Annotated in this window: 104 protein-coding genes, 3 tRNA genes and 2 pseudogenes (1 of these 109 only partly in view); 54 read left to right on the top strand and 55 right to left on the bottom strand. The window is 67.8% G+C overall.

Annotated elements, in window-relative coordinates:
- Positions 1 to 47 precede the first annotated feature (47 nt).
- From OG734_RS23210 to OG734_RS23200, 3 genes are all read right to left on the bottom strand, one after another.
- Positions 48 to 971: an IclR family transcriptional regulator gene (locus tag OG734_RS23210; RefSeq protein ID WP_443064897.1), complete on the bottom strand. Its 924-nt coding sequence runs from the start codon at positions 969 to 971 to the stop codon at positions 48 to 50.
- 235 nt (positions 972 to 1206) lie between these two features.
- The gene (locus OG734_RS23205) at positions 1207 to 1419 is read right to left on the bottom strand and encodes a DUF5326 family protein (RefSeq protein WP_006373816.1); all 213 of its coding nucleotides are present in this window, start codon (positions 1417 to 1419) and stop codon (positions 1207 to 1209) included.
- A gap of 173 nt (positions 1420 to 1592) precedes the next feature.
- Entirely contained in the window at positions 1593 to 1910 is a 318-nt protein-coding gene (locus tag OG734_RS23200) for a cupin domain-containing protein (protein ID WP_164408297.1), read from the bottom strand.
- A 48-nt stretch (positions 1911 to 1958) separates the two neighbouring features.
- Here OG734_RS23200 and OG734_RS23195 point away from each other — a divergent pair, with 48 nt between their 5' ends.
- From OG734_RS23195 to OG734_RS23175, 5 genes are all read left to right on the top strand, one after another.
- A complete protein-coding gene (locus tag OG734_RS23195; protein ID WP_330289432.1) occupies positions 1959 to 2336 on the top strand; it encodes a phage holin family protein in 378 nt (125 codons plus the stop codon).
- A 9-nt stretch (positions 2337 to 2345) separates the two neighbouring features.
- Entirely contained in the window at positions 2346 to 2837 is a 492-nt protein-coding gene (locus OG734_RS23190) for a low molecular weight protein-tyrosine-phosphatase (RefSeq protein WP_330289431.1), read from the top strand.
- A complete protein-coding gene (locus OG734_RS23185; protein WP_330289430.1) occupies positions 2834 to 4003 on the top strand; it encodes a cystathionine gamma-lyase in 1170 nt (389 codons plus the stop codon). The genes OG734_RS23190 and OG734_RS23185 overlap by 4 nt, the downstream gene beginning before the upstream one ends.
- A 226-nt stretch (positions 4004 to 4229) precedes the next feature.
- Entirely contained in the window at positions 4230 to 5135 is a 906-nt protein-coding gene (locus OG734_RS23180) for a LysR family transcriptional regulator (protein WP_330289429.1), read from the top strand.
- A 135-nt stretch (positions 5136 to 5270) separates the two neighbouring features.
- Positions 5271 to 5753: an NUDIX hydrolase gene (locus tag OG734_RS23175; RefSeq protein ID WP_330289428.1), complete on the top strand. Its 483-nt coding sequence runs from the start codon at positions 5271 to 5273 to the stop codon at positions 5751 to 5753.
- Between the two features lie 15 nt (positions 5754 to 5768).
- Here OG734_RS23175 and OG734_RS23170 read toward each other — a convergent pair whose 3' ends face one another.
- Positions 5769 to 7478 carry a globin domain-containing protein gene (locus tag OG734_RS23170; protein WP_330293760.1) on the bottom strand — a complete coding sequence of 570 codons (1710 nt, stop codon included), beginning with the start codon at positions 7476 to 7478 and terminating at the stop codon, positions 5769 to 5771.
- Positions 7479 to 7892: 414 nt separating this feature from the next.
- The gene (locus tag OG734_RS23165) at positions 7893 to 8525 is read right to left on the bottom strand and encodes an HAD family hydrolase (RefSeq protein WP_330289427.1); all 633 of its coding nucleotides are present in this window, start codon (positions 8523 to 8525) and stop codon (positions 7893 to 7895) included.
- A gap of 162 nt (positions 8526 to 8687) precedes the next feature.
- On the opposite strand from OG734_RS23165, the gene OG734_RS23160 reads away from it, so the two are divergent.
- From OG734_RS23160 to OG734_RS23150, 3 genes are all read left to right on the top strand, one after another.
- Positions 8688 to 9557: a GNAT family N-acetyltransferase gene (locus OG734_RS23160; protein ID WP_330289426.1), complete on the top strand. Its 870-nt coding sequence runs from the start codon at positions 8688 to 8690 to the stop codon at positions 9555 to 9557.
- A gap of 227 nt (positions 9558 to 9784) precedes the next feature.
- Positions 9785 to 10243 carry a MarR family winged helix-turn-helix transcriptional regulator gene (locus OG734_RS23155; protein WP_330289425.1) on the top strand — a complete coding sequence of 153 codons (459 nt, stop codon included), beginning with the start codon at positions 9785 to 9787 and terminating at the stop codon, positions 10241 to 10243.
- A 9-nt stretch (positions 10244 to 10252) separates the two neighbouring features.
- Positions 10253 to 10705 carry a GNAT family N-acetyltransferase gene (locus OG734_RS23150; RefSeq protein ID WP_330289424.1) on the top strand — a complete coding sequence of 151 codons (453 nt, stop codon included), beginning with the start codon at positions 10253 to 10255 and terminating at the stop codon, positions 10703 to 10705.
- 57 nt (positions 10706 to 10762) lie between these two features.
- On the opposite strand, the gene OG734_RS23145 is transcribed toward OG734_RS23150, so the two are convergent.
- Both OG734_RS23145 and dnaB read right to left on the bottom strand, forming a co-directional pair.
- Positions 10763 to 12148 (bottom strand): serine hydrolase domain-containing protein, encoded by a 1386-nt coding sequence (locus OG734_RS23145; protein WP_330289423.1) that lies wholly within the window; start codon positions 12146 to 12148, stop codon positions 10763 to 10765.
- A 65-nt stretch (positions 12149 to 12213) separates the two neighbouring features.
- Positions 12214 to 13689 carry a replicative DNA helicase gene (dnaB, locus tag OG734_RS23140; protein ID WP_330289422.1) on the bottom strand — a complete coding sequence of 492 codons (1476 nt, stop codon included), beginning with the start codon at positions 13687 to 13689 and terminating at the stop codon, positions 12214 to 12216.
- A gap of 450 nt (positions 13690 to 14139) precedes the next feature.
- Here dnaB and OG734_RS23135 point away from each other — a divergent pair, with 450 nt between their 5' ends.
- Positions 14140 to 15486 carry an MATE family efflux transporter gene (locus OG734_RS23135; RefSeq protein ID WP_330289421.1) on the top strand — a complete coding sequence of 449 codons (1347 nt, stop codon included), beginning with the start codon at positions 14140 to 14142 and terminating at the stop codon, positions 15484 to 15486.
- Between the two features lie 226 nt (positions 15487 to 15712).
- Here the strand turns inward: OG734_RS23135 and rplI are convergent, their stop codons facing one another.
- The 4 genes from rplI to rpsF all read right to left on the bottom strand — a co-directional run bounded on the left by rplI (position 15713) and on the right by rpsF (position 17463).
- On the bottom strand, positions 15713 to 16159 hold the full coding sequence (gene rplI / locus OG734_RS23130) for a 50S ribosomal protein L9 (RefSeq protein ID WP_330289420.1): 447 nt from the start codon (positions 16157 to 16159) through the stop codon (positions 15713 to 15715).
- Between the two features lie 18 nt (positions 16160 to 16177).
- On the bottom strand, positions 16178 to 16414 hold the full coding sequence (gene rpsR / locus OG734_RS23125; protein ID WP_006381652.1) for a 30S ribosomal protein S18: 237 nt from the start codon (positions 16412 to 16414) through the stop codon (positions 16178 to 16180).
- A 57-nt stretch (positions 16415 to 16471) separates the two neighbouring features.
- Positions 16472 to 17092: a single-stranded DNA-binding protein gene (locus OG734_RS23120; protein ID WP_330289419.1), complete on the bottom strand. Its 621-nt coding sequence runs from the start codon at positions 17090 to 17092 to the stop codon at positions 16472 to 16474.
- Positions 17093 to 17172: 80 nt separating this feature from the next.
- On the bottom strand, positions 17173 to 17463 hold the full coding sequence (gene rpsF / locus OG734_RS23115; RefSeq protein WP_146481131.1) for a 30S ribosomal protein S6: 291 nt from the start codon (positions 17461 to 17463) through the stop codon (positions 17173 to 17175).
- A 264-nt stretch (positions 17464 to 17727) separates the two neighbouring features.
- Between rpsF and OG734_RS23110 the strand changes: the two genes are divergently transcribed.
- From OG734_RS23110 to OG734_RS23100, 3 genes are all read left to right on the top strand, one after another.
- A complete protein-coding gene (locus OG734_RS23110; RefSeq protein ID WP_105970260.1) occupies positions 17728 to 18042 on the top strand; it encodes a hypothetical protein in 315 nt (104 codons plus the stop codon).
- 151 nt (positions 18043 to 18193) lie between these two features.
- Positions 18194 to 19315, top strand: a complete 1122-nt coding sequence (gene femX, locus OG734_RS23105) for a peptidoglycan bridge formation glycyltransferase FemX (protein ID WP_330289418.1) — start codon at positions 18194 to 18196, stop codon at positions 19313 to 19315.
- Positions 19316 to 19381: 66 nt separating this feature from the next.
- A complete protein-coding gene (locus tag OG734_RS23100; protein ID WP_319206202.1) occupies positions 19382 to 20413 on the top strand; it encodes an alanine racemase in 1032 nt (343 codons plus the stop codon).
- Between the two features lie 80 nt (positions 20414 to 20493).
- Here the strand turns inward: OG734_RS23100 and OG734_RS23095 are convergent, their stop codons facing one another.
- Positions 20494 to 22002, bottom strand: coding sequence for a glycosyltransferase family 87 protein (locus OG734_RS23095; protein WP_330289417.1), 1509 nt, complete (start codon positions 22000 to 22002; stop codon positions 20494 to 20496).
- Between the two features lie 153 nt (positions 22003 to 22155).
- Positions 22156 to 24894 (bottom strand): transglycosylase domain-containing protein, encoded by a 2739-nt coding sequence (locus OG734_RS23090; RefSeq protein WP_330289416.1) that lies wholly within the window; start codon positions 24892 to 24894, stop codon positions 22156 to 22158.
- Positions 24895 to 25278: 384 nt separating this feature from the next.
- Here OG734_RS23090 and OG734_RS23085 point away from each other — a divergent pair, with 384 nt between their 5' ends.
- The 4 genes from OG734_RS23085 to OG734_RS23070 all read left to right on the top strand — a co-directional run bounded on the left by OG734_RS23085 (position 25279) and on the right by OG734_RS23070 (position 29024).
- A complete protein-coding gene (locus tag OG734_RS23085) occupies positions 25279 to 25965 on the top strand; it encodes a PadR family transcriptional regulator (protein WP_330289415.1) in 687 nt (228 codons plus the stop codon).
- A gap of 42 nt (positions 25966 to 26007) precedes the next feature.
- On the top strand, positions 26008 to 27090 hold the full coding sequence (locus OG734_RS23080; protein WP_330289414.1) for an inositol-3-phosphate synthase: 1083 nt from the start codon (positions 26008 to 26010) through the stop codon (positions 27088 to 27090).
- Positions 27091 to 27196: 106 nt separating this feature from the next.
- Complete coding sequence (locus tag OG734_RS23075) at positions 27197 to 28459, top strand: MFS transporter (RefSeq protein ID WP_330289413.1); 1263 nt, start codon at positions 27197 to 27199, stop codon at positions 28457 to 28459.
- A gap of 115 nt (positions 28460 to 28574) precedes the next feature.
- Positions 28575 to 29024 carry an LppU/SCO3897 family protein gene (locus OG734_RS23070; RefSeq protein ID WP_330289412.1) on the top strand — a complete coding sequence of 150 codons (450 nt, stop codon included), beginning with the start codon at positions 28575 to 28577 and terminating at the stop codon, positions 29022 to 29024.
- On the opposite strand, the pseudogene OG734_RS23065 reads toward OG734_RS23070, so the two are convergent.
- From OG734_RS23065 to OG734_RS23055, 3 genes and pseudogenes are all read right to left on the bottom strand, one after another.
- Positions 29020 to 29732: pseudogene (locus tag OG734_RS23065) on the bottom strand (HARBI1 family protein); the annotation flags it as partial. The gene OG734_RS23070 and the pseudogene OG734_RS23065 overlap by 5 nt on opposite strands.
- 198 nt (positions 29733 to 29930) lie before the next feature.
- Entirely contained in the window at positions 29931 to 31151 is a 1221-nt protein-coding gene (locus tag OG734_RS23060) for a hypothetical protein (RefSeq protein WP_330289411.1), read from the bottom strand.
- Positions 31152 to 31370: 219 nt separating this feature from the next.
- Positions 31371 to 31736, bottom strand: coding sequence for a hypothetical protein (locus OG734_RS23055; RefSeq protein WP_330289410.1), 366 nt, complete (start codon positions 31734 to 31736; stop codon positions 31371 to 31373).
- Here OG734_RS23055 and OG734_RS47985 point away from each other — a divergent pair.
- Positions 31648 to 32013, top strand: a complete 366-nt coding sequence (locus tag OG734_RS47985) for an LppU/SCO3897 family protein (protein WP_443065097.1) — start codon at positions 31648 to 31650, stop codon at positions 32011 to 32013. The genes OG734_RS23055 and OG734_RS47985 overlap by 89 nt on opposite strands.
- 105 nt (positions 32014 to 32118) lie before the next feature.
- Here OG734_RS47985 and OG734_RS23050 read toward each other — a convergent pair whose 3' ends face one another.
- Positions 32119 to 33561, bottom strand: a complete 1443-nt coding sequence (locus OG734_RS23050) for a CCA tRNA nucleotidyltransferase (RefSeq protein WP_330289409.1) — start codon at positions 33559 to 33561, stop codon at positions 32119 to 32121.
- Positions 33562 to 33780: 219 nt separating this feature from the next.
- Between OG734_RS23050 and OG734_RS23045 the strand changes: the two genes are divergently transcribed.
- From OG734_RS23045 to trxA, 7 genes are all read left to right on the top strand, one after another.
- Complete coding sequence (locus tag OG734_RS23045; protein WP_330289408.1) at positions 33781 to 36147, top strand: DUF6049 family protein; 2367 nt, start codon at positions 33781 to 33783, stop codon at positions 36145 to 36147.
- Positions 36148 to 36194: 47 nt separating this feature from the next.
- The gene (gene murJ, locus OG734_RS23040; protein WP_330289407.1) at positions 36195 to 38462 is read left to right on the top strand and encodes a murein biosynthesis integral membrane protein MurJ; all 2268 of its coding nucleotides are present in this window, start codon (positions 36195 to 36197) and stop codon (positions 38460 to 38462) included.
- A 118-nt stretch (positions 38463 to 38580) separates the two neighbouring features.
- Complete coding sequence (locus tag OG734_RS23035; RefSeq protein WP_330289406.1) at positions 38581 to 40299, top strand: protein kinase family protein; 1719 nt, start codon at positions 38581 to 38583, stop codon at positions 40297 to 40299.
- A 25-nt stretch (positions 40300 to 40324) separates the two neighbouring features.
- Positions 40325 to 41035, top strand: coding sequence for an RNA polymerase sigma factor SigM (gene sigM, locus OG734_RS23030; protein WP_330289405.1), 711 nt, complete (start codon positions 40325 to 40327; stop codon positions 41033 to 41035).
- A complete protein-coding gene (locus tag OG734_RS23025; protein WP_330289404.1) occupies positions 41032 to 41895 on the top strand; it encodes an anti-sigma factor family protein in 864 nt (287 codons plus the stop codon). Before sigM ends, OG734_RS23025 begins: the two co-directional genes overlap by 4 nt.
- A gap of 171 nt (positions 41896 to 42066) precedes the next feature.
- Positions 42067 to 43038 carry a thioredoxin-disulfide reductase gene (trxB, locus tag OG734_RS23020; RefSeq protein ID WP_330289403.1) on the top strand — a complete coding sequence of 324 codons (972 nt, stop codon included), beginning with the start codon at positions 42067 to 42069 and terminating at the stop codon, positions 43036 to 43038.
- Positions 43039 to 43080: 42 nt separating this feature from the next.
- Positions 43081 to 43410, top strand: coding sequence for a thioredoxin (trxA, locus tag OG734_RS23015; protein WP_329274014.1), 330 nt, complete (start codon positions 43081 to 43083; stop codon positions 43408 to 43410).
- A gap of 79 nt (positions 43411 to 43489) precedes the next feature.
- On the opposite strand, the gene OG734_RS23010 is transcribed toward trxA, so the two are convergent.
- The 9 genes from OG734_RS23010 to rpmH form a co-directional block, all read right to left on the bottom strand.
- On the bottom strand, positions 43490 to 44107 hold the full coding sequence (locus OG734_RS23010) for a GNAT family N-acetyltransferase (RefSeq protein WP_330289402.1): 618 nt from the start codon (positions 44105 to 44107) through the stop codon (positions 43490 to 43492).
- A 329-nt stretch (positions 44108 to 44436) separates the two neighbouring features.
- Positions 44437 to 45537 carry a ParB/RepB/Spo0J family partition protein gene (locus OG734_RS23005; RefSeq protein WP_330289401.1) on the bottom strand — a complete coding sequence of 367 codons (1101 nt, stop codon included), beginning with the start codon at positions 45535 to 45537 and terminating at the stop codon, positions 44437 to 44439.
- A complete protein-coding gene (locus tag OG734_RS23000; protein WP_330293759.1) occupies positions 45534 to 46607 on the bottom strand; it encodes a ParA family protein in 1074 nt (357 codons plus the stop codon). Before OG734_RS23000 ends, OG734_RS23005 begins: the two co-directional genes overlap by 4 nt.
- A 306-nt stretch (positions 46608 to 46913) precedes the next feature.
- Positions 46914 to 47630 (bottom strand): 16S rRNA (guanine(527)-N(7))-methyltransferase RsmG, encoded by a 717-nt coding sequence (gene rsmG / locus OG734_RS22995; RefSeq protein WP_330289400.1) that lies wholly within the window; start codon positions 47628 to 47630, stop codon positions 46914 to 46916.
- Between the two features lie 181 nt (positions 47631 to 47811).
- Positions 47812 to 48327, bottom strand: coding sequence for a Jag family protein (locus OG734_RS22990; RefSeq protein ID WP_053745998.1), 516 nt, complete (start codon positions 48325 to 48327; stop codon positions 47812 to 47814).
- A gap of 15 nt (positions 48328 to 48342) precedes the next feature.
- A complete protein-coding gene (gene yidC / locus OG734_RS22985; protein WP_330289399.1) occupies positions 48343 to 49626 on the bottom strand; it encodes a membrane protein insertase YidC in 1284 nt (427 codons plus the stop codon).
- Between the two features lie 3 nt (positions 49627 to 49629).
- Positions 49630 to 49983, bottom strand: coding sequence for a membrane protein insertion efficiency factor YidD (gene yidD, locus OG734_RS22980; protein ID WP_164315877.1), 354 nt, complete (start codon positions 49981 to 49983; stop codon positions 49630 to 49632).
- Positions 49980 to 50351, bottom strand: coding sequence for a ribonuclease P protein component (gene rnpA / locus OG734_RS22975; RefSeq protein ID WP_189150480.1), 372 nt, complete (start codon positions 50349 to 50351; stop codon positions 49980 to 49982). The genes yidD and rnpA overlap by 4 nt, the downstream gene beginning before the upstream one ends.
- 21 nt (positions 50352 to 50372) lie before the next feature.
- Positions 50373 to 50510 (bottom strand): 50S ribosomal protein L34, encoded by a 138-nt coding sequence (gene rpmH, locus OG734_RS22970; RefSeq protein WP_006381191.1) that lies wholly within the window; start codon positions 50508 to 50510, stop codon positions 50373 to 50375.
- A gap of 387 nt (positions 50511 to 50897) precedes the next feature.
- Between rpmH and dnaA the strand changes: the two genes are divergently transcribed.
- The 9 genes from dnaA to OG734_RS22925 all read left to right on the top strand — a co-directional run bounded on the left by dnaA (position 50898) and on the right by OG734_RS22925 (position 63800).
- Complete coding sequence (gene dnaA, locus OG734_RS22965) at positions 50898 to 52781, top strand: chromosomal replication initiator protein DnaA (RefSeq protein ID WP_330289398.1); 1884 nt, start codon at positions 50898 to 50900, stop codon at positions 52779 to 52781.
- An 879-nt stretch (positions 52782 to 53660) separates the two neighbouring features.
- Positions 53661 to 54791, top strand: a complete 1131-nt coding sequence (gene dnaN, locus OG734_RS22960) for a DNA polymerase III subunit beta (protein WP_330293758.1) — start codon at positions 53661 to 53663, stop codon at positions 54789 to 54791.
- 164 nt (positions 54792 to 54955) lie between these two features.
- On the top strand, positions 54956 to 55831 hold the full coding sequence (gnd, locus tag OG734_RS22955; protein ID WP_330289397.1) for a phosphogluconate dehydrogenase (NAD(+)-dependent, decarboxylating): 876 nt from the start codon (positions 54956 to 54958) through the stop codon (positions 55829 to 55831).
- Positions 55832 to 55882: 51 nt separating this feature from the next.
- On the top strand, positions 55883 to 57004 hold the full coding sequence (gene recF, locus OG734_RS22950; RefSeq protein WP_330289396.1) for a DNA replication/repair protein RecF: 1122 nt from the start codon (positions 55883 to 55885) through the stop codon (positions 57002 to 57004).
- Positions 57001 to 57579, top strand: coding sequence for a DUF721 domain-containing protein (locus tag OG734_RS22945; protein WP_330289395.1), 579 nt, complete (start codon positions 57001 to 57003; stop codon positions 57577 to 57579). Before recF ends, OG734_RS22945 begins: the two co-directional genes overlap by 4 nt.
- Before the next feature lie 396 nt (positions 57580 to 57975).
- Positions 57976 to 60039 carry a DNA topoisomerase (ATP-hydrolyzing) subunit B gene (gyrB, locus tag OG734_RS22940; protein ID WP_330289394.1) on the top strand — a complete coding sequence of 688 codons (2064 nt, stop codon included), beginning with the start codon at positions 57976 to 57978 and terminating at the stop codon, positions 60037 to 60039.
- A gap of 42 nt (positions 60040 to 60081) precedes the next feature.
- Positions 60082 to 62676: a DNA gyrase subunit A gene (gene gyrA / locus OG734_RS22935; RefSeq protein ID WP_330289393.1), complete on the top strand. Its 2595-nt coding sequence runs from the start codon at positions 60082 to 60084 to the stop codon at positions 62674 to 62676.
- Between the two features lie 18 nt (positions 62677 to 62694).
- Positions 62695 to 63594 carry a DUF3566 domain-containing protein gene (locus OG734_RS22930; RefSeq protein ID WP_330289392.1) on the top strand — a complete coding sequence of 300 codons (900 nt, stop codon included), beginning with the start codon at positions 62695 to 62697 and terminating at the stop codon, positions 63592 to 63594.
- Positions 63595 to 63726: 132 nt separating this feature from the next.
- Positions 63727 to 63800: transfer RNA gene (locus OG734_RS22925), tRNA-Ile, on the top strand.
- Between the two features lie 127 nt (positions 63801 to 63927).
- Here OG734_RS22925 and OG734_RS22920 read toward each other — a convergent pair.
- Positions 63928 to 64269: a DUF6344 domain-containing protein gene (locus tag OG734_RS22920; protein ID WP_330289391.1), complete on the bottom strand. Its 342-nt coding sequence runs from the start codon at positions 64267 to 64269 to the stop codon at positions 63928 to 63930.
- Between the two features lie 348 nt (positions 64270 to 64617).
- On the opposite strand from OG734_RS22920, the gene OG734_RS22915 reads away from it, so the two are divergent.
- Both OG734_RS22915 and OG734_RS22910 read left to right on the top strand, forming a co-directional pair.
- Positions 64618 to 64746 (top strand): DLW-39 family protein, encoded by a 129-nt coding sequence (locus OG734_RS22915; RefSeq protein WP_003999697.1) that lies wholly within the window; start codon positions 64618 to 64620, stop codon positions 64744 to 64746.
- Positions 64747 to 65045: 299 nt separating this feature from the next.
- Complete coding sequence (locus OG734_RS22910) at positions 65046 to 66410, top strand: hypothetical protein (protein WP_330289390.1); 1365 nt, start codon at positions 65046 to 65048, stop codon at positions 66408 to 66410.
- A gap of 1 nt (position 66411) precedes the next feature.
- Here the strand turns inward: OG734_RS22910 and OG734_RS22905 are convergent, their stop codons facing one another.
- Both OG734_RS22905 and OG734_RS22900 read right to left on the bottom strand, forming a co-directional pair.
- Positions 66412 to 68274, bottom strand: coding sequence for a serine/threonine-protein kinase (locus tag OG734_RS22905; protein WP_330289389.1), 1863 nt, complete (start codon positions 68272 to 68274; stop codon positions 66412 to 66414).
- 303 nt (positions 68275 to 68577) lie between these two features.
- A complete protein-coding gene (locus OG734_RS22900) occupies positions 68578 to 69126 on the bottom strand; it encodes a helix-turn-helix domain-containing protein (protein WP_235476814.1) in 549 nt (182 codons plus the stop codon).
- 180 nt (positions 69127 to 69306) lie between these two features.
- Here OG734_RS22900 and OG734_RS22895 point away from each other — a divergent pair.
- Positions 69307 to 69379: transfer RNA gene (locus tag OG734_RS22895), tRNA-Ala, on the top strand.
- 223 nt (positions 69380 to 69602) lie between these two features.
- On the opposite strand, the gene OG734_RS22890 is transcribed toward OG734_RS22895, so the two are convergent.
- The 12 genes from OG734_RS22890 to OG734_RS22835 all read right to left on the bottom strand — a co-directional run bounded on the left by OG734_RS22890 (position 69603) and on the right by OG734_RS22835 (position 81114).
- A complete protein-coding gene (locus OG734_RS22890; protein ID WP_330289388.1) occupies positions 69603 to 70568 on the bottom strand; it encodes an ATP-grasp domain-containing protein in 966 nt (321 codons plus the stop codon).
- Between the two features lie 85 nt (positions 70569 to 70653).
- On the bottom strand, positions 70654 to 71979 hold the full coding sequence (locus OG734_RS22885) for an MFS transporter (protein ID WP_330289387.1): 1326 nt from the start codon (positions 71977 to 71979) through the stop codon (positions 70654 to 70656).
- Entirely contained in the window at positions 71976 to 73328 is a 1353-nt protein-coding gene (locus OG734_RS22880) for an ATP-grasp domain-containing protein (RefSeq protein WP_330289386.1), read from the bottom strand. Before OG734_RS22880 ends, OG734_RS22885 begins: the two co-directional genes overlap by 4 nt.
- Positions 73329 to 73383: 55 nt before the next feature.
- A complete protein-coding gene (locus OG734_RS22875) occupies positions 73384 to 74745 on the bottom strand; it encodes a diaminopimelate decarboxylase family protein (RefSeq protein ID WP_330289385.1) in 1362 nt (453 codons plus the stop codon).
- Positions 74746 to 74797: 52 nt separating this feature from the next.
- Positions 74798 to 76018 (bottom strand): hypothetical protein, encoded by a 1221-nt coding sequence (locus OG734_RS22870; RefSeq protein ID WP_330289384.1) that lies wholly within the window; start codon positions 76016 to 76018, stop codon positions 74798 to 74800.
- Positions 76008 to 76517 carry a hypothetical protein gene (locus OG734_RS22865; RefSeq protein ID WP_330289383.1) on the bottom strand — a complete coding sequence of 170 codons (510 nt, stop codon included), beginning with the start codon at positions 76515 to 76517 and terminating at the stop codon, positions 76008 to 76010. The genes OG734_RS22870 and OG734_RS22865 overlap by 11 nt, the downstream gene beginning before the upstream one ends.
- On the bottom strand, positions 76514 to 77596 hold the full coding sequence (locus tag OG734_RS22860; RefSeq protein ID WP_330289382.1) for a S66 peptidase family protein: 1083 nt from the start codon (positions 77594 to 77596) through the stop codon (positions 76514 to 76516). Before OG734_RS22860 ends, OG734_RS22865 begins: the two co-directional genes overlap by 4 nt.
- A complete protein-coding gene (locus OG734_RS22855; protein ID WP_330289381.1) occupies positions 77593 to 78309 on the bottom strand; it encodes a GNAT family N-acetyltransferase in 717 nt (238 codons plus the stop codon). Before OG734_RS22855 ends, OG734_RS22860 begins: the two co-directional genes overlap by 4 nt.
- Positions 78306 to 79169, bottom strand: a complete 864-nt coding sequence (locus OG734_RS22850; RefSeq protein ID WP_330289380.1) for a class I SAM-dependent methyltransferase — start codon at positions 79167 to 79169, stop codon at positions 78306 to 78308. The genes OG734_RS22855 and OG734_RS22850 overlap by 4 nt, the downstream gene beginning before the upstream one ends.
- A 132-nt stretch (positions 79170 to 79301) precedes the next feature.
- Positions 79302 to 80306, bottom strand: coding sequence for an asparagine synthetase A (locus OG734_RS22845; RefSeq protein WP_330289379.1), 1005 nt, complete (start codon positions 80304 to 80306; stop codon positions 79302 to 79304).
- A 117-nt stretch (positions 80307 to 80423) separates the two neighbouring features.
- Complete coding sequence (locus OG734_RS22840; RefSeq protein ID WP_330289378.1) at positions 80424 to 80576, bottom strand: hypothetical protein; 153 nt, start codon at positions 80574 to 80576, stop codon at positions 80424 to 80426.
- Positions 80577 to 80715: 139 nt separating this feature from the next.
- Complete coding sequence (locus tag OG734_RS22835; protein ID WP_330289377.1) at positions 80716 to 81114, bottom strand: hypothetical protein; 399 nt, start codon at positions 81112 to 81114, stop codon at positions 80716 to 80718.
- A gap of 187 nt (positions 81115 to 81301) precedes the next feature.
- Between OG734_RS22835 and leuS the strand changes: the two genes are divergently transcribed.
- Entirely contained in the window at positions 81302 to 83761 is a 2460-nt protein-coding gene (gene leuS, locus OG734_RS22830) for a leucine--tRNA ligase (RefSeq protein ID WP_330289376.1), read from the top strand.
- 205 nt (positions 83762 to 83966) lie between these two features.
- Here the strand turns inward: leuS and OG734_RS22825 are convergent, their stop codons facing one another.
- Positions 83967 to 85019, bottom strand: coding sequence for a helix-turn-helix transcriptional regulator (locus OG734_RS22825; protein ID WP_330289375.1), 1053 nt, complete (start codon positions 85017 to 85019; stop codon positions 83967 to 83969).
- A gap of 300 nt (positions 85020 to 85319) precedes the next feature.
- Here OG734_RS22825 and OG734_RS22820 point away from each other — a divergent pair, with 300 nt between their 5' ends.
- Positions 85320 to 85895: a hypothetical protein gene (locus tag OG734_RS22820; protein ID WP_443064896.1), complete on the top strand. Its 576-nt coding sequence runs from the start codon at positions 85320 to 85322 to the stop codon at positions 85893 to 85895.
- A gap of 174 nt (positions 85896 to 86069) precedes the next feature.
- Here OG734_RS22820 and OG734_RS22815 read toward each other — a convergent pair whose 3' ends face one another.
- On the bottom strand, positions 86070 to 86774 hold the full coding sequence (locus tag OG734_RS22815) for a DUF5324 family protein (RefSeq protein WP_330289374.1): 705 nt from the start codon (positions 86772 to 86774) through the stop codon (positions 86070 to 86072).
- Positions 86775 to 87162: 388 nt separating this feature from the next.
- On the opposite strand from OG734_RS22815, the gene OG734_RS22810 reads away from it, so the two are divergent.
- Together OG734_RS22810 and OG734_RS22805 are read left to right on the top strand one after the other, a co-directional pair.
- On the top strand, positions 87163 to 87696 hold the full coding sequence (locus tag OG734_RS22810; protein ID WP_330289373.1) for a peptidylprolyl isomerase: 534 nt from the start codon (positions 87163 to 87165) through the stop codon (positions 87694 to 87696).
- Positions 87697 to 87806: 110 nt separating this feature from the next.
- Positions 87807 to 88703: a rhomboid family intramembrane serine protease gene (locus OG734_RS22805; RefSeq protein ID WP_330289372.1), complete on the top strand. Its 897-nt coding sequence runs from the start codon at positions 87807 to 87809 to the stop codon at positions 88701 to 88703.
- Positions 88704 to 89012: 309 nt separating this feature from the next.
- On the opposite strand, the gene crgA is transcribed toward OG734_RS22805, so the two are convergent.
- On the bottom strand, positions 89013 to 89267 hold the full coding sequence (gene crgA, locus OG734_RS22800) for a cell division protein CrgA (protein WP_006383246.1): 255 nt from the start codon (positions 89265 to 89267) through the stop codon (positions 89013 to 89015).
- Between the two features lie 142 nt (positions 89268 to 89409).
- Here crgA and OG734_RS22795 point away from each other — a divergent pair, with 142 nt between their 5' ends.
- From OG734_RS22795 to OG734_RS22770, 6 genes are read left to right on the top strand one after another with little or no spacing between them, the layout of a single operon-like run.
- Positions 89410 to 90189: a DUF881 domain-containing protein gene (locus OG734_RS22795; RefSeq protein WP_330289371.1), complete on the top strand. Its 780-nt coding sequence runs from the start codon at positions 89410 to 89412 to the stop codon at positions 90187 to 90189.
- A 47-nt stretch (positions 90190 to 90236) separates the two neighbouring features.
- Positions 90237 to 90950: a class E sortase gene (locus OG734_RS22790; protein ID WP_330289370.1), complete on the top strand. Its 714-nt coding sequence runs from the start codon at positions 90237 to 90239 to the stop codon at positions 90948 to 90950.
- Positions 90951 to 90994: 44 nt separating this feature from the next.
- Positions 90995 to 91177 carry a hypothetical protein gene (locus OG734_RS22785; protein WP_189149527.1) on the top strand — a complete coding sequence of 61 codons (183 nt, stop codon included), beginning with the start codon at positions 90995 to 90997 and terminating at the stop codon, positions 91175 to 91177.
- Positions 91174 to 91812, top strand: a complete 639-nt coding sequence (locus OG734_RS22780) for an aminodeoxychorismate/anthranilate synthase component II (RefSeq protein WP_330289369.1) — start codon at positions 91174 to 91176, stop codon at positions 91810 to 91812. Before OG734_RS22785 ends, OG734_RS22780 begins: the two co-directional genes overlap by 4 nt.
- The gene (locus tag OG734_RS22775) at positions 91809 to 93209 is read left to right on the top strand and encodes a class E sortase (protein WP_330289368.1); all 1401 of its coding nucleotides are present in this window, start codon (positions 91809 to 91811) and stop codon (positions 93207 to 93209) included. The genes OG734_RS22780 and OG734_RS22775 overlap by 4 nt, the downstream gene beginning before the upstream one ends.
- Before the next feature lie 13 nt (positions 93210 to 93222).
- Positions 93223 to 93972 (top strand): class E sortase, encoded by a 750-nt coding sequence (locus OG734_RS22770; RefSeq protein WP_330289367.1) that lies wholly within the window; start codon positions 93223 to 93225, stop codon positions 93970 to 93972.
- Positions 93973 to 94368: 396 nt separating this feature from the next.
- Here OG734_RS22770 and OG734_RS22765 read toward each other — a convergent pair whose 3' ends face one another.
- Positions 94369 to 95022 (bottom strand): restriction endonuclease, encoded by a 654-nt coding sequence (locus OG734_RS22765; RefSeq protein WP_330289366.1) that lies wholly within the window; start codon positions 95020 to 95022, stop codon positions 94369 to 94371.
- Between the two features lie 1025 nt (positions 95023 to 96047).
- Here OG734_RS22765 and OG734_RS22760 point away from each other — a divergent pair.
- Positions 96048 to 96362 (top strand): annotated as a pseudogene (locus OG734_RS22760) (transposase); the annotation flags it as partial.
- A gap of 243 nt (positions 96363 to 96605) precedes the next feature.
- Here the strand turns inward: OG734_RS22760 and OG734_RS22755 are convergent.
- From OG734_RS22755 to OG734_RS22725, 7 genes are all read right to left on the bottom strand, one after another.
- Positions 96606 to 97064 (bottom strand): hypothetical protein, encoded by a 459-nt coding sequence (locus OG734_RS22755; RefSeq protein WP_330289365.1) that lies wholly within the window; start codon positions 97062 to 97064, stop codon positions 96606 to 96608.
- Between the two features lie 273 nt (positions 97065 to 97337).
- Positions 97338 to 99338, bottom strand: a complete 2001-nt coding sequence (gene pknB, locus OG734_RS22750) for a Stk1 family PASTA domain-containing Ser/Thr kinase (RefSeq protein WP_330289364.1) — start codon at positions 99336 to 99338, stop codon at positions 97338 to 97340.
- Positions 99339 to 99508: 170 nt separating this feature from the next.
- On the bottom strand, positions 99509 to 100981 hold the full coding sequence (locus OG734_RS22745) for a peptidoglycan D,D-transpeptidase FtsI family protein (protein ID WP_330289363.1): 1473 nt from the start codon (positions 100979 to 100981) through the stop codon (positions 99509 to 99511).
- A complete protein-coding gene (locus OG734_RS22740; RefSeq protein ID WP_330289362.1) occupies positions 100978 to 102429 on the bottom strand; it encodes an FtsW/RodA/SpoVE family cell cycle protein in 1452 nt (483 codons plus the stop codon). Before OG734_RS22740 ends, OG734_RS22745 begins: the two co-directional genes overlap by 4 nt.
- Before the next feature lie 27 nt (positions 102430 to 102456).
- Positions 102457 to 104040 carry a Stp1/IreP family PP2C-type Ser/Thr phosphatase gene (locus OG734_RS22735; protein ID WP_330293756.1) on the bottom strand — a complete coding sequence of 528 codons (1584 nt, stop codon included), beginning with the start codon at positions 104038 to 104040 and terminating at the stop codon, positions 102457 to 102459.
- Positions 104041 to 104138: 98 nt separating this feature from the next.
- On the bottom strand, positions 104139 to 104666 hold the full coding sequence (locus OG734_RS22730; RefSeq protein ID WP_330289361.1) for an FHA domain-containing protein FhaB/FipA: 528 nt from the start codon (positions 104664 to 104666) through the stop codon (positions 104139 to 104141).
- Positions 104667 to 104676: 10 nt separating this feature from the next.
- Positions 104677 to 105528, bottom strand: a complete 852-nt coding sequence (locus OG734_RS22725; RefSeq protein WP_330289360.1) for a DUF3662 and FHA domain-containing protein — start codon at positions 105526 to 105528, stop codon at positions 104677 to 104679.
- Positions 105529 to 105990: 462 nt separating this feature from the next.
- Here OG734_RS22725 and OG734_RS22720 point away from each other — a divergent pair.
- A tRNA-Leu gene (locus OG734_RS22720) sits at positions 105991 to 106073 on the top strand.
- Positions 106074 to 106880: 807 nt separating this feature from the next.
- Here the strand turns inward: OG734_RS22720 and OG734_RS22715 are convergent.
- Positions 106881 to 107735, bottom strand: coding sequence for a hypothetical protein (locus OG734_RS22715; RefSeq protein WP_330289359.1), 855 nt, complete (start codon positions 107733 to 107735; stop codon positions 106881 to 106883).
- A 345-nt stretch (positions 107736 to 108080) separates the two neighbouring features.
- On the opposite strand from OG734_RS22715, the gene OG734_RS22710 reads away from it, so the two are divergent.
- The 3 genes from OG734_RS22710 (at position 108081) to OG734_RS22700 (ending at position 110878) form a co-directional block, all read left to right on the top strand.
- The gene (locus tag OG734_RS22710) at positions 108081 to 109532 is read left to right on the top strand and encodes a DUF2252 domain-containing protein (protein ID WP_330293755.1); all 1452 of its coding nucleotides are present in this window, start codon (positions 108081 to 108083) and stop codon (positions 109530 to 109532) included.
- A gap of 74 nt (positions 109533 to 109606) precedes the next feature.
- Entirely contained in the window at positions 109607 to 110512 is a 906-nt protein-coding gene (locus OG734_RS22705; protein WP_330289358.1) for a hypothetical protein, read from the top strand.
- 18 nt (positions 110513 to 110530) lie between these two features.
- On the top strand, positions 110531 to 110878 hold the full coding sequence (locus OG734_RS22700; RefSeq protein ID WP_330289357.1) for a rhodanese-like domain-containing protein: 348 nt from the start codon (positions 110531 to 110533) through the stop codon (positions 110876 to 110878).
- A 31-nt stretch (positions 110879 to 110909) separates the two neighbouring features.
- Here the strand turns inward: OG734_RS22700 and OG734_RS22695 are convergent, their stop codons facing one another.
- Positions 110910 to 112058, bottom strand: a complete 1149-nt coding sequence (locus tag OG734_RS22695; protein WP_330289356.1) for an acyl-CoA dehydrogenase family protein — start codon at positions 112056 to 112058, stop codon at positions 110910 to 110912.
- 290 nt (positions 112059 to 112348) lie between these two features.
- Here OG734_RS22695 and OG734_RS22690 point away from each other — a divergent pair, with 290 nt between their 5' ends.
- Genes OG734_RS22690 through OG734_RS22680 form a run of 3 tightly spaced genes read left to right on the top strand, consistent with a single transcriptional unit; the run spans position 112349 to position 115202 of the window.
- Positions 112349 to 113182: a DUF5819 family protein gene (locus OG734_RS22690; RefSeq protein WP_330289355.1), complete on the top strand. Its 834-nt coding sequence runs from the start codon at positions 112349 to 112351 to the stop codon at positions 113180 to 113182.
- Positions 113179 to 114429: an HTTM domain-containing protein gene (locus OG734_RS22685; RefSeq protein ID WP_330289354.1), complete on the top strand. Its 1251-nt coding sequence runs from the start codon at positions 113179 to 113181 to the stop codon at positions 114427 to 114429. Before OG734_RS22690 ends, OG734_RS22685 begins: the two co-directional genes overlap by 4 nt.
- Positions 114426 to 115202: a TrmH family RNA methyltransferase gene (locus OG734_RS22680; protein WP_330289353.1), complete on the top strand. Its 777-nt coding sequence runs from the start codon at positions 114426 to 114428 to the stop codon at positions 115200 to 115202. Before OG734_RS22685 ends, OG734_RS22680 begins: the two co-directional genes overlap by 4 nt.
- Here OG734_RS22680 and paaN read toward each other — a convergent pair.
- Positions 115199 to 115343 carry the end of a phenylacetic acid degradation protein PaaN gene (gene paaN / locus OG734_RS22675; RefSeq protein WP_330289352.1) on the bottom strand. Its footprint extends 1562 nt past the window's final position, so only the last 145 of its 1707 coding nucleotides appear in the window; its start codon lies beyond the right edge, outside the window; its stop codon occupies positions 115199 to 115201. The two genes, OG734_RS22680 and paaN, sit on opposite strands and share 4 nt — an antisense overlap.

Below are 115343 nucleotides of genomic sequence, written 5' to 3'. Positions count from 1 at the left end.
GCTCGAATCTTGCTGAAAGTACACGTTGAATCACAAGGAGTGAGTTTTCAGATACTGATAGAGATCGCGAGTGATCCCAGCAGTCTTCCGACCTCTGTTTGCAACTGCTGTGCCGCTACTAGCAGTCGATCGGCCTGTTGGGAAGGAAGAGAAATGGCCAATGTGGCGGCCGTGGAGCCGATGGTGATCGGAATCGCCGCACAGACCGTCCCCAGCGCGTACTCCTGCCGCTCCACGACCAGTTCCATGCGTCGCATCCGGTCGAGGCGGCGCAGCAGCGAGTGGCTGTCGCGCACGGTGTAGGGGGTGACCGCCTGGACGGGGTGACGGTCGAGATGGTCCCGGCGGTCCTGCTCGTCCAACTGTGAGAGCAGGCACTGTCCGACGGCATGCGCGTGCCCGGTCTCACGGAAGTCCGCCCATTCCTCGACCGCCGGGTTGCTGGGAGTGTCTGAGACGCACATGACCTCGATCTCGCCGTCGCGGTACACCGCGTAGTAGACGGGTACGCCGATCGTGTCCCGCCAGTGCGCGAGTGCGTCGACCAGAGTGCTGCGACGTTTCTGCCTTGCACCGCTGCTGCCCAGCCGCTCGGCTGCCTCACCGAGGAAGAACAGCCCTTTCTCGCGCCGGAGATAGCCCTCGAAGACAAGCGTTCGCAGCAGGTGGTAGGCGGTCGGGAGAGCGAGGCCGGTCTCGCGGGCCAGCTGTTTGGCAGGGGCTCCGTGCTCGTGCGCCGCGACGGACTCCAGCAGATGCATCGCACGCTGTACGGAGCCGATGAGGGTCGCCGTGGGGTGCTCGGCGGGCGGCACGAGCACGGGAGCAGGTGCCGGGACGTGCTCGGGTACCGAGGCCGACACGGGTCTCTCGGCAGACCGGACGCGAGTCCCTGGGGAGAGCGCGGTCCGCTGCTCCGGCCGGCGCTGTACGGGTGGAGCCTGTGGTTCCGCGGGTGCGGTGTCGACCATGACGAGGGGTCACTCTCGAAGGCGAGGGGGCTGCCCGTGCGGAAGGACACGGGAGGAGGGGGTACGCCGTCCGCGAGGTCGTCCCCGCGTCGAATTCCGGACTCTAACCGCCTGTCACCGCGCGCAGACGGCCCGTACGTGAAACTTCCCCCGCCCGAGGGAACCGGCGTTTTCTGTTACCGGCGCCCGCGCCGTCCCGCCCGTCGCCTCCCGTGCCCCCCTCGCCCCACCGCTCTCACCAGTCGCTGCGCGACGACGAACTCGACATGAACTTCCGTACGACGTAGATGAGTCCGCCGACCAGGGCGACGAAGACCAGCGCCTTGAAGAGCAGGCCGATGACGAAGCCGACGACAGTGGCTATCAGCCCGCCGAACACGACGAGGGCGATGACCGGCACCGCGACCCACTTCACCCACCACGGCATTCCCGCGAAGATCTCTCGCATCGCCCTTTTCCTTACGTCTCCGCCCGTCGCATCCGCACGGGGCCTGTGCCCTTCGCTCGTGCCGGGACATTCGATGTTCCGCCTTCGATGCTAGGGCCGACAGGGGCACGGCGGGGGCCTCGCATCCCTTGTCCTCCCCTGATCGATCCCCTAGGGAACCCTGAGGCAACAGGTCAGCTCTCAGGCGGAGAGAAGACCACCATGACCCGCAGATCCTCGCTGATGTGGTGGAACTTGTGGGCCACCCCGGCCGGCACGTACACAACGCTGCCGCGCGCAACCTGGGTCGTCTCCATGCCTACCGTGATCGCGGCACGCCCGCTCACCACGAAGTACACCTCGTCCTGGCGATGGGGCTGCTGCGGGTCCTGCTCGCCCGCGTCCAGCGCGTACAGGCCGACCGACATGTTCCGTTCGCGCAGAAACTGCAGGTAGGCGCCGTCGTTGGCGGCACGTTCCGCCTCCAGTTCATCCAACCGGAATGCCTTCATCGCCCTCGCCCACGCTCGTAACCGATCTCTTCTGCCACGATCAGACACATGAAGAATTTCGTAGTCAAGACGATCGCCAACGCGGGCGCTCTCGGCGTGGCCGTATGGATACTCGACAAGATCACCCTGACCGGTGACAGCACGGGCAAGAAGATCGGCACACTGGTTGTCGTCGCGCTCCTGTTCGGCCTGGTGAACTTCCTGGTCAAGCCGCTCGTGAAGGTGCTCACCTTCCCGCTGTTCATCCTCACGCTCGGCCTGATCACCCTGGTGGTCAACGCCCTGATGCTGCTGCTCACCTCGTGGCTGGCCGACAAGTTCGATCTGAGCTTCCACGTCGAGGGCTTCTGGACCGCCGTCCTGGGCGGCCTGATCATCTCGATCGTCTCCTGGGCGCTGCACGTCATCCTGCCCGACGAGGACTGAGGACACCCGATGCCCTACTGTGTCTGCTTTGTCTGCACCGGCAACATATGCCGCTCCCCGATGGCGGAGTCCGTCTTCCGCGCGCGCGTGGGGGAGGCCGGGCTGGCCGGCCTCGTCGAGGTCGACAGCGCCGGCACGGGCGGCTGGCACGAGGGCGACGGCGCCGACCCGCGCACGGTCTCCGTGCTGGAGGCAGCCGGCTACGACGGCGATCACGCGGCCCGCCAGTTCCGGGCCGCGTGGTTCGCCCGCCTCGACCTCGTCATCGCTCTCGACTCAGGCCACCTGAAGGCTCTGCGCCGCCTGGCGCCCACTCCGAAGGACGCGGAGAAGGTACGCCTGCTGCGCTCGTACGATCCCGCCGCAGGCGCCGATCTCGACGTCCCGGATCCGTACTACGGGGGTATGGACGGCTTCGAGGAGTGCCTTGAGATGGTGGAGACGGCGAGCGCCGGTCTGCTCGCCGCAGTACAGGCGGAAGTGGAGAGACGGGCGGCATGAGCGATTCAGATGGGGACAAAAGTTCGAGCGGGCCTGCGAACTCAGGTTTGGGTGACAGCACGCGCGCGGTGCGGGCGGGGCTGCCCGAGCCGGTCAAGCACGAACCGGCCCTCCCCGGCCCGGTGTTCGCCGCCCACTACCACCTGCCGGGCGCCCCCACCGGCCCGTACACCTACGGCCGCGACGAGAACCCCACCTGGACACTGCTGGAGCGCGCCATCGGCGAGCTGGAGGCGCCGGACCAGGACGGCGTCGAGACACTCGTGTTCGCCTCCGGCATGGCCGCCGTCTCGTCGGTGCTCTTCTCCCAACTGCGCACCGGGGACACAGTCGTCCTGCCCGGCGACGGCTACCAGGCGCTGCCCCTGGTCCGGGCCCAGTTGGAGGCGTACGGCATCGAGGTGCGCACCGCTCCGACCGGCAGCGACGCTCAGCTGGACGTTCTCGACGGCGCACGGTTGCTGTGGATCGAGACCCCGTCGAACCCGGGACTCGACGTGTGCGACGTACGACGGCTCGCCGCGGCGGCACACACACACGGCTGTCTCGTAGCCGTCGACAACACCCTGGCGACACCGCTCGGCCAGCGCCCACTAGAGCTCGGCGCCGACTTCTCCGTGGCCAGTGGCACCAAGCAGCTCACCGGGCACGGCGACGTGCTGCTCGGTTACGTCACCGGTGCGAACGCCTCCGCGATGGCCGCCGTGCGACGGTGGCGCAAGATCGCCGGGGCGATTCCCGGGCCCATGGAGGCCTGGCTCGCGCACCGGTCGATCGCCACGCTCCCCTTGCGCGTCGACCGGCAGGACGCCACCGCGCTGACCCTTGCCGAGGCTCTGCGCGGGCGGCCCGAGGTGACCGGGCTGCGTTATCCGGGGCTGCCGGACGATCCGTCGTACAAGATCGCTTCGCAGCAGATGCGGCACTATGGGTGTGTCGTTTCGTTCGTGTTGCCCACGCGTGCGCGTGCCGACCGCTTTCTCAGCGCCCTGCGGCTCGTGGACGACGCGACGAGCTTCGGTGGAGTACGTTCCACGGCCGAACGGCGCGGCAGGTGGGGCGGGGACGCCGTGCCGGAGGGCTTCATTCGGTTCTCGGTCGGCGCCGAGGATCCGGGGGACCTGGTGGCGGATGTGCTGCGCGCGCTGGAGGAGTCGACGGACTGACCAGTCGAGCCTGACCGAGATGTTGTCCGCGGTGCGCGACGGCGGCCCGAACCTCCCCCCTCGTGGCTCGGACCGCCGCGGTTCGGCACGCGAAGAACCGCGCACACAAGGCTAGTTGACTCTGTGTCAGTGTCCAATCACTGTAGCGACAGGGTCCTATCGACTTATTTATAGTTGGGCGCGGCCGGAGGGCCGGAAGAAAGGCGGAGAAGGGAGATGGTGCGCCATGGACCTGGCCTTGCTGCGCACCTTCGTGACAGTCCACCGAGCTGGCTCCTTCACTCGTGCCGCCGCTCTGCTCGGCCTCTCGCAGCCTGCTGTCACCTCACAGATCCGGACCCTGGAACAGCAACTGGGACGCCCCCTGTTCCTGCGCCAGGCCCGGGGCGTGACCCCCACGAGCATCGGCGACGAACTGGCCCACAAAGCTGCGCCGCATCTCGACGCGCTCGTGGAGATCACCGAGACCGGACTGAACGAGGACTTCTGGGTACGCACGCTGCACCTCGCCGGGCCACCGGAGTTCACCGCGGAACGCGCCCTTCCCGCGCTTACTGAGCTGACCGGGGACGCCGGCCAGGGCTTCTCGCTGCGCGTCTCCTTCAGCAATGCCGAGGAATCCATTGAGGGGCTGTCCGCCGGGCATCACGATCTGGCCATCACTACGGCCCGGCCGCGCGGCGCCCTGCTCACGGCGACTGCGCTCTGCGACGAGGAGCACGTCCTGGTCGCCGCTCCGTGCTGGGCCGCCGACATCGGCCCCGGGAAGCTGCGCCGCAGGGGTGCGTCTGTTTTGGAGAACCTCCCCGTGGTGGAGGTACACGAATCACTGCCCCTCGTCGCCCGCTACTGGGCCTCCGTCTTCGACTCCCGCCCGGCCGCCTCAGGCACCGTCATCGTGCCCGACCTGCGCGCGGTGCTCGCCTGCGCGGCCGCGGGCGCGGGGCTCGCGGTACTGCCCCGTTATCTGTGCGCGGCCGCCTTGGAGCGCGGGGAGGTGGTTACTCTGCACGATCCGGCGGTGCCCCCACTGCGGACGTACTTCTTGGTGGTCCGCACCGGCACACTCGCGATGCCGCACATCGCGCGGGCGCACGAGTGGCTCCAACACGCGGCGGCCGACTGGAGCTGAGCCTCCATAGATCTGCGACGTTTCACGTGAAACACCCCATTTCGCTCCCGAGGTCCCGGCAACTTTGCTTCGCCGGGAGCCCTTCGCAAGGAGCCGACATGTTTCACGTGGAACCAGCCGGGCCACATTTCTCCCATGACCGTCCGACCCGTGGTCAAGCGCACCGCACGCGCCATCCTGCTCGATGGCGACGACCTGATCCTCATCAAGCGGACCAAGCCGAGTGTCGATCCCTACTGGCTCACTCCGGGCGGCGGGGTAGAAGCGGACGACGCGACCGTCGTCGACGCCCTGCACCGTGAAGTGCACGAAGAACTGGGCGCCAAGATCATCGATGTGGTGCCCTGCTTCGTGGACACCGTCGAGCACATCGGCGCGGACGGCGGTGCCACGGGCGTAAAGGTGCAGCACTTCTTCGTCTGCCGTCTGGCATCCATGGATGCCTCGCTTCGGCACGGCCCCGAAATCGACGAGCCCTGCGGCGAGTACGAGATCGTCCGCATCCCCTTCACCCGGGTCGGCATCGCCTCCGTCCACCTCGTACCACTGTCGCTGCGCCACTATCTGGACGGGAACATCGAGGGCGTACGGGCGATGCACGCACCTGACCTGGGCTGAGAAGGCGCAGGCGGGTCAGCTCCCGGTGACGACCAGCTCCTCCACCGAGTCGTGGCGGATCCGCTCTGCGGGAAAACCGGCGCTTCGCAAGGCCTCTACTCCGCTGCGGATCATCCCGGGAGGTCCCGACAGATAGGCGTCGTACTCGTACCAGGGCCCGTACTCCCGTACGGCGTCGGGGAGCTGGAGATGCGCATGTTGGTCGATGACCGCGCGCACCGCGAGCCAGGGGTGGCTCTGCTGGAGCCGCAGCATGGTGTCGATGTCGTAGAGATCGAGATCCGTACGGGCGCCGTAGAACACCTCGACCCGCCGCCGGTCACCGTGCTCGGCAACGTCCTCGACCAGGGCCTTGATGGGGGCTATGCCGGTGCCGCCGCCCAGACAGAGCAGGCCGCTGTTGGTGGTGTGATCGACGGTCATCGTGCCGGCAGGCGGGCCGAGCCGGACCACGTCACCGGGCTGCGCGCGGTGCACCAGCGCGTTGGAGACCCAGCCTGCGGGCACCGCCTTCACGTGGAACGCCAGCAGCCCGTCGGATCGGGGCGCCGAGGCGAAGGAGTAGTGCCGCCAGATGCGGGGCCACCACGGCGTCTCCAAGCTCGTGTACTGCCCAGCGAGGAACGGGTACGGCTGGTCGGGCCGGACGGTGATGACGGCGATGTCCGGGGTCCTGAGGTCATGCGAGACCACCTCCCCGTACCACCAGGCTGGAGCGCGCAGTTCGTCGACGGCCGCCGCGTCGATCATCACCTGCGACATCGTCGTGTACGCCCGTACCCAGGCCGCTTCGGTCTCCTGGTCCCAGATCGCGGCGGCGTACCGGCTCAGCGAGCCGATGAGGCATTCGCCGACGGCCGGATAGTGCTCGGGCCGGGTGCCGTACTTGCGGTGACCGCGGCCGAGGTTCTGCAGATACGCGACCAGGACCTCGGTGTTGTCAATGTGCTCGGCGGCGGTGAGGAGCGCCTTGAGCAACCGGTCCCGCTGGGTGTCCATCGCGGCCGGGAATAGCGAACGAAGTTCGGGGTGACGAACGAAGAGGAGCGCGTAGAAGTACGAGGTGGCCTTGTCGGCTACAGGACCGACCACCTCCATGGTCCGCCGGATGAGCACTGCGTCCGGGGAGGCCCCATGGAGCGGCTCGGAGGCCGGGGCGGGCCGCTGCACGGGAACGCGCGTGTCGGAGTGCGGCGCCGGGGGTGTGCGGGAAGCCTCGGAGGTGGTTGGCGCAGGGTTCGGCTCCGGAGCGACGTGGGACGCGGGGGGAGCGGACTCGAGTGCGTCGGCCGACGTGGCGAAAGCCGGGGGTACGGAAACCTGTGGCTCAGGGGCGAAGGCTGGGCGAATCGAGGGCCCGGTGACCGAACGCGCGGGAGCGAAGGGCGCGGGAAGCGGCGACGCGGGAGCGAGTGGCAGGGGAGGCAATGGCGCGGGAGTCGGAGGCGTCGACGGGAGCTCAGGGGTCGACGGCGCGGGTATTCGTGCCGGATCGGGCGGAGGCTCGGTCACAGTCGGACGGTCACTGTCGTCCGGCGAGGAACGCGTTGCACCGCCTGTAGCCGGCCTTCCCACGGGGCGCAGCGCGGCCAGCCGGCTGCCTTCCATTGCCTCCTGCTCGCCGCCTGGGGGCGCCTCCGGCTGCTTGCGCGGCTTGAACCAGCCGCTCCCGCCGCTGCCGCCAGAACTGCCGTTGTCGGCCGACGTGGTGGTCGGAGCGTCCATGGTCTGCCTCGCCTCGAACATCTTTCGGTCGGTCTGCACATTTCCTCGGTCGGAATGTGCCCGCGTCCCCCACTGACGGCTTACTTTTCCCCTTCGCCCCCCGTCCAATGCGACCGCATTCAACCCGGATCACCACTCCGTACGGACAAGTAAGGCCAGAGTGTGACATTGGCCGCACTGCTCTCATCGCAGCGTCCCACCGTGGACGAACACCTCCACCGTGTAACCGGAAATGCGAGTCTTCGATCTCTCCGTCCCGTTAGGCTGCATTGCCCTGACTCTTGCCGCGTGTGCGAGATACGCACCCCCGATGCGGACAAGAACCGGAGTCGACCATACCGGCCGTCGCCACGCACACAAGTCCGGCCCTTCCACGCCACGAAAGAGCAAAGGGCGAACCATCGGTTCCCTCAATTACCTGGCGCCGCACACCAATTCATAGGCATCCCACAAATCCTGCCCCGAGTAGGTGTGCGTAGCGAGGCCCGCCAGATGCTGGTCGGCGTTGACCGCGACAGAGACCGGTACGGCCCCGAAGAGTTCTGCGTCAGAGAGCGAATCGCCGTACGCGACACAGTCAGCCCGGGTCAGCCCGAACTGTCCGCAGAGCCGCTCCGCAATCTCCACCTTGGCCGTGGGCGTCAGGATTCCGGTGGGATCCAGTGGCTCCGTGAAGGGCACCGCGGGGAAGCGAGAGCCATACGCCGCATGAGCGCCCCACCCCCTCAGCCGTTCGACGAAGAACGAGGGCGACAGGGAGACTACGGCGCAGTACTCCCCTCGAGCCCTGATCTCAGCCCAGGTCTCCCTGATCCGCCGCAGCCAGGGCGCTTCCGCGAAGGCCGCGTCTACATGGGCAACGGTCAGCTCTGCCCAGAGGAGGTGCACCTGCCGGGCGTACTCCGCAGGCTCGACACGGCGCGTCACGAAGGCCCGTTCCAACTCGACTATTTCGCGGTCGAGCCCCAGTTGCCGGGATATCTCGACGGGGGCAGCAGAGCCATGCAGCAGCGTTCCGTCGAGGTCGAAGAGATGCAATCGCGTCATGTGTGCCGAGGCTAGGGCCTGTCGCCCGATGACCGATGCTCAGCGTTTCACGTGAAACATCTGTCCACACGCTGTACGGACCGGCACGACATGGCCAAAAGAGCGTGCGTTCGACCGCAAACAGGTGGACGCCGGGGGCGTCGGTCGGACAGCCTGACCTGCGTGCCGACTCCTTCTTCCCCTGTCGATCTGCCCATCCGTCGTCTGACGCATCGTGATCTCACCGCCTGCGCCGACTTGTCCGAGGACCGGGGTTGGCCCCGCGAGGAACACAAGTGGGGTCTCCTGCTCACTGCCGGGAAGGGCTACGGCATCGACGACCCCGGCGGCGGGCTCATCACCGCATGCATCGTCACCGAGTACGGACCGTACGGAAACCCCGAGTTGGCAGCCATCGGCATGGTGCTGGTCGCCGAGCGGCATGCCCGCCAGGGCGTCGGACGGCGGCTGATGCAGCACATCATCACCGCGATGGGCACCACGCCCCTGACACTGCACGCGACCCCGAACGGCCGCCCGCTCTACGAAGAACTTGGCTTCAAGGTCACCGGCAAGGCCGAGATGGTGCGCGGACGCTTCACACCACACGGGCCGGAGCCCAAGGTCGGCACCCGCGCGGCCACGGCCGAGGACCTCGTCGGCATCATCCGGCTCGACGAGGAGGTGTTCGGCACCGACCGCACACACATCCTCACCCGGCTGCCCGCCTTCGCCGACCAGTTGCGCGTCGCCGAGGAGAACGGCCGGATCATCGGCTACGCGGCGGCCTGGCCCAATATGGACACCCATGTCGTCGGTCCGCTGATTGCTCGTGACACGGAGACAGCGAAGGCACTCCTCGCATCACTCGCCGCCCACAGCGACCGTCCGCTGCGTACGGACATCGACGTGCGGCACGAGGAACTGCTGGCCTGGGTAAAGGAACGCGGGCTGGCGCCGCTGAGCTTCAACACCGTGATGACGTATGGGATTACCGAGCTGCCAGGTGACTGGACACGGCGGTTCGCGCCTCTGACCGTGGCCGCGGGCTGAAGGATTGCGGCGAGGGACATCCACATCGGCGTCCGGAGGGCGCACTGGCTGCCCTGACCGCCGACAGGAAGGCGAGCCGTAGAGGGCGTTGCCGAGGTTGACGGCAACCGATGTTCGTGTGCGGCACCGCTCGCCAGTAATTGCATGCGCTTGCTATGCGTGCCAGCCGACTATCGCGCCTGTGACCTATCCTGAAGTCAGCCGCTCCAGGACAGAGGAGACAGCCAATGCCGGCGATGGTCCCCACACGCACTGCCCTGTCCCAGAGCTGGTGCGCCCTTTCCTTGTTGCACGGGAGGATCGAGAGTCGCATCGAGCGCTCCCTGCAGAGCAAGCACGGGCTGAGCGTGCGGGAGTACTCGCTGCTGGATGTCCTCAGCCGACAGCACGACGGCCTGGGCGGCCATCTGCAGATGAAGGAGGTCGCCGACGCGGTCGTCCTCAGCCAGAGCGCCACGACACGGCTGGTCACCAGACTTGAGGACCGCGGGCTGCTCGCGCGCTATCTGTGCCCCACCGACCGCCGAGGGATCTACACAAACGTCTGCGAGGCAGGGCTCAAGCTGCTCGACGAGGCACGCCCCACCAATGACACCGCCCTCCGCGAGGCCCTCGACGAAGCGGCCAAGGACCCGGAACTGGCTCCGCTGGTCCGGGCCGTGGAGTCGGTGAACCTGCCCGCATAGGCTGCGATCATGGGAGATCTTGAGATACGCCCCGCGACAACAGAGGATGTTCCCGCGATCGTCGGCATGCTCGCTGACGACCCGCTGGGCGCGCAGCGCGAATCACCGGACGACTTGACCCCATACCTGGGCGCGCTGGATCGTCTGACCGCCGACCCGAATCAGCACTTGGTCGTCGCGGTCCGCGAGGGCCGCGTGGTCGGCACGCTCCAACTCACGATGGTTCCCGGGCTGTCCCGCAAGGGCGCGACCCGGTCGATCATCGAGGGCGTGCGTGTCCACGCCACCGAACGCGGCAGCGGCCTGGGCACTCAGCTCATCGAGTGGGCCATTGCCACGTCACGCCGGGAGAACTGCCAGTTGGTCCAGCTGACCTCGGACGCCTCCCGTACGGACGCCCACCGCTTCTATGAACGGCTCGGTTTCAGTCCTTCGCACGTCGGCTTCAAACTCCAGCTCTGAGCACTCGTAAATGCGTCATGTTTCACGTGAAACATGACGCATTGTCGCGGCCGGCACCTACCTGATCCCGCGCCACCCTTCCGGATCCACCCCGCCTGGCACAGACGCCCCCTCGTCGTACGGCTGACGCACGAAAACAAACGACCCTAGGTCCAGGTGGTCCACGGCTCCGTTCGGCCGCCGTACGGCCCGCAGAAGCTCTCCGGCGAAGTATCCGTCGAGGCCCGTCCAGGTGCCGTCACCGTTCGCCCTGAAGCGCGAGCGGCGGCCGACGCCGGCCAATGGCCCCAGCGAGACGCCGCCATCGACCGACAACCGCAGGGCGTAGGGGGCGGTCCCCCAGTACCACTGGCCCGCCAACTCCAGTACAGATCTATCGACTTCGGGCAACGGGCGCCACGGCTCGGGAATCCTAGGCTCGGCCCCTGCGACGATCTTTACCAGGTCGGCGGCGACCGCGGACACCAGCGGGCCAGAGGTGCAATTGGCCAGGACGACTGCCGCGAGGTCGTCCGCCACACCGATGGTGAGGCTCGCCAGGAAGCCGGGCAGCGACCCGCCGTGCCCCACCAGCAGTCGGCCGTCCCGGTACTGGATCTGCATACCGAGGCCGTACGCCGAGCCGGCGGCCACGTCCTCCAGTTCGGCCGGAGCAGCCGGCGTACGCATCTCCACGACGGACGCAGCGCTCAGCACCCGGTCGTCCCCCTGGGCGAGGAAGGCAGCGAAGCGCGCCAGGTCTCCTGCGGTGGACCAGAGTTGACCGGCCGGTGCCATCCGACCGAGGTCCTCGGTCGGCTCCGGCAGCAGCACATCGGCCCAGGGATGCACCGCCCAGCCACCCGCGTGCGGTGCCTGCGGCTGTCCGCTGGTCCGTTGCAGCCCCAGGGGTTCGAGCACCTCACGCCGCAGCACGTCCTCCCACGGAGCGCCACGCAACTCCTCGATCAGCGCACCGAGGATGCTGTAGCCAGGGTTCGAATAGTGGTGACGTCGACCAACGGGATGCAGCAACGGCCGCTCCCCGAGTACATCGGCCAGCTCCGGTCGGAGTGATCCAGGTGTCCGCTCCCACCAAGGCGCGGGCGACTCGGCCGCCAACCCACCGGTGTGCGCGAGCAGTTCGGCAATGGTGGCCTCCCCCGCACCGGTACCCGGCAGGTGTTTCTCCAGCGGATCGACGAGATCAAGTAGCCCCTCGTCGCGCAGCCGCATCACAAGTACAGCGGTGAAGGTCTTGGTGATCGAACCGATCCGGTACTGCACGTTCGCATCCGGCGCATGCCCGTCCACCGAGCTCCGCGCCCCTGTCCACACTGTCTCCCCGTTCCTCACCACCGCCGCGACCAACGACGGCGCCCGCCCTTCACTCTGGGCAACAGCGATCCGATGCAGCAACGCCCGCCGCGTGCCGGGAAGGAGTTCGTCCTGAGGTGTTGTCATGGGGCAAGTTCAGCGGGCGGGCGGCGCCGCGTCGAGCGGGTTTCCCCTCCGCCGTGGTCACCGCTCTACGTCTGGGCCATGTCCACGAACCGCGAATAGTGCCCCTGGAAGGCGACCGTGATCGTCGCTGTCGGGCCGTTTCGGTGCTTGCCGACGATGATGTCCGCCTCGCCCGCGCGCGGTGACTCCTTCTCGTATGCGTCCTCACGGTGCAGCAGGATCACCATGTCCGCGTCCTGCTCGATCGAGCCGGACTCTCGCAGGTCGGAGACCATGGGTTTCTTGTCCGTACGCTGCTCAGGGCCACGGTTCAGCTGCGACAGCGCGATCACCGGCAGTTCCAGCTCCTTGGCCAGGAGCTTCAGGTTTCGCGACATGTCGGAGACCTCCTGCTGGCGGCTCTCGGAACGCTTGCCGCCTGACTGCATCAGCTGGAGGTAGTCGATGACCACGAGCTTCAGGTCCGCGCGCTGCTTGAGTCGACGGCACTTGGCACGGATCTCCATCATCGACAGGTTCGGGGAGTCGTCGATGTACAGCGGTGCGGCTGAGACGTCCGGCATACGGCGGGCGAGCCGAGTCCAGTCCTCGTCGGTCATCGTGCCGGAGCGCATGTGGTGAAGGGCCACGCGTGCCTCGGCCGACAGCAGACGCATGGCGATCTCGTTACGGCCCATTTCGAGGGAGAAGATCACGCTGGGCATGTTGTGCTTGATGGAGCAGGCACGAGCAAAGTCCAGCGCCAGTGTCGACTTACCCATGGCGGGGCGCGCCGCGATGATGATCATCTGGCCAGGGTGCAGACCGTTGGTGAGCTGGTCGAGGTCGGTGAACCCGGTCGGCACACCGGTCATCTCCCCCGAACGTGATCCGATCGCCTCGATCTCGTCGAGCGCACCCTCCATGATGTCGCCGAGCGGTAGATAGTCCTCCGTGGTGCGCTGCTCGGTGACCGCGTAGATCTCCGCCTGGGCGCTGTTGACGATCTCGTCGACGTCGCCGTCGGCCGCGTATCCCATCTGGGTGATGCGGGTTCCGGCCTCGACCAGACGCCGCAGGACCGCCCGCTCGTGCACGATCTCCGCGTAGTACTCGGCGTTCGCCGCCGTCGGCACCGTCTGTACCAGCGCGTGCAGATAAGGCCCGCCGCCGACCTTGGTGATCTCGCCCCGTCTGGTGAGCTCGGCCGCCACCGTGATGGGGTCGGCCGGCTCACCCTTCGCATAGAGATCGAGGATCGCCTGGTAGATGATCTCGTGAGCGGGCCGGTAGAAGTCATGGCCCTTGAGTACCTCGACGACGTCGGCGATCGCGTCCTTGGAAAGGAGCATGCCGCCGAGGACGGACTGCTCGGCGTCGAGGTCCTGCGGCGGTACCCGCTCGAAAGACGTGCTCTCGCTTTCCCACGCACCGGTTTCGCGACCGCGGTCGTGCTGTTCGTCGCGACCCCGGCCCCCTTCGCGACGCTGCCGGGAGGGGGGCAGACGATCACTGGGACCGCTGTCGGCCCATGGATCGTCCAAGGGCTCGGAAATACTCACCGAGCCACCTCCTCCCGTCCGCGGAGCGGACCTCGCCGTGCCCCTCTTTTCTACGGCACGGCACTGACAAATAAGAGGCCCAACTCCGGTTCTGGCGCGTCGGCTTTGTGACGTTTCCGAGGCCGTAGAAAGGAGTGGGCGTCGGACCACCGTAGGCCTGTCTGCACCGTCAGCCAATCTGGTTATCCACAGGCCATGTGGACGACGACCCGGATGCTGTGGAGAACTCGGCAAAACCTGTGCACGACCCGGTGGACAGCCCTGTGAACAAGCTTTCGCGACTTCCCATGCACCACCGCTGACCAGCAGTTATCCCATCCACCGGCTGTGCAGAAGAAAAACTTTCCCCATCGGGCCAAGATCTCCAGCAGCGGCACACGGCAGCGCGCACCTCAAGTCGAGAAGTAATGGTCACTAGCGCATTGCATCTCTTACCTGTGGAAGATTAGATTGGTGGTCATGACACAGGCTCCCGCTGAACCCAGGACGACCCGGCGCCGACACGATCGAGAGATCGTCGCACTGGCTGTTCCTGCCTTCGGCGCACTCGTCGCCGAGCCCCTCTTCGTCATGGTCGACAGCGCGATCATCGGCCACCTGGGTACAGCTCAACTGGCCGGACTCGGCATCGCCTCCGTCCTGCTGACCACAGCCGTCAGCGTCTTCGTCTTCCTCGCGTACGCCACCACGGCCGCCGTCGCCCGACGCGTCGGCGCAGGCGATCTCCAAGCCGCCATCCGTCAGGGTGTGGACGGCATCTGGCTCGCCCTCCTGCTCGGCGCTGCAGTCATTGCCGTCGTCCTGCCCTCGGCACCCGCACTCGTGGACCTCTTGGGCGCCTCAGACACCGCGGCTCCATACGCGGCCACCTATCTGCGGATCTCGGCGCTCGGCATCCCGGCCATGCTCGTCGTCCTCGCCTCCACCGGCGTTCTGCGCGGCCTCCAGGACACCAGAACCCCTCTGTACGTCGCCATCGCGGGCTTCGTCGCCAACGCCGCCCTGAACGCGGGCCTCGTCTACGGCGCGGACCTCGGCATCGCGGGTTCCGCCTGGGGCACTGTCATCGCCCAGTGGGGCATGGCCGCGGCCTATCTCACGGTCGTCGTCCGCGGCGCGCGCCTGCACGGCGCCTCGCTACGCCCCGACATCGCGGGAGTACGGGCCTCCGCCCAGGCGGGTGCGCCGCTTCTTGTACGTACGCTCTCCCTGCGCGCGATCCTGGTGATCGCCACGGCCGTCGCCGCACAGCTCGGGGACGCGGAGGTCGCCGCACACCAGATCATCCTGTCCTTGTGGAGCCTGCTCGCCTTCGCCCTAGACGCGATCGCCATCGCAGGGCAGGCCATCATCGGGCGTTACCTCGGCGCGAGCGACATCCAAGGTGCCCGAGATGCCTGCCGCCGCATGGTCGAGTGGGGCATCGCCACCGGAATCGTGTTGGGCGTGCTGGTGATCGTCAGCCGTCCGCTGTTCCTGCCTCTGTTCACCAGCGACTCCACGGTCAAGGACACCGCATTGTCGGCACTGTTCGTGGTCGCGTTGTCCCAACCGATCTGCGGGATTGTCTTCGTCCTCGACGGCGTACTGATGGGCGCAGGTGACGGCCCGTATCTGGCCTGGGCAATGCTGATCACGCTGGCCGCCTTCGCACCGGTGGCCCTGCTGGTGCCAGCCCTCGGCGGCGGCCTCACCGCCCTCTGGGGAGCGATGACACTCATGATGATCGTCCGCATGCTGACGCTGTGGCTGCGAGCCCGTTCGGGCCGCTGGCTGGTCACGGGTGCCGTTCGCTGAATGCGCTGGGAGCCCCGAGGGTGCGCTCTACTCGCTCCGCCTCCCTCTGTTTCACGTGAAACATCGACCAGATACCTGCCGTTTCACGTGAAACATCGGCCCGCTCGGCTCCCACGAAACCAGGGCACCACGTCCGCGCTGCGTCCCTCGCCCCACGGACCAACTCACGCAGAAGGGCCGCACCCCGGAGGATGCGGCCCTGGAACTGCTTCAGCGAGCGCGGCGCTTAGGCAGCGACGACCTCGATGTTGACCTTGGCGGCAACCTCGGGGTGCAGACGCACGGACGTCTCGTGGGCGCCGAGCGTCTTGATCGGCGAGCCCAGCTCGATGCGGCGCTTGTCGACGTCGGGGCCACCGGAAGCCTTGATCGCCGTGGCGATGTCGGCCGGGGTGACGGAACCGAAGAGACGACCGGCGTCGCCGGAGCGGACGGCCAGACGGACCTTGACGCCTTCGAGGCGGGCCTTGATGTCGTTGGCCTGCTCGATGGTCTGGATCTCGTGGATCTTGCGAGCGCGACGAATCTGCTCGACGTCCTTCTCGCCACCCTTGGTCCAACGGATCGCGAAGTTCCGCGGGATCAGGTAGTTGCGAGCGTAGCCGTCCTTGACGTCGACGACGTCGCCCGCGGTACCGAGGCCGGAGACCTCGTGGGTAAGGATGATCTTCATTAGTCGGTCACCCTTCCCTTATCGCGCGGTGGACGTGTAGGGCAGCAGCGCCATCTCACGGCTGTTCTTGACAGCCGTGGCGACGTCACGCTGGTGCTGCGTGCAGTTGCCGGTCACGCGGCGGGCACGGATCTTGCCGCGGTCGGAAATGAACTTCCGCAGCATGTTCGTGTCCTTGTAGTCCACGTACTGGACCTTGTCCTTGCAGAAAGCGCAGACCTTCTTCTTAGGCTTGCGCACAGGCGGCTTCGCCATGGTGTTTCTCCTGTGTGATCAAGAAGTGTGGGTACGGCCCACCCTCGGCCCAAAGGCCTAGAAGGGGGGCTCGTCCGAGTAGCCGCCACCGGAGCCGCCGGCGCCGCCGGAGTTTCCACCCCAGCCGCCACCACCGCCACCGCTACCGCCGCCCTGGTTGCCACCGGCGGGAGCGCCGGTCGCCCAGGGGTCGTCGGCCGGAGCGCCGCCGCCCTGCGGAGCGCCGCCGGAGTTTCCACCCCAGCCGCCGCCCTGCTGGCCGCCACCGCCACCGCTACCGCCGCCGTAACCGCCCTGGCCACCGCGAGCGCCGCCGGCGGTCTTGGTGACCTTTGCCGTGGCACTGCGCAGGCTGGCGCCGACTTCCTCGACGTCCAGCTCATAGACCGTGCGCTTGACGCCCTCACGGTCCTCGTAGGACCGCTGCTTCAGCCGGCCCTGCACGATGACGCGCATGCCTCGCTGGAGCGACTCCGCGACGTTCTCCGCCGCCTGACGCCAGACCGAGCAGGTCAGGAACAGGCTTTCGCCGTCCTTCCACTCATTCGTCTGACGGTCGAAAGTGCGCGGGGTGGACGCGACACGGAACTTCGCGACCGCCGCACCGGAGGGGGTGAAGCGCAGCTCGGGGTCGTCGACAAGATTGCCGACGACCGTGATGACGGTCTCGCCTGCCATAGGGGAACCTCTCGGCGGGTTTGCTGCTGGCTGCTTTTGGTGCTGCTACTCGAAATCCCGAGATCAGCTGAGCGGGAAGCTCAGTGGGTCTCGGGGCGGAGGACCTTGGTCCGGAGGACCGACTCGTTCAGGTTCATCTGGCGGTCGAGCTCCTTGACGACCGCAGGCTCGGCCTGCAGGTCGATGACCGAGTAGATGCCCTCGGGCTTCTTCTTGATCTCGTACGAGAGACGACGACGGCCCCAGGTGTCGACCTTCTCGACCTTCCCGTTGCCCTCACGGACGACGGAGAGGAAGTTCTCGATCAGAGGGGCGACAGCGCGCTCCTCCAGCTCGGGGTCGAGGATGACCATCACTTCGTAGTGACGCATGTGGAACCCACCTCCTTTGGACTCAGCGGCCACGGTCGTTCCGTGGCAGGAGGGTTGTTATGCGTACGCAACGGTATCGGCGGCCACTGACAATCGGAGGTTCCCGAGGGGATTCCTTGCCATGGCCTGGGCAGACACCGGTGCAGACGGTACAGACTACCCGCACAGCGGCTTCGGGTTGTAATCAGGCCCCGTTGAGCGTCAATCTGTACACATCGGGTGTGTATGGCGCTACGATGCGCCGCCTTCCGCAGGAGGTGCCACATGGCACAGGCATTGCGACCCAACACCGCCGGTTCTCTCTTCGCCACCGACGGCAAGCCCCATCCGCTCCAGGACAGCCTGCTCGCTGTGACACTGGTGCTCGGAGTAACGGCCTTCGTCACGGCGATGTTCCACAGCCTGCATCTGCTCAGCTCCTGGACCGGCCTGGTGGGGATCCTCACAGGCGCGTACGGACAGTTCGTCTCGGAGACGACCCGCGAACGCTTCGGACTGATCCTGGGCCTCGGCGCCGCAGCGGTCGGCTTCTTCCTGGGCATGGCGCACGGCGGCCTCTTCGGCGGCGTGATCGGCTGACGCGGACCACCCCCTGGTGCCTCGGCCGACACAGGGCCGGGGCACAGGTGCCATACGGCCAGACGAGGCGCTCGCAGGGCGCAGTAGGCTTCGGCGCGAGAGCCGGAGCCCCTGTACCCATGGGGACACACCAGCCCGAGGAGCGCCCCGAATGAGCCTGACCCTGAGGACGATCAGCCGAGAGCAGCATCTGGCGTACATCCAGAGCCTGCCGTCGGCGAGCCACATGCAGGTTCCGGCCTGGGCAGATGTCAAGGCGGAGTGGCGCTCCGAGAACCTCGGGTGGTTCGACGACCGGACGGGCGACATGGTCGGCGCGGGCCTCGTGCTGTACCGCCAGTTGCCCAAGATCAAGCGGTATCTCGCATATCTGCCCGAGGGCCCGGTCATCAACTGGTTCGCGCCGAATCTCGACGACTGGATCCAGCCGATGCTGGCGCACCTCAAGCAGCAGGGCGCCTTCTCCGTGAAGATGGGCCCACCGGTGATCATCCGGCGCTGGGAGGCCACGTCCATCAAGGCAGGCATCCAGAGCCCGGACGTGAAGCGGCTGCGCGACATCGAGGCCGACTTCATCGAGCCGCGCGCCTTCGAGGTCGCCGACAAACTGCGTCGTATGGGCTGGCAGCAGGGCGAGGACGGCGGGGCCGGCTTCGGCGACGTACAGCCTCGCTACGTCTACCAGGTGCCGCTCGCCAACCGCTCGCTGGAAGAAGTCCTCAAGAACTTCAACCAGCTGTGGCGCCGCAACATCAAGAAGGCCGAGAAGGCCGGCGTCGAGGTCGTCCAGGGCGGCTACCACGACCTGGAGGAATGGCAGCGGCTGTACGAGATCACAGCGGTGCGCGACCACTTCCGGCCCCGCCCGCTGTCGTACTTCCAGCGCATGTGGACGGCCCTCAACACCGAGGACCCCAACCGCATGCGGCTCTACTTCGCCCGTCACAACGGGGTGAACCTTTCGGCCGCGACGATGCTGATCGTCGGCGGCCACGTCTGGTACTCCTACGGCGCCTCGGACAACATCGGGCGTGAGGTCCGCCCCTCGAACGCCATGCAGTGGCGGATGCTGCGCGACGCCTATGCGCTGGGCGCCACGGTCTACGACCTGCGCGGCATCTCCGACTCGCTGGACGAGACGGATCACCTCTTCGGCCTGATCCAGTTCAAGGTCGGCACGGGTGGGCAAGCTGCCGAGTACCTCGGTGAGTGGGACTTCCCGCTCAACAAGCTGCTCCACAAGGCACTCGACATCTACATGTCGCGCCGCTGATGTACCGGAATTTCCGTTCATACCCTTGATGCACCACAGCTACGAGAAAGGTTCCAGGTCCCGGCCATGGCGCTCACGCTCTACGTCGACACCGCGCGCTGGCGTGCGCACCACAAGCACGTGTCCGAGCAGTTCCCGGGGCTCGTCCCGGTCTGCAAGGGCAATGGCTACGGCTTCGGGCACGAGAGGTTGGCGGAAGAGGCCACTCGGCTGGGCTCGGACATTCTGGCCGTCGGCACGACGTACGAGGCCGCGCGGACCAAGGACTGGTTCGGTGGTGACCTGCTGGTGCTGACGCCCTTCAGACGGGGCGAGGAGCCTGTGCCGCTGCCCGATCGCGTCATCCGCTCGGTGTCATCGGTGGACGGGGTGCACGGTCTCGTCGGCGCCCGTGTCGTCATCGAGGTCATGTCCTCCATGAAGCGTCACGGTGTGACCGAGCAGGAACTGCCCCAGCTGCACGCCGCGATAGAGGACGTGCGGCTCGAAGGCTTCGCGATTCACCTGCCACTGGACCGTACCGACGGCTCGGACGCCGTGGAGGAGGTCATCGGCTGGATGGACCGGCTGCGCGCGGCCCGGCTGCCCCTGCACACCATGTTCGTCAGCCACCTCAAGGCCGAGGACCTCGCACGGCTGCAGCAGCAGTTCCCACAGACCCGCTTCCGCGCCCGTATCGGCACGCGGCTGTGGCTGGGGGACCACGAGGCCACGGAGTACCGCGGCGCGGTCCTGGACGTCACACACGTGGCCAAGGGCGACCGCTTCGGCTACCGGCAGCAGAAAGCGGCCTCGGACGGCTATCTGGTGGTCGTGGCGGGCGGTACGTCGCACGGGGTGGGCCTGGAGGCCCCCAAGGCCCTCCACGGCGTCATGCCGCGCGCCAAGGGCGTCGCCCGCGCCGGCCTCGCCACGGTCAACCGGAATCTCGCCCCGTTCGTCTGGGGCGGCAAGCAGCGCTGGTTCGCCGAGCCGCCGCACATGCAGGTCTCGATCCTCTTCGTGCCCTCGGACGCCCCGGAGCCGAAGGTCGGCGAGGAGTTGGTGGCCCATCTGCGGCACACCACCACGCAATTCGACCGGATCGTCGACCGCTGACCACGTAGCTGAGGTTGCGCGAAAGGCCGTACACGGGCTCCGTGTACGGCCTTTCGCATAACCCTTCACGCCGCGTTCGCTCAGAGCGAACGCTCGTCGTCCTCCCGCACCGGCTGGCTGCCCCACTCCACCTGCGGCCCGTCGAAGTGCGCGGCGTGCCGCGGCGGATGGGCCGCAGGGCCGAGTACGAAGACGTCCTGTGCACCGTCGAGCACGCCCCCGGACGGGTCGTCTCCGCCGGCCCGGCGCACCACGTCCCGCTCCGGCATGAGGATGTCCCGGACGACCACGGCGCACAGGTACAGCGTGCCCACCAGATGGGCGGCGATGGCGAACTGATATCCCTCGGTGGGCAGGCCCTTGTGGGCGTCACCGCTGGTCGTGTAGGCGAGGTACATCCAGATCCCCAGGAAGTACGCGACTTCGCACGCCTGCCAGATCAGGAAGTCCCGCCATTTCGGGCGGGCCAGGACGGCGAGGGGAACCAGCCATAGGACGTACTGGGGTGAGTAGACCTTGTTGGTGATGATGAACGCCGCGACGATCAGAAAGGCGAGCTGGGCGAAGCGCGGCCGGCGCGGGGCGGTCAGTGTGAGTGCCGCGATGCCCGCGGCCGAGACCAGCATCAGCAGCATCGCAAAGGTGTTGACGGTCTTTGTGGTGAACGGATCGTCCGAGTGCTGGGCGAGGACCAGCCAGAAGGAGCCGAAGTCGACGCCCCGTTCCTGGCTGAACGTGTAGAACTTCGACCAGCCGTCGAAGGCGAAGTACATCACCGGAAGGTTCACCGCGAACCAGGCGACGACTGCTCCTCCGAGCGCCTTCCCGAACGGCCGCCACTTGCCCGCGCGCCAGCACAGCAGGAGCAGGGGTCCCAGCAGCAGGAAGGGATAGAGCTTGGCGGCCGTGGCGAGCCCCAGCAGGACGCCGAAGGCGAGTGATCGGCCACGAGACCACATCAGCATCGCCGCGGCCGTCAGAGCGACCGCCAGCAGGTCCCAGTTGATGGTGGCGGTAAGCACGAAGGCGGGCGCCAGAGCGACCAGGAGACCGTCCCATGGGCGCCGCGCATGCGTGCGCGACACGCATACGACGATGATCGCCGCGCACACCATCAGCATTCCGGCGTTGACGAACCAGTACCACTGCTCCTGGTGCTGGATGGTGCCGCTGCCGGGCGTGAGCCAGGCGGCCACCTCCATGAACACGCCGGTCAGCACCGGGTACTCGAGGTACTCCATGTCGCCGGAGATCTTGTCGAAGTACGGCACGAGTCCGTCGGCGAATCCGCGGCCCTGATAGAGGTGCGGAATGTCGGAGTAGCAGGCGTGCGTGTACTGCGAGCTGGCTCCGAAGAACCAGCCGCCGTTGTAGCAGGGCGCCTTCTGGACCAGGCCGAGGGCGAACATGCCGATCGCCACGAGCGCGACCACCCGTACCGGAGTCCACCAGGACGTCCCCAGCAGGGCACGCCGTCCGATAGGGCCGCCGATCAGCTCACTGCCGGCCACGGCGATCTCGTCGTCCTTGGTCGGCCGTACCGGCTCCGGCTCGCGCACGCTCGCTTGCGTCGTCTCTGCACTGGGCATGGGCCACATCCTGCCGTACGCACTTAGGAACACGCCGAGGGCCGCCGTACCTGGTCGGTACGACGGCCCCATGTTTCACGTGAAACAGTGTGAAACGGATCGGTGTTTCACGTGAAACACCCGTGCCGGGCGCTGCTCCGGCCAGCCGCACGATCAGCCGAAGATGCCTCCGCTGTCGTTGCCACCGCCGTTGCCGTTCGCGTTGCCGTTGCTTTCTCCGTCGCTCTCTGTGGGTGTTGGACTGGATGTCACTCCACCATCGGTAGTGCCTTCGTCCGCGCCGCCCGTCTCGGTTCCCCCGGTGTCTTGGCAGTTGACTTGGAAGGGGCCGCAGGACTCACTCGGTGAGGGCGATGGCGATGGCTCGATCTCAACCTCGCTGCGCGTCGGCGTCGGAGTCGGCGTCGGCGTCGCTTCCTCGCTCTCGGTGACAGACGGGGTCGGACTCGGCAGCGGGTCCTCGTCGACAACCTCGCCGTAGGGCTCGGGAGTCGGGAAGTCCTTCGGCTGCGTGCCCTTGAGCGCCTGCTCCATGTAGTCGTGCCAGATCTCCGCCGGGAACGAAGCGCCGTGGATCTTCTCCTGGCCGCCCGTGCCGTACATCTCCAGGAACTCGCGGTTCTTCTTGGTCTCGTCGTCGTCCATCCGGAACATGCTGATCGCGGTGGACAGCTGCGGGGTGTAGCCGACGAACCAGGCCGACTTGTTGCCGTCGGTGGTACCGGTCTTTCCGGCCACCTCGCGGCCGGGCAGCTGGGCCGCCGTACCCGTTCCGTCGTCGACCACGGTCTTGAGAACGTCGGTGACGTTGTCGGCGACCTGCGCGGTGAAGACCTGCTTGGCTTTGGCGATCTTCTCGTGCTCGAAGACCACGCCGTCCCTGTTGGTGACCGACTCGACCGAGTACGGGGTGTTCTGCTTGCCACTGGCCGCGAAGGTCGCGTAGCCGCCGGCCATACGGATCGCACTCGGGCTGGAAGTACCGATCGAGAACGAGGGGAAGTCAGCGCTCGCGAGGCTGCTGTCGAGGATGCCCGCGTCGGTGGCGGACTCCCTGACCTTGTCCAGGCCGACGTCCATGCCGAGCTGAACGTAGGCGGAGTTGGAGGAGACCCGCATCGCCTCACGCAGATCGATCCGGAAGCTGGGCGCGTTGTACGACTCGTCGCCGTCGTTGCGCTGCAGCCACTCCTTGTCGTCCTTGTCCTTCCAGACCGTGTTGTCGTAGTTCTTGATCTTCAGTTTGTTCTTGCCGCTGTAGATGCTTTCCGGGGAGACCTGGGTCCGCTCGTCCTGTGCCTGCGTCGGCCCCAGATCCGGATCCCGGACACCCCACTTCATCGCTGCGGCGAGTACGTACGCCTTGAACGTCGAACCCACCTGGGCGCCCGTCGTGTCGGCGTTGTTGGTGAAGTGCTTGGTCGCGTCCTCACCGCCGTAGATGGCCTTGATCGCGCCCGTCGCCGGTTCGACGGAGGCTCCGCCGAACTGGACGTACCTGTCGGTCTTCGGGCGCTCGTTGGGCTTGATGTTCGCCTTCTCGACCTTCGTGACCGCCTTCTCCAGCGCCTGGACCTTCTTCTTGTCGAAGGTCGTGTGGATCGAGTAGCCGCCCTGCTGCAGTTGGTCCGCGGTGATCCCGGTCTTGTCGGTGTTGTTGATGAGGTAGCCCTTGGCGAGGTCGACGAGATAGCCGACCTGGCCGCTCAGCGCGGTGTTGGAACGCGGGTTCTGAGTCTTCGGGAAGGTCTTGTACTGGGCGCGCTCGGCCGCGGTCATGCGCCCGTCCTTGACCTCCTCGTCGAGGATCCACCTCCACCGCTCCACGGCCCGCCTGGTGTTGGCCTCAGGCTTGGCGTTCACGGGGTCGACAGCCACGTTGCCGGCCGGGTCGTAGTACGTGGCGCCCTTCAGCACCGCGGCCAGGAAGGCGCACTCGCTGGCGTCCAGGTCCTTGGCGTCCTTGTTGAAGTACGCGCGGGAGGCTGCCTGCATACCGTAGGAGTCACGGCCGAAGTAGGCCGTGTTCAGGTAGCCGGCCATGATCTCCCTCTTGTCGACATTGGTGCCGACCTTGATGGAGATGAACAGCTCCTTGAACTTCCGCGTGAGCGTCTGCGACTGGTCGTCCAGGCGGGCGTTCTTCACGTACTGCTGGGTGATCGTCGAACCACCCTGCGTCTGACCGCCCTTGGCCATGTTGAACAGGGCCCGGGCGATGCCCATCGGGTCGACACCACTGTCGGTCTCGAACGTCTTGTTCTCGGCCGACATCACGGCGTACCGCATCGCCGGGGGAATCTGCTCGTAGCCGATGATCTGGCGGTTCGTCTCCCCACCGGTCGCGACCATCGGGCTGCCGTCGGCCCAGTAGTAGACGTTGTTCTGAGCATTGGCGGCCTTCGCGACATCCGGCACGCCCACCAGGGCGTAGCCGATGCCGGCCACCGCCACCAGGCTGCCGACGAAGCCGATGAACAGTCCCGTCACCTGCCGCCACGACGGCATCCAGCGTGCCGCTCCGTACTTGCCCGCGCGCGGGTAGTCGATGAAGCGCTTCTTGGGCGGGGGGCCGGCTGCACGGCCTCTGCCGCGCCCGTTCGGGCCGCTGGGACCGCCGCGGCGTGCGCCGCCCTCGGTCTCTCTGCGACGTCCGCCAGTACTTCTCTGGGCAGCGCGCCGGGCGTCGGCGCGACCTCCGGACTGGCGCTCTTCACCTTCCGCTCCGTAGGGACCCAACCCGTAGGAACCCGATCCGTAGGAGTCGGAAGGAGACTCGGTTGCGCCTCGCGGTGCCGCGCGGCGACCGGAGGACGAGCCGGACTGGCCGCGTCGGGCCGCGGCACGTCCGCCTCCCTGCGGCTGCGGCGGTTTGCGACGGTGCTCGCTCATCGAACGATTACTCCTTGGGCAGGCGCACCCGTGCGCGCCTGGAAACGGCGGCTGGTTTCCGGTCCCCCCAAGGTACGGATGCGGCCGTGTTCGCATTCATCCGTACCGCATCGAGCACGACGACGTCCCCAAACGTCACTCGGTTCCCGGTGGACTGCATGGCCCACAGACTACGCACCGTCAAAACCTGTCTAGCCCCGAAGTTCACCCCAAATCAGGCAACTTGCCTCCTGCGAATCGGTGATGTGATCCCGTTCACGACCTCCCCTCTTGTCGCAGCTGCAGGGCCGTTCTATCGTCTAGATGTATCGAGTCGATACATCAGCCCGGCATAAACAGTGCCGGAGACCGTCACGGTCGGACCGTGGGAGAAAGGAGGCGACGATGAGCCGGCGTTCCGGGATCCTCGAGTTCGCCGTCCTCGGCCTGCTCCGCGAGTCTCCGATGCACGGCTATGAGCTGCGCAAACGACTCAATACGTCACTGGGTGTGTTCCGCGCCTTCAGCTACGGCACGCTGTATCCCTGCCTCAAGACGCTGGTCGCGAGCGGCTGGTTGATCGAGGAGTCCGGGGGTGCGTCGGAGGACGCGCTCGCCGCTCCGCTCACAGGGCGCCGCGCCAAGATCGTCTATCGGTTGACGGCGGAAGGTAAGGAGCACTTCGAGGAACTGCTCTCACAGACGGGCCCGGACGCGTACGAGGACGAGCACTTCGCCGCTCGTTTCGCCTTCTTCGGACAAACGTCCCGCGATGTACGCATGCGCGTGCTCGAGGGTCGCCGCGGCCGGCTGGAGGAGCGTCTGGACAAAATGCGCACTTCTTTGGCACGTACGCGGGAGCGCCTCGACGACTACACCCTTGAGCTCCAGCGCCACGGAATGGAGTCCGTGGAGCGCGAAGTGCGCTGGCTGAACGAGCTCATCGAGAGCGAGCGGGCCGGGCGGGACCTCAAAGGTGCCGTTTCCGGGGAACCCGCCTCGCAGGACACCACATCTGGAGCGCCGGGCGGCCTGCCCCGGTCCCGGGAGGACGACTCCCGGACCGGTCCGTCCGACGACACCGCCACGTGAGGGCCGCTCAGGTCCCCACTCGTACACACAGGGAGCAACCGAATGGGTTCCATTCGCGTAGCCGTCGTCGGCGTGGGCAACTGCGCCGCGTCGCTGGTACAGGGAGTCGAGTACTACAAGGACGCCGATCCGGCGGCCAGGGTCCCGGGCCTCATGCACGTGCAGTTCGGGGAGTACCACGTCCGTGACGTGGAGTTCGTCGCCGCGTTCGACGTCGACGCGAAGAAGGTCGGTCTCGACCTCGCGGACGCCATCGGCGCCTCCGAGAACAACACCATCAAGATCTGCGACGTCCCCTCCACGGGTGTGCAGGTCCAGCGTGGCCACACCCTCGACGGGCTCGGCAAGTATTACCGCGAGACCATTGAGGAGTCCGACCAGGACCCGGTCGACATCGTCCAGATCCTCAAGGACAAGCAGGTCGACGTCCTCGTCTGCTACCTCCCCGTCGGTTCCGAGGCCGCGGCGAAGTTCTACGCCCAGTGCGCCATCGACGCCAAGGTCGCCTTCGTCAACGCCCTCCCGGTCTTCATCGCCGGCACCAAGGAGTGGGCGGACAAGTTCACCGAGGCAGGCGTCCCGATCGTCGGCGACGACATCAAGTCCCAGGTCGGCGCCACGATCACGCACCGCGTCATGGCGAAGCTGTTCGAGGACCGGGGCGTGGTCCTGGACCGCACGATGCAGCTGAACGTCGGCGGCAACATGGACTTCAAGAACATGCTCGAGCGCGAGCGCCTGGAGTCCAAGAAGATCTCCAAGACGCAGGCCGTCACCTCCCAGATCCGCGACCGCGAGCTGGGCGCCGACAACGTCCACATCGGCCCGTCCGACTACGTGGCCTGGCTCGACGACCGCAAGTGGGCGTACGTCCGCCTTGAGGGCCGCGCGTTCGGCGACGTCCCGCTGAACCTGGAGTACAAGCTGGAGGTCTGGGACTCCCCGAACTCCGCCGGTGTCATCATCGACGCCGTGCGCGCCGCGAAGATCGCCAAGGACCGCGGCATCGGAGGTCCGATCCTGTCCGCGTCGAGCTACTTCATGAAGTCCCCGCCGGTCCAGTACTTCGACGACGAGGCACGGGAGAACGTCGAGAAGTTCATCAAGGGCGAAGTCGAGCGCTGAGAGGAGTCCAGCGCCGGTCAAGCCCCAACAGGCTTGTCGCTCCTGCCCGTCGAGGGTCCCCGGGTCATCCGCCCGGGGACTCTCCTCGTATGTGAAGCTGTGCCCCATGGCTGTCGCGCGTGACCTGCGGGTTCTCCTGCGCCTGAGGAACTTCCGGCGCCTGCTCGCCGTACGGCTGCTCTCTCAGGGCGCCGACGGCGTATTTCAGGTCGCACTCGCCGCGTACGTCGTCTTCTCACCGGAGAAGCAGACCTCGCCGACCGCGATCGCTTCCGCGATGGCGGTCCTGTTGCTGCCTTACTCCCTGGTCGGCCCTTTCGCGGGCGTCCTGCTGGACCGCTGGCGACGTCGACAGGTTTTCCTGTACGGCAACCTGCTGCGCGCCCTGCTGGCATGCGTGACGGCCGTCCTGATTCTGAGCCACGTCCCCGACTGGCTCTTCTACGTCTCCGCCCTCTGCGTCACCGCCGTCAACCGCTTCGTCCTGTCCGGGCTCTCAGCGTCCCTGCCACGTGTGGTCGACGACGACCGCCTGGTGATCGCCAACTCGCTCTCCCCGACAGCCGGCACGCTCGCCGCCACAGCGGGCGGCGGACTCGCCTTCGTCGTACGACTGGCGGCCTCCGACTCCGACGCCGCAGTGGTCCTCCTGGGCGCGGCCCTGTACCTATGCGCGTCCCTCGCCTCACTCCGCCTCGACCCGGAACTGCTCGGCCCCGACCCTGAGTTGGTGCAGCCCCGGCTGGGGGCTGCGCTCACCGGCACCGCTCGCGGCCTGGCGGCAGGCGTACGGCACCTGGCCGAGCCGGCGCGCCGGGAAGCTGCCTGGTCGTTGGCCGCGATGACGCTGATGCGGTTCTGCTACGGCGCCCTGACGGTCATGGTGCTGATGCTCTGCCGGTACGCCTGGTCGGACGGCTCCGACGACGGGCTGGCCATGCTGGGCCTCGCTGTGGGCGTCTCCGGGGCGGGTTTCTTCGTCGCGGCCGTGATCACGCCGGCGGCGGCTGGACGGCTCGGTCCCGGCGGCTGGATCGTGGTGTGCGCCGGAGCGGCGGCGGTCCTGGTACCCGGGCTCGGCCTGGCGTTCACCGAGGTGCCCATGCTGATCGCTGCGTTCGTCCTTGGCCTCGTCACACAGGGCTCGAAGATCGCCACAGACACGATCGTCCAGTCCTCCGTCGACGACGGCTTCCGCGGTCGGATCTTCTCGGTGTACGACGTGCTGTTCAACGTCGCCTTCGTCAGCGCGGCAGCGGTGGCGGCCCTGATGCTGCCTTCCGACGGCCGCTCGGTGCCCCTGTTGGTCACAATCGCCGTTATCTACGGGGCAATTGCAGTGGCTATGGCCCGCTTTGAACGCCGGTAAGTGTCACATGAAGGCCACAGAGAGCCGCTGAGGTACAGAGTTGTCAGTGGGTCCCGGTAATTTACGTGCGTCTTACTTCGCACTAAGCGCACCCATACCCAAGGGGGACCCCCGAGTGACCACTCCGCCGCAGGACCAGAACCCGAACGCCCCTGTGCCCGTCGAGCCGACGGCGCCTCAGCAGCCGTACCCGCCGCACCAGGGTGCCCCGTTCCAGGGAGCTCCGGTCCCGCCGCCCGCGCCGACCAACCGCTTCAGCAAGAAGCTGCTGCGCATAGGCGTGTTCATCGTCGTCGCGATAGCCATCGCCGGCGGCAAGTGGTACTTCGGTCAGAGTGACGCCGAGACGACGTCCGTGGGCGCCTGCATGCACAACGACGGTACGGACACGAACGCCGACCTCAACGAAGTCGACTGCACCTCCAGCGACGCCCAGTACAAGGTCGTCGAGAAGTTCGACAACACCAGCGACTCCAACAAGTGCGAGGCCGTCACGGAGTCGACGATCGCCTACATCCAGCAGGGCGGCAACCACGACGTCGTGCTCTGCCTCAAGGAAGCCTGAGCAGGGAGTTGGCGCGCTCGCAAGCGCCATGGATGCCGCGGATGACCTTGTTGTAGGTCTGCTGGGCCTCGGTCAGTTCGCTTCCGGCGGGCTTCTTGTACGGGTGGCGGAAGCCGTCGCCGGCGTTCCCCTAGCCGAGGTCGACCAGGGTCGGTCTGTCCAGTTCGGCGGCGATCCGGTCGAGGGCGTCGACCAGCCCGTGGTGGCGGGCGCAGGTGGTGTCGTGCTCTCGGCCTGGGCGGACTGGTGAGACCCAGATCGGCCAGTTGTCCGGGGTGGCGAGGACCTGCACGTTCCCGCCATGGTGCTTGTGTTTTCCGGACCACCAGAGGTCTGCGCCGTTGGGGCCGGGGGCGGCGACGCGGTCGGTGCGGATGACGGTCCCGTCGAGGTTCAGATGTGTCAGCCCGGCCGCCTTCGCCCGCTCCAGCGCCGTCGCGAGGTCCGGTGCCCCGGCCGCCAGGACGGTCAGCCCCTCGTGGAGACAGCGGTAGGCGGTGGAGGCCGACAGGCCGTTGTCGCAGGCAAGTCGGGAAAGCCGGGTGCCGTCGAGGATTCAGCGCAGGATGGACACCGCCTGCGGAAAGCAGCCCAGCACACGTCTGCCCTTCCGGCCACGATGCGGTGATCGCGCAGAAGCCGGGCCAGGTGCTCGGCGGTGGATCGCTTCACATCGAGCACGGCGGTGTATGTGACACTGATCGACACGTGAGGCCCCTCGGTAGAACAATCCGTCGCAAGATCGTTCTTACCAGGGGCCTTACGCCTGCCCGGACTTGGGGACCGCACGGGCCGCAGCGTCACCTTCGCGATCACAGCGAGCGACGGACGCTTACCGGAAAGACTCAGTACGACCCCCCTGCGGCGTGGCAACACTTGGTCGCGCCGGTCGCGGCCGCACCCCGGTCAGCGCCGGGTGAGTACCGGGAACCAGCGGCCCTCGTCGTGCAGATTCGCCGTCCGGAAGCCGGAAAGCGGAGTGACCTTGCCGTCCAAACCGACCAGGAGCAGCTGGTTGCGGAACTCACCTTCGCCGGGGCTGCAGCGTTCGGGAGCGCACCGCCAGGCGATGAGGTGACGGTTGTCGGCCCACGCGAGCAGCTGCTGGCCGGGGATCACCGCAGCCCGCTTGCCGGTCTTCGCATTCCTTATCTCGGAGACGATCTCGTCGCCCTTCCCAACGAAGGCGCCAGTCACCAGGTTTCCGTCGGGAGACAGGACCGACTCCGGGTAGGGCAGACGCGTCTCCGGATCCGGGGCAGGCATCCTCTTGCCAGTCACGCCATAGTAGATCTTGCCCGTTTCATTGTTGCCGGGTTCCCACACCAGCTTCCCGTCACGGCTCCACTGGAAGTCCTGACGCCCGCCGCCTGGGATCCCCTCCCTATTCTTCTTGGTCGGGCTCTCGGCGAAGTCCGCTTTGCCGGAGGCGACATCGATCACGTAGAAGCCGGTGCGGCTCTGCTTCGGCCCCGGCACGCTCTTGCCGTTCAGACTGTAGGACGCGTCCTTGAACAGACCGTCCGGGTTGAGGCGGTACGCCGTCGCCAGCAGGCGTTTGCCGTCCGGTGAGAACTGCACACTGCCGACGCTCCTGTCGACCTTGATCCAGCGCTGAACCTTGCCCGTGGCCAGGTTCAGCAGCCCGATCCGGTCGACGGGCAGATCCCGCTCAAGCACCGCCGCGGTCTGCATCTCGGGGGCCACGTCCAGCCAGGCCCAGTCGGCCTTCTCGTACCGCTCGGTGGCCGTGTTGAGCAACCACCACTCATAGGTGCCGATCGCGTTCCCGTTCAGCAGCCTCACGAGCTTGATCGTGTAGTACGCCGACACAGCACTTCTCCCCGCAGCGATCAGCTCTCGAGGAGGCGACTGATTCGGGTGCGCCGCCACGCTCGTGACATCGGTCACGCCCGCAGGCCCCTCCTGCGCATCACCGCCGCCGCGCCGGGCGAGCGACACCGCGAGCCCCGCGACTACGATCGCCGCGACGACGGCAGCCAGCGCGAGGCGTCGAGGCTTGCGACGGCGCAACAGCGGTTGTGGCCGTTCGGCAGATTCCGCGGCCGGTCGCGCCACCGAGGAGGACACCTTGAACGCTGTGCGGGCATGCGGGTCGGAAGTCATACTCATAACTCCACGGGGAAGACGATTGGGCCGGGGATCTGGTCGGCAAGTGTGAAAGACAGCGAAGTAGTCCACCGCGTGCACAGCCCCCTGTGCCTACGAACAACGAAGGGGGCTGCTCCCGCAACACCGGAGCAGCCCCACCGCAGTAGTTCTCAACCCACGACCAGATCAAGCAGCAAGACGAGTACACGGGGTGAGAGCTAACGCACCCGCAATTTACTCGCGGAACCAGTCGGAGTAGTACCACTTCGAGAGGTTGCCATCCCACCAGACCTGCATCCGGACCGCGCGGATGCCGACGTCATATCCCTTCTTGGCGCAGCCGTCGTCGGTATTGTCCTTGAGGGTGAACAAGCCCGCGTTGTCGGCATTGAACAGATTGCCGCTCACGCCGTATCCATCGGCTCTGGTGTCACAGACCGAGAACACATCGCCGTCGTCGTGGAAGTGCATGTAACCACGGTCATCCGGAAGGTAGACGGTCTCGTTGGTGATGGCCTGCGCCGAGGAAGACATCCCCACCACCAGGGCGGCGGACGCACCGACGACCAGCGTTGCACGAGCGAGCTTTGACTTGATCACGATTCCCCAGCTATATGAAGCGGTGCACCACTGGTGTTACCTGCGATGCCACAGTGATCCAAACACTAGGGCCCCGTCGCATGCATATCCACATCAAACCGGCCCCGCCGGGCATGACAAGGGCTGCTCAGGAGCGTGGCAGCGCCTCGAGGCGGTCGAGAAGCTCGATAACAGCAGCGACAAGAACAAGTGCAAGACCGTCACGGAATCCACCATCTACTACATCCAGTCGGGTAGTGGCCATGACGTTGTGCTCTGCTTGAAGGAAACCAAGTAAGGCACACCCACGCTGTTATGCCGAGGGGCGGTGTTTCACGTGAAACACCGTCCTCTGTGCGTTCCCGTGCGATGTTTCACGTGAAACATTGCACCGTTTCACGTCTCAGCCCTGCCCTGCCCACCACTCTTTGAGCGCCCCCACCGCCGCCTCCTGCTCCATCGGCCCATTCTCCAGCCGCAGTTCCAGCAGAAACTTGTACGCCTGCCCGATCGCAGGACCAGGTCCGACGCCCAGGATCTCCATGATCTGGTTGCCGTCGAGGTCGGGACGGATCGAGTCCAGCTCCTCCTGTTCCTGGAGCTGGCCGATGCGTTCCTCCAGACCGTCGTACGCCCGCGAAAGCGCCGTGGCCCTGCGCTTGTTCCGCGTGGTGCAGTCCGAGCGGGTCAGTTTGTGGAGACGGTCGAGAAGAGGGCCCGCGTCCCGGACGTAGCGGCGGACGGCCGAGTCAGTCCACTCTCCGGTGCCGTACCCGTGGAAGCGCAGGTGGAGTTCGACCAGTCGTGAGACGTCCTTCACCAGCTCGTTGGAGTACTTGAGCGCCGTCATCCGCTTCTTGGTCATCTTCGCCCCGACCACTTCGTGGTGGTGGAACGAGACCCGCCCGTCCTCCTCGAAGCGGCGCGTGCGCGGCTTGCCGATGTCGTGCAGCAGCGCGGCCAGCCGGAGAACGAGGTCGGGACCGTCCTGCTCCAGCTCGATCGCCTGCTCCAGGACGATCAGCGTGTGCTCGTAGACGTCCTTGTGCCGATGGTGCTCGTCACGCTCCAGACGCAGGGCCGGCAGCTCGGGCAGGACATGGTCGGCGAGGCCGGTGTCCACCAGCAGCGTCAGGCCCTTGCGCGGGTGCGTGGACAGGATCAGCTTGTTCAGCTCGTCCCGTACCCGCTCCGCCGAGACGATCTCGATGCGCCCGGCCATGTCGGTCATGGCGGTGACGACCTCGGGTGCCACCTCGAAGTCGAGCTGGGCGGCGAACCGCGCGGCCCGCATCATCCGCAGCGGGTCGTCCGAGAAGGACTCCTCAGGCGTGCCCGGCGTACGCAGTACCCGCCTCGTCAGGTCCTCACGTCCGCCGTGCGGATCGATGAACACCTTCTCCGGAAGGGCCACGGCCATCGCGTTCACCGTGAAGTCACGCCGGACGAGGTCCTCCTCGATGGAGTCGCCGTACGACACCTCGGGCTTGCGCGAGGTCCGGTCGTACGCCTCCGACCGATAGGTCGTCACCTCGATCTGGAAACCCTCCTTTTGCGCCCCAACCGTCCCAAAGGCGATCCCGACCTCCCAAACGGCGTCTGCCCAGGGCCGGACGATCTTCAGTACGTCGTCGGGTCGGGCGTCGGTCGTGAAGTCCAGATCATTGCCGAGCCTGCCCAGTAGCGCATCCCGGACGGAGCCGCCGACCAGGGCGAGCGAGAACCCGGCCTCCTGGAAACGGCGGGCAAGGTCGTCGGCGACCGGGGCCACCCGCAGCAGCTCACTCACCGCGTGGTGCTGCGCCTGGCTCAGGTCACTGGCATTGTCTTCGTTGGCGTTCGACACAACAGAAAAGGGTACGTGGCCGGGGCCACGGCCCGCGCCTCCATAAAACGTCCACGCACTCCGCCGAGGACTCCTCCATCAATACACGCACATAGAGGACACCCGACCGGTGTTCCACGATCTTGTGGAGCAGTCCGCGGCACTTCCTCTCAGCGCGCATCGTTACCATGCGTGGACGCACATTCCGACGACCACTGACGACTAGGGACGGGCGAACGCGTGGCCGAGGCGGCAGACTTTCCGGGGCTGACTCCCTCTCCCGCGCGCCGGTGGTTCCGGCGAGCCGGGGTGCTGCTCACGGGGGCGCCTCTACTGGCCGGTCTGCTCCAGCTTCCCGCCGGAGAGCCCGCGTACGCCGCCGAGTCGGACCCGGTGGTCGTCTCCGTCGACTCGCTCACCCCCAGCGCCCCCACCGACGGGGACACGCTGACCGTGTCCGGCACGGTGCTGAACAAGGGCAAGCGGGCGGTCACGGCCGCCCATGTGGACCTGCGCGTGGGACAGATGCTGACCACCCGCTCGGGGATCGACGACGTCGCCGCGCGCACCGACTACGTACAGGGCGCCGACGGCACGGAGGTCGGCGGCAAGTACGTCGAGAAGTTCGCGAAGCTCACCCCGGGCGTCGCCCAGCCGTTCACCATCTCCGTACCGGTCGACAAGCTGGATCTCGGCCAGGACGGCGTCTACCAGATCGGCGTCTCGCTGTCCGGCGAGACCTCCGCGGAACCGTACGAGCAGGTGCTCGGGATCCAGCGGACGTTCCTGCCGTGGCAGCCCGAGGAGGCTGACACGAGGACGCGGACGACGTATCTGTGGCCGCTGATCTCCACGGTCCACATGACGGCGGAGACCGGCCCGGGCGAGCAGCAGACGCCCGTTTTCCTCAACGACGACCTCGCCGCGGAAATCTCCCCGGGGGGACGCCTTGAGCAGATGCTCTCCCTGGGCAGGGACCTCGACGTCACCTGGGTGATCGACCCCGACCTGCTGGCCTCCGTCGACGCGATGATCGGCAGCTACGGCATCCAGGGCGAGAAGGGCACCAGCACACCCGGCACGGGTCAGACAGTCGCCAAGCAGTGGCTCGCCGAACTCCAGGACGCGGTCGCGGGCAAGGAGGTAGTCGCCCTCCCCTTCGCCGACCCCGACCTCGCCTCCATCGCGCACAACGGCAAGAACGTCACTGGCACCCTGAGCCATCTCAAGAGCGCCACGGACGTCGCCGCCAGCACCGTGGAGACGATCCTCCACATCACGCCCAGCACCGACTTCGCGTGGCCGGTGAGCGGTACTGTCGACCCGTCGATCGTCAAGATCGCCACCTCGGCGGGTGCCGACAAGGTGATCGTGCGCAGCGACAGTCTGAAGGAGACCGGCGACCTGCCGTACACGCCCTCGGCGGCCCGCCCCATCGGCGGTGGCACCACGGCGGTGGTCGCTGACATGCGGCTGTCCACGGCCTTCCAGGGCGACATGACGAACGCCGACAGTTCCACGCTCGCGGTGCAGAGGTTCCTCGCCCAGAGCCTGACGGCCACCCTCCAGACCGACAAGCAGCGCACCGTCGTCGTCGCCCCGCAGCGCATGCCGTCCGCGAGCCAGGCCCAGACCATGGCGAAAGCGATCACCGACCTCCAGAACTCGAACTGGTCCCAGCCCCAGGAACTCACCGCGACCGCCGACACCAAGCCTGACCCGGGCGCCAACACCAAGGTGCCTTCGGCATACCCGTACCCCGCACTGCGCAGCCAGCAGCTGCCGCCGTCGGCGTTCACAACGATCGCGCGCACGCAGAGCAGTCTCGACAAATTCAAGATCATCCTTACTGACAAGACCCGCGTGGAGACCCCCTTCGGACGGGCCATCAACCGTGAGATGGCCACGTCCTGGCGCGGCGAATCCACTGCGGCCAACAGTTTCCGCGACGGCGTGAGGTCACACCTCGACGAACTGACCGAACAGGTCAAGCTGATCAAGAAGTCCGAGACGAAGCTCTCCGGCGGCAGCGCCAAGATCCCGGTGACCGTCCAGAACAACCTCGTCCAGCCCGTCGACAACCTCGTGCTGCGGGTCACTTCGTCGAACCCGACCCGGCTCAAGATCGGTGACGACGACTACCAGGAGCGGCGGATCGCGGTCTCGGGCGGGCACAGCCAGTCGGTGAAGTTCACCACGTCGTCCAACGCCAACGGCCCGATCAAGGTGACCGCCCAGCTGTATACGAAGGACGGTCAGAAATACGGAGATGCTGTCTCCTTCGATGTGAGGGTCACCGAGTTCACGGCCATGGCGATGCTGGTCATCGGCGGCGGCTTCCTGCTGCTCGTACTCGCCGGCCTGCGCATGTACACGCAGCGCAAGCGCGCCGCCGCCCGGCGCTCCGAGGAGCCCGGCAACGAGGACGAGGGCACGGAACAGGACGCCGGCACCGGCGACGACCACGACGGCCCCACGAGCCGTCCGCAGGGAGAATCGGACCCGGCGTCGCGGGCAGACGCCCCGGAGCAGCCGAGTGACCCGACGCCGGACACCGCTCCGGAAAGCGCGGACCCATCCGGGACGGGTGAGAGAGTGGACCGTTGAGCGATGTCGTGGCCGGTGGGCCCGGTGAACGATGAGGTGGGGTAACCATGAACGCGCCGTACGACAGTGACCGCGGTCAGGGCGCGGACGACTCGGGCTACCCCGAGGGCCCGCCGCCCGAGCACGGCCAGGTGCCGGCGCAGCCCCCCGCGGACACGTACCTCCAGGACGCGTACACCCAGGACCCGTACCGGGCCCAGGATCTCTCCACCCAGGACCCGGTGGCCGAGGCGCTCTACGACCGCGCCGCGCACCCCCCGCCGCCCCCCGGCACGTATCAGCCGCAGCCCCCGCTCTACGGACAGCCCGCCCAGTCGCCGTACGCACCCGACCCGCACGTGTGGGCCCAGACCCCGGCCCCGGAGCCGGACGGAGCCACGCAGTACCTGCCGTACGGCGACAACCCTGGCACCACTCAGTACGTGGGCGTCGACGCCCTGGTCTCCCAGGCCGGGGAACAACGGCATGAGCCGGACGCCTTCGCCCACCTCTTCCGGGACCAGCAACAGGGCGGCGGACAGGGGCCCGTGGAGCCTCCGGCAGTGCCCGGTCCCTCCCCCTCGCCCGCCCCGGGCCACGGCTCCGTCCCGCGGGCCCAGGCCCCGGCATCCGACGCCACGATGCAGCTCACACCCCAAGCGGTACCCGCCCCCGCAACAGCGCCGGCGGCCGCCAAGAAGGGCGGACGCGCTACGGGCCTGCTGAAATCGAGCGCCGTCATGGCGGCGGGCACGATGGTCTCCCGCCTCACCGGCTTCGTCCGCTCCGCGCTGATCGTGTCGGCCCTCGGCCTCGGCATGCTGGGCGACTCGTTCCAGGTCTCCTACCAGCTGCCCACCATGATCTACATCCTGACCGTGGGCGGCGGCCTCAACTCCGTCTTCGTCCCGCAGCTCGTGCGCGCCATGAAGGACGACGACGACGGCGGCGAGGCGTTCGCGAACCGTCTGCTGACCCTCGTCATGGTGGCCCTGGGCGTGCTCACCGCGCTCGCGGTGTTCGCCGCGCCCCTGCTGGTCCGCGCCCTGTCGGTGGAGATCGCCGACGATCCGGCAGCCAACGAGGTAGCCGTCACCTTCACGCGCTACTTCCTGCCCACCATCTTCTTCATGGGTATCCACGTCGTGATGGGGCAGATCCTCAACGCGCGCGGCAAGTTCGGCGCGATGATGTGGACGCCGGTCCTGAACAACATCGTCATCATCGTGACCCTCGGCATGTTCATCTGGGTGTACGGCAGCGCGGCGGACTCCGGCATGGAGGTCACCACCATCCCGCCGGAGGGCCAGCGGCTCCTCGGCATCGGCGTGCTGCTCGGCCTCGTCGTCCAGGCCCTCGCGATGATCCCGTATCTGCGCGAGACCGGCTTCAGGATGCGGCTGCGCTTCGACTGGAAGGGCCACGGCCTCGGCAAGGCCGCGCTGCTCGCCAAGTGGACGATCCTGTTCGTCCTCGCCAACCAGGCGGGCGCCCTCGTCGTCACCCAGCTGGCCACCGCAGCCACCGGCAAGAACCCGAAGGTCCAGGGCACCGGCTTCGCGGCCTACGCCAACGCCCAGCTCGTCTGGGGCCTGCCGCAGGCCATCATCACGGTCTCCCTGATGGCCGCCCTGCTGCCCCGGCTGGCCCGCTCCGCCCACGAGGGAGACGGCGGCGCGGTCCGCGACGACATCTCCCAGGGCCTGCGCACCACCGCCGTCGCGATCGTGCCCATCGCCTTCGGCTTCGTGGCCCTCGGAATCCCGATGTGCACCCTGATCTTCGGGTCTTCGGGCACCACCGGGGCCACCAACATGGGCTTCATGCTGATGGCCTTCGCCCTCGGCCTGATCCCCTACTCCGTGCAGTACGTCGTCCTGCGCGCCTTCTACGCGTACGAGGACACCCGCACGCCCTTCTACAACACGGTGATCGTGGCCGCCGTCAACGCGACGGCCTCCGCCCTCTGCTTTTTCATGCTCCCGGCCCGCTGGGCCGTGGTCGGCATGGCCGCCTCGTACGGCCTCGCGTACGCGATCGGTGTCGGCGTCGCCTGGAACCGCCTGCGCAAGCGGCTGGACGGCGACCTCGATGGCACCCGCGTCCTGCGGACGTACGCCCGGCTGGGCATCGCCTCGGTACCGGCCGCACTGCTCAGCGGCGCGGCCTGCTACGGCATCGGCCACACTCTGGGCCAGGGCGTCGGCGGCTCGTTCGTCTCCCTGCTCGGCGGCGGTGCCGTCCTGCTCGTCGTCTTCTACGTCGCCGCCCGCCGTATGCGCATTGAAGAACTGAACTCGTTGGTGGGTATGGTGCGCGGGCGACTGGGGCGGTGAGTCTGGGGAAAGCGCACAACCATCGTCCGCCACCGCGTGTCGTGCAGAGCGACGGACTGTGGGCACAATTGGGTTTGGCGTCGGAGAGCTCGCACAGGATGGGGAGGCAGGAACGACGGTGGCGGAACGGAGCACGGCTGCCGTCGACGTGGCAGCCAACAGCGGCGACGAGCCGCTGACCGCGCAGGCGGACGAGTCCACGGCCGACGGCGCGGCCCAGAACCGGGAGCGGGACACGGAGAACGACGAGGCACAGGGGAGCGGCGGGACCGAGAGTCCCGGAAAGGCCTCACCGCCCGAACTGCACAGCGGCCACAAACTCGCCAGGCGCTACCGCCTGGAGGAATGCGTCACCCGTCTGGACGGATTCAGCAGCTGGCGCGCGGTCGACGAGAAGCTTCGTCGCGCCGTCGGCGTGCACATCCTGCCTGCGGACCACTCACGGGCGCGTTCCGTGCTTGCCGCGGCCCGCTCCTCGGCCCTTCTCGGCGACCCCCGCTTCGTGCAGGTCCTCGACGCCGTCGAGGAGAACGACCTGGTGTACGTCGTCCACGAGTGGCTGCCCGACGCCACGGAGCTGACCGCGCTCCTGGCCGCCGGCCCGCTGGAGGCGCACGACGCCTACCAGATGGTCAGCCAGATCGCCTCCGCCATGGCGGCCGCACACCGTGAGGGTCTCGCGCATCTGCGCCTGACCCCGGGCACCATCCTGCGGAGTTCGTCCGGCCAGTGGCGCGTACGCGGCCTCGCGGTCAACGCCGCGCTGCGCGGCATCACTTCCGACACCCCACAGCGCACCGACACGGAGGCGATCGGCGCCCTGCTGTACGCCGCCCTCACCCAGCGCTGGCCCTACGAGAACGACGCGTACGGCCTGTCGGGGCTGCCCAAGGGCGTCGGTCTCATCGCGCCCGACCAGGTGCGGGCCGGAGTCCACCGCGGCCTGTCTGAGCTGGCGATGCGCGCGCTGGCCAACGACGGCGCCACCGCCTCACGCCACGAGTCCGCGTGCACGACGCCCGAGGAACTGGTCAAGGCGATCGGCGAGATGCCCCGCATCCGCCCGCCGGAGCCGGTGTTCACGGCCCCGCCCGACTACCAGCGCACCACGTACCAGCAGGGCTCGTACGGCCGTCAGGCACCCCGCCCGGGCGTCACACAGCCCCTGCCCACCCCGCCGCCCCCGCTGCAGAGCCGCACGGGCAAGGCCCTGAAATGGGCCGTGTCGGCGCTACTGATCGCCGCGCTGGGCCTGGGGAGTTGGCAACTGGCGGACGCGCTCATGGATCGGGGCGGCTCCGAGGACACCAAGCAGACCCAGACGCCGGACGACAACGACAAGGGCACAGACAAGGCCAAGCCGGTCACCACACTGAAGATCCAGGGTGCCGAGGAGTACGTCGCGAAGGGCAGCGCCCAGCACCCGGAGGATGTCGAGGAGACGTACGACAACGACAGCTCGACGTACTGGCGGACCTCGAGCTACAAAGACGGCCCCGACATGAACCCGGCCTACAAGCCCGGCGTGGGTATCGTCTACGACTTCGGCTCGGCCCAGGAGGTGTCGGCCGCTTCGATAGGGCTCCTCTTTGGAGGGGACCACACAACCGTCACGCTGTACGCGACGGACTCACCCAGTTCGTCGGTCCCTCTGACCTCAATGACGAAGCTCGGTACGGTGACAACCAAGGGCACCACAGCCAAGGTCACGGTCACTAAACCGGTGAAGAGCCAGTACGTGCTGGTCTGGTTCACCGCCCTGCCGTATGCACCCGGTGACTCCTTTAGCGACCCGGGCTTCAAGCAGGCCATAACGGACCTCAAGTTCACCGGCTGACGATTCACCGAAGGGAAGGGGGCCCATGGCGGAAGGCGCCGCGTTCGACGGAGTGAGCGATCAGGATCTTCTCGCCCGCCATGTCGACGGTGACCCCGACGCCTTCGGTGAGATCGTGCGCCGGCATCGTGACCGGCTCTGGGCGGTGGCCCTGCGGACGCTGGGGGACCGCGAGGAAGCCGCTGACGCCGTCCAGGACGCCCTCGTCTCCGCCTACCGGGCCGCCCACACCTTCCGGGGCCAGTCGGCCGTCACGACCTGGCTGCACCGCATCACGGTGAACGCCTGCCTGGACCGCGCGCGCAAGGCCGCCTCCCGCAAAACCTCACCGGTCGACGACACCGAACGGCTGGAGCAGCTGCTCGAGCCGCACGAGTCGGCGTCGGCCCCGGCCGAGCGCAACGATCTGCACCGCCAGCTCATCGAAGCACTCGGCACCCTCCCGCCGGACCAACGCGCCGCCCTCGTCCTGGTGGACATGCAGGGCTACCCGGTCGCGGAGGCCGCACGTGTCCTCGACGTGCCCACCGGAACGGTGAAGAGTCGCTGCTCCCGAGGCAGAGCCAGACTGCTGCCACTGCTCACCCATCTGCGGCCGGAAAACTCCGGTGACGGCAAGGAATCGAGCGACGGACGGAACCGGGCGGAGGGGACATCCGTCCCACCCGCAGCGGGACGAACGGATGCAGGGCCAAGCGATTCAACTGCTGTGAAGGGCGGAGGTGGGCGAGCGTGACATCCACGACCGACACGGCTGGGCACCCGGACGTCATGGAGATCTCCGACCTCACCGAAGGCCTGCTCACACCGTCCCGGACCGGGGACGTACAACGGCATCTGGACGAGTGCGATCTCTGCGCCGACGTGTACGCCTCCCTGGAAGAGATCCGCGGCCTCCTCGGCTCGATGTCGAGTCCGGTGCGAATGCCCGACGACATCGCCGACCGTATCGACGCCGCCCTCGCCGCCGAGGCTCCGGTGTCGGTGGGGGCAACCGGTGCCGTGTCCGGCGAGACCGAGGGCGCTCATGTTTCACGTGAAACATCGGCTCCCGCCGAGCGACTCACAGACCGTCCCACTGGACACGCTCACGCGGCTACCGGGCCGGGGCGCAAGGACCGCGCACGACGCGGGCGACGCCGGACCATTGTCCTGGGCACAGTCTTCACGGCTGCCGCCCTGGGGCTCGGCTCGCTGCTGGTCTCATCGCTGGGCGATGACACCAAGCAGCCCGAGGCTGCGAGCACGTTCGCCGGGCAGAAGGTCGAGAACCAGGTCGCTGAACTCCTCAAGGGTCAGGGCGGCAAGAAACGCTCCGAGATCGAAGGCATGCAGTCCACGGGCCGCCCCAGCGTCAAAATCGTTCCGACGTCGGTCCCCGCCTGCGTCACCAAGGGCATCGGCCGCAGCGACACGCCCATCCTCGGCGTCAAGCGAGGCTCCTACGACGACACCGACGCCTATCTCGTAGTGCTGCCCGCAGCTGGCGACAGCACCCGCGTCACCGCCTACGTCGTCGACTCGGCCTGTGCCAAGCAGCCCTCGCCTCCTCCTCCGGGCGAGGTTCTGCTGACGCGGTCCTACGCGCGTTCCTGAGCGCCGACGCTTCGTACTGTTCTCTCCGCGGTATCCCGTACCGAGTCGCGCCCCCTGTGTACCCGGACACAGCGGGAATGCGGGCCCCGTAGGATCCGTTGGGTGGGGTGAGAGTTCTGAGAGAGGCTCCCACCGGTCGTACGAAGCCGTCCAGAAACGAGGAAACACGCCGTGAGCGACGTCCGAAACGTGATCATCATCGGCTCCGGGCCCGCCGGCTACACGGCGGCGCTCTATACCGCACGCGCGTCGCTGAAGCCGCTGGTCTTCGAAGGCGCCGTGACCGCTGGTGGCGCGCTCATGAACACCACCGAGGTGGAGAACTTCCCCGGTTTCCAGGACGGCATCATGGGCCCTGAGCTCATGGACAATATGCGCGCCCAGTCCGAGCGCTTCGGTGCCGAGCTCGTCGCGGACGACATCGTCGCCGTCGATCTGACGGGTGACATCAAGACCGTCACGGACACCGCAGGCATCGTGCACAAGGCGAAGGCCGTCATCGTCACCACCGGCTCGCAGCACCGCAAGCTCGGCCTGCCGAACGAGGACGCCCTGTCCGGCCGCGGCGTCTCCTGGTGTGCGACGTGCGACGGCTTCTTCTTCAAGGACCAGGACATCGCCGTGATCGGCGGCGGCGACACCGCGATGGAGGAAGCGACCTTCCTCTCCCGCTTCGCCAAGTCCGTGACGATCGTCCACCGCCGGGACACCCTGCGCGCCTCCAAGGCGATGCAGGAGCGCGCCTTCGCCGACCCGAAGATCCGCTTCGTATGGGACAGCGAGGTCGCCGAGATCCAGGGCGACCCGAAGCTCTCCGGCCTGAAGCTGCGCAACCTCCAGACCGGCGAACTGGCCGACCTGGCTGTGACGGGCCTGTTCATCGCGATCGGCCACGACCCGCGCACCGAGCTCTTCAAGGGTCAGCTGGACCTCGACGAAGAGGGCTACCTGAAGGTCGAGGCGCCCTCGACGCGGACCAACCTGAGCGGTGTCTTCGGGGCTGGCGATGTGGTCGACCACACCTACCGGCAGGCGATCACCGCGTCCGGGACCGGCTGCGCCGCCGCTCTGGACGCCGAGCGCTTCCTCGCCGCACTGGCGGACCACGAGGAGCAGGCCGAGCCCGAGAAGACCTCTGTCTGACCCCCATCCGCCCCACCGCAGCATCGAGTTAAGGAGCCCCCTGTGGCCGGCACCCTGAAGAACGTGACCGACGACTCCTTCGACGAGGACGTCCTCAAGAACGACAAGCCCGTCCTGGTGGACTTCTGGGCCGCCTGGTGCGGACCATGCCGCCAGATCGCGCCGTCGCTCGAGGCGATCGCCGCCGAATACGGCGACAAGATCGAGGTCGTCAAGCTCAACATCGACGAGAACCCGGGTATCGCCGCCAAGTACGGCGTGATGTCCATCCCCACTCTGAACGTCTACCAGGGTGGCGAGGTCGCCAAGACCATCGTCGGCGCCAAGCCGAAGGCCGCGATCGTGCGTGACCTCGAGGACTTCATCGCCTAGTAGTCGACGCAGTAGCGTTTCACGTGAAACATCGAGTGGGCCGGTCCGAAGGGGCCGGCCCACTCGCGTACATCAGCCCCTACAGCGGCCGAAGCACCGGTTCCTTCTGTACTGCTCCCAGCAGCCGGTCGAGCGCCAACTCCACGTCTTCCTTCCAGGACAGAGTCGTCCGCAGCTCCAACCGAAGCCGAGGATGCACGGGATGGGGCCGCACAGTCTTGAAGCCCACGGCCAGCAAATGGTCGGCGGGCAGGACACAGGCCGTCTCCTTCCAACGGGCATCCCCGAAGGCCTCGATCGCCTTGAAGCCCCGGCGCAGAAGGTCCTTGGCGACCGTCTGCACCATCACGCGCCCCAGTCCCTGCCCCTGGTACCCCGGCATGATGAAGGCGGTCATCAGCTGGACGGCGTCCGGCGAGACCGGGCTTGTGGGGAACGCCGTGGACCGGGGAACGTAAGCCGGAGGAGCGTAGAGCACGAACCCCACCGGATTGTCGTCGACGTAGACGACACGGCCGCAGGAACCCCAGTCGAGAAGAACGGCCGAGATCCACGCTTCCTTCTCCAGCGCGGGTGTCCCCGCCTTTACCGCGGCTTCCCCGCTGACGGGATCCAGTTCCCAGAAGACACACGCGCGACAGCGCTTGGGAAGGTCCTGAAGGTTGTCCAGCGTGAGCGGTACGAGCCGACGCCCCATGAAGGCTGTTCCTCGCTTCCTTCGCCCGCAGCATCGCGGGCGGCTGTCAGAACACTCCGTTCCCTGAGCAGACTGCCGACGAACCCGCCGACGGCGCCCAGTCCCAGACCCGCGCTCACCAGTCCGCTGCGACTCACCGTTCGCATGGCCCTCGCCTCCCCAACTCCGAGGTGCTGCCAGGTGGATGCGCCATACCCGAACGCATCGTATCCACGAAGCGATTACATCGATACCGACTGAAAGCAAAGAGCGGGCCGTGTTCCGGTACCCACCGGACACGGCCCGCTCTGGCCGCCGGTCGAGCGGAAACCGCCCGGCCTGCCGAGGACTCAGTCCTCAGAGTGCTCGGAGTCGTCGTCCAGAAGGCTCTTCTGAAGGACCGGCCCCTCGCCCGGGGCGAGGGAGCTGAGAATGCGCTCAAGGTCTTCCATCGAGGCGAACTCGACGGTGATCTTGCCCTTCTTCTGCCCGAGGTCGACCTTCACCCGCGTCTCGAAGCGGTCCGAGAGACGGCCGGCGAGATCGTTCAGTGCCGGAGACACCAGGGCACCGGCCCGTGGCCCCTTGGCCCTCGTAGCCGTCTTCGGCCGCGAGCCCATCAGGGTCACGATCTCCTCGACGGCCCGCACCGAGAGCCCCTCGGCCACGATCCGGTGGGCCAGCCGGTCCTGCTCCTCCGAATCGTCCACGGAGAGGAGCGCACGAGCGTGCCCTGCGGAGAGGACTCCGGCAGCGACACGGCGCTGGACCGCCGGCGAGAGCTTCAGCAGACGCAGCGTGTTGGAGACCTGCGGGCGGGAACGCCCGATCCGGTCCGCCAGTTGATCGTGCGTGCAGTGGAAGTCCTTGAGCAACTGGTCGTAGGCCGCCGCCTCTTCCAGCGGGTTCAGCTGAGCCCTGTGGAGGTTCTCAAGCAGCGCGTCCAGGAGGAGCTTCTCGTCCTCCGTGGCCCGCACGATCGCCGGAATCGCCTCAAGGCCCGCTTCACGGCAGGCCCGCCAACGCCGCTCACCCATGATGAGCTCGTAGCTGGTGGGACCCACCTGCCGCACGACGACGGGCTGGAGGAGGCCGACCTCCTTGATGGACGTGACCAGCTCCGCCAGCGCGTCCTCGTCGAACACATCACGCGGCTGCCGAGGGTTCGGCGTGATGAAGTCGATGGGAAGCTCGGCGAAGTGGGCACCGATGGGAGGCGCCGGAACCTCCCCGAACTCGTTCGAGAGCGCATCCTCTGTTTCACGTGAAACAGGCGACAGCGTCGCCACCCTCGCCGCGGCCACTCCACGCTCGGCCGTGAGTACGGGGACCGCCGCCGGTGAGGTGGAGGCGCTTCCCCCCATCGCGGGTGGCGTCGGCCTGTCTCCGGTTGGTGCAGCTGGGATCAGTGCGCCGAGACCACGGCCCAACCCCCTCCGTCGCTCGCTCACTGGATACCCTCCACGATGCTCTGTTCGCTCTGTGCGCCGATGTGGGCGTGCTGTGCGTCATAGCTGACGCCGACACCCTTCAGCGCGATTTCCCGGGCCGCCTCAAGATAGGACAGGGCACCGCTCGATCCTGGATCGTAGGTGAGCACCGTCTGTCCGTAGCTCGGCGCCTCGGAGATTCGGACCGAGCGCGGAATGCTCGTCCGCAGCACCTCGTCGCCGAAGTGGTTGCGCACCTCGTCCGCGACCTGGGACGCGAGGCGCGTCCGGCCGTCGTACATGGTGAGCAGGATCGTCGTTACCTGAAGGTCGCGGTTGAGGTGGGCCCGCACCAGATCGACGTTGCGCAGCAGCTGGCCCAGGCCCTCCAGGGCGTAGTACTCGCACTGGATCGGGATGAGGACCTCGGCACCGGCGACCAGCGCATTGACCGTCAGTAGACCGAGCGAGGGCGGGCAGTCGATGAGGATGTAGTCCAAAGGCTGCTCATACGCCTGGATCGCGCGCTCAAGCCTGCTCTCTCGTGCCACCAGTGACACCAGTTCGATCTCCGCACCGGCGAGATCGATGGTGGCGGGTGCACAGAAAAGGCCCTCGACGTCAGGGACTGGCTGAACGACTTCCGAGAGTGGCCTGCTGTCGATCAACACGTCATAGATGGAAGGAACATCGGCGTGATGGTCGATCCCCAGTGCAGTGGAAGCGTTGCCCTGAGGGTCAAGGTCCACGACCAGGACACGAGCCCCGTGCAGGGCCAGCGAGGCGGCGAGGTTGACGGTTGTCGTCGTCTTCCCTACTCCGCCCTTCTGGTTGGCGACCACCATGACTCGGGTCCGCTCCGGCCGTGGCAGGCCTTCGCCGGCCCGCCCCAGAGCCTCCACCGCCAATTGGGCAGCACGACCGATGGGAGTGTCGTCCATCGGGGGCGGTGTTTCACGTGAAACATCCGCCCCGATCGACTCGGTACGGGGACCGGGGACCGGATCGGTCATCGGTCCCGCGATGTTGGCGTTGGACCGCAAGGATTCACTCTCCTCGACTTCAGGCTCGCAATGAACAGAGCCTGCCATGTCTTCGGGGTCGCGAACCAGTGAGGCCTGGTGTTCTGTGGAGAAATCCACCTCTGTGGACAACTCCGTTACCTCTCCGGGTGAACGGAGAGGCTTTCGGTCGCGGGGTGCGGCCGCGGCCCGGCCGCGGCTGATGATGCCGTGCAGGAGTGAGCGACGTTTCACGTGAAACAAGATGCCCAGCTGTGGGCTCCCTGGCTGCGCGACACTCCGAGATGTGTAGGTTTGACAGCTTGTGTGGAGTACGGCTCTTCGTCAGGACGGATCAACGAACGTGACGAAAAACTCCCGCCAGCCCGTCCGGGCTCAGCGCCGGCGCCGCACCCGGCCCGTCCGGGCAGCCTTGGCCCGCTTCGCCGCGAACCGCACTCCGCCGGGGCTCTCTCCGACCTCGACCCGTACGACGGTGGACAGCGGGTCCACCACGCCCTCACCCACATGCAGGATGGACGTCTCGACCGCCCCGAGCTTGCTCAGCGCGGTGGCCGAGGCCTTCAGCTCCTCCTCGGCGGTGTCCCCCTTGAGCGCGAGCATCTCCCCGTACGGACGAAGCAAAGGAATACCCCAGGTGGCCAGACGGTCCAGCGGAGCCACGGCACGCGCCGTCACCACATGAACCGGCTGGAGCGTTCCCATGACCTCTTCGGCCCGGCCACGGACAACCGTCACATGGTCCAGGCCCAGCAGCTCCACGACCTCGGAAAGGAAGTTGGTCCGCCGCAGCAGGGGTTCGAGCAGCGTGATCTTCAGATCCTCCCGAACCAGCGCCAGCGGAATACCGGGCAGACCCGCGCCCGAGCCGACATCGCACACCGTCACGTTCTCCGGCACGACCTCGGAGAGCACCGCACAGTTCAACAGGTGCCGCTCCCACAGCCGGGGCACCTCGCGCGGGCCGATCAGACCGCGCTGCACACCCGCCTCAGCAAGCAGTTCCGCGTATCGGACCGCGTCCGCGAAGCGATCGCCGAACACCTGGCGCGCCTGCTCGGGCGCCGGGGGGAGCTCCGCTGCCTCCGTCACGGGGGACCGTCCTTCCGTACCGCATGAGCGCACTGGGCGCTGATCACCAGGACTATCAGGGACTGGAGCTGTCGAGGACCGCAAAGGGACGAACAGGGGGCCAACAGCTGCCGGGAACTACAGGCTGACAAAGTTCGGCCCCGTCTGCGCAACAGACGGGGCCGAGGGACGTATGTACCGATCAGGCGGGAAGGACGACGACGAAGCGCTGGGGCTCCTCGCCTTCGGACTCGCTGCGCAGACCGGCGGCCTTCACCGCGTCGTGCACGACCTTGCGCTCGAACGGGGTCATCGGCTTCATCTTGACGGGCTCGCCGGAACTCTTGACCTCGGCCGCGGCCTTGGCACCCAGTTCCGAGAGCTCCTCACGCTTCTTGGCGCGGTAGCCCGCGATGTCGAGCATCAGCCGACTGCGGTCCCCGGTCTCCCGGTTCACGGCCAGGCGTGTGAGCTCCTGGAGGGCCTCCAGCACCTCGCCGTCCCGGCCGACCAGCTTCTGCAGGTCGCGGCTGCCCGCGTCGCTAATGATCGAGACAGCGGCGCGGTCGGCCTCGACGTCCATGTCGATGTCGCCGTCGAGGTCTGCGATGTCCAGCAGACCCTCGAGGTAGTCCGCCGCGATCTCGCCCTCCTGCTCCAGGCGGGACAGGGTGTCGACACCCTCGGCTGCGGCGGAGGTGGTGGTGCCTTCCGTCACGGGATGGACTCCTTCTTACTTCTTGGACGGGGACTTGGGACGCTGCGGACCCTTGCGCTGTCCGGACTGAGCCTTGCTCCGGCCACCGGAACCGGGCTTGGAGGCGGCCTGCTTGGCGGCCCCTCCGGCCGGCTTGGCGTCCTCGGGCTCGTCGGACTTGCTCAGCGACACCGTGGAGGTGTCCGGCTCGACACCGCCTGCGGGCTTGGCGCCCGACTGCCGCTGGGACTTGCTCTGACGCTTGGGCTGCTGACGCTTGGCGGTACCGGTGGCGGGCGTACCGTCCTCGGTCTCGGTGACCTCCGGGTTCACGCCCGTCGTCACCGTGCCGTCGGGCTGGGCCGCCAGGCCCGCCTTGTTCAGACCGTTGATGAACTTGCGCTCGAACTCGTTGCGGTCGCGGCCCTTGGTGACGATGGCCTTGACGATGGCGCGCTCACCGCGGCTGCGGGTCTTGCCGTGCTGCGTGACGTGCTTGTGCAGGCGCTCCAGGTAGGCGGCCTGCGCCTTGCTGCCCGGAGTCGGGTTGTTGCGGATGACGTACATCTGCTGGCCCATGGTCCACACGTTGGTGGTCAGCCAGTAGACGAGGACACCGACCGGGAAGTTGATGCCGAAGACGGCGAACATCACCGGGAAGACATACATCAGCATCTTCTGCTGCTGCATGAACGGTGTCTTCACCGTGGTGTCGACGTTCTTCGTCATCAGCTGGCGCTGCGTGTAGAACTGCGACGCCGACATCAGGACGATCATGATCGCGGTGACGACGCGGACATCGGTGATCGAGGCACCGAGCGCCTCCACCTTCGACGCACTCTCGGTGAACTTCGCTGCCAGCGGAGCGCCGAAGATGTGCGCCTTCTGCGCACTCTCCAGCAGATCACCGTTGATGACGCCGATCTGCTCGTTCGACGCGATGCCGTTGAGCACGTGGTAGAGGGCGAAGAAGAACGGAGACTGCGCCAGGATGGGAAGGCACGAGGAGAGCGGGTTGGTGCCCGTCTCCTTGTACAGCTTCATCATCTCTTCGGACTGGCGCTGCTTGTCGTTCTTGTAGCGCTCCTGGATCTTCTTCATCTCGGGCTGCAGCGTCTGCATGGCCCGGGTCGCCTTGATCTGCTTCACGAAGAGCGGGATCAGGCAGATGCGGATCAGGATCACCAGGGACACGATGGACAAGCCCCAGGCCCAGCCCGTGTCGTCGCCGAAGATCGCGCCGTACACACTGTGGAACTGGACGATGACCCAGGAAACGGGTGTCGTGATGAAGCTGAAAATGCTGGCGATCGTGTCCACTAATCATGCTCCTTGGACATGGGACGGGGTCTCGGCGGCCGGACTCGAAGGATTCTGTCCCTCGATGGCCGCGCCGGCGGCGGAGGTCCCGCCCTTGCGTGCATGCCAGGTGTTGCGCAGCATTTCGTGCCACCGCGGGCGCTTGCGCGGCGGGACATGGTCCACACCGCCGAGCGACCACGGGTTGCACCGCAGGATGCGCCAGGCGGTGAGTGCCGTCCCCTTGACCGCACCGTGCCGGTCGATGGCCGTATGACCGTAGTGGGAACACGACGGGTAGTACTTGCAGACCGGCCCGAGCAGCGGACTGATCGTCCACTGGTAGAGCTTGATCAGAGCCAGTAGCGGGTACTTCATCGCGCGCCCCCTCCCAGCAGCCGCTGCAGAGCGGCGTCCAGGTCTCGGGCCAGCTGTGCATGGTCGGCATCGCCCGCACCGGGCAACGCTCGTACGACTACCAGGCTACCGGGGGGCAGCTCGGCGACTCGGTCGCGCATCAGGTGGCGAAGCCTGCGCTTCACCTTGTTGCGGACAACCGCACCGCCCACTGCCTTGCTGACGACGAAACCCGCACGCGTCGGGGGAGCGCTCTCCCCAGGCGCGTGCGGGTCCGTGGTACCGCTACGAAGATGGACGACGAGGAGCGGGCGGCCGGCCCGGCGGCCCCGTCGTACTGCGGTCGCGAATTCCTCGCGCCGCCTCAGCCGATGCTCGGTAGGCAGCACGACGTCATGACCTGATCAGGATCAGGCGGACAGGCTCGCGCGACCCTTGCCACGGCGGTTCGCGAGAATCGCGCGACCGGCACGGGTACGCATCCGCAGGCGGAAGCCGTGGGTCTTCGCGCGGCGACGGTTGTTCGGCTGGAAGGTGCGCTTGCTCACTCGGGGGCTCCAGAAAGAATCGGTAGATACCGGGGTGCCGTCTTGGCTGTCACCGTGCGCCCACGAGTAGCTCGCTTACGCCCGAGTGCACCGCTCCCGATCACTGGAAGGTGCCCTGGTAGGAGCACTGTTCGTGATCTATGCCCATCGGAGGCAGGCGGCAGCAGCCATCGACAACTCGACCTGGTCACGGTACGCGGGGCTACGCCATCCGGTCAAACCAGCACCCAGGGCGAGACACTATCCACAGCCTGGGGACAACAACTTGAACCGCACCCGTCGCCCTGACTACCGTGGCCGGACTCCCATTCGCCCGTCCCACCCGAAGTACATCCCGATACGTCCCAGAACCACACGTTCGTGGGACCCCGTGAGAGAGCGTGCCCTGTGGCTGACGTACCTGCCGATCTTGCCGCAGTGTGGCCACGAGTGCTGGAACAACTCCTCGGCGAGGGTCGCGGACAGGGCGTCGAGGTGAAGGACGAGCGCTGGATCAGGCGCTGCCAGCCGCTGGCCCTGGTCGCGGACACCGCACTGCTCGCCGTACCGAACGAGTTTGCGAAAGGCGTCCTCGAAGGCCGCCTCGCACCGATCGTCAGCGAAACGCTCAGCCGCGAGTGCGGCCGACCGATCCGCATCGCAATCACCGTGGACGACTCCGTCGGCGAGCCCTCCCCGCCCGCACCCCCTGCCCCTCCGCAGTCGCGCTACGAGGAGCCCGAGCTCCCGCCGACCCGCGACCAGTACCAGGGGTACGGCCGCCACCGCGCCGACGACCACCTCCAGAACCGCGACGGCCAGCAGCCCTCCCACGCGGACCAGCTCCCCACCGCCCGCCCCGCCTACCCCTCCGAGTACCAGCGCCCCGAGCCGGGCGCCTGGCCCCGGCCCACCCAGGACGACTACGGCTGGCAGCAGCCCCGCCTCGGCTTCCCGGAGCGCGACCCGTACGCGTCACCGTCCTCGGACTACCGCCCGCAGCCGCCGCGAGACCGGTCGCCGTACGAACAGCAGCGGTCCGGGTACGACCAGCCGCACTCGGACTACGAACAGCAGCGCGGCGACTACGGACAGCAGCGCTCGGAGTACGAGCAGCGCGACGGCCGCCGCGACCTGTCGGAGTCGTCGGCAGGCGGCCACGCACACCGAGGCGGCCCCGGAGGCTCCGTGCGCCCCGGCGGCGGCGCCCCCGGCTCGCCGGCTTCGAGGCAGACCCCGGCACCGGGCCCCGGGGAACCCACCGCACGCCTGAACCCCAAATACCTGTTCGACACGTTCGTCATCGGGGCGTCGAACCGTTTCGCCCACGCGGCCGCAGTCGCCGTCGCCGAAGCACCCGCGAAGGCGTACAACCCCCTCTTCATCTATGGGGAGTCGGGCCTCGGCAAGACGCACCTGCTGCACGCGATCGGGCACTACGCGCGCAGCCTCTACCCCGGCACGCGCGTGCGATATGTGAGCTCGGAGGAGTTCACCAACGAGTTCATCAACTCCATCCGCGACGGCAAGGGCGACAGTTTCCGCAAGCGCTACCGCGAGATGGACATCCTGCTCGTCGACGACATCCAGTTCCTCGCGGACAAGGAGTCGACGCAGGAGGAGTTCTTCCACACCTTCAACACGCTCCACAACGCCAACAAGCAGATCGTGCTGTCCAGCGACCGGCCGCCGAAGCAGCTGGTCACGCTGGAGGACCGGCTGCGGAACCGTTTCGAGTGGGGCCTGATCACCGACGTCCAGCCGCCCGAGCTGGAGACCCGTATCGCCATCCTCCGAAAGAAGGCGGTCCAGGAACAGCTCAACGCCCCGCCGGAGGTCCTGGAGTTCATCGCCTCCCGCATCTCGCGCAACATCCGCGAGCTGGAGGGGGCGCTGATCCGGGTGACGGCGTTCGCGTCGCTCAACCGGCAGCCGGTGGACCTCGGTCTCACGGAGATCGTCCTCAAGGACCTGATCCCGGGCGGCGAGGACTCGACACCCGAGATCACCGCGCCGGCCATCATGGCGGCGACCGCCGACTACTTCGGCCTCACGGTCGAGGACCTCTGCGGCAGCTCACGCGGCCGCCAGCTGGTGACGGCCCGCCAGATCGCCATGTACCTGTGCCGAGAGCTCACGGACCTCTCGCTGCCCAAGATCGGGGCGCAGTTCGGCGGCCGCGACCACACGACCGTCATGCACGCCGACCGCAAGATCCGCGCTCTGATGGCCGAGCGCCGTTCCATCTACAACCAGGTCACCGAGCTGACCAACCGCATCAAGAACGGCTGACAGCAGCGGAGTTACGGCACCGAGGGCGCCCCGGGACGAGTTCCCGAGGGCGCCCTCGGCGTTTCCGGCGCGCATCGGCCGTTGCCGTGCCGCAACCCACTGTTCGAATGCGGGCCGGGTTACGGCCACCCTCCACAGATTTGGTGACTTTTTCGCGTCCACACCCTGGGGACCGGGAAGTTGTCCAGACTGTGTCCACAGGCAGAGCTGGTGATAGATCATCAGACCAGGTCAGGTGGCTGTGGATTGGTGGACAAAAGATCTCCACAGGCTGTGGACAAAGAAATGATCCACAGGCTGTGCACGGAGTTGTCCACCGGCGGCCCACAGGCTGCGGCTCGTTGTCCCCAGCGATCACCAGCTTCTCCACACCCCTGTCCACTGTTCGGCAACTCGACGCGCCTCCTCACCACGTCGAGTGAAAGGCGTCACACCAAGGTGTCTGGTTGGGCTGTGGGAAAGGTGGGTAAAGCTGGGGACGGCCCTGGGGAGAAGTAGCCCCCGTCTGTGCATGGGGTGTGCAGAACTTTCTGTTCTCCACAGAGAGGGCTGGTTATCCACCGCCTCCACCCACAGGGTCAGTGGACAAAATCTTGCCCCTGAGCTGCGAAAACGGGGTTATCCACGGTATCCACAGCCCCTACTACTACTGACAACTAGAGAGAGCTGGGAATCCGTTTCGAAGTGGGTCCTGTGCACAACTCGCTCTTGGGAGCCCGGCTGCCCCTCGTCACGACTTGACCCGACGGGCACCTACTGTCAGTGCTGTGCGTCAGACTGTTCCCCGGCGTCCTTCCCAGCACAGGGACCGACGACACCGAGACAGACGACGAAGCCAGGCAGGCCGAGAAGCGCCGGCAACAGCAGGAGGCGGCAACAGTGAAGATCCGGGTGGAACGCGACGTACTCGCGGAGGCAGTGGCCTGGGCGGCGCGCAGCCTCCCGGCCCGTCCGCCGGCCCCTGTCCTCGCCGGCCTCCTGCTGAAGGCCGAGGAAGGCCAGCTGAGCCTGTCGAGCTTCGACTACGAGGTCTCGGCGCGGGTGTCGGTGGAGGCAGAGGTCGAGGAGGTGGGCACGGTCCTGGTGTCCGGCCGGCTTCTCGCCGACATCTGCCGCGCTCTGCCCAACCGTCCGGTGGAGATCTCCACAGACGGTGTACGGGCGACGGTGGTGTGCGGCTCCTCCCGCTTCACCCTCCACACACTGCCTGTGGAGGAGTACCCGGCGCTGCCGCAGATGCCGACCGCGACCGGCACGGTGCCCGGTGAGGTCTTCGCGTCCGCCGCCGCTCAGGTGGCCATCGCGGCCGGCCGCGACGACACGCTGCCCGTCCTCACCGGTGTGCGCATCGAGATCGAGGGCGACACGGTGACGCTGGCGTCCACTGACCGCTACCGCTTCGCGGTCCGCGAGTTCCTGTGGAAGCCGGAGGACCCGGAGGCGTCCGCGGTGGCGCTGGTACCCGCCAAGACGCTCCTGGATACCGCCAAGGCGCTCACGAGCGGCGACAGCGTGATCCTGGCGCTGTCCGGCTCGGGCGCGGGCGAGGGCCTCATCGGTTTCGAGGGCGCCGGCCGTCGCACGACGACGCGTCTGCTGGAGGGCGACCTCCCGAAGTACCGCTCGCTGTTCCCGACGGAGTTCAACTCCATCGCCGTGATCGAGACTGCTCCCTTCGTGGAGGCCGTCAAGCGTGTGGCCTTGGTGGCCGAGCGGAACACACCGGTGCGGCTCAGCTTCGAGCAGGGCGTGCTGATCCTGGAGGCCGGTTCCAGCGACGACGCACAGGCTGTGGAGCGGGTCGACGCCCAGCTGGAGGGCGACGACGTGTCGATCGCCTTCAACCCGACGTTCCTGCTGGACGGCTTGAGCGCGATCGACTCCCCGGTCGCCCAGCTCTCCTTCACGACGTCCACTAAGCCCGCGCTGCTCAGCGGCAAGCCGGCCATCGACGCCGAGGCGGACGAGGCGTACAAGTACCTGATCATGCCGGTCCGCCTCAGCGGCTGACCCTTTTCGAACGGCTGATCGCCTCCGACGGAAACACCGCAGGTGGGGGCATACGTTTGAGCGCGTATGCCCACAGGTGTGCATGAGCGTCCGGGTTTAGGCTCGGACGTGGGCACGAGCAACAGGAGTGCCCTCATGCCACGTCGCAACCTAAGGAACAACTGATGGAGCTCGGTCTCGTCGGCCTCGGCAAGATGGGCGGCAACATGCGCGAGCGGATACGCCGCGCAGGTCTCACCGTCATCGGATACGACCGCAATCCGGACGTCGCCGATGTCCACAGCCTCAAGGAGCTTGTGGGCAAGCTCAGCGCCCCGCGTGTGGTGTGGGTGATGGTCCCGGCCGGCGCCCCGACCCAGTCCACCGTCGACGAGCTCGCCGAGCTCCTGGAGCCTGGTGACGTCGTCGTGGACGGCGGCAACTCGCGCTGGACGGACGACGAGAAGCACGCCGAGGAGCTGGCGGCCAAGGGCATCGGTTTCGTCGACTGCGGTGTCTCCGGCGGCGTCTGGGGCCTGGAGAACGGCTATGCGCTGATGTACGGCGGCGACGCCGAGCACATCGCCAAGGTGGAGCCGGTCTTCGAGGCCCTCAAGCCCAAGGGTGACTTCGGCGCGGTGCACGCGGGCAAGGTGGGCGCCGGGCACTTCTCGAAGATGGTTCACAACGGCATCGAGTACGCGATGATGCAGGCCTACGCCGAGGGCTGGGAGCTCCTGGAGAAGGTCGACTCCGTCACGGATGTGCGCGAGGTCTTCCGGTCCTGGCAGGACGGCACGGTCATCCGCTCCTGGCTCCTCGACCTGGCGGTCAACGCCCTCGACGAGGACGAGCACCTGGACAGGCTGCGTGGGTTCGCGGCGGACTCCGGGGAGGGCCGCTGGACGGTGGAGGCCGCGATCGACCACTCCGTGCCGCTGCCCGCGATCACGGCGTCGCTGTTCGCGCGGTTCGCGTCCCGGCAGGACGACTCCCCGCAGATGAAGATGATCGCGGCGCTGCGCAACCAGTTCGGCGGCCACGCGGTCGAGGCGAAGTAATCCACAGGGCCGCCCAGCGGTCCACAAGTCCGGGGGAGGTCGGCGACGACCATGCACGTCACGCATCTGTCGCTGGCCGACTTCCGCTCGTACGCCCGGGTCGAGGTCCCGCTCGACCCGGGCGTCACCGCGTTCGTGGGCCCCAACGGGCAGGGCAAGACCAACCTTGTCGAGGCGGTCGGTTATCTCGCCACGCTGGGCAGCCACCGGGTCTCCTCGGATGCCCCCCTGGTCCGGATGGGCGCCGACCGGGCGATCATCCGGGCACAGGTCAAGCAGGGCGAGCGGCAGCAGCTGGTCGAGCTGGAGCTGAACCCCGGCCGGGCGAACCGCGCCCGTATCAACCGGTCGTCGCAGGTCAGACCCCGTGACGTACTGGGGATCGTACGGACGGTGCTGTTCGCGCCCGAGGATCTCGCCCTGGTGAAGGGCGACCCGGGTGAGCGGAGGCGGTTCCTCGACGAGCTGATCACCTTGCGCTCCCCGCGGATGGCGGGCGTGCGCTCCGACTACGACCGGGTCCTCAAGCAGCGCAACACACTTCTCAAGTCGGCGGCGCTGGCCCGGCGGCACGGCGGCCGCACGATGGACCTGTCGACGCTCGACGTGTGGGACCAGCATCTCGCGCGCGTGGGGGCCGAGTTGCTGGCCCAGCGGCTCGACCTGATCGCCGCGCTCCAGCCGCTGGCCGACAAGGCGTACGAGCAGTTGGCGCCCGGCGGTGGTCCGCTGGCCCTGGAGTACAAGCCGTCGGCGCCGGGTGAGGCACACGCGCGTGAGGAGCTGTACGAGCAGTTGATGGGGGCCCTGGCCGAGGTGCGCAAGCAGGAGATCGAGCGGGGCGTCACGCTTGTGGGACCGCATCGGGACGACCTGCATCTCAAGCTCGGCTCGCTGCCCGCCAAGGGATACGCGTCCCACGGCGAGTCGTGGTCGTACGCGCTGGCGCTGCGGTTGGCCTCGTACGACCTGCTGCGGGCCGAGGGGAACGAGCCGGTGCTGGTCCTCGACGATGTGTTCGCGGAGCTGGACACCCGGCGCCGGGAGCGGCTCGCGGAGTTGGTGGCGCCCGGCGAGCAGGTGCTGGTGACAGCCGCGGTCGACGACGACGTACCGCACGTACTGGCGGGGACGCGGTACTCGGTGTCGGACGGGGCGGTGGAGCGCGCATGACGGCTGACCGGTCCGTGTCAGGGGAGAGCCCCGATGAATCCTCTGCATCCTCTGCGTCCCCCAAGCCGATCCCCGAGCCCTCCGGGGTGGATCTCGCGCGGGTGGCGCTCAGGGCGGCGAAAGAGGCGGCACGCGCGCGTGGGGATGCGGCCCAGCAGAAGAAGCAGGCGCGGCGCGGGGGCGGTCTGCGCTCCGGATCGGGCCGTGACGGGCGTGACCCCATGGCGCTCGGTGCGGCGATCAACCGGCTGGTGACGGAGCGCGGGTGGGAGGCGCCGGCCGCGGTGGGCGGGGTGATGGGCCGGTGGCCGCAGATCGTCGGCGAGGACCTGGCCAAGCACTGTGAGCCGGAGTCGTACGACGAGGACGAGCGGGTGCTGACCGTGCGCTGCGACTCGACGGCCTGGGCGACGAATGTGCGGCTGCTCGCGCCGCAGCTGGTCGCACGGCTGAACGAGGACCTCGGGCAGGGCAGGGTGCGGTTGATCAAGGTGCTCGGTCCCAATGGTCCGGCCCGCCGTTTCGGCCCGTTGCGGGCGCCGGGGAGCACGGGTCCGGGCGACACCTACGGGTGAGCCCCAGGATTCTCTGTGGGTGAGGTGTGTCACATGGAAAGTGCGTCGGGGGCGGACGTGCGGTGGTGCGCGCGTTTGCGAATCCCTACGTGACTCCCCGGTAGCCAAGGGTTGACACCCGGAAGCGCTGAGTGCCTCTCCAAGCCTCTTGGAGCCCCGCTCCGCATATGGGGACTCGGGAGAGACCGGTTGAGGGCGGCACATGCGGACTCAGGTACCGGCAAACCCCCATCACTGTCGGCGCTACCGGTAGACTGGAAGACAATCCCGCCCCATTGGAGGGGACCACCGGGAAATGGTGTGCACCGCTGACTAAGGCTTACCAACGCAACACGCCGCAGCCGCTCCGGCCAACCGTCGGGAGCTTGGCTTGTGCTGTGCCAGAAAGGGCGCTTCGTGGCCGATTCCGGCAACCCCAACGAGAACATCCCGTCCACCGACGACGCCGGCGTCATTGCCGAGGTGAAATCCTCGAACGGCGAGGTCACTGCCTCGTACGACGCCAGCGCCATCACCGTCCTCGAGGGTCTGGACGCGGTCCGCAAGCGACCCGGCATGTACATCGGCTCGACCGGTGAGCGTGGTCTGCACCACTTGGTGCAGGAGGTGGTCGACAACTCCGTGGACGAGGCGCTGGCCGGTCACGCGGACACCATCGACGTGACGATCCTGGCCGACGGTGGCGTACGCGTCATCGACAACGGCCGTGGCATCCCGGTGGGCATCGTCCCGTCCGAGGGCAAACCGGCCCTCGAGGTCGTGCTGACCGTGCTGCACGCGGGCGGCAAGTTCGGGGGCGGCGGTTACGCGGTCTCCGGCGGTCTGCACGGCGTCGGTGTCTCCGTCGTGAACGCCCTGTCCAGCAGGGTCGCCGTCGAGGTCAGGACCGACGGCTACCGCTGGACGCAGGACTACAAGCTGGGCGTCCCCACGGCTGAGCTGGCCCAGCACGAGGCGACGGCCGAGCACGGTACGTCGGTCACCTTCTGGGCCGACAGCGACATCTTCGAGACCACCGAGTACTCCTTCGAGACGCTCTCGCGGCGCTTCCAGGAGATGGCCTTCCTCAACAAGGGCCTGACGATCAACCTCACGGACGAGCGTGAGGTGGCGAAGGCCACGATCGGGGCGGACGAGGCCGGCGCCGACGAGAAGGACGAGGTCAGGACCGTCTCGTACCACTACGAGGGCGGCATCGTCGACTATGTGACATACCTCAACTCCCGCAAGGGGGATGCGGTGCATCCGACCGTCATCGACCTGGAGGCGGAGGACAAGGACAAGAGCCTGTCCCTCGAGGTCGCGATGCAGTGGAACAGTGGTTACACGGAGGGTGTGTACTCCTTCGCCAACATCATCCACACGCATGAGGGCGGTACGCACGAGGAGGGCTTCCGGGCCGCGCTGACCTCGCTGATCAACAAGTACGCGCGCGACAAGAAGCTGCTTCGTGAGAAGGACGACAACCTCACGGGCGACGACATCCGCGAGGGTCTGACCGCGATCATCTCGGTCAAGCTGGCCGAGCCGCAGTTCGAGGGCCAGACCAAGACCAAGCTGGGCAACACGGAGGCGAAGACCTTCGTCCAGAAGGCGGTCTACGAGCACCTCAACGACTGGCTGGACCGCAATCCGGTCGAGGCTTCGGACATCATCCGCAAGGGCATCCAGGCGGCCACCGCGCGCGTGGCGGCCCGAAAGGCCCGTGACCTCACGCGTCGCAAGGGTCTGCTGGAGACGGCGTCGCTGCCGGGCAAGCTGTCCGACTGCCAGTCGAACGACCCCACCAAGTGCGAGATCTTCATCGTCGAGGGTGACTCCGCCGGTGGTTCGGCCAAGTCGGGCCGCAACCCGCAGTACCAGGCGATCCTCCCGATCCGCGGCAAGATCCTGAACGTCGAGAAGGCGCGGATCGACAAGATCCTGCAGAACCAGGAGATCCAGGCGCTGATCTCGGCCTTCGGTACCGGGGTCCACGAGGACTTCGACATCGCGAAGCTGCGCTATCACAAGATCATCCTGATGGCGGACGCCGACGTCGACGGCCAGCACATCAACACCCTGCTGCTGACCTTCCTGTTCCGCTTCATGCGTCCGCTGGTCGAGGCCGGGCACGTGTTCCTCTCCCGTCCCCCGCTGTACAAGATCAAGTGGGGCCGGGACGACTTCGAGTACGCGTACTCGGACCGCGAGCGCGACGCGCTGATCGAGCACGGCCGGCAGAACGGCAAGCGGACCCGGGACGACTCGGTCCAGCGCTTCAAGGGTCTCGGCGAGATGAACGCCGAGGAACTGCGCATCACGACGATGGACCAGGAGCACCGGGTCCTCGGCCAGGTCACGCTCGACGACGCCGCGCAGGCCGACGATCTGTTCTCGGTCCTGATGGGCGAGGACGTCGAGGCCCGCCGCGCGTTCATCCAGCGCAACGCCAAGGACGTCCGCTTCCTCGACATCTGAGTCGGTCTCAGCTGACCGCACCAGGAAGGATCTTGACCAGCAATGGCCGACGAAAACACTCCCAGCACGCCTGAAGAAGGCGGCGAGATCACTCTGCGCGTCGAGCCCGTCGGGCTCGAGACCGAGATGCAGCGCTCGTATCTCGACTACGCGATGTCCGTCATCGTGTCGCGTGCGCTGCCCGACGTACGGGACGGTCTCAAGCCCGTCCACCGCCGGGTGCTGTACGCCATGTACGACGGCGGGTACCGGCCCGAGAAGGGCTTCTACAAGTGCGCCCGTGTCGTCGGTGACGTCATGGGTACCTACCACCCGCACGGCGACTCCTCGATCTACGACGCGCTGGTCCGTCTCGCGCAGCCGTGGTCGATGCGGATGCCGCTGGTGGACTCCAACGGCAACTTCGGTTCCCCGGGCAACGACCCGGCCGCCGCCATGCGGTACACCGAGTGCAAGCTGAAGCCGCTGTCCATGGAGATGGTCCGGGACATCGACGAGGACACCGTCGACTTCACGGACAACTACGACGGCCGCAACCAGGAGCCGACGGTTCTGCCGGCCCGCTTCCCGAACCTGCTGATCAACGGCTCGGCGGGCATCGCGGTCGGGATGGCGACCAACATCCCGCCGCACAACCTCCGTGAGGTCGCGGCCGGCGCCCAGTGGTACCTGGAGAACCCCGAGGCCTCCCACGAGGAGCTGCTCGACGCCTTGATCGAGCGCATCAAGGGCCCGGATTTCCCGAGTGGTGCCCTGGTGGTGGGCCGCAAGGGCATCGAGGAGGCGTACCGCACCGGTCGTGGCTCCATCACGATGCGCGCGGTCGTCGACGTCGAGGAGATCCAGAACCGCCAGTGCCTGGTGGTCACCGAACTCCCCTACCAGGTCAACCCGGACAACCTCGCGCAGAAGATCGCCGACCTGGTGAAGGACGGCAAGATCGGCGGCATCGCGGACGTCCGCGACGAGACGTCGTCCCGTACGGGCCAGCGCCTGGTCATCGTCCTGAAGCGGGACGCGGTCGCCAAGGTCGTGCTGAACAACCTCTACAAGCACACCGACCTGCAGACGAACTTCGGCGCGAACATGCTGGCGCTGGTGGACGGCGTACCGAGGACCCTGTCCCTGGACGCGTTCATCCGGCACTGGGTGACGCACCAGATCGAGGTCATCGTCCGGCGTACGCGCTTCAGGCTGCGCAAGGCCGAGGAGCGCGCGCACATCCTGCGTGGCCTGCTGAAGGCCCTGGACGCCATCGACGAGGTCATCGCGCTGATCCGGCGCAGTGACACGGTCGAGATCGCGCGCGAGGGCCTGATGGGCCTCCTGGAGATCGACGAGATCCAGGCCAACGCCATTCTCGAGATGCAGCTGCGCCGCCTGGCGGCTCTGGAGCGCCAGAAGATCGTCGCCGAGCACGACGAGCTCCAGGCGAAGATCCGCGAGTACAACGCGATCCTCGCCTCGCCTGTCCGTCAGCGCGGCATCATCAGCGAGGAACTCGCCGCGATCGTCGAGAAGTTCGGCGACGACCGCCGCTCCAAGCTGGTCCCGTTCGACGGCGACATGTCCATCGAGGACCTGATCGCCGAAGAGGACATCGTCGTCACGATCTCGCGCGGTGGCTACGTCAAGCGCACCAAGACCGAGGACTACCGCTCGCAGAAGCGGGGCGGCAAGGGCGTACGCGGCACGAAGCTCAAGGAAGACGACATCGTCGACCACTTCTTCGTGTCGACCACGCACCACTGGCTGCTGTTCTTCACCAACAAGGGCCGTGTCTACCGCGCGAAGGCGTACGAGCTGCCCGACGCCGGACGTGACGCGCGTGGACAGCACGTCGCCAACCTGCTGGCCTTCCAGCCGGACGAGGCGATCGCGGAGATCCTCGCGATCCGCGACTACGAGGCGGCGCCCTACCTGGTGCTGGCCACCAAGGGCGGTCTGGTGAAGAAGACGCCTCTGAAGGATTACGATTCCCCGCGTTCGGGCGGTGTCATCGCGATCAACCTCCGTGAGACGGAGGACGGTTCCGATGACGAGCTGATCGGAGCCGAACTCGTTTCGTCCGAGGATGATCTGCTGCTGATCAGCAGGAAGGCGCAGTCGATCAGGTTCACGGCGACGGACGACGCACTGCGTCCGATGGGCCGGGCCACCTCGGGTGTCAAGGGCATGAGCTTCCGTGAGGGAGACCAGCTGCTCTCGATGAATGTTGTTCGACCCGGTACGTTCGTGTTCACTGCTACCGACGGCGGGTACGCGAAGCGGACCGCTGTCGACGAGTACCGCGTCCAGGGGCGCGGCGGCCTGGGTATCAAGGCTGCCAAGATCGTCGAGGACCGCGGTTCTCTCGTCGGTGCGCTGGTGGTCGAGGAGACCGACGAGATCCTCGCCATCACGCTCTCCGGCGGTGTTATTCGAACACGGGTGAATGAGGTCAGGGAGACGGGCCGTGACACCATGGGTGTCCAACTGATCAACCTGGGCAAGCGCGATGCCGTTGTCGGTATCGCACGTAACGCCGAGGCGGGACGTGAGGCCGAGGAGGTCGACGGCGAGGACGCCGTGGACGACTCGGCCGAGGGTGCCGCGACCATCGGCACGGACGAGGGCGATCAGTCCTCGCCGGAGTAGCGCGAGGAGTGAGTCATTGTGAGCGGAGCCACGGGCGCCGGTTCGTCCGGCAGTTCGTCCGGTCCCCAGACCGGTACGGGCAATGACGGCGGCGGTCGTGGCTCCGCCGCGCGTGCGACCGATGCGCAGGGTGCGAGGGACTCGCAGAGTGCGACAGATCCGCACACGACCAACCTGCAGGCCATCAAGCCGCGTACGACCGGCAAGCGCTCGCCCGACACACATGGATCCCAGGGGGGAACTGTGACGGACGCCAGAGGTCCGCAGACCCAGCAGTACGGGGCGGGTGCGGGCCCGGCCGCTCAAGGAGCGCCCGGTGCCATGCCGGTGGGGGAGGCCGCCGCGCAGCGCGCCGCGGCGCCGCCGCAGCAGGGGTCGCCGTTGCCCGGCGAGCGGCAGCCGCAGCAGTCCGCGGGGCCCTATCACCCGCCGCAGGCCTACCCGTCGGCCGCTCCGGCGGGTCCTCCTGCCGCCCCGGTTCAGGTGCGGTCCGGCGGTCCGGCGGGGGCCGTACGGCGCCCGCGTACGGGGGCGAGCACTCTGCCTCGTACGCGCAAGGCGCGTCTGCGCGTGTCCAAGGCCGACCCGTGGTCGGTGATGAAGGTCAGCTTCCTGCTGTCGATCGCGCTGGGCATCTGCACGATCGTGGCGGCGGTGGTCCTGTGGATGGTCATGGACGCGATGGGCGTCTTCTCGACGGTCGGCGGCACGATCTCGGAGGCCACGGGTTCGAACGAGTCGAACGGCTTCGATCTCCAGTCCTTCCTGTCGCTCCCCCACGTCCTGATGTTCACGTCGGTCATCGCGGTCATCGACGTCGTCCTCGCGACGGCGCTGGCGACGCTCGGCGCGTTCATCTACAACCTCTCCGCCGGCTTCGTCGGCGGCATCGAGCTGACGCTTGCCGAGGACGAGTGACCGGGTGAAGCGCAGGTGAAGTGCCGGTGAGGCGCGGTCCCAAACGTCGCCCGGCTATCGATTTTGGGACTGGCCGCGTCGTGCGCTAATCTTCAGAGGTCAGCGCGCGGGACATACCCCGCAGAGCGCGGCGGGGCTATAGCTCAGTTGGTTAGAGCGCATCCCTGATAAGGATGAGGCCACAGGTTCAAATCCTGTTAGCCCCACAGTGAAAAGACCCCCAGCCAGTGATGGTTGGGGGTCTTTCGTCTGTCCCGGTGTTTCTCCGTGTGGCTTTGTACGCAAGTTCGCCGCTACAGGGGGAGGGGGATCACAGGGGGTCGTGCGAGGGGGTCAGGAAAGCGGCTGTGCCGCCGTCTCCGCGTCCGTGTCGGTCTCCGGGTCGGCTTCCGACTCCGCGTCCGTGTCCGCGGGTGAGCGGTGGCGGCAGCTCGGTGAGGAGCCATGGGCCTCGGCTCCGATGCGCTGCTTCATCGTGGGGGGCAGGGACCGGGCGAAGGACCAGGCCAAGGCGGCTGTCGCTGGGAGTGCTGCGGATGCGGTGCAGTTGCGCACCGGGCGGCTCTCGGCTACCGCCGCAGTGGTGGTCGTCGTGATCAGGCCGAGCGTCGTGCACAGCGCCAGGAAGGCGGTGACGATGGCGGTCCACAGCTTCATGACCTTGTTCTGGGCCATGGCCCCTCACTTTCGGGTTGGGCGATTTGCGTACTTTCCTCATGATGTGTATGGCGGCCGGGAAGTGGTGGACCTACGCCCATGGCGCGTCGATCTTCTGATGAACACCACTCGAATGGCCGCAATGAGGCCGAAAAGCGGGAAAATAGTGGAGGAAGGGGAGGAGTGTAGCGAAAAATCACCGTACGTGGAGATGTGATCACCCTCCGATCGGAGCGGTGTCGTCCGCTTCTACTGCGGTGTTCCGGGCGGGAGTTGGTGACCGGTGTAGGTCACCGATCGGTCTCGGCCGGAGGGTATAGTCGGGCCTCAGAGGTCCCCTACGTCAAGGAAAGACGAGGTCGCACGGTGAAGAAGCTTCTCCTGGTCGCACTGGCCGCCATCGGCGGGCTCCTCGTGTACCGCCAGATCCAGGCGGATCGCGCCGAGCAGGATCTGTGGACGGAGGCGACCGACTCCGTGCCCACGGGTTCGTGAGTATCGACACCAGTCTGTGAACAGACCCCGGCCGCCGACGCGGTCGGGGTTTTGTGTTGTCCGGGACGGTGCGGCGGGATGGTCTCGCGGGACGGTGGGTAGTTCGCCGTCGTGAAGGAAAGCCTTGCTCGGGCAAATCGAGGTGCCTCAAGGACAGCTGTTTCGGACCGTCGTGCGAATTGCGCGGTGGCGGGGCGGTCGGCGGGGCAGGATGAGCGGCGGTCCGGGCAGAGATCGTGCCCGGACGTCACAGGGCCGGTGGACGGTTCGGGCGGCGAACAGACGAAGGGTGGCGCGTGATGGGGCGGCGCACGGTGCGGGGCGCGGTCGTGGCGGCGGTGCTGTGCGCGGTGGTGGGCGCGGGTGCGGGCCCAGGGGCCGGCTCCGAGGCGGTCGCCGCGCCGGATCCGTACACGTACGACTTCGCCGAGGGTGCCCGGGCCGTCGAGGGGGCCGCGACCACCACGGACGCCGTGGGGCTGGAGCCCGGCGGGACCTACCGGAGCACCCTCCCGGTCAACGGACGGCTCTACTTCCGCCTGGCACTCGACGCCACGTCGAACGCGTACGTCTCCGCCACCGCCGTCCCCCGGCAGGGCGCGACGGTGGCCTCCTCCGACGGCGTCAAGGTGTCCGTGCAGGACGCCGACGCCCGTTCCTGCTCCTACGACAGCACACGCTTCGGGCCCTCCCGCAGCCCGCATCCCGTCGCTGCCTTGGCGTCGCGCGTGACCGACGGCGAGACGACGGCGTGCCGACAAGCCGGTACGTACTACGTCGTCGTGGACCGCGTCGACGTGGCGGGCTCGTCGTCGGACGACTGGGACCTGGAGCTGACGTATGTGTCGGAGCCGGGCCTCGTGAACAAAGGCGCGACGGTCGCGCCCGAGTCCCCCGAGTCCTGGGACTCCGCCTCGCCCGACCCTCTCACCGGCGACGCCGTCCGCCGTGAGGGCGGCGCCGGCTTCGCCACGGCCGCCCCGGTGGGGAACGGCGTCTGGGGGGACGACATCACGCCCGGTCAGACGCTGTTCTACCGGGTCCCCGTCGACTGGGGGCAGCAGCTTTACGCGGTTGCCGAACTGGGCAGTTCCAGCGGCGGTTCCAGTGGTGGCGGACGGTCCGTCAGCTCGGCGCTCGTCATGTCGCTCTACAACCCCGCGCGCGGGTACGTCGACGACGAGGGCCTCTTCTACGACGGCCGCCAGACCTCGGCCGCCCTCGATCCGCTGCCCCCGGTCGCGTACGCCAACCGCTACGGCTCCGGCGACCGCGTGAGCGGGATGCGGTTCGCCGGCTCGTACTACCTCGTCGTCCATCTCGGCGAGCAGATGACGGAACGGTTCGGCGCGGGGCCGTACGGGCTGACGCTGCGGGTGCAGGTGACCGGTACGGCGCAGGACGCGCCCGGGTACCTGGGGCGGTCCGTGCCCCGGGACACGTTCACGGTCACGGATCAGGACCGGGAGGCTGCCGCCGGGTGGACGGGCGTTGCGGGAGCGGACGGGAGCGTCGCTGCGGCGAGCGGCAAGAGCGGTGGGAGCGGGGGCGGCGACGCCGCGATGCGGGTGGTCGCGGTGAGCGGGATCGGGACGGGAAGCGTGTTGGTGCTGGGGCTCGGGCTGTGGACGGTGGTCGCCCGGCGCCGGGCGGGCCGCGCGTAGTTCAGATGCGGAACAGGGCCCAGAAACCTACGGCGTAGCAGGCCAGGGCAAGGAACAGGACCGGTATCGCCACCTTCGCGGGCGGCCCGGGGCGACGCTGGCGGCGTCGGGCACGGTGCTGCGGAACTGCTTGTGGGGAGAGCGGAACCTGCGGCGACCGCGCGGTGTACGAAGAAGTAGAGACGTACGCGTCCTGGCGCACTGTCGGAGTGGGAGTCGCGGTCGGGGTCTGCGTCTGCGTAGCGGTCCGGGGCGGGTGCGGCCGGAGGGAAAGCACCGGCGTGGGCTCGAAAGGCTGGGCTTCGAAGGACGGCACTTCGAAGGGCGGGGGTACGTGGACCGCGGCCGGCGCCGGGAGCGGGACAGCTGTGGGGGGAGTGGAGGGCTGCTCCGGCTGGTGCTGTGGTGGCGCGGAGGGGGCGGTGAGCCGGGGAGGGGGCAGATGGAAGCTGCCCGTGTCCGACATGCTGGACGGCTGGGGCGGGACCACTGCCGGGGGATGAGTGGGGCGCGGTGGTGCGGCGTCCGGCCGAGGCGGGATGCCGTTGTGCCGAGCCGGGTGTGCCGGGTGTGCCGGGTGAGTCGACTGAGCTGGTCGAGCCCGCTGAATCTGCCCGGGAGCGCTGATGGCGTCCGGCATGGAGGGTATGGCGCCCGTGCCCGGTCCGGAGGGTGGGGAAACGTTTCCCGGGGTCGGCACGGGATCCGGTATCGGAGTGGGCATCGGACCAGGGAACGGACCCTGCATCGGGCTGAGCGCCGGTCCCGTGTGCGTGCCGCCGGTCGCCGGGCCGGTGGGCGTGCCGTCCGAGTTCGGTTCGCCGTACGGATCGTATCGGCGGGCTGCTCCCGGGCCGGTGCGTGTGCCGGTGTGGATGCCCCCCGGCTCGCCGTGCCCGGCGCCTGCGGCCTGCCCGCCCTCTGTGCCGGCGCCCGTAGCCGCGCCGGTGCGCGCGCCGCTCGTGGTCACGTCGGGGGACCGTTTGAGGGGGCCGGTCGGGGCGAAGCCTCTTGGGAGGGGGCCGAGTTGGTCGAAGATCTCGATCAGCTCGTCGTCGGGTCCGGGCTCGGGCAGGAGTTCGGCGGCCTGGGCGAGGGCCTTGCGCGCGCCCGTGGCGGTGCGGAACCGCGCCTGTGGGTCCGGTTGCAGCAGCGTGGCCACGACCTGCCAGAGCGGCTCGGGTATGCCCTGTGGGGCACTGGGCGTGCCGTGTTCCGCGAAGTACTCGATGAGGGCCTTGGAGTCCGGTTTGGCGCCCTCCAGGAGATAGAGGGCGACCAGGCCCACGGCGAACAGGTCGGAGGGGAAGTCGGGATCCGCGCCCAGCATTTGCTCGGGGGCGAAGTAACCGGGTGTACCCACCACGTAGTCGGTTTCTGTCAGCCGTGGCTCGCCCAGCCGCATCGCGATGCCGAAGTCGGACAGCCGTAGTCGCGGGCGGCCCGTACCGGTCGCTTCGAGCAGCACGTTGGCGGGCTTGATGTCGCGGTGGACGACGCCTTCCGCGTGTACGGCGGCGAGGCCCGAGAGGAGCTGGTCGAGGAGGGTGCAGACGAACGCGGGCGGCAGGGGGCCGTAGTCGGCGATCAGATGGACGAGGGAGCCCCCGGCGACCAGGTCCATGGTGAACAGGACCTTGTCGTCGTCGGCGGCCCAGCTGGCCGGGGCGAGGACATGCGGGTGGTCGATCCGCAGTGCCTGTTCGCGGACGAAGCGCAGCAGTGAGTGGGCGTCGCTCTGCTGGAGGACCTTGGCCGCCACGTAACGGCGGCGTCGGTGGTCCCAGGCGCGCCAGACGGCGCCGACTCCCCCGCGCCCGATCGGGTCGGCCAGTTCGTACCGGCCGGCGAAGACCTCACCCATGGCTCTGCGTCGATCCCCCTTCGGATCCCCGCTCGGTCGGTTCCGGACCGGCGGGTGATACGGCTCCTCCTACCCCGCTCGGGAGCCCGCTGTCACCCCGCTCACCCAGAACCTGTCTCCGTACCTGTTTCCCTGCTTGCTTCCTTACGTGTTTTCCGTCCCCCGCTTCACGCCGTGGCCCGCGTCCTTCGGGTTGCCCGAGCCTGTCGTGCTGTGTGTCTGTCCCTGCCCTGTCCCTGACCCTGCTGTGCCCTGAGCTGTAGCCCGGCCGCCGAACCCCCGGTCGGCGGCCGGGCCGGCGGCTCAGTTCTGGTGGGACTGGTAGTGCGTCACGGCGTCGGACGTGCGGCCCGCGCCGTACACCCGGAGGAACTCTGCCAGTTCCGGGTGGGTCGGGGCGAGAGTGTCAGCCGCCTCGATGATGTCTCCAGCGGCGGCCACCGAGCGCAGCAGCGACTGGATCTCGCGGACCACCCGCTTGACCGTGGGCGCCCCCGAACTCGTCGTCGACTGCGTGGTGTTGCTGAGCACCGATCCCCCCTGCGACTTCTTGATCTCGTCCATCCGCTCGGTCGCCTCGGCGGCGCTGACGCTGCCGTCCGCGACCTGACCGGCCAGATCCTGCAGCAACTGCACGCGCTGCACCACTGCCGGATTGCCGATCTTGGCCCGCTGGCCGCTCATCAGCTGTGACAGCATCGGCGCGGACAGCCCCAGTACCCCCGCGAGACGAGCCTGGTTGAGTCCAAGATCGTCGATGAGCTTACGGAAGAGCGCCCCCAAAGGCTCCCCGTACCAGTTCCGCTGAAGCTCCCGCGCTCTTGCGGTGGCTTCCTGCTGTGCGGCATCCATTGCGTCTCCCCATCGCTTCCCCAAATACCGCGGTTCGCTGTAGCGAACCACGACCAGCATCTTACGGAGAGTGGTCGTCCACGGGGACCCCAATCCTTTTGCGAGATACCGGGGATGACCCGGTACTCTGGTCTGCAGCGCCCACCAGTACCTGGTTGTTCTGGGCGGACGCCTTCGTTCGGGGCCTTAGCTCAGTTGGTAGAGCGCTGTCTTTGCATGGCAGATGTCAGGGGTTCGACTCCCCTAGGCTCCACTCCCGAAATGCCCTCTGAACTGCGGAAACGCAGTCCAGAGGGCATTTTTTTCGCCTGTCGGTCCGATGGGCGGTCAAACGGCCGGGGTGACGCCCGCGGGTGTTGCGTGGAGCGGGCCTGCCTCTGCGGCGGCACCGATGGGGGCCAATGGGGGGGGCCGATGAGGGATCGGTCGTGCGGGCGGCGCTGTTCGATCCGCAGGGCGGCGGACCCTTTCTGCGTCTACACGCCGGCCGTGTGAGTCGAAGACGTGCTGCGCCGTTGGATCGCGTCGGCCACGCGTTCGTGGAAGATCACACGGTCTGCCTCGGGCATGGAGTAGATTCCGGGGACTGTGTTGATCTCGTTGAGTACGAGACCGCGCTCGGAGCCGAACCAGTCGATGGCGGCGAGATCCCAGGTGAATCCCGCCAGCAGCTTCTCGCAGGAACTCATCAGCTCGCGGGCCTCGGGCAGGTCGGTGTCCAGGCATGACACCGTCACGTCACTGCCCTGGCCGACCCGGGGGGTCGCCACCCCGATGAACTTCGAGTGATCGCGTCGGCGGTCGTAGATTCCCAGCAACTCGCCGCCCGCGTAGAAGCATCTGACCTCGCGACCGCCCGATTCGATGAACTCCTGGACGAGGCAGGACATTCCGGAGGCCGAGTAGAGCTGGAGTGTCGAGACCAGCAGATCCCTGTCCGTCACCTTGATGACGCCGAACCCTTTCATCGTGCCCCGGGGTTTGACCACCAGCGGGTACGACAGCTCGCCTTCGACCGTCGAGACGACGTCCGGAACGTTTCTGCCGGTCGGCTTGGCCAGGAGGGTCTTCGGGGTGGGGATTCCGAGGCTGCGTGCCCGTTCCAGCGCGAAGTGCTTGTCACCACAGGTCCAGGTGAACTCGAAGCTGTTGAGGACGGGATAGCCCGCTTCTTCCAAGGCGCGGGACAGAGACAGCAGATGGGTGTCCAGCGGGTCGCCGCTCAGCCCGAAGTGGATCAGGAACGCCTCGGCGCGCTCGCGCAGTGCCGTCCCTCCGTAGCTGAACTCTCCGTGGCCGAGGCGCCCTGAGGGCGGGGCCCAGATCACGTCTTTGGCGACCAGGTGCTCATAGGTGTACGGGCCTTCGTCGATGACTCCGGCATCCGTGTCGGCATGTTTGGCAAGCGAGACGATTCCGAGGTGGGGCTTCTTCGGCAACATGGCACGGGACTCTTTCGGGCTCTGGATCGGGGTGGGGGGAGGAGAGGAGGGAGGAGAAGGCGCTGTTCGGCCAGAGCGGGGGTTCCTATCGAGGGCCGCTGTTCGTGGCCTCTTCCTCGGTGAGGGGTTCCTCCGCGCGTGCGGAGGCCGGTGGCGTGGCCGGGGAGAAGCGTGGCCGGCCGGCCAGCAGAGCGGCCGCGACCGTCAGCACAGCCGCCGCGGCGGCCATGACGACCAGGGTGTTCCCCGCCCCGGCCACCGCGGCCGCCGGGCCGATCGCCGCCAGACCGAGAGGGCGCAGGCCGAACGACACGAACCCGTCGAAGGAGATGACGCGGGACAGCCGGTCAAGGGGCACGTTCGCCTGCACCGCGGTCTCCCAGAGGGTGTCGCCGACGCTCAGGGTCATGCCGTACAGGACCAGTAGTGCCACCAGTGACCAGAGCGGGATGCCGGCCGCCATCGCGAGGAGGGCCGGAACGGTCCCGAGGACGACTGTGTACGCGGTGCGCAGGGGGTTCGCCGGCCGCCAGCGCATGGCTGCCATGCCGCCCAGGAGGTGTCCGACCGACATGCATGACAGCAGGACCGCCCAGCCGCTGTCGCCGCCGTAGTGGTCCAGCGCGGTCATCGGCCCGAGGACGGCGACGGCGCCGACCACCAGCACCTGGAAACCGGCCGCGTGCACCAGTCCCAGCAGCAGCCAGCGGGAGTTGACGACTTCACGGAATCCCGTGGCCAGTTCCTTGCGCCAGGAGCTTCTTTCCCTCCTGTCTGCCGATTTCTTCTCGGATTTCCTGCCGGACGTGCTTTCGGTGACCGCAGGGAGGTCGGGAATTCTTCCCAGGAGCAGGGCTCCGATGAGGAACGAACCGGCGTCCAGAGCGAGCGCGAAGGCCGGGCTGGTGAAGGCGAGCAGAACGCCCGCGAGCAGGGGGCCGAGAATGGCCGCAGTGCTGAAGGCGGTTGAGATCAAAGCGTTCGCGCGCTGCAGATATTCCTTGTGCAGCGCGCGCGGCAGGATGCTCCTGGATGCCGGGAAAACAAAAGCCGAAGCGGCGCCCTGTATCGCCTGCAGGGCCGCCAGCAGCAATATGGGCGCGTGTCCGCTGAAAAGAATCGCCGCGGTCAGGCCCTGCACCGCCGTACGTACCGCGTTCGCCAGGAAGAGGATGCGCTGGGGGGAGAACCTGTCTCCGACGATCCCGGCGGGCAGCATCAGGAGTGCGTACGGCAGCGCTCTGGCCGCCAGAACCAGTCCGATGGCGGTGGCGCTGTCGTTCCTGGCCAGGATCGCGAACGGCAGCGCCGCCTGGGTGAGCGCGTCACCTGTGGCGGACACCCCGGTCGCGGTGAAGACGCGGCGGAAGGCGCGGTCCTTGAATATGTGCGTGCCGGTCGCCTGGTTCATCGGCCGGTGACCGCCGGATCTGCTTCGGATTCGCCTCGCGTTGCCTTCTCTGTTTCGCCTTCTGTTTCTACACGGAACCTCTTGGCCACGTCATGGCACAGCTGGTCGTACGCGTCCTGCGTCTCGGCGCCGAGGACGACGAAGAAATACCATTCGGACGGGTGACTCAGGCGGGCTTTGCCGCCCACCTTCCTGAGGTGTTGCCAGTCCAGTACGCCAGGAAATTCGGCCAGTTCGGTGTCCGCGGGAATGCTGGTGATGACTCCAGGGCGTTCCGGCCCCAGATGGACGGCGCCCACGTACGGATATTCGGGGGTGGGGTCCGGGCAGAATCCGGTCAGTTCCGCCTCGGCGATCGACTGCCATACCGAGCGCCCGAAGTGAGCGCTCAGCATGCGCGGCACCCAGGCTCCCCCGATGCGCGTTCCGATCTCGGAGAAGAAGATGTCTCCGTCGGACCTGACGAAAGCCTCCAAGTGGGTTGCGCCGTCCTGGATTCCGAGCCCTTGATTGACCCGGTCGTGCAGTGCTCGCAGGCGGCGGTAGAGGCCGGGGTGGTCCGCCTCGGGCAGGATGTGGGAACCGTCGAGCGGGCGTGCCGCGGCGCCCTGTGCCATCAGCGTGATTCTGTTCGCGTAGTACTGGTGCACGACGAAGGTCAGAGCCTTGCCGCCGGACCAGATGGCGTCGACACACAGTTCCGTGCCTTCGACGAACTCCTCCACGATGAGTTGCTTGCTGCGCAGCAACGGCTCGAAGGTGAGTTGTTCGACGACGCTGGGCAGGTCGTCCGGGAGGTCGACGCGGACCGTGCTCATCGTCCCGAAGCCGGAGGCGGGTTTCACCACCACGGGGAAGGAGAGCCGCGCCGCCGCGGCCGCGACCGCCCGCGTGTCACTCGCGTCGGACAGGGATTCGAAGCGGGCCACCGGCGTGCCCGCCAGCGCCACCCGCTGCTTCATCAGCCGCTTGTCCCGGAAAGCGACATGACGCATCGGGTCCTCGTCGTTGCCGAGCAGCAGGTCGAGGTAGCCGGCGCCGTACTGGCTGAACTCGGCGTGACTGATGACCTTGACGTTCTCGACGCCGCGGAGCCGAAGATCCACGGCGACGGCCGCCAGCTCCTCGATCGAGTCGAAGTGGCTCACCCGGTAGACGTGGCGCATCCGCGCCAGCACCTCCGGGTCCGGCCGCAGCTGCTGCGCGTCGAAATCATCGAGGATGATGTACAGCTCGGGGGTCAGATCCAGCAGGGCCGTAGCCAGTTGGGGCTGCCATTTGCACAGGACCACAGCGTCCGGGTGCGATACCGCGTTCGTATTCACCGGGTCGGACACTGAGTTGGACATCGGGTCGGACATTGTTTTTCGACTCCCCATTTTCACGCCGTTCTTCTACGGGAATTCAGGACGGGCCGGCGACAGCGCGCCGCGGACCGGTGTGAGCGACGGACCGGCCCGCGGCTCCGTACAGGGCGTCGAACATGACCGATTCCTGCGCCGGGCCGAAGACCTCCCGCAGCCGGCCGTTCTCGTACACGCCGATGTGGGGCAGTGGGAAGGCCCACAGCTCCGCGTACACGCTGGTGTAGGCGCCGCAGTTGAGTACCGCCAGCCCGTCCTGCTCGACGGTGACGGGGAGGTCCGCCGACCGGCACAGGTGGGAGGGCGCGCAGGTCGCGTCACCGACGTGCGCCCGCTCCCACGCTGTATCGGGGGACAGCCGGAGCGGCAGCGGATGGTAGGCGAGGTCGGGCAACGGGATGAGGATGTTGGAGGAGAGATCGGAGATCAGCCAGGTCTCCTGGGAGTTCACCTTCTTCCCGATCACGTTGCTGAAGCCGATGGCCGCGTCCCCGACGGTGTACCGGCCGGGCTCCAGCACCAGAGAGGGCGGCGTCGCAAGGATGGCCAGCGCGTCCCGGGCTGCGTCGGCGAAGTCGTGAGCGGTGCTGCCCGCACGTTCCAGCAGGAAGCGCGACTCCAGCCCGCCGCCGAGGTTCAGGACCGGGAACGGCCGGTTCGGCGGGGCACTGTGCACCGCGAGTTCGGCCAGGCCCCGGACCATGCGGTAAAACATCCCGGCGTCGGTGCAGTGCCTCAACTGGTGCGCGTGCAGGGCCGTCACCGAACACGAGGGCGAGGACAGGGCCCGCTCGATGAGTTCGGCGGCACCGTCGAGGTCCGCGCCGAGCTTCGAGCCTGCCGAGAAGAACGCGCCCGGTTCGTCGAGGGTGTTCACCCGCAGGGCGATGTTCGCCACCCGGCCCTGGGACCGTGCCTCGTGCTCGACGCGCTCCAGTTCCTCGACGCTGTCCACACCGATCAGGCCTGCGCCCGCGGCGACCAGTTCGCGCCGGTGACCGACCGTACGGGCCGGGCTGTTGGCCACTACCTGCTCCGGAGCGAAGCCGAACCGGCGGGCCAGGCGCCACTCCAGGCTGCTCATGACCTCGACGCCGTGTCCGTCAGCCCGGAGAGCGGTGGCGATGGCGGGGACGTAACAGCTCTTGAGCGGAAAGTGCAGGGAGACGTCGAAGTGGCGTGCGAAGGCGTCCCGCAACGAGCGGGCGTTGTCGCGTGCGCGGCCGGGCAGGTAGACCAGCCACGGGTCCTCGGAGTCCCAGAGCTGGTGGAACGGGGTGCCCTCGACCGTCAGGACCCCGTCTTGGTGTTCGAGCCAGGGGATGAGGCCACCGATATCCTCCAGTTCGCCCCGGCGCAGGCCGAACAGGTTCTCCTGAGATGGTGTCGGGTCAGTGGGCACAGGTGTTCTTTCTCGTCATGGGGCGCAGGGCGGGCGGGCGGCGGGACGGTCGTCAGCCGAGGATGCGCGGATCGAGCCGGGCACCGGCCCAGGCGCCCGGCAGGCCGGCCAGGACGGTGCCCGGGGGAGGGCTTTCGCCGTCCCTGACGGGTTCGGTGTCGGTGAGCGCATCGCCGAGTCGGTTGCTGAGCAGGTCTTCCTGGGTGGCCCGCAGCCGACGGTCGGCCAGTGCGACCACGTCGGGGAGCGACCGGTCGCAGGGGTGCTCGATCCGGTAGTCCTCCAGGAGCAGCCGGTAGCTGTCCCGTGAAGGGTTGTGGAGGACGGGGGCCAGGCCGTCGATCGTGGGCGGCTGGACCGGCCGTCCGGAACGGTCGCCCACGGTGACGTGGCTCGTGCGCAGACCCGCGGTCCGGGAGAGCGACCGCTCCCGGAGACCGACGTCGTCCGCTCCGGCCGCGCGCAGGTCGATGGCCACCTGGGTGGGAGTGACCCCGCTGCCGAACACGGCCGCACGGGTGTTCTGGAGCTGCGCGGCGAAGGCCAGCACCCTGCTGGTGATGCCGATCTCGAACACGCTGACGTCCGGGCGGCCCAGGTACGTGTCGAAGTCCGGACCGAGCTCGTACGCCAGCATCCACGGCTCCAGCAGACCCTGCGGCGAGGGCAGTACGGCTGCCACGGCACGCCGCGCGTAGTGGGCCGGGGCCCGGCGTTCCACCAGGAGGCCGGGGACGCCCACCGCCTGGGCCACCTCCGCCACGAGATCCAGGATTCCGCGCCAGGCTTCGGTCCGGCCGGCGGTGTGGGCGGCGATGTGGACGCCCAGGGACGGCGCGATGAACTCGTCCCGGATCAGTGCGCTTACGTCGGCCACCGGACGGTAGACGCCGTCGCTGGAGGCCACGGCCCGGGGCAGCGGCTGCTCGCCGGTCCCGCCGATCCGCTCCCGCAGCCAGTCGAGGTGCGCCAGGTTGGTGTCGAACCACAGGTACTCCTGCGGAGCCAGCTCGTAGCAGTCGAACGCGGCCGACATCTGCTTGGCGAACCGCCAGGTCGCGTCGGACCGGCAGAGCGGCGGATGGGCCACCAGTTCCAGGTCCCAGCGGCGGCCGGCCCCGGCCGTCATGGCGGCGATGACCCGGTCTGCGAGGTCCAGCCCGGCGCCGGTCAGATTGGTGACACCACGGGCCAGCCGGAACCGGCTCATCATTCCGGCGGCGACCAGACGCCGCTGGTAGGGCAGGAACCCCTTGCCCACGTCAGTCAGCATGACGGGGCCTCCAGGCGGCCAGCCGGAACCGGATCAACTTGGTGTCGATCTGCTCGACCCGATGTTCGAGACGCGCGAAGTACCGCTCCAGTACGCCGGTTGTGGGCTCCGCCGCGAACGTACGGGTGCGTGCCCATGCCTCGGCCAGCAGTACGTCGGAAACCAGGTCGTCGCCGTCCAGCGCGTGGGCGAGGGAGTAGAAGTGCTGGTCCACCCCGGCCCGGCGCAGCCGCACGCGGCCCACGAGCTCGAAGTCCAGGTCCAGTGTGCGCAGCGTGAAGGTCCGCGATCCCATGGCCGAGGTGGCCCGGCGTTCGGTGCTGAAGGCGACTCCGGGTGGCACCGAAGCACCTCGGTAGTCGGCTTCGGGACCACTCACCGGGAGGGCGAATGCCGCGGGCATGCGCTCCCAGCCGATCCCGCGCATGCTGTCGAACAGGTCGCGCCGCCAGGTGAGTTCGATCTGGGAGACCGGCAGCAGGTGGGCATTCCGGTTCACGGGAGCATCCCCCTCGTCTCCTCTTTCTCTCTGTTGTCTCTGTCGTTCCGTAGGTGTGTTCCTGCGTGACCCGCGACATGAAGGCGCAGTGGATCGGTGTTCACGTCCACCTCGGCACCCAGCGGCAGGGACAGCCGGGGCTCCGTGTGGCCGAAGTCGACGTCGGCGACCACGGGCATGGAGGTGCCGTCGAGCAGGTGCAGCAGCGCGTCGTCGAAGTCGGCGTAGCCGCCGGGCGCCGCCGAGGCTCGGCCGCGCCGCCCCAGGACGAGGCCGGCCAGCCGTTGAAGACGCCCTGAGTTGTGCCACTGCGCGAGCAGCGAGAGAAAGCGGTCCGGAGCCATACCGAAGTCCTCGAGGAAGAGGACTTTGCCGTCGGTCGGCGGCATGTGGGGCGTACCGAACAGGCTGGTGACGGCCGGAAGGCACCCGGCAAGCAGGCGGCCCCGGGCGTGACCGTGCTGTATCACCCGCCAGGGGGACGCGGGGGACGTCCGAAGAGCGCGTTCGTCCTCGCGGTCCCACCAGGGGTTGTCCTCGGTCGAGTGGGTGGGGGGCCGCAGCACACCGCCCGTACCCGCCAGCGCGTTCCGCAGACCGTCGAGGGTGTAGGGGAACGGGCCGGTGAAATGACCGAACTCCGATACGAGCATGGGCCCGTGGACCGCCGGTATGCCCTGGGCCGCGAAGGCCCACAACAGCACCGAGACGTCGCTGTAGCCGATCAGCGGCACCTGGGCGGCGCGCAGCAGGCCGAAGTCGAGGTACGGCAGCACCAGGCCCGCCGTCCAGCCCCCGGCAGAGGCGAGGACGGCGTCCACACCGGTCTCGACGAGCGCGTGCAGTTCGGCGGCGAGTTCGCGGGGATGTGCGGCACTCGCCCGGCTCACCCCCGCGAAGCTCTCCGCGGCGCGATGGTCCCAGCCGGCGTGCCGGAGCGCGGCCAGGGCGCGTGCGGTGCGGCGCGGGAACAACGCCGGGGCCGGCGAGGACGGCGTCCACAGGCCCAGGGTCCGTACGGGCCCACGTGTGAGGGGCCGTACGGACGACTTCTGTACCTGGGGTTCCGGCGTCGTCATGTCGGCACCGGCACCGGCACCGGCACCGGTCGAGGGCGTGGGGCGAACATCTCGCGGCACGTGTCCAGGCCCTCGATGCCGATTCCCCCGTCGCGCGGAGCGGTCAGCCAGGTGTCGGCGGCCAGCCGGTGGCGCAGCCAGCGGACGGGGCTGCCCCGGCGCAGCCGCAGTTCGAAACCGTCGTCCTGGTAGCCGTGGTACCGGTTCACGGCGATGGAGGCGGGGTTGTCCTCGAAGACCTGGCTGGTCGCCCAGCGTGCGCCGAGGCCGGCGAACGCGAAGTGGAGCACGGCGGCCCGCATCTCCTTGCCGAACCCCTGCCCCTGGAACTCGCGGCCCAGCCAGGAGCCGGTGGAGAACTCGCCGAGAGCGCCGAAGTCCGTGGCCCACAGGCCCTTCATACCGATGGGCCGGCCCTGGTGGTACACCGCGAACTCCAGGTGCCAGGCCTCCTTCGACCACGACGCCCGCGTGCTCCACAGGAACTGGAAGGCGTTGCGGCGCAGAAGGTGAGGCGGGGCGTCCGTCCAGTCCACGGCGAAGGGCGTGGTGCCCGGATCGTGGATTCCGTCGACGGCGACGTCGCAGACCGCCTCGTAGTCGGTGTCCGTGGGCACCCTCAGCTCCAGCCTCGGGGTGCGGACCACCAGACCGAACAGCGGCCAGTGGCCATGCTGCTGTCCGGCCTGCGTGGCAGACGGTTGCGCGGTCATCGGGACAGGGCCGTGCCCGGGACCGGCGCGGAGGCGTGCAGGATGGGGAACGTGGTCGGCGCGCTCTTGCGGTAGAGAAGGATCGCGTAGCGGGCGTATCCGAGGTTCTCGTTGAACAGGGTGTAGAAGTAGTGCAGCCGGCGGCCGGCGGCCTCCTTCAGCTCCTGGCCCATGTCGTCGTTGCAGGGCTGGGCGAGGACCGCGGCGACGTAGGCGTCGATCTGCTCCGGGCTCAGGTCGAGGTACTCGTACTCCTCCGAGAAGAACAGTTCGGAACCGGGGCGGCCGAACATGTCCTCCCAGTCGGCGCGGCTGAAGCGCGGAAGCGGGGCTCCGATCGCCTGTTCGACCTCGGCCAGCAGTCGGGCCGGGGGACGGCGGTGGTAGAAGATCGGCACCGCGGCGAGCACGCCGAAGCGCTTGAGGACGCGATGGTATTCGTCGATGGCACGCCCGCGATCAGGGATGAACGACGTCACGTTGCTGGCGAAGAGCAGGTCGAAGTGCTCGTCGGGGAAGGCGATGCGCGTGCCGTCCCCAACGTCGAAGTGGGCGTTGTCGAGGCCGAGAGCGGCTGCCTTGTTCCGGGAGAACCGGACCGACGACTCCTCGATGTCGATGCCGTGGACGTCGCACTTGGTGGCACTGGCCATCTCCAGCACGGAGAAGCCGGTGTTGCTGCCGACCTCCAGGATCCGGTCGCCGACGCCGAGACCGGGGACGCGGTGCAGTACGGACCGGATCGTGGCGGCACCGCCGGAGCACATGTTCGGCTCGTTCACGAGGCCGACGGTCTGCGAGAAGTTGAGGTGCTGGACCTCGTCCGGGGAAAGGGTACGGACGGGCGCGGCGGTGGTCATGGGAACTCCTGTGGAGAAATGCCGGAAGCATCACAAAAAGGACGCGAAAGAGATGCGAAAGGGACGCGAAGAGGCGCTGAAGGGGTGCTGAAGGGGCGCTGAAGGGGCGCGAAACCGAACGGGAAAGGGCGGTCAGGGAACGATGTTGTGGCCGTTGCGGCGCGGCAGCAGCTGGAAGTCGCGGATGTCGTCGTGGTCGAGCACCCACATCAGGAAGCGCTCGATGCCGAGCCCGAATCCCGAGGTGCGCAACGGCGCGAAGTCCCGCATCTCCAGGTACCAGCCGTACGCCTCGGCATCGACCTGGTGGAGATCGAGCGCACGGCGTACGTCCTCGGCCGTCACATGGCGTTCTCCCGCGCCCACGACTTCGCCCATCCCGAACAGCAGATCGGCGTTGAGGGCGGTACGGCCTTCGGGGTCGCCGAACGCCTGGTAGAAGGGGACGGCGAGGTGGTCCCAGTGCGTCACCCAGAGGAATTCGCCGAGCTTGTCCATGAGCAGCCGCTCCCCCTCCCTGGTGAGGGTGCGCCAACCGCCCTGGTCCTCGATGCCGGCCCCGCCGAGGAGTTCGGCCGCCTCGTCGAAGGTGATCCGCCTGAACTGCTGCCCGGAGGCGAGCCGTTCGAGCCGGGTCAGGTCTCCGCCGCAGCCCTCGACGACGCTCGCGTCGCGCTCCAGCAGACCGGCGGCCAACTGGCGCAGGTAGTCCTCGACCGTCGCCATCATCTCGTCGAGGCCGCCGACGATCTCGGCCTCGCTGTGGAAGAACTGGCACAGGTGGGTGGCGTCGGCGTCCTCGCCCCGGAAGGACGGCATGACGTAGTAGGCGTCGGTTCCGGTCAGCCGGCAGCCGAATTCGAGCATGAACTGCATCGAGTCCGCGAGGTAGGTGGGTGCGCCCATCAGGTCGACGCTGACCGGGAGCGAGTCGCTGCCCCGTCCCATGGGGCTGGAAATGGAACCGGTGGTGACGGGCAGGTGCAGGGTCTGACCGCCGCGGGCCCGCCAGTAGTCGAGGGTGAGTTCGCTGATGCTGTTCTGCAGCCGGGCGACCGCCCGGTACCAGGGGTTGCGCAGCACTTCGAGGTGGTAGTTGCTGGTGTTCTTCCAGACCTGGGAAGGAAGAGTGGACATGGTGAGATCTCCCAGTTGATGTTCATAGTGGGATCGGTCCGGGCGCGGCATCGCGACGGATGTCCGGTGGGAAGCGCGGAAAGCGGTGAACGGCCGGCGGCGTGCCGTCGGGCGGAGTCAGTCCCAGCCCCAGCTGTCCGGTGCCGTTGTGGTTGTCGTCGCCTCCGTCACCGTGCCGGTGCCTGTGGCCTCCGGGATCACCTCCGCGGTGCCGAACACCGCGACGAGAACGGTGCAGGGAATGATGAAAAGGAGAAAAGTGCGGCGCATCGGATCCTGCCTCAATTGAACTGAAGGCCTCAATGACCTCGATGGCCTTGACGGCGTGGACGAAATTCTGCTCATAACTGCGGCCGGAGGAAATGTCCGAGTGGACTTTTCTGCTTCCTGGCCGCTGAGCAATAATTTGTCAGCCGTCGATCGGTGAGGCAAGCAAATTCGGTGGCATCAACATGCACTGGCATGAGCTGGCCATTTCGCAGCCACACGGGTCCGTGAACACGGAGACGACCCCGTGGCACAGTCCTGGCCGTCGGCCGGGCGCCGGAATGTGGAACTTCGACCGGCCGGTGCGACGGGTGCCCGCCAGTAGCTCGCGCGTCGCCACCAGCACCCCGGAGCCCGCGGCGGCGGCGGACTCGGCGGTCAGGAAAATCGCCCCGAGATTAGGTGCCTGGTGGTGCCGGGCCAGGTGGACATGTTCGATCCGGCATGTGGAGACCCTGGGGACGAGTGCGGCGACTTCGCAGAGATTGATCCAATTTTGCCCGAATTTGCAATGGGGGGTTTCCAGGTGAATGGCATACACGCTCCGAGGATCGCACCCCGGGTGGCTGACTTTGTGTGAACCATTGGCAGCTTGGCGCCATGGCCATAAACGGCCACCGTGGGCGGTATAGGATTCACGCGAGATTCCCTTCCCGGGAGCCTGGCGAGACCTCTTCCGTAGGGGGCGGAGCCACGGTCACTGTTCATCACGCAAAGGCAAAGCAAAAATGAGCGAGAATACGGCGGACTCCGCCGCGTTGATCCAGGACAAATGGCGTGACGTATGGGAGAAGTCGGGTGTCTTTCACGCCGACGGCCACACGGACCGCGAGCGGGCATACGTCCTTGACATGTTTGCCTATCCGTCCGGTGACTTGCACATGGGGCACGCCGAGGCCTTCGCGTTCGGTGACGCGGTGTCCCGCTACCTGACGCAGCGCGGCTACGACGTCCTGCACCCCGTCGGCTGGGACTCGTTCGGGTTGCCTGCGGAGAACGCGGCCATCAAGCGCGACCAGCATCCGGCGGACTGGACGTACAGCAACATCGACACGCAGGCCGAGTCGTTCCGCCGGTACGGCGTCTCCTTCGACTGGTCGACCCGGCTGCACACCTCCGATCCCGAGTACTACCGCTGGACGCAGTGGCTGTTCCTCCGCTTCCGGGAGAAGGGGCTCGCGTACCGCCAGGCCTCGTCCGTCAACTGGTGTCCCAAGGACCAGACCGTGCTCGCCAACGAGCAGGTGGTCCAAGGGGCTTGTGAGCGGTGCGGCACCCAGGTCACCAAGCGTGACCTGACCCAGTGGTTCTTCCGGATCACCGCGTACGCCGACCGGCTGCTGGACGACATGGAGCTGCTGCGCGAGGGCTGGCCCGAGCGGGTGCTGGCCATGCAGCGCAACTGGATCGGCCGCTCACCGGGAGCGCACATCGACTTCCGGGTGGCGGGCCGGGAACGCCCCGTACGGGTCTTCACCACCCGTCCCGAGACCTTGTACGGAGCCACCTTCCTCGTCGTCGCCGCCGACTCGCCGCTCGCCGCCGAACTGTGCGCACCGGAGCAGCGCGCCGACTTCGACGCGTATCTGGAGCGGACCCGGAGGCTGTCCGACATCGACCGTCTCACGGCTGGACGGGAGAAGACCGGAGTGCCGCTGGGCGTCCCGGCACTGCATCCGCTCACCGGTGAGCCGATTCCCGTCTGGGCGTCGGACTACGTCCTCGCCGGATACGGCAGCGGCGCGGTGATGGCCGTACCCGCACACGACCAGCGCGACCTCGACTTCGCGCGCACGTTCGACCTCCCCGTCCGGGCGGTGGTGGCGGCCGACGGTGACCCCGCGGTCACCGGGGAGGCGATCGCCGCGGACGGCCCCTACGTCGACTCGGGGCCGTTGAACGGGCTGGACCGGGAGGCAGCCGTCGCCCGCGTCCTCGCGGAACTGGAGGGTGAGAGTGCCGGCGGCGCCGGGGTGCAGTACCGGTTGCGCGACTGGCTGGTGTCCCGGCAGCGGTTCTGGGGCTGCCCCATCCCGATCGTCCACTGCGCCTCGTGCGGTGAGGTCCCGGTGCCCGACGACCAACTGCCGGTCCGGCTGCCGGACCTGCGGGGCGCCGACCTCGCGCCGGCCGGCGTCTCACCCCTGGCCGCGGCCGAGGAATGGGTCAACGTCCCGTGTCCGAGCTGTGGCGACCCGGCCCGCCGGGACACCGACACCATGGACACGTTCGTCGACTCGTCCTGGTACTTCCTCAGGTACTGCTCCCCGGACTGGACCGAGGGGCCGTTCGACCCCGAGGCGGTCCGCCGCTGGATGCCCGTCACCCAGTACGTGGGCGGTGTGGAGCATGCCATCCTGCACCTGCTCTACGCCCGCTTCTTCACGAAGGTGTTGCAGGACCTCGGACTGGTCGACTTCCCCGAGCCGTTCCTGTCCCTGCTGAACCAGGGGCAGGTCCTGCTCAACGGCTCGGCGATGTCCAAGTCCAAGGGCAACATGGTGGACCTCGGCGGACAGATCGCCGAGTACGGTGTCGACGCCGTACGCCTGACCATGGTGTTCGCCGGTCCCCCGGAGGACGACATCGACTGGGCGGACGTGTCGCCCGCAGGTTCGGCCCGCTTCCTCGCCCGGGCGCTGCGCCTGGCCGACGACGTGCGATCCGACCGCGGGAGCGCACCGGAGGACGGCGACGACGCATTGCGCCGGGTGATCCACCGGACCGTCGCCCAAGCGACCCACCTGGTGGAGACGCACCGGTTCAACGTGGTCGTGGCACGGACCATGGAACTGGCCAACGCGCTCCGTAAGCACATCGACGCGGGTGGTGCCGCTGACCCGGCGGTACGGGAAGGGGTGGAGGCCGTGGCGGTCATGCTGTCGATCTTCGCGCCGTACACCGCCGAGGAGATGTGGGAGCGGCTGGGCCACGAGCCGAGCGTCGCCCGCGCGGGCTGGCCCGAGGTGGACCCGGCCCTTGCCGCGGAGCAGGACGCAGTCTGTGTGGTTCAGGTCAACGGCAGGATGCAGGGCCGGATAGAGGTCGGCGCCGACATCGGCGAAGACGAACTGGTGCGCCTCGCAAAGGACCGGGCCGCGACCGCCCTGGACGGCCGACAGGTGGTACGAGTGATCGCGAAGCCTCCCAAACTGGTCAACTTCGTCACCGCCGACCCCCGGAAGTGACCTGACCCCACTCAGGCAGGCCGGTGCACGACCCCGTGCCACCGGCCTGCCGGCTGCTCTGCCCAGCAGGTCGGCCACGCCGTCCCGATTCCGAACAGGTCGGAGGTGTCGCAGCACACGGCCTGCCAGTACGGTCCCTTTTCAGCGAACCGAGACGGCCCGCCCACACTGGCCGAGGGCCCGGTTTCGGTTGCGTGGGCCGGAGTTACAGCCAGCCCTCGCGGGTGGCGAGGACCGCGGCCTCGAAGCGGCTGCGTGCCCCCAGTTTGGCGGTGATGTTTGCCATCAGCCGTCGCGTCGTACGCAGCGACAGGCCCAGCTTGCGCGAGGCGACTTCGTCCGTCTGCCCCTGGGCGAGCAGCTTCAGCAGGGTGACTTCCTGCGGGGTGGGGTCGTCCGCCGCGTTCGCCCGCTGCACACCCAGCGGCGACGCGCGGTCCCACACCATGTCGAACAGCGACACCAGCGCGAGGAGTACTCCGGGCGCGTGGACGACAACGGCACCGGCCTTGGTGTCCTCGGGGTCGATGGGCAGCAGTGCGACCGACCGGTCGGCGATCAGCATGCGCAGGGGCAGCGACGGGGCGGTCCGGATCTCCCCACCGAGTTCCGAGAGCCAGCGCGCGTACTCAGTCGTCGCCCGGTCGTTGCGCACGCTGTCCAGGTAGATCGTCCGCAGCGTCACACCCGCGGCCAGGCTCGTCTCGTCGAGCGGACGACTGGCTTCCAGCGCCTCCCGGCTATGAGCTCCGCCCGGCATGAAGGCGAGGAGCTCGGACGTCGCCTGCCGGGACAGCTCGGACAGCCGTGTCCGTACGCTGCTGACGCCTTCCAGGCGCTCCAGGCCCGCATTGCTGTGCCGCGTCCGCTGAGCCGCGAAAATGGCGGCCAGATCCGCGGTGACGGCGCGCATGGATGCCAGTTCCATCTGCTGGGCGCGGATCTCCACTTCCCGCCGGTGGATGTAGGCGGCGAGACCGACTTCGGGATGAACAGCTACCACGTCGTCCGCCTCGTCGGCGGGCCCGAGCATGGAGAGATCAGCCAGTTTGCTCAGGGCCGCACGGACCTCGGACGCTCCGACATCGAGTTCCTGGGCGATCGCCGACACACCCCAGCGCGGTTGCATGATCACGAGCCGGTACACCTCGATACAGGTTCTGTCCTGTCCGGTCAGTGCCGCCAACGAGTCTGTGCCGTCGTCCGCGGGTATGGCCCGTTTCGCATCTATTGCCTGTGTATCGACATAGCTGCTCACGATGGTGTCCCCCGACGTTGCTGAACGATCTTGCGACAATATCCCGCGGGCTACTGGCGAAGTATGCGAAGAGAGCGCGTGAGCTGGGTATTTGCCTTTTCATGACAGAACGCGGGCCCGGTATATCGAATCTTGAGACGCCTTTAGTAGTGCCTCCCGGACCCTGAAGGTGGGGCTGGCTACACCCCCGGTTCGGGAGTACGCGTCATCGTTTCCCTCGGCGCGCGACGGCATCGTTGAACCCACTTGGTCCCCGTGATCCACAGAGGTTCACAGCTCGCCGCCCGGAAGGAAAACGCCGTGAAGTCGCTGCTCCCGTCGAAGCCCAGGACGACCGGGGCGGCGCCGCGTACGGAGGCGGCCGTGGCGACGGGGACAACCGGCGCCGCTGCCGCTCCCGGGCCGCTCGCCTCTTTCGCGCGGTTCGTCCTGTGCGGCGGTGGTGTCGGGCTCCTCTCCAGCGGAGCCGTGGCGCTGCTCGCCGCGACGATGCCCTGGGTGCTGGCGAACGCGCTGATCACGGTCGCCTCGACCATCCTGTGCACCGAACTCCACGCCCGCTTCACCTTCGAGGCCGGCCGGCGCGCCGGATGGCGCCAGCACTGGCAGTCGGCGGGCTCGGCCACCGCGGCCTACGTCGTCACCTGCCTCGCGATGCTCGTCCTGCAGCTGGCCCAGGCCTCGCCCGGCATGCTGACCGAACAGGTCGTCTACCTCAGCGCCGCCGGCCTCGCCGGCACAGGCCGTTTCCTGATCCTGCGCCTGTTCGTCTTCTCTGCCGACCGGAACAGGCCCGTCCACCGCACCATCCGCCGGACACCGGCCCTGAAGGGCATCGGCGGCCTGAGGACGAGCCCGCGACTGGCCGTCTCCTGACGAGGTCAAGAAGCACCGGTGACACCGGCGCGGCGGGTGTTTCACGTGAAACACCCACCCCCGGAACGAATGAATACCGCCCCGTCACGTTTCACGTGAAACATCACCGTGGGGCGGGAGACCTTCAGGCCTCCCGCCCCACAGCAACCTCAAAACGACACAACGCGGAAACCGTCAGCGGCGGTTCTCGCCGTCCTCTCCCGCCTCGGACTCGGCCTCCTTCGCCTGGACCTCGGGGTCCAGAACCGACTGACCGGTGCCGTCAACCGACGTCAGACGGCCCGTCTCCGGGACCTCGGTCGCGGCGGGCGGCTCGACCAGCCAGTCAGGGTTGGCCTGCTTGTCCCACCACTTCCATGCGGCAAAGGCACCGCCCGCCAGGATGCCCAGCGCGGCCAGCCCCTTGGCGAGCCGGCCGGCCCGGGCCCGCCGCTCGTGCTTGCGGGCCAGCTTCTTGATCTCCTTCGGAGTGATCTGACCCCGCAGCGCGGCGAGCGCAGCGGCACCACGTGCGGTGGCCTCCTCTCGTACGGGCCCAGCCGCCGCTACCGCCCGCTCCACACGCGGCGCGGTGTAGTCGGCGGCCTGCCGAGCAGCCTTGGCGGTACGGGCGGCGGCTTCATGGGCGGCATGGTCGACCTTCGGCGGCACATGCGTACGGGCCTGCTCCAGCCGCGGCACGAGATGCGCGCCGTACTGGACACGGGCCTGCTCCGCAGCCTGGGACACCCTGGGCGCAAGCCGTACGCGTGCCTCGTGTGCGTACTGCGTAGCCCTGTCCTTGGCCGTGTCGGCGTAGGGCGCCACCACGTCCGCGGCGTGCAGCACGCTGTCCTTGGCCGAGCCGGTAGCAGCACGCACGCTTTCAATGCGGGTCACGGGATCCTCCTCCTCGGTGGCGTACGGTATTCGACTCTCCACGCTTTTACGGATCATGCCCCGCAATACGCCGCGAGGCATGCGAGGGCGGGCATCCGGGTCATGGACGGCCGTCACGCGGGGCTGACGGCACCGAATCGATCACATGTCGAAGCGGATGACGATCACATGCAATAGCGATGAATACAGGGCAACGGGAGCTTGTCGTCGACAATGCCACGGATCGCCACCCCGTGCCCCCATCCCGTGGCTACTGGACCGGTTTTCTCCGAAGCGGCGGAGCGCAAGCGGAAGTGCCGGATTTTCGCTCGGAGGAGGGTGCCGGGCGACGCACGGCGTGGACCGTGCGAGGATCGGGGAGTCACAAGAGGACAACGGAAGGCAGATCGTGGCTGAGCAGCTTTACGCCACCCTGAAGACCAATCACGGCGACATCGAAGTCCGGCTCCTGCCGAACCACGCGCCCAAGACGGTCCGGAACTTCGTCGAGCTCGCCACTGGCGAGCGTGAGTGGACCAACCCGGCGACGGGCAAGAAGTCCACGGACAAGCTCTACGACGGCACGGTCTTCCACCGGGTGATCAGCGGTTTCATGATTCAGGGCGGTGACCCGCTCGGAAACGGCACTGGTGGTCCCGGCTACCAGTTCGAGGACGAGTTCCACCCGGACCTCCGCTTCGACAAGCCGTACCTGCTGGCCATGGCCAACGCCGGCCCGGGCACCAACGGCTCGCAGTTCTTCATCACCGTCTCCCCGACGGACTGGCTGACCCGCAAGCACAGCATCTTCGGTGAGGTCACCGACGCGGCCAGCCAGAAGATCGTGGACGCCATCGCGACCGCGTCGACCAACCCGCGCACCGACCGCCCGGTCAACGACGTCGTCATCGAGTCGGTCGTCGTCGAGACCCGCGAGGGCTGAGACCCGGGAGCCCTCCCGCAGGGAACCAAACGCCCCGCCCATCCGTAAGGATGGGCGGGGCGGTGCGTTGCATTGCACACGACGACGGATTGACGGACTTAGGGGACCTCATGGATCAGGCGCCAGGCAGCCCACAGGGCCCGCAGGACGCCCAGAGCCTGCCCACCTGCTACCGCCACCCGGACCGCGAGACAGGCATCCGCTGCACCCGCTGCGAACGCCCGATCTGTCCCGAGTGCATGGTCAGCGCCTCCGTCGGCTTCCAGTGCCCGGAATGCGTGCGCAACGGCTCCGGCACAGGACACGCGCCGAGCGCCACCACCCCCCGCACCCTCGCCGGCGGCACCATCACGGCAGACCCCCGACTCCTCACCAAGATCCTGATCGGCCTCAACCTCGCCCTCTACCTGCTCCAGCTGGCGGTCGGCGACCGCTTCACGGATCGCTTCCAACTCCTCGGCAGCGCCTACGTACCGAGCCTCGGCTCGGTGGAGGGCGTCGCGGAGGGACAGTGGTACCGGCTGCTGACGTCGATGTTCCTGCACGCCAGTCCCATGCACATCATCTTCAACATGCTCAGCCTGTGGTGGATCGGCGGTCCTCTGGAAGCCGCTCTCGGCCGCGCCCGCTACCTAGCGCTGTACGTGGTCTCCGGCCTCGCGGGCAGCGCGCTGACATATCTGATCGCCGCACAGAACGAGCCTTCGCTCGGCGCCTCAGGCGCCATCTTCGGTCTCTTCGGCGCGACCGCCGTCCTGATGCGCCGCCTCAACTACGACATGCGGCCGATCCTCGCCCTGCTGGTGATCAACCTCATCTTCACCTTCGGGATGAGCAACATCGCCTGGCAGGCCCACATCGGCGGGCTGGTCGCCGGCGTCGTCATCGGCTATGCCATGGTCCACGCCCCGCGCGAGCGGCGCTCCCTGGTCCAGTACGGCGTCTGCGCGGTGGTCCTGGTCGCGGTGGTCGTCATGACCCTGATCCGCACGGGCCAGCTCATCTAGCCCGTCCGAACTGGCAAGAACTGGCATCCAGCTCCTCCGATCCGGGCATGGCCTGTCACTGAGTGCCTGTTGTCCACAGTCCGTGGCGCTACCTGTGCACAGTGTGCGAGAACAGCTGCGCCCCCTGTCACCGACCGGAGTTTTCCCAGGTCAGACAGGGGGCGAACAGGCTTGCGAATGCCGGTGTGTCAGTCGTACCGGCGTCAACTCTCGATGAGTTATCCACAGATCGTCGTCTTTTCCCCAGGCGGGGTGTGGAAAATCAATCACAGCTGTGGATAACTCAGCGGAAAGCCCTGGGTAGAGCCCCTACTTCCACTGCGTGGAGACACCGAATCCGGCAGCGATGAAGCCGAAGCCCACCACGATGTTCCAGTTGTCCAGTGAGTCGATCGGCAGCGTGCCGTCGGTCACATAGAAGAGGACGATCCAGGCCAGGCCGATGAGGAACATGGCCAGCATGACTGGCGCGACCCAGCCGCGGCTGTTCAGTTTGATGGCCGTCGCCTGCTTGGCGGGCGGCGGCGTGTAGTCGGCCTTCTTGCGGATACGTGACTTCGGCACGAGGGTCTCTCCTGTCGATGCGCTGCGTGGCCGCGCAGGGAACTGGGTGGGGCTCCGGAGCAGCGTACAAGGGGACACTTAGTACTCCCCCGGGCGTCCGTTAGCGTAGTGCTTCCGCGGCGCCGAAGGAGATAAGGGTACGTTGAGCAATTCTGCCGACTCTCCCGGGACGGCTTCCAGTCCTCCCCATAACCGCCGTTTCCGCCCGGTGCGGGTGCTCACCGTGGGGGTCTTCGCCCTCGCCGGGCTGATCTTCTTCACGAGCTTCGACACGGCCAAGGGCACGAATATCCGCACGGACTCCTCTCTGCTGAAGCTCTCGGACCTCATCCAGGAGCGCAGCCACAAGAACGGGCGGCTCGACGAGTCCAACGCGACCCTGCGCGACGACGTCGAGGCGCTCGTCGAGCGCGACGACGGCAGCACCGAGGCCGAGGACGCCAGGCTGGCGGCGCTGGAGAAGGCCGCGGGCACCCAGAAGCTCAAGGGCGAGGCACTCACGGTCACCCTCAACGACGCCCCGCCGAACGCCACCGCGAAACTCCCCGGCTACCCCGAGCCACAGCCCGACTACCTGGTCATCCACCAGCAGGATCTGCAGGCCGTGGTGAACGCCCTGTGGCAGGGCGGGGCCAAGGGCATCAAGGTCATGGACCAGCGCCTGATCTCCACCAGCGCGGTCCGCTGTGTGGGCAACACCCTGATCCTGCAGGGACGCGTCTACTCGCCGCCGTACAAGATCACGGCGATCGGCGACCCGGAGAAGCTGAGGAGCTCGCTCACGGCGTCCAAAGCGATCCAGAACTACATGGTGTACGTCAACGTCTACGGGCTCGGCTGGCAGGTCGACGAGGACGGGACGGTGACTCTGCCCGGCTACTCGGGCACAGTGGACCTGCACTACGCGAAGCCTGTGGAGTAGCTGGAAACAGCAGCCGAAGCAGCCGGTAGCTCACCGCTGGGGGGCCTGTGTCGGGGCGCTTGATCATCAGAACGGTCAGCGAACTGTGCGTCACGGTGGGCACGGTGATCGTGCTCTTCGTCGTGTATGTGCTGTTCTGGACGGGCGTGAAGGCCGACAGCGTCATGGACGACCAGATCGACCAGTTACAGGAACAGTGGTCGAAGGGCACGGTGACGCAGCCACCGGAGACGCCGGCCGCCCCCACGAGCACCACCAACCCGGCAGACCCGAAGCCACCCGGGCCCTACACCTCGGGCAGGCCCTTCGCGATCATGTACATCCCGCGGCTTGGTTTCACGTGGAACAAGCCCGTGCTCGAAGGCACGAAAACGAACACCCTGAAGAAGGGCCTCGGCCACTACGCCACCACCGCGCGGCTCGGCCAGGAGGGCAACTTCTCGGTCGCCGGCCACCGGCGTACGTACGGCGATCCGTTCAAGGACTTCCCGAGGCTGCGCCGCGGGGATGCGGTGGTGCTGACGGACGGGACGACGTGGTTCACGTATCGGATCGACAAAGGGCCCTACAAAACCGTGCCCACGGACATTGAGGTGATCGATCCTGTGCCACGTAAGAGCGGGTACACGCGTTCGGGTCGTTATCTCACGCTGACCACGTGCGATCCGGAGTGGGGACACAGCCATCGGCTGATCGTCTGGGCGCACCTGGACTCCACACAGCCTGTGGAGGCCGGGAAACCTGCGGCGCTGCGCCGTTAATCTGGTGAGGTACGGCGTGAGTCCGGTGCCGCGAGGCGGGTGCCGTGGGCGACGGAAGGGACGGCATGTACGGCTGGATCTGGCGGCATCTGCCAGGGAACGCGTGGGTGAAGGCGTTGTTCTCCCTCGTGCTGGCGCTGGCGGTTGTCTACGTGCTCTTCCAGTACGTCTTCCCGTGGGCCGAGCCTCTTCTCCCCTTCAACGATGTGACGGTGAACGACCAGTGAGCGCACGGATTCTCGTCGTCGACAACTACGACAGCTTCGTCTTCAACCTGGTCCAGTACCTGTACCAGCTGGGCGCCGAGTGCGAGGTGCTGCGCAACGACGAGGTGTCGACGGCGCACGCGCAGGACGGCTTCGACGGTGTGCTGCTGTCGCCGGGCCCGGGTACACCGGAGGAGGCCGGCGTCTGCATCGAGATGGTCCGCCACTGCGCGGCGACGGGCGTCCCCGTCTTCGGCGTGTGCCTGGGCATGCAGTCGATGCAGGTGGCGTACGGCGGTGTGGTGGACCGTGCCCCCGAGCTGCTGCATGGAAAGACATCCCTCGTGGAACACGAGGGCAGGGGCGTCTTCGCGGGCCTGCCGAGCCCTTTCACGGCGACCCGCTACCACTCCCTGGCGGCGGAGCCGGAGACGGTCCCGGCCGAGCTCGAAGTGACCGCCCGTACGCACGACGGCATCATCATGGGCCTCCGACACCGCGAACTCCCGGTCGAGGGTGTGCAGTTCCACCCCGAGTCGGTGCTGACGGAGCACGGTCACCTGATGCTGGCCAACTGGCTGGTGGAGTGCGGTGACCGGGGTGCTGTGGCGAGGTCGGTGGGGCTCGCCCCGGTGGTGGGCAGGGCCACGGCGTGACCGCCCTGCGCCCCGAGCGCGAGTCCGGCTCCGCGTACGGCGGAGACACCGGCGACCAGGAAACCTCGTACGGGCAGCAGCAGCCGTACGAGGCGCCGGGCGCGTTCGAGGCGGCGGTGGACGGCCTGGTGGACCCGCTGAGCGACCCGTTGCCGGGGCAGCGCAACGAACCGCCTCCGCCGCCGGCCCGCGGGCGGGGGCGGCGGAGGCGGAGCAGTCATGCGCGGCCCTACGACGCCTCGGCCGAGCGCGGGGCGGCGGAGCACCGGGACCCCGGACCCGAGTCCGGGTACGACTCGCGGGGGTACGCGCAGGACTGGCAGGTGGGGGTTTTCGACGAGCAGGTGCCTCCCGCGCCTCCCGCGGCTTCTCCGGTGACGCCTCCCGCGCCCCCGGCTGCCGTTCCTCCCGTGGTTGTCCCGCCCATCGACCAGGAGACGGTGGCGCTGCGGCTGGCGGACCTGCCTCCCGATCTGCGTCCCGAGGCGCCGCGAATAAGCGACGAGGCCCGGACGTCCGCGACCTCGGCCGGCACAGGGGCCACAGGCGCCTCTGAGGGCCCTTTTGCGGCCGGTGGGCGCGCAGCGCGCCGCAGGGCCGCCAAGGCCCGCCACGGGCGTCCTGGGGGCCCGCAGGAGGCGTCGGAGGACACGACCGCCGAGTCCGGGGCGATCGGAGCGCCCCTCTCGCGGGTGGCGGCGCGGCAGGCCGCCCGGGCGCAGAAGCCGGGCATGGCGGTGATGGCGAGCCGTGCGATCGGTGAGGTGTTCATCACCACCGGTGTACTGATGCTGCTGTTCGTGACCTACCAGCTGTGGTGGACGAACGTCCGGGCGCACGCGCAAGCCGGGAACGAGGCGAGCAGCCTCCAGGACGACTGGGCGAGCGGGAAGCGCGCGCCGGGGGTGTTCGAGCCGGGGCAGGGCTTCGCGATCCTGGACATCCCCAAGCTGGACGTGGTGGTGCCGATCGCGGAGGGCACCAGCAAGAAGAAGGTGCTGGACCGGGGCATGGTCGGCCACTACGCGGAGGACAGTCTGAAGACGGCGATGCCGGGTGACGCGACCGGCAACTTCGGGCTCGCGGGCCACCGCAACACGCACGGGGAGCCGTTCCGGTACATCAACCGGCTGAAGAAGGGCGACGCGATCGTCGTCGAGACGCAGGACAAGTACTACGTCTACAAGATGGAGGCGATCCTGCCGGTCACGTCGCCGAGCAACACGAGCGTGCTGAACCCGATTCCGAACGGCTCGGGTTTCACCGGGCCGGGCCGCTACATCACCCTCACGACGTGTACGCCGGAGTTCACGAGCAAGTACCGGATGATCGTGTGGGGCAAGATGGTCGAGGAACGGCCGCGCAGCAAGGGAAAGCCGGATGCGCTCGTGCAGTAAGGGCAGATGAAGAGTGGCAGCGACGACGGACCACGACGAGCAGACCGCCGACGCCCCGGTTTCCCCGTCGCAGGCCCACCCGCGGAGGAGGGGCGGCAAAGTGGCCACCGCGGTGAGCCTTTTCGGCGAACTCCTCATCACGGCGGGCCTGGTGCTGGGCCTGTTCGTCGCGTATTCGCTCTGGTGGACGAACGTCGTCGCGGACCGCGAGGCGAGCAAACAGGGTGATCAGGTACGTGATCACTGGGCCGACGCGGACACGGGCCCCGGCGCTCTGGACACCAGGGACGGCATCGGCTTCCTGCACGTCCCGGCGATGAGGAGCGGCGAGGTCCTGGTCAAGAAGGGCACGTCGTCGAAGGTCCTGAACGACGGCGTCGCGGGCTACTACATGGACCCCATCAAGTCGGCGCTTCCCCAGGCCAAGCAGGGCAATTTCACGCTGGCGGCCCACCGGGACGGCCACGGCGCCAAGTTCCACAACATCGACAAGCTGAAGAAGGGCGACCCGATCGTCTTCGAGACGAAGACGGACTGGTACGTCTACAAGGTCTACGAGACCCTCCCGGAGACCTCGAAGTACAACGTCCAGGTCCTGTCCCAGATCCCGAAGGAGTCGGGAAAGCGGAAACCCGGCCGCTACATCACCCTGACGACCTGCACACCGGTGTTCACGTCGGAGTACCGGTACATCGTGTGGGGGGAGCTGGTGCGGGTGGAGAAGGTGGACTCCAAGCGGACGGTGCCTGAGGAACTGCGCTGACAGACTCCCTTGCAGGGTGTGGTCGTGTCCCGCCTCGTGGTGTAAGCGACCTTGCTCGACGCGTTCCGGTAAACCGCGCGTTCGGCCACCTGATGGGCAACGGCTCCCGCGTCGCGCACGGCTGACCTGCCGTCATTGCCTTGTCGGCCCTGAACCGCGTCAATGCCGCGATGACCTGCGCATTCCGAGTACTTGATCGGCTACACCACCTGGCGGGACGCGATCCAGGGTGTCTGTCGTTAGCATGACGAAGGCCCGAAGCCGCAACTTTCCCTTGCGGCTTCGGGCCTCGCTGGTCCCCTGGCTGTGGATAACCTCTTGGTTAGCGCGACAGGGTGTCTCGCTAACTTTCTGTAGTGAGACGGCGCGGCTGGGTTGTTCCAGCAACTCAGATCTCTACCGGCCCTTTTCGTACCTCGCGGTCTCAAGCCTCCGCAGCCGTGCGTGATGCTGCCGGAGCCGCCGCTCGATGTGCTGGACGCCTGTCCGCAGCGCGACCAACTCCCTCTTGTGCTCGCCCGACGTCTCGATCAGGGCGTTGAACATCGGCACGACGGTGTGGGCGAGGACGTGGGTGATCCGTTGGTCGATGCGCTGGGCGATGTGGTCGGCGAGGGAGAACGTGCCTGTACGGACAGGGTTGTCCACAGGTCGGGTGCGCACCAGGTACTCCATGTCGAGCAGGTACACACGCACCTGACGTGCGACTTCGCTGTCCCGGAGCAGCATGGCGACGTTCAGGACGGCTCGGCGGGAGAAGAGAGCGAGAGAGCGGGTGCGTGACTGAATCCGACTGAGGTCCTTGAAGGACCTCAGTTCTTCGCCGACCAGCAGACGATAGCCGTTGCCCTCCAACTCGGCTCGGTGGTCCTTGACGAGCGACTTGATGGCTTCGACGCCCACCTCGAAGTACACCGCCACCATTGCTGTCGTCACGTGCATCCCGTCCGGCAGCAGTGACAGAGCTTTGACCTTGTCGAGCACATCTGTGCGTCCCACCGCGCTGTCGCGTAGAATCTTCGATTCCAGCAGAACCGCTTCGTTGATCACGTTCTGTCTCCTCAACTCGTCGGGTTTTTCTTCACCCGTCCAACGAGTTCAGACATATGAAGTTGTGGTCGGATTTCGTACACCGGTATGAGGGAACCGGGCGACGGCTCAGTCGACCTGGCCGAAGGTCGGGTTGTTACGGTGTTGCAGATAACTCCCAGATCAGGAACTCAAGTTGAGTTCCTGATATTCGGGCCGCTCCGGGCCGTGAAGCACCCACAGACCGTTGGAGTCCAGCTGCTTCGGAGTCGGTTGCCCTCTTCTGCGGCTACTCGGAGACGAAGTATCGGGTGCTCACCCGCAGGTTCCTTGCGAGTGCCCGCAGTTGGTCCGTGCGGCGTACCGTGGAGCTACGACGCAATCCACCTACGAGGCGGGTACATGAGCGCACTGTCGTGCATGTCCGTTGGGTCAGGTTCCGGTTCCCTCATACGGTCGCTCCTACGCAACGACCGGAGGAGGAGCGCGAAGTGGCGCACGGAGCGGATGAAGAACGGCAACACCAAAGCATTTCTGACAACGCGTCAACGATGGTGCGCCTTTTGCCGTGGCCCTCACCGGAGGGCAAGCCCTGCTTCTTACGTACGGACTGTCACGGGGGTTATCTCTCCCGTCTCGCTGACGACATGGAGGCCGTCCAACTCGCCATGGGTGAAGAGGTACTTGCTCACTCCCGGGAAGTGATCGAGGACTCCAAGGCGTCAGCGCCCGAGCTGCGGTATGTGGCTGCGCAACTCGGCGCGTGCCTGAGTGACGCCCTCCGAGTAGCGGAGAGCCGAGGCATGCGCTTGCCCGCTCCGGCTGGAGACGAGACAGACGGAGCGGACGAGGACCCGCCTGCCGCGAGCCCAGTCATCGAGGTCCCCGCGGAGGTGTCCGAATGAGCCGCGTAACCATTAGGTACGTCCCGCACACGAGATGGTGTCCCGCCAGGTGGTGTAACAGCGATCTCCGTATAGCCGCTGGCCGCGGGGCGTCCATCGCGCAACTCTCCGAGTAGAGAAGCTCGTTGAAGCGAGAGGGTACTGCGTACGGCGGACGGAATCGAGTTGATCAGAGTCCTGGCCCAGAGGGTCCTGCGGGAACTCATCGAGGCCGAGGCCACCACGCCAATCGGTGCGGAGCCCGGGGAGCACTCCGAGGCCCGCACGATGATCCGTAACGGGCACCGGGAGAGGGTGCTGACCACGCAGGCCGGTGACCTGGACCTGGCGATCCCCAAAGGTCCGCACCGCTTCTTCCCCAGCCTGCTGGAACGCCGGCGCCGCATCGACCAGGCCGTCATGGAGGCATACGTCCAGGGCGTCTCCATCCGCAGCGTGGACGACCTGGTCAAGGCCCGCCGCTCCGTGGGGCGCCACGAGAGACTGGAGAAGATGGCGCTCGTGAGCCGCTCGGGGACAGTCTGTGGTCGCCGTCAGCACGGGAACGATCCACCTGGACGCGGTCGCTGCCGAACTCGACAGCTGCTTGCACAACAGGCTCGACTGAGAAACTCCAGCCGAGCCTGTTGTCCAGACTACTTACGGTCTGATCGAAGCACCGCGCGTTGCAACGATCCCGCGGATCTGTCGCGAGCGGCGTCAGCAGCGTTCGCTGCTGGAACCAGTCCCCTGGTGGTTGCCAGAGGAAGAGGTGCCGTTTGCGTTGGTCACGTCAAGGAAGCCGTATCCGACCGTACACGCACTTGCGGTACTGGCGGCGCCCGACCAGATCTCCGTGACGTTGTTATCGCCCTGACTGGCGTGGTTGATGTTGTCGCTCGTCGTCGAGACGCCGGCCGAGGCGAACCAGTGCGCGTGCGCGTCGCGGAAGCTCTGCCACACAAACACGTAGCCGTAGTTCCTGTTGCAGCTCGGCGAGTAGTACTGCTTGACCGAGGCGGCAGTCGCTCCGTCCACAGTGATGTAGCCGGTGCTACCGATCTGGTAAGCATCGCTGCAACTGGGGCCCGTAGCAGCCGTTGCGGTGCCCGTCGTGGCGACGACCGTCGCGGCGGTGAGCGCGAACGTGGTGAGAGCGGCAGAGGCAATGCGCTTCATGATTCCCCCAAGGGATGGGATCAGTGACGATCACATTCCATCGGGTGTACGACGCAACGACAAGATCCATGATCTTGAAATGCCGGACATCTGACCTGGTTGGAAAGTGATGTACCTCACGCAGTTTTGCTGAGAGGCAGCCGAGAGAGTGCAGGTCCTCCCACCACAGCGAAGTGGTGGGAGGACCTGCACTGCCGGGTTGACGGAGTGCCTTCGATGACAGGGGAACCAGCCTGCGGGTCCTGGCTGAACACGATGGCAGCGTCGTTTCGGTCAGCCGAAGATGCCGCCGTTGTCGTTGTCGCCGTTGTTTCCGCCGTTGTTGCCGTTGCCGAAGTTGACGGTCTGGAGCGTGATCTCGGTGTTGCCCGGATCGTCGACCTCGTTGCCGCCCGGCGGATCCTGGGCGATGACCAGCGCGGTGTCGCTCTGGTCGCTGCCGTTGGCGAACTGGATGTTGGTGAAGCCCGCCGCCTGCAGGATCTGCCTGGCCTCGCCGACCGTCTTCTGAGTGACGTTCGGGACTTCGGTCTTCGGCTGCTCGGCCTTCTTGCCGATCTGGATGATCACCGTGGACCCGGGGTCGGCCTCCCTGTTGGCCTGCGGCGAGGTCGAGATGACCTTGCCGACCTGGTTGTCGTCGTTGGTGTCGATCTCCGTGCACTCGCCGACGAGGCCGTTGACCTGCATCTGCTGCTTGGCGGTCTCACAGTCCTGGCCGATGACCTCCGGGACCGTCGACTTCTCTTCCTCCTTGGCGACGGTGAGGGTGATCGTCGTGCCCTTCTCCACCTCGTCGCCGACGTCCAGGGACTGTTCCAGGACCTTCCCCGGCTCCTCGGGAGACTCCTTGGTCACCGTCTTGACGTCGAGCTGGTACTTGTCGCTCTCAAGTTCCTTCGTGGCGTCGTCGACCTTGTCGCCGAGCACGCTCGGTACGACCACCTTCGGCGCCCCGGTGGACAACACCAGCGCGATCGTGTCGTCCTTCTTCACGTCGGCACCGGCCACAGGCACCTGGGAGCAGATGTTGCCCTTGGGCTCGTCCTCGCAGGCCTTCTCGGTGAACGTCAGCTTCAGGTCGGAGTTCACCGCCGCCTTTTTCGCATCGTCCTGGGTCAGGCTCACGAAGTTCGGGTTCTTGAAGGCGTTGTCGTTCACAGCCTGACCGTCGAACACCCACTTGCCGATCAGGATCGCGCCCACCAGCACCAGGGCGCCCGCCACGGCCAGCAGGATCGTCGAGGTGTTCGACTTCTTCTGCTGGCGGCGTCGGGGGCGGTCGTCGTAGCCGTAGCCGCCGTCGTCCGGGCTCATCGGGGGAAGCATGGTGGTCGCGCCGGCGTCGGAGCGCAGGGCGGTGGTGGCCTGGTCGTCGGGGTAGCCGTAGCCGCCGTAGCCGACCGAGCCCATGGCTGCCGTGGCCCCCACGGGCTGGCCGTCGAGGCAGGCCTCGATGTCGAGGCGCATCTCGTCGGCGGACTGGTAGCGGTAATCCGGGTCCTTGACCAGGGCCTTCAGGACGATGGCGTCCATCTCGGGCGTGATCTCGGGGTCGAACACCGACGGGGGCTGCGGTTCTTCCCGTACGTGCTGGTACGCAACGGCGACCGGGGAGTCCCCGATGAACGGCGGGCGGACCGTCAGGAGTTCGTAGAGCAGGCAGCCGGACGAGTACAGGTCGGACCGGGCGTCGACCTGCTCGCCCTTCGCCTGTTCCGGCGACAGGTACTGGGCCGTTCCTATGACCGCCGAGGTCTGCGTCATCGTCATGCCGGAGTCGCCCATCGCACGGGCGATGCCGAAGTCCATGACCTTGACCTGGCCGTTGCGCGTGAGCATCACGTTGGCCGGCTTGATGTCGCGGTGGACGATGCCGCTTCTGTGGGAGTACTCCAACGCCTGGAGGATCCCGATGGTCATCTCCAGCGTCCGCTCGGGCAGCAGCTTTCGGCCCGAGTGGAGGAGCTCGCGGAGGGTGGAGCCGTCCACGTACTCCATCACGATGTACGGGATGGACGTCCCGTCGATGTAGTCCTCGCCGGTGTCGTACACGGCGACGATCGCGGGATGGTTGAGCGAGGCGGCCGACTGGGCCTCCCGGCGGAACCGGGCCTGGAAGGAAGGGTCGCGCGCGAGGTCGGCGCGCAACGTCTTCACTGCCACGGTGCGGCCCAGGCGGGTGTCATGCGCGAGGTATACCTCCGCCATGCCACCACGGCCGAGCACGTGACCCAGCTCGTACCGGCCGCCGAGGCGACGCGGCTCTTCCATAGCTTCCTACCAGCCCTCTCCGTCGGTCCCGACCGCACCTGTGTGCGGTCCGGCTGTGCCGTCCGGGCATACGGTACCCGGGTTCATTTGTGTGACCTGGCTTAGCCCGTCAGCCGATACCGGACCGGTATCGCAACGTGCACCGATGTGAAGGGGACGTGACGGGGCTCTCACTGCTTGCTCTGGATGACCGCCTCCATCACGCTCTTGGCGATGGGCGCGGCCAGGCCGCCGCCCGAGATGTTGTCGCGGACGGCGCCCTCGTCCTCGACGACGACCGCCACGGCGACCGGTGAGCTGCCGTCGGCGAGCTTGGCGTAGGAGATGAACCAGGCGTACGGCTTCTCGCTGTTGTCGACGCCGTGCTGGGCGGTGCCGGTCTTGCCGCCGACGGTGACGCCGCTGATCTGGGCGTTCTTGCCGGTGCCGTCCTTGACGACCGTCTCCATCATCGACTGGAGTGTCTGGGCGTTCTTGGAGGACAGCGGCTGGCTCATCTCCGCGGGCTCGGTCTGTTGGAGCACGTCGATGTTGGGGGCCTGGAGCTTGTCGACCATGTACGGCTTCATCAGCTTGCCGTCGTTGGCGATCGCGGAGGCGACCATGGCCATCTGCAGCGGGGTCGTCGCGGTCTCGAACTGGCCGATCGAGCTGAGCGCGGTCTGCGGCTTGTCCATCTTCTCGGGGAAGTTGGAGGCGGCGGCGCGGACGGGGATGAACTGCTCGGCGTTGAAACCGAACTTCTTGGCCTCGTCGAGCATCTTGTCCTTGCCGAGGTCGGCGCCGATCTTGCCGAACACGGTGTTGCAGGAGTACTGCAGGGCGACGCGCATGGTCGCGTTCTTGCAGGGGATGTTCCCCTCGTTCTTCAGCGGGGTCCTGGTGGTCGGCAGGTTGTAGGGGAGCGGCGAGTCCGTCTTCTGGTCGGCGTCCGTGTACAGGCCGTTCTCGAGGGCCGCCGCCGCCGTCACGACCTTGAAGGTGGAGCCGGGCGGGTAGATGTCGCGCAGGGCCCGGTTGAGCAGGGGGTCGTTGGGGTCGGCCTTCTTCTGGAGCTTCTGCCAGGCCTCCGAGTCCTTGTTCGAGTTCCCGGCGAACGAGGAGGGGTCGTACGAGGGGAAGGAGGCCAGGGCCAGGATCGCGCCGGTGGACGGGTCGATCGCGGCCACCGCGCCCTTGCCACGGCCCTTGAGACCGTCGTACGCGGCCTTCTGGGCGGCGGCGTTGAGGGTGGTGACGACGTTGCCGCCCTGCTTCTTCTTGCCCGTGATCATGTCGAGCGTGTTGCGGAAGAAGAGCCGGTCGTCGTTGCCGGTGAGGATGCCGTCGTCGATGGACTCGAGCTGCGTCGCGCCGAACGCCTGCGAGGCGTAGCCCGTGACGGGCGCCCACATGGGGCCGTCCTTGTAGGTGCGCTTGTACTCGAAGTCGCTGCTCTTGGACGTGGTGGAGCCGGTGATCGACTCGCCGTCGACGATGATGTTGCCGCGGGGTGTGGCGTAGCGCTCGATGGCGACCCGGCGGTTGAGCGTGTCGTCCTTGAGGTCGTCCGCCCGGACGTACTGGATCCAGTTGTCGCGGATGAGCAGGGCGAGCACGAGCAGCCCGCAGAAGATCGCGATCCGGCGCAAGGGCTTGTTCACGGTCGGACCACCTGGGTCATCTCGGCGTCGGGGCTGGGCGCCGGGGCGGGCGCCGGACGGCGTGCGGTGTCGCTGATTCTGAGCAGGATGCCGATGAGGGCCCAGTTGGCGATGACGGAGGAACCGCCGTACGCCAGGAACGGCATCGTCATACCAGTCAGCGGGATCAGGCCCATGACGCCGCCGGCGACGACGAAGACCTGGAGTGCGAAGGCACCGGACAGGCCGATGGCCAGCAGCTTGCCGAAGGGGTCGCGGGCGGCGAGGGCGGTGCGGACGCCGCGTTCCACGATCAGGCCGTAGAGGAGCAGGATCGCCATGACGCCGGCCAGGCCGAGTTCCTCGCCGAAAGTGGCGAGGACGAAGTCGGAGTTGGCGGCGAAGCCGATGAGGTCGGAGTTGCCCTGGCCGAGCCCGGTGCCGAGGGTGCCGCCGGAGCCGAACGCCCACAGGGCCTGCATCGCCTGCTCGGAGTGGAGGATGCCGTCGCCGGTGGGCCCGGCTTGGCTGAGCTTGTACTCGCGCAACGGGTCCAGCCAGGCCTGCACACGTGTCTGGATGTGCGGCTCGAAACTCGCCACGCCGACCGCGCCGACCGCCGACATCAGCAGACCGAAGACGATCCAGCTGGTCCGCTCGGTGGCGACGTACAGCATGATGATGAACATTCCGAAGAACAGCAGCGACGTACCGAGGTCGGTCTCGAAGACCAGGATCAGGATCGAGATGATCCACACCACGATGATCGGACCGAGGTCGCGGCCGCGGGGCAGGTACAGGCCCATGAAACGGCGGCTGGCGAGGGCGAGCGCGTCGCGTTTCACCATCAGGTAGCCGGCGAAGAAGATCGCGAGGGCGATCTTCGCGAACTCGCCGGGCTGGACGGTGCCCAGGCCGGGGATGTTGATCCAGATCTTGGCGCCGAAGATGTTGACACCGAGGCCCGGGACCAGCGGCAGGACCAGCAGGACGATGGCTCCGGCCATGGAGATGTAGGTGTAGCGCTGGAGGATGCGGTGGTCCTTGAGGAGGATCAGCACCGCCACGAACAGGGCGACGCCCAGTGCGGAGTTCAGCAGCTGGCGGGGGGCCGCCTCGAAGAACTCCCTCCTCTGCTGGAGCTTTTCGGACTGGTCCAGCCGCCAGATGACGACAAGGCCGACACCGTTGAGCAGCGTGGCCAGGGGCAGCAGGAGTGGATCGGCGTACGGGGCGAACTTGCGTACGACGAGGTGGCCGACGCCGGCGATCAAGCCGAGGCCGAGGCCGTAGCTGAGGAGGCCTGCGGGGATCTTGTCGTCGATGGCCAGGCCCACGTTGACGTAGGCGAAGACCGGGATGACGACGGCGAACACCAGCAGTGCCAGTTCGGTGTTGCGCCGGCTCGGAGTGCCGATCGCGCCGATCGTGGACGTGTGGTGCTGCGAAGCGTTGGTTGTACTGCTCATCGTATGAAGTGGCCCCTCACGGCTTGCCTACTGCTTACCGCACAGCGAGACCAGCTTCTGCTCTTCCTCGGAGAGGCTGGGGCCGGGTGTGGGAGTGGGTGCGGTTGTGGACGGGGACGCCGATCCGGACGGCGTCGTCGGGCTCGGGTTCGGGCTCGGCGTTGCCTTGGACGCGGCGGCGGTACGGGTGGTTCCCGTGGTGCCTCCGGCCTCGCCCTCGCCGGTCTTGGCGTTGTTCGCGTTGTCGGCCGCGCGCCGTGCTTCCTGCTTCTTGCATGCGGAGGCCTGGGTGGCCAGCTCGGAGATCTTCGACTGGGCGTCCTTGAGGCCGCCCTCCGTGATGGTGCCCTCGACCTGCTTCTGCTGGTAGGCGGGCAGGTACTTGAGTTCGATCTCGGGGTGGTCCTTCTCGACCTTCGAGAGGGAGATCCAGGCCAGGTCCTGGTTGATGCCCCGGTAGAGCGCGACGTGATCGTCGCTGGCGCCGACGTAGTACTGGGTCTGTGTCCAGCGATAGCCGCCGTACAGGCCTCCGCCGATGACGGCGAGGGCGAGCGTGATGTAGAGGGTTCTCTTGAACCACTTGCGGCCGGCGCTGGGTTTGACGAAGTCGTCGTCGGTGTAGCCGCCGAAGCTGCCGGTCTGGACGTAGCCGGTGGTGTCGCCTGAGCCGGGCGGGCCGAACTCGCCGCCTCCGCCGCCGTGCGCGGGCCGCTGCCGGCCGAGCCCGGAGGCGCGTCCGGCGGGCGTCTGCATGGCGCCGCCGTCGTGCAGGTGGTGCTGGTTGTGCTGGTTCTCGGCGACCGCGCCGACCACGACGGGTACGTCGGACAGCTGTCCGGCGAGGGTGTCCCCGGTGTCGAGGTCCAGGACGTCGGCGATGATCACGGTGATGTTGTCGGGGCCGCCGCCGCGCAGCGCCAGCTCGATGAGCTGCTGCACGGTCTCCTGGGGGCCCTGGTAGCTGGCGAGGGTGTCCTCCATGGTCTGGTGGGACACGACGCCGCTCAGCCCGTCGGAGCAGATCAGGTACCGGTCGCCGGCCCGGACCTCACGGATGGAGAGGTCGGGCTCGACATGGTCACCGCTGCCCAGCGCGCGCATGAGGAGCGAGCGCTGCGGGTGGGTGGTGGCCTCTTCCTCGGTGATGCGTCCCTCGTCGACGAGGCGCTGCACCCAGGTGTGGTCCTGTGTGATCTGCGTGAGGACGCCGTCCCGGAGGAGGTACGCACGCGAGTCGCCCACGTGTACGAGGCCGAGGCGCTGGCCCGTCCACAGGAGGGCCGTGAGCGTGGTGCCCATGCCCTCCAGCTGGGGGTCCTCCTCGACCATCATCCGGAGCTGGTCGTTGGCCCGCTGCACGGCGGTGCCGAGCGAGGTGAGGATGTCGGAACCTGGGACGTCGTCGTCCAGGGCGACGATCGTGGAGATCACCTCGGAGGAGGCGACCTCACCGGCGGCCTGGCCGCCCATGCCGTCGGCGATCGCGAGGAGGCGGGGACCGGCGTAGCCGGAGTCCTCGTTGCCCTCGCGGATCATGCCTTTGTGCGATCCGGCGGCGAAGCGCAGTGACAGACTCATGCGCACCTCGCCCGTCGGCTCCGGGTACATCCGCACGGTGCCCACCCTCCGGTCGGGAGCGCGCCGGGGCCCTTCGCATGGACCGCCGCTGCGTGCTCGCTCCGCTCGCGCCTATTCATGATGCAGCACTACTTCCGCAGCTCGATGACGGTCTTGCCGATGCGGATCGGCGCGCCCAGCGGAATCGGGGTCGGAGTCGTCAATCGGGTCCGGTCGAGATAGGTGCCGTTGGTGGACCCGAGGTCCTCGACGATCCACTGGCCGTCCCGGTCCGGGTAGATCCTGGCATGCCTGCTGGAGGCGTAGTCGTCGTCCAGCACGATGGTCGAGTCGTGGGCCCGGCCGAGCGTGACGGTCTGCCCCTGGAGGGCGACGGTGGTGCCCGTCAGCGTGCCTTCGGAGACCACCAGCTTGCTGGGGGCGCCCCGGCGCTGCCTGCCGCCGCCGGAAGGCGGCTGCTGCTGGCGCTGCTGCGGGGGCGCGGCGGTCTGTCGGGCGGCCGCCTGCTGCTGGCGGCCGCTGTCACGCCTCGACCCGCGCTGGGTGACACGCGTACCGAACAGGTCGCTGCGGATGACCTGCACGGCCACGATCACGAACAGCCACAGTACGGCCAGGAAACCCAGCCGCATGACCGTGAGGGTCAGCTCTGACATTGCCCCCGCTTCACCCTTCGGCTTGCCGGTAAATGATGGTGGTGCTGCCCACGACGATCCGCGAGCCGTCGCGGAGCGTAGCGCGGGTGGTGTGCGTTCCGTCCACCACGATGCCGTTTGTGGACCCGAGGTCCTGAACGGTCGGGGGCGTGCCGGGACGGATCTCACAGTGCCGGCGCGAGACACCGGGGTCGTCGATCCGCACGTCGGCCTCGGTGCTGCGGCCCAGCACCAGTGTCGGGCCGGAGATCTGGTGGCGGGCGCCGTTGATCTCGACCCAGCACCGCGTCCGGCCCGCGCCCGCCGTCGGCCGATGCCCCATGGGCGGGCCCGCCGGGGCGGCGCCGGGGCGTCCGCCGGGCGGCGGTGCGGCCGGCATGGGTGGTGCGGCGGCCGGCGGATAACCGTAACCACCTGCGCCGGGCCGACCCCTCGGCGGGGCCGCGGGTGCGGCGGCGCCAGGGCCGCCGGGTGCCTGCTGGTTGGTGGAGGAGGCGAGCGTACGGCTGCGCACCCGGTACAGACCGGTGTCCAGGTCGTCTGCCTTCTCCAGGTGCACCTTGACGTTGCCCATGAAGGTGTACCGCTGCTGTTTGGCGTAGTCCCGCACCATCCCGGCGAGTTCGTCGCCGAGCTGTCCGGAGTAGGGGCTGAGGCGTTCGAAGTCGGGCGCGCTCAGTTCCACGATGAAGTCGTTGGGTACGACGGTCCGGTCGCGGTTCCAGATGGTGGCGTTGTTGTCGCACTCGCGCTGCAGCGCACCCGCGATCTCCACGGGCTGGACCTCTGACTTGAACACTTTGGCGAAGGTGCCGTTGACCAGACCTTCGAGACGCTGCTCGAACTTCTTCAGGACTCCCATGGGGCACCTCCTCCAGGTTGCTGCTCTTGTCTGAGCCTTGCGTGCCTTGCCTGCCGTGCTTGGTGCTGCTCGCTGATCGTATCCACGCGCCGGGAAATCGGCTGGTTCCCCCTGTCAGGCCGGTCGACGGGTGTCGACGCCTGACGAAGTTCCCTGTGAAGCTCTCCTTCGAACTCCTTCAGCCGTACCCAGATCGTAGAGGCGGCGCCAAACCAGTGTCCCGCACCTGACTGTGCACCTTGCCCGCCTCCATAGGAGATGGGCTGGACCGGTACGAGGTTGATACGTGAACAGGCACGTGTTGATACGTAGTCGCAGCCGGTCCGGGTCGGTCGGGGCGGGTCGGGGCGGGTGCGGGGGCGGAGGGAAAGGGATGTGAACCCACCATCTCCAGCGTGCTAATCTTCTCGATGTCGGAAGGCCCCAGCACCGCAGGGAGCAGGGCCTGAGGACACACCAAATGCGCGAGTGGCGGAATGGCAGACGCGCTGGATTCAGGTTCCAGTGCCCGCAAGGGCGTGGGGGTTCAACTCCCCCCTCGCGCACAAGGGAGCACCGACGAAGGTGCTCTAGTTGCACCGACGGAACGGGCGGCATCGTGATGACGATGCCGCCCGTTCTGCTGTGTGTGCTCAGAAACACGTGGACCGCCGACGGCTTGGGGCCGTCGGCGGTCCGTTGTGTTCAGGTGTGGATCTTCGGTTGCTCTGCCGCGGGCTGATTGTCTTGCCGAGGGTTACTGGTGGCTTGTGAGGAAGGTCTCAGGGCTGGGTGACGTAGCCCTTGGGGGTCCAGGTGCCCAGTGGCCTTGGTCTTGCGGCGGCGAGTGGGTCAACGGTGTGGCCGGTCACCGTGGAGTGCGGTGGAGTCTGCCCAGGCGGTGAGTTTGCGGCGGTTGGCGTGGGCCAACAGGAACCCACCGCCACGGCATACTCACCCACCACCGCCAGCCGGGCCTTCGCGGCATGATGCGCGGCGACGAGGCCGTCTTCGACGAAGCCGAGTTCGCCCAGTATGACGTGGTGCTCGATCCCGGTCAGTGCTCACTCCACAACATGCTGGTGGTGCACGGCTCGGGTCTGAACAGCACTCCGGAGACACGGGTCACTTTCGCCGTCGACTATCTGGCTACTTCGGTACGTCCCGCCGACGGGATCGACTCGGCCCTGCTGGTCCAGGGCCAGGACCGGCACGGGAACTTCGTCCTCGAAGAGTCCCCTCGGGACGACCTTGGCGACGACGCCATGGCCGTGTGCAGCGAGGCCGTCCGCATCCGCATGCTCCGGCTGCAGGCGGCCGAGGCGGAGCGGAGGAAGGCAGGGATCCTCACCTGGGCAGGACGTGCCCGAGCGCTACCAGTGGGTCAGGTCGAACACTTCCGAGCAATAGGGGTCCACGGCGTCCGAGGGGTTGTACTGCAACTGGTCGCCGGCGATGAGCGAGGGCAGGGCAGCGGCCAGGCCTGTGATGCCCACGGCCACGGCTCCTTCTTCGTCGCGAAGTGGCACGTCGAGACCGACCGTGGCGGACAGCCCCTCGCCGGTCACGTAGAGACGCGCGCTGTGCTGGTCGAGGAGGAGGAAGCCGAGCAGACACAGCTTCCCGGCACGCTCGTGGCCCTCGGACGGGGTGATTCCTGCGGCTGCCGCGTGGAGAGCGTCCGTGAGGTCGAACTCCGGACCGTCCTCCAAGAGCCGCCCCACGTTCTCCGCGGCCACGATAGGGATGCCGTGCCCCTCACGGTCGTGGCCCGCTGCGGTCCGTGGATCGTCGGACGCCTGCCGTACGGCCTGCCGCAGAGCCGCTGCCAGTGCGGAGGCGGGGATGTTGTCGCCGTGGCGGTCCACCAGAGGCAGGTCGTAGGCCACCGAGGTCCGGGTGTCGTGGCCGTCCCAGACGGCCACTCTCCCCACGCCTCGTTTCGTCGGGACGGGGAGCACGCCCCGGACGACAGGGCCGTCACCCAGGGGTGCCGCCGTGAACCGGAGCATGCCCCGGACGAGGGCGGTTTGCAGCCGGGCCAACCCTTCGTTCTCCCACCGCTGCATCGGCGCGGACTCCTGACTGCCGCCGGTGAGCGGAGACGTCATGTTTTTGGGATCGTGAATGTTGTGCGGTCCTGAGAAGTGCCGCCAGCCGAACTTGGTGTTGCCTTCCCGGGTCGGGATGTTCTTCCCTTCGCCGTCCTTGCTGACGAACTTCACCACGCTCCAGTGACTGACCGACAGGACAATGCCGGCACTTGGCGAAGGCGGACTCACCCGGGGCGGCTTGGGGGCCGATTCGACCACGGGTCCGTGCCTTGATCAATGAAATAGGGATGATTCACCCGTAATCGGTAATGGGTGACTGTATGCAGGTCCCGGCGGCGCAGGCAGTGCCATCACGTGTTCGTCCTTGCCCCTGGCGAAGATGTGAGGTCTCTCTCATATGAGGTGCGTCCCACCGAGTGCCCGACTTATCCACAGGGTCTGACCTGATGCGGTGTGTGGCGGTACGGTCGTCGCGAGTTGATGTTGGCGGCGGTGAGTGGAGCGGGGGAGGCGGTCGCGATGACCGAGGTCGGTACGGAGTCGGCGGGGGCCACGGTGGCGCGGAGCCGGGCGCGGGAGCTTCCTCTGGTGCGCGGGTTCGCGCAGTGGCAGGCGGAGGGCTCCCCCAAGGACGAGGGGAAGGCGCTGCGGAGGCAGGTTCCGCGCTCCGCGCACGCCTCCTTCGACACCGGTGCGGACGGCTCCCGTCCGGATGCGGAGGCTGCGGTCAGGGAGTCCAACCGCGGTCGTATCCCCGAGTTGACCCCGATAAGGGTGGGCAGGATGGCGGCCACCCCGTTTGCCTTCCTGCGCGGTTCGGCGGGCCTGATGGCGTACGACCTGGCCCGTACCCCGATGACCAGGATCAGTGCGCAGATCTGCGGCGACGCCCACGCGGGCAACTTCGGTCTCTACGGTGACGCGCGCGGCGGCCTGGTCATGGATCTGAACGACTTCGACGAAACCGTTCAGGGCCCCTGGGAGTGGGACCTCAAGCGGCTCGTCGCCTCGCTGGTGCTCGCGGGCCGGGAGGCGGGCGCGGACGAGGACATCTGTCGCAAGGCGGCGCACGGCGCGGTCGGCGCGTACCGCCGGGCGATGCGGCTGCTCGCGAAACTTTCGGTGCTGGACGCGTGGAACGCCATCGCGGACGAGGAGCTCGTCTCCTACACGGACGCGCACGACCTGATCGGCACGCTGGAGCGGGTCTCCGAAAAGGCGCGGGGCAACACCAGCGGGCGCTTCGCGGCCAGGTCGACGGTGGTCACCGAGGACGGCGGGCGGCGCTTCGTGGACGCCCCTCCGGTGCTGCGGGGGGTGCCGGACGCGGAGGCGGCGGCGGTGACGGCGTCCCTGGAGGATTACGTGAGCACGCTCTCGGAGGACCGCCTCCCGCTGCTGGCCCGCCACTCGGTGCACGACGTGGCGTTCCGCGTCGTCGGCACGGGGAGCGTGGGCACGCGGTCGTATGTCGTCCTGCTCCTGGACCACAAGGGGGAGTCCCTGGTCCTCCAGGTGAAGGAGGCCCGTCCTTCGGCGCTGGTCCCGCATCTGGCCACCGCCGGCTGGGATCCCGTGGAGGCGGCGGGCGCGGTGCACGAGGGGCGCCGGGTGGTGCTCGGGCAGAAGCGTATGCAGGTCGTCAGCGACATCCTCCTCGGCTGGACGACGGTCGACGGACTGCCTTTCCAGGTACGGCAGTTCCGTAACCGCAAGGGCAGTGTCGACCCGGCCGCCCTCTCCGCCGACCAGATCGACGACTACGGCCGGATGACGGGCGCCCTCCTGGCCCGCGCCCACGCCCACAGCGCCGACCCGCGCCTGATCGCCGGGTACTGCGGCAAGAGCGACGAGCTGGACGAGGCGATGGCGACGTTCGCCACGGCCTACGCCGACCGTACGGAGGCGGACCACGCGGATCTGGTGGGGGCGGTGCGGGCGGGGAGGATCGCCGCGGAGATGGGCGTGTGACGGCTGTGGTGTCACTTCGCGGGTCTGTTCGATGACCCTGGGTGGGCGCGTGAGCCGTGGCCTACGCTGGGCGGGTGACAACCCCGGAAGCTGAGCAGTCCTCGTCCGTGCCCGAAGCCGAAGGGCCGCGGGAGCCTCTTGACGCGCAGGCGGCGTCCGGCGCGTCCGGTGGGTCCGATCAGGCTGAGGGCGGGGCTGCGGGGCCTCGGCCCGAGGAGCGGTTGGAGCGGGCCGTGCGGGTCGCCGAGCAGGCGCTCATCGAGTACGAGATCGCGGTCGAGACCTTCCGTATCGAGGTCGAGAACTTCTCCCGTCTGCATCACCAGAAGCTCGGCCCGATGTACGCCCGCCTCGACGAGCTCGACGCCGAGATCGCCGAGGCGAGGGCCGCGCGCACCGGCGACCCCGAGGACGTGCGAGCGGCGCAGGAGGCGCGGGCGCGGGTCATGCCGATGCCTGGCGTCGAGGAGCTGTTCCACGGCTGGATGGACTCGGAAGGACTGTTCCCGGAGGCCGCGGCCATGCTCACCGAGCAGCCGGTACGGCCTCCGCAGCGGGTCCGCCCGAGCGACGAGGCCCGCAAGCTCTACCGGGAACTGGTCCGTAAGGCCCACCCGGACCTGGCGCAGGACGAGGAGGAGCGGGCGCGGCGCGACGAGTTCATCGCCCGGGTCAACACCGCGTACGGGCGGGGTGACGAGGCGTTGCTGCGGGAGCTGGCCGAGGAGTGGGCGGCCGGCCCGGTGCCCGCCGAGTGGCAGCCGAGCCACAGCGAGGAGCTCTACGCCCGCCTCGAATGGCTTTCCCAGCGCAAGGAACTGCTCACGCTGGTCGCCAGCGAACTGGAGGAGGGCGCGATCGGCGCGATGCTGAAGCTCGCTCCGGACGACCCGGACCGCCTCCTGGAGGAGATCGCCGAGCAGCTGCTGGCCCAGGTCGCGCAGCGCGAGGAGGAACTCGCGGCGCTGCTCGGGCTGTGACCTGGGTATCGTCGGGGTATGAGTTTCGGTTCTGGTGTTCCCACGGTCGAGGTCACGGACCTCAAGGACGGCGACTTCCTGCTGGATGTCCGTGAGGACGAGGAGTGGCAGGCGGGGCATGCCGAGGGGGCGTTGCACATCCCCATGAGCGAATTCGTCGCCCGCTACGGCGAGTTGACCGAGGCGGCGCCGCAGGACGGCCGGGTCAACGTGATCTGCCGCGCGGGTGGCCGGTCGGCCCAGGTCACGAACTATCTGGTCCAGCAGGGCATCGACGCCGTGAACGTCGGTGGCGGTATGCAGGTGTGGGAGGCGGCGGGCCGCCCGGTCGTCACCGACGAGGGTGCGCCGGGCTTCGTCGCCTGAACCTGGGTACTCATGGTCCGCCGCGTCGGCTTCAGCCGAGTTGGTGGGCCGCGAGCAGGTCGCCCAGCATCTCCTCGTGGGCTGGCGCCGGGCCGAGCGACAGCTCCAGGTGTTTGGCCCAGGCGTGGTACCGGTGCAGCGGATAGTCGGTGTCGGCGCCGAAACCGCCGTGCAGGTGCTGCGCGGTCTGTACGACCCGGCGTACGCCTTCCGCGGCCCAGATCTTGGCGACGGCCACGTCCCCGGAGACGGGCAGGGCGCCGCCCGCCCCCGTGCTGATCCGCCACGCCGCCTGCCACAGCGTGGCCTCCATCGCACGCAGGTCGATGTACCGGTCGGCGGCCTGGACGGCGACGGCCTGGAACGTCGCCAGGGGATGCCCGAACTGTTCCCGCTTGCCGGTGTAGTCGCTGGTCATGCCCAGCACCGCCGTACCCAGACCGAGCGCCAGCGCGCAGGTGCCGACGGTCAGCAGATCGCGCAGCCACGGCCAGGCACCCTCGGTGCCGAGGACGTATCGGTCCGGCAACCGCACGGAATCCAGGCGCAGTTCGCCGAGCCGTTCGCCGGTGGTGGATATCTGCTCGGCGAGTCCGACGCCGTCGAGCGGGACGCCTTCGTGGACGCGGGGGACAAGGGCGAGGACGGTCCGGTCGGCGCTTGTGCGTGCGGGTACGAGGAGGAAGTCGGCGTTGTGTGCCCAGGGCACAGCCGTCTGTGTTCCGTCGAGCATCCAGAGGTCACCGTCCCGGCCCGCGGTCACCGCGAGTTCGGCGGGGTCGTGGCCGGTGCGGCCGTGCGCGGCGACGGTGAGGACCAGGTCGCCGGACCCGGCCCGGCGCAGCACCTCGTCCCGCAACTCCCCGCCCCCGTAAGCCTGTACGGCCGCGGCGGCCGCGCAGCTCTCCAGCAGGGGCACTCTGGCCAGTACCTTCGCGGACTCGCGCAGCACGAGACACAGGGCGATGGCGTCGAGGCCGGCCCCGCCGAACTCCTCGTCGAGCAGCAGGCTCAGCAGATCCGCACCGGCGAGCCTCTCCCACAGCGCCCGGTCGAAGTCGTCCGCGACGGCACCCGGCACGAGCGCCGGACTGGGCACCCCGTCCGGCGCGACCCCGCCGAACACCGCCTGGGCCGCTTCGACCGCCGCCTGCTGCTCCTCGCTGAACCTGAAGTCCACGGTGCTGTCCTCTCGGCCCGGGGGCGGGTGACCTGACGGGGCGTCAAGATAGAACAGGTTCTAGAAGAAGGGAACGGATGGGACGGGAGGGTGCGCGATGTCGACCGATCGTTCGGTCTGTTCGAATGGGTGCTCCAGTGGTGGGTCGTAGGGTGTCAACGGCTGTCCGGGCACCGTGCACAGGTCGTGCAGGTGTGCGCAGGGGGCTGCGCCGGGCGGGCGGCCCTGAGTACCGTGCCCGTGCGCACGCCGCAGGCGCGATGGGACCGGGTATCGGGAGACGGGGCGCAATGGACGCGTACGAGGCAGGCTCGGCCGCCCGGCACGGGCGCGACGAGCCCGGCGAGGCCGAGGGCTCCCCGCCCGACGGTCCTCAGTTCGACGGTCCCCAGCCCGGGCCGCCGGACGACAGCGCCGCACCTCACCCGGCCCCCGGGGAAGCCCCACGCCCGACCCTGGCCGCCCTCTCACTCCCGTACCAGATAGGCGCCGCTCTCGCCGTCGCGGTCGTCGCCGTGGCCGCGTGTGTCCACCTCGGGATGGTGTTTCTGCACGTCGCGCCCTCGAACACGGTCACCAAGGAGCACTCCCGGACGATCGACGACTGGATCTACCCGGAGTTCGAACAGAACTGGAAGCTCTTCGCCCCCAACCCGCTGCAGCAGAACATTGCCGTCGAGGTCCGCGCCGATGTCCGTACCGCCGACGGCGGGGCCCGGACGACCGGCTGGTACGACCTCTCCGCGCTGGACGGCGAGGCCATCGACGGCAATCCGGTGCCGAGCCACACCCAGCAGAACGAGCTGCGCCGGGCGTGGGACTTTCTTGTCGGCTCGCACGACGCCCAGAACCGTCCCTCGGGTCTGCGCGGGGCCCTGGCCGAGCAGTATCTGCGCCGCATCGTCGTCCTGCGCCTCGACCGCGAGGACGCGGCCGGTCCCGGCGGCACGATCGACCGCGTCCAGGTCCGCTCCCGCAGCACGAACGTCCGACCGCCCGACTGGAGCCAGGAGCAGGTGCCCGAGAAGCCCACGTACCGCGTACTGCCCTGGTGGCCCGTCCCTGACGACGAGGCGGCCGAGGCGGCGGGCACCGCTGATGCGACGAAGGCGGACGGCTCATGACCCGCCTCGCGCCCGCGGCGTCCCGGTCGCTCTCCAGGTCGGTCTCCCAGGCCATCGGCCGCGTCACCGAGACCGCACTGGGCCCCTACCAGAGTGCCGTCGTCCGTATCGGCTTCTCGGCGACCTGGCTGCTGTTCCTGCTGCGCGAGTTCCCGCACCGGCAGGAGCTGTACGGCCCCGACGGCCCCTGGAGCTGGGATCTCGCCCAGCAGCTCATCGCGGAGAACGGCGCCTTCACGGTCCTGATGTGGTCCGGCAGCCAGGTCTGGTTCGAGCTCGTCTATGTGCTCGCGGTCCTCGCCAGTCTTCTTCTCCTGCTCGGCTGGCGCACCCGCACCCTGTCCGTGGTCTTCATGGTCGGTGTGCTCTCGCTCCAGAACCGCAGCATCTTCGTGGGCGACGGCGGCGACAACGTCCTGCACCTGATGTCCCTCTATCTGGTGTTCACGCGCTGCGGCCAGGTGTGGTCCCTGGACGCCCGGCGGGCGCGCAAGGCACGCGCACGCGTGCTCTTCGACGCCGCTCCGGACCGGGTGGGCCCCGCGCTCTGGGCCGTCCTCGGGACGCTCCTCGTCGCCGGTACCGCAGCCGGCAAGCTCGACGGTGACCTGCTGGTCCCGGTGATCCTTTGGGGCATGTGGCTGGCGCAGGGCGTGTGGTGGGCCGTGGCGCGCCGGGAGCAGGGCGGCGAGCCCCGGATGCTTCTCGACATCGTCGGCAACCTCGTCCACAACGCGGCCCTCTTCGTGATCATGGCCGAGGCCTGTCTGATCTACGCGACGGCCGGCTGGTACAAGATCCAGGGCTCGCGCTGGCAGGACGGCACCGCCGTCTACTACCCGCTCCACCTCGACTACTTCTCCCCGTGGCCCGCCCTCTCCGACCTGATGTCGTCGAGCGGCACGATGGTGATGCTGGTGACGTACGGAACGGTGGTCGTGCAGGTCGCCTTCCCCTTCACGCTCTTCAACCGGAGGGTCAAGAACGTCCTGCTGGCCGTGATGATGACCGAGCACGCCGTGATCGCCGTCGTCCTCGGACTGCCCTTCTTCTCCCTCGCGATGATCGCCGCGGACGCGGTGTTCCTGCCGACCTCCTTCCTGCGCCGCCTCGGCGAGTGGGCGGCACGCACGCGTGTGCGCCTTCTCGCCCGCCTGCCGGGCGACGGACGGGCCGTGCCGGGCGAGCGGACCTCCGGGGCGGCCGACGAGACGGCGGAGCCCCCGCACGTAGGCTTCAAGGCATGACGACGGACGCAGTGACGGGGCCGGCAACCGACCCGGTGACCGACTGGCACCGGCTCGCGGGCGCCTGCGTACTGCTCGACGGCTTCCACGCCCTCAAGCACGCCGTCCGCTTCGGCGCGCGGATTCCGGTGGCCGTGACGACCGACCGACGGGCGGCGCTGGATCTCGCCGACGAGCTGGCTCCGGACGTACGGGACACCTTGGACGCCCTCCTGGCCGAGGTCCCGGAGCCGACCTACACGTCCCTCGTGCCGCGCGCGCACCCCACCGCGGTGGCCGCCCTGGCCGTACGGCCCTCGCGCGCCGCCAACCTGGAGGCGCTCGCGCGTACGCCCCGGTCCGCGCCCGTCGTCGTCCTCGACGACCCGCGCAATCTCGGCAACGCCGGGGCCGTGATCCGGCTCGCGGCCGGTTTCGGCGCGACCGGGGTCGTCACCACCGGCACCCTCGACCCCTGGCACCCCACCGTCGTACGCGGTGGGGCGGGGCTGCACTTCGCGACCGCCGTGGAGCGGCTGGCGGTGGCCGAGCTGCCGGCCGGGCCGGTGTTCGCGCTCGATCCGGAGGGCGACGACATCCGGGGGCTGAAGCTCCCGGACGACGCCGTACTCGCTTTCGGTTCCGAGCGCAGCGGGCTGTCACCCGACCTACGCGCGCGCGGCGACCATCTGGTGTCCCTCCCGATGCGCCCCCAGGTCTCCAGCTACAACCTGGCGACCAGCGTGGCCATGACGCTGTACCACTGGAGCGTCACCGGCAACGGGAGTTTCTAGGCCTCCCGGCGCACCTCCACCACCCGGAACCGGTTCGCCACGAACGCGCCGTCGCACAGTGCCGCGTTCGCCGCCGGGTTGCCGCCCGAACCGTGGAGGTCGGAGAAGGCGGCCGTCTGGTTGACGTACACCCCGCCGGTC

Origin of the sequence: Streptomyces sp. NBC_00576 (assembly GCF_036345175.1) — a bacterium.
Lineage (GTDB): Bacteria > Actinomycetota > Actinomycetes > Streptomycetales > Streptomycetaceae > Streptomyces.
This window is presented reverse-complemented; position numbering and strand designations above follow the sequence as displayed.

Coding starts and splice junctions, on each gene's coding strand:
- OG734_RS23210 (WP_443064897.1), bottom strand. CDS start 971: ATGGTCGACACCGCACCCGCGGAACCACAGGCTCCACCCGTACAGCGC.
- OG734_RS23205 (WP_006373816.1), bottom strand. CDS start 1,419: ATGCGAGAGATCTTCGCGGGAATGCCGTGGTGGGTGAAGTGGGTCGCG.
- OG734_RS23200 (WP_164408297.1), bottom strand. CDS start 1,910: ATGAAGGCATTCCGGTTGGATGAACTGGAGGCGGAACGTGCCGCCAAC.
- OG734_RS23195 (WP_330289432.1), top strand. CDS start 1,959: ATGAAGAATTTCGTAGTCAAGACGATCGCCAACGCGGGCGCTCTCGGC.
- OG734_RS23190 (WP_330289431.1), top strand. CDS start 2,346: ATGCCCTACTGTGTCTGCTTTGTCTGCACCGGCAACATATGCCGCTCC.
- OG734_RS23185 (WP_330289430.1), top strand. CDS start 2,834: ATGAGCGATTCAGATGGGGACAAAAGTTCGAGCGGGCCTGCGAACTCA.
- OG734_RS23180 (WP_330289429.1), top strand. CDS start 4,230: ATGGACCTGGCCTTGCTGCGCACCTTCGTGACAGTCCACCGAGCTGGC.
- OG734_RS23175 (WP_330289428.1), top strand. CDS start 5,271: ATGACCGTCCGACCCGTGGTCAAGCGCACCGCACGCGCCATCCTGCTC.
- OG734_RS23170 (WP_330293760.1), bottom strand. CDS start 7,478: ATGGACGCTCCGACCACCACGTCGGCCGACAACGGCAGTTCTGGCGGC.
- OG734_RS23165 (WP_330289427.1), bottom strand. CDS start 8,525: ATGACGCGATTGCATCTCTTCGACCTCGACGGAACGCTGCTGCATGGC.
- OG734_RS23155 (WP_330289425.1), top strand. CDS start 9,785: ATGCCGGCGATGGTCCCCACACGCACTGCCCTGTCCCAGAGCTGGTGC.
- OG734_RS23150 (WP_330289424.1), top strand. CDS start 10,253: ATGGGAGATCTTGAGATACGCCCCGCGACAACAGAGGATGTTCCCGCG.
- OG734_RS23145 (WP_330289423.1), bottom strand. CDS start 12,148: ATGACAACACCTCAGGACGAACTCCTTCCCGGCACGCGGCGGGCGTTG.
- rplI (WP_330289420.1), bottom strand. CDS start 16,159: ATGAAGATCATCCTTACCCACGAGGTCTCCGGCCTCGGTACCGCGGGC.
- rpsR (WP_006381652.1), bottom strand. CDS start 16,414: ATGGCGAAGCCGCCTGTGCGCAAGCCTAAGAAGAAGGTCTGCGCTTTC.
- OG734_RS23120 (WP_330289419.1), bottom strand. CDS start 17,092: ATGGCAGGCGAGACCGTCATCACGGTCGTCGGCAATCTTGTCGACGAC.
- rpsF (WP_146481131.1), bottom strand. CDS start 17,463: ATGCGTCACTACGAAGTGATGGTCATCCTCGACCCCGAGCTGGAGGAG.
- OG734_RS23110 (WP_105970260.1), top strand. CDS start 17,728: ATGGCACAGGCATTGCGACCCAACACCGCCGGTTCTCTCTTCGCCACC.
- femX (WP_330289418.1), top strand. CDS start 18,194: ATGAGCCTGACCCTGAGGACGATCAGCCGAGAGCAGCATCTGGCGTAC.
- OG734_RS23100 (WP_319206202.1), top strand. CDS start 19,382: ATGGCGCTCACGCTCTACGTCGACACCGCGCGCTGGCGTGCGCACCAC.
- OG734_RS23095 (WP_330289417.1), bottom strand. CDS start 22,002: ATGCCCAGTGCAGAGACGACGCAAGCGAGCGTGCGCGAGCCGGAGCCG.
- OG734_RS23090 (WP_330289416.1), bottom strand. CDS start 24,894: ATGAGCGAGCACCGTCGCAAACCGCCGCAGCCGCAGGGAGGCGGACGT.
- OG734_RS23085 (WP_330289415.1), top strand. CDS start 25,279: ATGAGCCGGCGTTCCGGGATCCTCGAGTTCGCCGTCCTCGGCCTGCTC.
- OG734_RS23080 (WP_330289414.1), top strand. CDS start 26,008: ATGGGTTCCATTCGCGTAGCCGTCGTCGGCGTGGGCAACTGCGCCGCG.
- OG734_RS23075 (WP_330289413.1), top strand. CDS start 27,197: ATGGCTGTCGCGCGTGACCTGCGGGTTCTCCTGCGCCTGAGGAACTTC.
- OG734_RS23060 (WP_330289411.1), bottom strand. CDS start 31,151: ATGACTTCCGACCCGCATGCCCGCACAGCGTTCAAGGTGTCCTCCTCG.
- OG734_RS47985 (WP_443065097.1), top strand. CDS start 31,648: ATGGCCTGCGCCGAGGAAGACATCCCCACCACCAGGGCGGCGGACGCA.
- murJ (WP_330289407.1), top strand. CDS start 36,195: ATGAACGCGCCGTACGACAGTGACCGCGGTCAGGGCGCGGACGACTCG.
- sigM (WP_330289405.1), top strand. CDS start 40,325: ATGGCGGAAGGCGCCGCGTTCGACGGAGTGAGCGATCAGGATCTTCTC.
- OG734_RS23010 (WP_330289402.1), bottom strand. CDS start 44,107: ATGGGGCGTCGGCTCGTACCGCTCACGCTGGACAACCTTCAGGACCTT.
- OG734_RS23000 (WP_330293759.1), bottom strand. CDS start 46,607: ATGGCAGGCTCTGTTCATTGCGAGCCTGAAGTCGAGGAGAGTGAATCC.
- yidD (WP_164315877.1), bottom strand. CDS start 49,983: ATGAAGTACCCGCTACTGGCTCTGATCAAGCTCTACCAGTGGACGATC.
- gnd (WP_330289397.1), top strand. CDS start 54,956: ATGGAGCTCGGTCTCGTCGGCCTCGGCAAGATGGGCGGCAACATGCGC.
- recF (WP_330289396.1), top strand. CDS start 55,883: ATGCACGTCACGCATCTGTCGCTGGCCGACTTCCGCTCGTACGCCCGG.
- OG734_RS22945 (WP_330289395.1), top strand. CDS start 57,001: ATGACGGCTGACCGGTCCGTGTCAGGGGAGAGCCCCGATGAATCCTCT.
- gyrA (WP_330289393.1), top strand. CDS start 60,082: ATGGCCGACGAAAACACTCCCAGCACGCCTGAAGAAGGCGGCGAGATC.
- OG734_RS22920 (WP_330289391.1), bottom strand. CDS start 64,269: ATGGCCCAGAACAAGGTCATGAAGCTGTGGACCGCCATCGTCACCGCC.
- OG734_RS22910 (WP_330289390.1), top strand. CDS start 65,046: ATGGGGCGGCGCACGGTGCGGGGCGCGGTCGTGGCGGCGGTGCTGTGC.
- OG734_RS22905 (WP_330289389.1), bottom strand. CDS start 68,274: ATGGGTGAGGTCTTCGCCGGCCGGTACGAACTGGCCGACCCGATCGGG.
- OG734_RS22900 (WP_235476814.1), bottom strand. CDS start 69,126: ATGGATGCCGCACAGCAGGAAGCCACCGCAAGAGCGCGGGAGCTTCAG.
- OG734_RS22890 (WP_330289388.1), bottom strand. CDS start 70,568: ATGTTGCCGAAGAAGCCCCACCTCGGAATCGTCTCGCTTGCCAAACAT.
- OG734_RS22885 (WP_330289387.1), bottom strand. CDS start 71,979: ATGAACCAGGCGACCGGCACGCACATATTCAAGGACCGCGCCTTCCGC.
- OG734_RS22880 (WP_330289386.1), bottom strand. CDS start 73,328: ATGTCCAACTCAGTGTCCGACCCGGTGAATACGAACGCGGTATCGCAC.
- OG734_RS22870 (WP_330289384.1), bottom strand. CDS start 76,018: ATGCTGACTGACGTGGGCAAGGGGTTCCTGCCCTACCAGCGGCGTCTG.
- OG734_RS22860 (WP_330289382.1), bottom strand. CDS start 77,596: ATGACGACGCCGGAACCCCAGGTACAGAAGTCGTCCGTACGGCCCCTC.
- OG734_RS22855 (WP_330289381.1), bottom strand. CDS start 78,309: ATGACCGCGCAACCGTCTGCCACGCAGGCCGGACAGCAGCATGGCCAC.
- OG734_RS22850 (WP_330289380.1), bottom strand. CDS start 79,169: ATGACCACCGCCGCGCCCGTCCGTACCCTTTCCCCGGACGAGGTCCAG.
- OG734_RS22845 (WP_330289379.1), bottom strand. CDS start 80,306: ATGTCCACTCTTCCTTCCCAGGTCTGGAAGAACACCAGCAACTACCAC.
- OG734_RS22840 (WP_330289378.1), bottom strand. CDS start 80,576: ATGCGCCGCACTTTTCTCCTTTTCATCATTCCCTGCACCGTTCTCGTC.
- leuS (WP_330289376.1), top strand. CDS start 81,302: ATGAGCGAGAATACGGCGGACTCCGCCGCGTTGATCCAGGACAAATGG.
- OG734_RS22805 (WP_330289372.1), top strand. CDS start 87,807: ATGGATCAGGCGCCAGGCAGCCCACAGGGCCCGCAGGACGCCCAGAGC.
- OG734_RS22755 (WP_330289365.1), bottom strand. CDS start 97,064: ATGAAGCGCATTGCCTCTGCCGCTCTCACCACGTTCGCGCTCACCGCC.
- pknB (WP_330289364.1), bottom strand. CDS start 99,338: ATGGAAGAGCCGCGTCGCCTCGGCGGCCGGTACGAGCTGGGTCACGTG.
- OG734_RS22740 (WP_330289362.1), bottom strand. CDS start 102,429: ATGAGCAGTACAACCAACGCTTCGCAGCACCACACGTCCACGATCGGC.
- OG734_RS22735 (WP_330293756.1), bottom strand. CDS start 104,040: ATGTACCCGGAGCCGACGGGCGAGGTGCGCATGAGTCTGTCACTGCGC.
- OG734_RS22730 (WP_330289361.1), bottom strand. CDS start 104,666: ATGTCAGAGCTGACCCTCACGGTCATGCGGCTGGGTTTCCTGGCCGTA.
- OG734_RS22725 (WP_330289360.1), bottom strand. CDS start 105,528: ATGGGAGTCCTGAAGAAGTTCGAGCAGCGTCTCGAAGGTCTGGTCAAC.
- OG734_RS22710 (WP_330293755.1), top strand. CDS start 108,081: ATGACCGAGGTCGGTACGGAGTCGGCGGGGGCCACGGTGGCGCGGAGC.
- OG734_RS22700 (WP_330289357.1), top strand. CDS start 110,531: ATGAGTTTCGGTTCTGGTGTTCCCACGGTCGAGGTCACGGACCTCAAG.
- OG734_RS22690 (WP_330289355.1), top strand. CDS start 112,349: ATGGACGCGTACGAGGCAGGCTCGGCCGCCCGGCACGGGCGCGACGAG.
- OG734_RS22685 (WP_330289354.1), top strand. CDS start 113,179: ATGACCCGCCTCGCGCCCGCGGCGTCCCGGTCGCTCTCCAGGTCGGTC.
- OG734_RS22680 (WP_330289353.1), top strand. CDS start 114,426: ATGACGACGGACGCAGTGACGGGGCCGGCAACCGACCCGGTGACCGAC.